Below are 113114 nucleotides of genomic sequence, written 5' to 3'. Positions count from 1 at the left end.
ACCAGTAGCATGCGGCGCCATGAGCTCCCCCACTGGGCCCGCAAATGGCCTGCCCGTACGAATGCCGCGACCCCGCCAGACCGGACGGCACCGCCGGCCCGAGCCCGCGGTGGCGCCCGAGGGCGCGCCCGCGCTGGTGCTCGCCGTGCCCGGTGCCCCCTCGGCCGCCTCGCGGGGGCTCGCGGAAGAGATCATCAGCATCGGCCGCTCCGAGCTGCCCGGCCTGGACGCCCGGGTGGGCTTCCTCGACGGTGACGACGCCACCGAGTTCCCGTCCCTGTCCGGCGTGCTGACCACCGTCGCCCGTGACCGCGCCGCGCGTGCGGAGTCCGCCCGCGCCGCAGGTCAGGAGGTGCCCGCGCCGACCGGGCCGGACGCCGTGGTCGTTCCCCTGCTGGCCGGCCCCGACGGGGATCTGCTGCGCCGCATGCGCCAGGCACTGATGGACTCCTCGGCCGCCGCCGAACTCGCCGACCCGCTGGGTCCGCACCCGCTGCTCGCCGAGGGGCTGCACGTGCGGCTGTCCGAGGCCGGGCTCGCCCGCGCCGACCGGGCCAGGCTCTTCAGCGTGACCACCGCCGCCGACGGCATCGTCCTGGCCACCACCGGTGGCGAGGAGGCCGTGCAGGCCGCGGGCATCACCGGCATGCTGCTGGCCGCCCGCCTCGCGGTGCCGGTCATGGCCGCCGCGCTGGACGAGGAGGGTTCGGTGGCCGCGATCGCCGACCAGCTCCGCCGCGAGGGCTCCACGCAGCTCGCGCTGGCTCCGTACCTGGTCGGCCCGGAGGCCGCCGAGGGGCTCCTCGACACCGCCTGCAAGGAGGCCGGCTGCAGCACCGCCGAGGTGCTCGGCGCGTACCCCGCGCTCGGCAAGCTGGCCGTCGCGCAGTACTCCGCCGCGCTCGGGATCACCCAGGGCGCCGCCGCCCACTGACCTCCCCGGCTCATGCCGTACGTACGAGGGCCCGCGCCCCGGACCGTTCCGAATCGAACGAGCCGGGGCGCGGGCCCTCGTACGTACGGTGCGGGTACGGGGATCAGCCGAAGACCACGCAGGTGGCGGCGGGCACGGCCACCGAGCCGGCCCGGCGCGGCTCTCCCGTCGCCCGGTCCACGTCGAACCAGGTGACGTCGCCGGAGCGCTCGTTGGCCGCGTACAGGCGGCGCCCCGAGGGGTCGGCGGCGAGGTCGCGCGGCCACGTCCCGCCGCACGGCACGGTGCTCGTGAGCAGCGGCTTCTCCGCGCCGTCGGCGAGGGAGAAGGTCGCGATGGTGTCGGTTCCGCGGACGGCGGCCCAGACGAAACGGCCGTCGGCGCAGGCCACGACCGCCGAGGGGTAGGCCCGTGCGGCCCCTGGAGCGCCCGTGGAGGCGAGCGGAACCTCGGCGACCGGTTCCAGCTCGCCGGCCTCGCCGTTCCAGCGGCAGACGGTCAGCTGGGGCTCCAGCTCGTGCAGGACGTAGACCACCTCGCCGGAGGGGTGGAAGGCGAGGTGCCGGGGGCCGGTCCCGGCTCGCAGCGCGGTCTCGGCGTGGAGTTGCGGGGCTCCGGTGGCGGGGTCGAGCGCGCAGACGCGGACCGAGTCGGTGCCGAGGTCGACGCTGAGCACCCAGCGGCCGCCGGGGGCGGGCAGCACCTGGTGGGCGTGCGGGCCCCGTTGCCGGCCGGCGTCGGGGCCGGAGCCCTGGTGGGCCAGTACGGCGGCGGGCTCCCCGATCGAGCCGTCGTCGGCGAGCGGGAGGCTGCTGACGCTGCCGGAGGTGTAGTTGGCGGTCAGCAGCCGGCGGCCGGCCACGCTGAGGTGGGTGGGGCCGGAGCCGCCGACGCGGACGGCCGCGCCGAGGGGGACGAGCCCCGCGGCACCGGTCCGGAAGGCGCCCACGGCGCCGTCCTCGGCCTCGCTCACCGCGTACAGCACGCCGGTGCGGCGTTCGTGGGCCAGGTACGAGGGTTCCGCGACGGCGTCCGTGGCCGAGAGCGGGGTCAGCGCTCCGGTGGCCGGATCCACGGCCGCGGTGATGACACCGCGGCCGCCCCCCGAGGTGAACGAGCCGATCCAGGCCAGGTGTCCGCCGCTGTCGGCCGTACGGTCGGTACCGCCCACACCACTGTCCGCGTCGCCCACGGGAGGCCCCTCTCCGCCGTTCCGGATCCGTTCAGGAGCGACGGTAACAGAAGGTCTAGACCAAATCCCGTCCCTGGGCCCGTTCCTGGGCGCCGGAGTGGTGGACGTACGCGGTCGAGCTCGGCCGGTCCTCGTAGGTGCGGTGGAAGACCGGGGTCGCCGACCCGGAGATGGGGGGCACGATCCAGGACCAGTCCGCGCCCACGTCCCGGCCCTTGCGCTCCTCCTTCTCCAGGTGGGTCAGGAAGCGCCGGGACTCCGTGTGGTGGTCGGCGATGGTGACCCCGGCCCGGTCGAAGGAGTGCAGCACCGCCCGGTTGAGCTCGACGAGGGCGCGGTCCTTCCACAGGGAACGGTCGCTGGCGGTGTCGAGGCCCATGCGGCGGGCGACCGCGGGGAGCAGGTTGTAGCGGTCGGTGTCGGCGAGGTTGCGGGCGCCGATCTCGGTGCCCATGTACCAGCCGTTGAAGGGAGCCGCCGGGTAGTGGATGCCGCCGATCTCCAGGCACATGTTGGAGATGGCCGGTACGGCGTGCCAGCGCAGGCCCCAGTCCGACCAGGCGTCACCGCCCGCCGCTCCGTCGGGGTGCTCGATGGGCACCTCCAGCACGGCGTCCGGCGGGACGTCGAACCAGCGGGGTTTGTCGTCGACCCCCTGGACGACCAGCGGCAGGAGATCGAAGGGGGTGCCCGGGCCGCGGGACCAGCCCAGGGCGAGCAGGGCGCTCGTGAGTTCGGCGTTGCGGGCGTCGCCGACGGTTATCGAGGGGTGGTCGCCGTAACCGGCGTACCGGACCAGCTGTTCGCTCCAGATGACGGGGCCGGGACGGCCGGGGGCGTCGGGGGCGAAGACCGTGATGGTGGGCCGGACCCGGCCGCCGTTGGTGGCCTCGCGCAGGTGCTCGAAGCACTCCTCGGCGATCCCGTCGGCGTCGGTGAGCCCGCGGCGGTCGCGGACGCGCAGCGAGTTCCAGTACAGCCTGCCTATGCAGCGGTTGCTGTTGCGCCACGCGACGCGGGCGCCGTGCTCCAGCTCCTCGGGAGTGTGCCGGTACGTACCCGTCTCGGCGAGTTCGGCCCGTACCGCGGCGAGCCGCTCGCGCGGATCACGCGCGTCCGCACCGCCCGCCCGCTCCCTGTGGAACAGCCGGATGAACTCCTCGGCCGCCTCCCACACCTGAGCGGTGCTGGAGCACTCTTGAAGTATTCCCATTCCGGGCGGTTACCCCCTGTCCGATCCGACCAGGTCCACCCCGCACGCCCTGAACGGGCGCCGTGCCGGATGAATGTGCAATGAACAATCACCCGTTGTACACGTCGCAGGTCAGCGCCGTACGCCAGGCGCGCCCGGAACACTCCTCCGTGTGATCTTCACCGATCAGCCTGCGGACGGGACTTGGGGGGACGTACCATCCGCGGCAGCACGGGACCGCTCAGGCGCGCGCCTCGTCGTGGACCACGCGTACCGCCGCAGTGGCCGCGACCACCGCGGAGCGGGCGGAGCCCAGGGCCTCGCGGGCCGCCTCCAGACCGTCTTCCCGGGAGAGCAGGGCCGAGACGTCGGCGGCGCAGTCGATCAAGTGGAGCGCCACCCGTGCGAGTTGCCCGTCGGAGCCGTACGCCTCTTCCAGCACCTTGCGCGCCTGCGCCAGCAAGTCCGGCGCCCCGGTCGGCCCCGCCGGCGCGATCCCGCGCTCGGAACGAATGTCTCGCTTCACCGTCGCCACTCCCGCCACCGGTCATGTGGGTCATTTCGCGATCACCAGGCAGGAAGGATCCTGCCCTTCCGCTCCCGCCGGGCCAACCGGCCGGGGCATCCTGATCTTGCATTGCCGGAACAAGAAGGGGGCCCAGATGAACACCAACACCGCACATCCCGACATGGACGGCTGCACGTCGATATGCGGCGACTGCGCGGCCGGATACCGCAGGGCCTTACGCGAGGGCGGCTTGTCGCAGGACGTTCCGGGATGCCTGGTCGCCTTCGGACTGCTGCGGAAACTGGAGGGCTCCCCCGAGCACCTCCCGGTGCCGCCCTCGGTCGCCGCGATCACCCTCGCGCGCCCGATCAGACGGGCCATCCTGGACCAGCGGGCCGCACTCGACGCGCTGATCGCCTCCCTCTCCCCGCTGGACGCCGTCTACCGGCACGAACGCCAGCGCCACAAGGCCCACGTCCAGCCGCTGATCGGCCGCGAGGTCATCGACACCGCCGTCCAGGGGGCCCTGGAGGCCTGCTCGGAGGAGCTGCTCAGCGCGCACCCCGAGGGCGGCCGCCCCTCCGGCGCCCTGGCCGACGCCCTGCCCCGCGATCTCGCCCTGGCCGGCCGGGGGGTCCGCCAGCGCACCGTCTACGGGCACACGGTCCGCGCGCACGGCCCGACGCTCGCCCACATCGAACGCGTCACCCAGGAGGGCGCCGAGGTGCGGACGGTGGGCGAGCGCTTCGAGCGGCTGATCGTGTGCGACCGGTCGGCCGCGTTCATCGCGGTGCTCGCCGAGGGCGGAAAGGAGCCGTACGCGCTGGAAGTCCGCGAACCCGGCCTGATCCAGTACCTCACGAAGACCTTCGAGGCCGTGTGGGAACGGGCGGTCCCCGTCGAGTTCGACTCGACGGGACACCGCCCTCCCCGGCTCACCGACGAAATCCAGCACGCGATCCTCGAACTCATGGTGCGGGGGCATACGGACGAGGCCATTTCCAAACGGCTCGGTCTGAGCACCCGCACCATCGGCGCGCACATCAAACGCGCCTCGGCCCGCTTCGGAAGCCGGAGCAGGGCCGAACTCGGCTTCAGTCTCGCCAAGGCCGGCGTCCTCGACGCCGCCCGGGACGTGCCCGGGACGCGGGGGTCAGGCGCCGACCAGCGGAGAGCGTGACGCGGTGCGCAGGGGCCCGTCGAGCTGGGCGAGGAGCCGCTCCAGACCGTGCAGGTGCGCCAGCGCGGGCCCCGAGACGGCCCTCGCGGGGTGCACCCGCGCGGGGTGCGGGGCCGTCGCGGCCGGCCGGAGCTCCGCCTCCGCGGCGCGTTCCGCTTCCGGCGTCAGCAGGGCCTCCACGGCCGCCTCCACGCGCCAGCAGGCCGCCGCGAGCCGGGCGTCGTGGCTCGCGTCCGGGTCCGCCGCCACCGCGACCAGCCCGCGGACCTCCACCGCGCACTCGTCGAGCAGCGCGAGCACCCGGCGGGCCCTGGCCTTGCGGCCGCGGTAGGGGCTCAGCGGGTGGACGAGCGGAGCCAGGGAGAGCCGTACACGGCCCAGGAACAGCTCCAGCTCCGCGGCGTGCGGCGCGGGGTCGGCGACCGGTGAGCCGGCGAGCCGGGCCGCGGCCTCGGCCGTGCAGGTGCGCACGCAGCGCAGGGAGCGCTGGATCCACATGTCGTTGGTCGCGTGCGTGGTCACCGGCAACACCAGGATCACGGCCAGCCCGGCGCACACCGCACCGACGGCCGTCTGCTCCAGGCGCAGCACGAGCAGCCCCGGGTGGAGCACGCCCAGCAGTCCGTACAGCAGGCCGGCCATCACGGTCACGGCCAGCATCATCCAGCTGTATGACACGGCGGCGGTGTAGAAGATCCCGAAGACGCAGAGGGCCACCAGGACGGCCGTGGGCGCCGGCGCCCCGTGCAGCGGGATGGCGATCAGCAGGCCCGCGCCGATCCCGAACACCGTGCCGAGCACCCGGCGGAAGCCGCGGACCAGGGTCTCACCGCGCGAGGCGGTGTTCACGAAGATCCACCAGGCGGTGCCGACCGCCCAGTACCAGCGGTCCTCCGACAGGGCCTGGCCGATGCCGAGTGCGACCGCGCAGGCGGCGGTGGCCTGGAAGGCCTGGCGGGTGGTCGGCCGGGCCAGCCCGGTCCCGGGCGCCGCGGGCGGTACGGCGGCGGGCGGCACCCGGCGCTCGATGGGCCACAGCACGAACCGCACGGCGGCGGCCGAGAGCAGGGCCAGACCGACGGCCGCGTAGAGCTCGGGCAGCTGCCCGGGCCGGGCGTGCAGGAACTGCGTGATGAAGAAGTTCATGAACGCGAAGATCCCGAGGGCGTGGCCGCGCACCCCCCAGCGGCGGGCGTAGACGCCGGCGAACACCACGGCGACGAACACCGCGTCGCGGGCGAGCGGTAGCCCGTGCAGGGTGGTGGCCAGGGCCAGCACGGGGAAGCCGGCGGCCGGCAGCAGGGCGGTGGTCACCCGCTGGTCGTGCACGGTCGAGTCGGTCACCGTGAAGAGGGCGAGCAGGGCCGCCAGTCCCCCGGTGATCGAGGCGACGAGCGAGAGCCCGCAGAGCTCGGCCACGGCCACCGCGAGGGCGACGCCGATGACGGCCCGCGACGCGTTCCTGAGTCTTGCGCGCCCCGGATCCGGAGCCACGAACATCCTCTTCACGGCGGTGTGCCGCCCCCCTTGCGATGGAACCCGCCGGACCCGCGTCTGCCCGGGGGTGGTGGGCGGTACACGGGCACGGCGAAGGCGCCACGGTCCGGAGCGGCCTCGTTGCCGTCCGGCGCTGCGTGGCGCCGTAGATACATGGATAGGACACAGATAAGCATCCGCAGGGGCAATGGCTCAACTCGGCCCGCTCCCACTGGGCCATTGGCATCTCAGAAAGCGTGATCTTCGGCCAGGAGCAGACCAACGGACCCGCCCGGCGGGTCAGTCTCCGGCGGCGTGCTCCGTCGGGACGCACAGGACCGGGACCGGGGAGAGGTGCAGGAGTTTGTGCGGGGTGGATCCGAGCAGGGCCCCGCGGATCGGGCTGTCGCCCCAGCTCCCCACGATGATCACCCGGGCGTCGTGCCGTTCGGCGGCGGCGAGCAGCGCCTGGGCCGGCTTCTCGTCGGCCACCACGACCGTGGACGGGACTCCTGCCTCGTCGGCGGCCTCCACGGCCCGCGCGAGTGCGCTGCGGCCGGCCTCCCGGACGGCCTCCCGGTGCGCGCGGTACTCCTCGCCGGTGGGGCCCGGGGCGGCGGCCCCGTAGACGAGGACGAGCGGCTCGCCGAAGGCGGCGGCCACCTCCAGGGCCACGTGCAGGGCGCGCTCGGCGCCGGGCGACTCGTCGTACCCGAGGACGACGGACATCGGGGCTCCTCTCCGGCTTCCGGCCGGTGGTGCGGGGCTACGGGGCTACGGGGCTACGGGGCTACGGGGGGCTACGCCTCGGGGCTTCGGGGCTTCCTGACCGCGTGCACGAGGGCCGGGTCGGCGACGCCGCGCCGCTCCTGCCAGAACCGGCCGTCCCTGATCCGCCAGAAGCACATGACGAGGACGCCGACGACGGCGATGCCGATCCCGATGACCAGCGGCGGGCCGAGGCCGAACCAGGAGACGCCGCTCGCCGAGTTCTCCGGGTCGGACATGTCGGCGACCGACTGCACCAGCAGCCAGGCCAGCAGGCCGGCGCCGACCACCGGGCCGAGGCCGATCAGCAGGAAGTTGTGCACGCTCTCCAGCAGGTGGCGGCGGTAGTAGACGGCGCAGGCCAGGCCGGTGAGCGCGTAGTAGAAGGAGATCAGCAGGGAGAGGGCGGTCAGGGAGTCCAGGAGGGCGTTCTCGCTGATCTGGTTGACGGCGAGGTACCAGACGATGGCGATGCCGGCCACCCACCAGGTGCTCACGTCCGGGGTGCGGAACCGGGGGTGGATGTGCGAGAGGTGCGGCGGCAGCGCGTGCCGGCGGGCCATCGACAGGGCGGTGCGGGAGGCGGGGATGATCGTGGTCTGGGTGGAGGCGAGGGCGGAGGTGCAGACGGCCAGCAGGACGACCCAGTCCCAGCCGCCCATCACCTCGTGCGCGAGGACCGCGAAGACGGCCTCCTCCTCGCCGGCGTTCTCCGCGAGGAACGTCGTCCCGGCGTAGCCGACGACCGCGAAGCCGACGGACAGGTACGTCACCAGCAGGACGACGGTGGACCAGATGCCGGCCTTGCCGGGTGCGGTGGCCGAGTTCTCGACCTCCTCGGTGAGGTTGACCGCCGACTCCCAGCCCCAGTAGATGAACACGCCGAGCAGCAGTCCGCCGGTGAGGGCGGCGCCGCCGGCGCCGAAGGGGTTGAGCCATTCGATGGCGGGTCTGGTGCCGTCGAGGCTGCTGGTGCCGGCGTAGACGCGGTAGAGGGCGACCACGGCGAAGACCAGCAGGAAGAAGACCTGGGCGAGGATCAGGACGTCCTGGAGCCGGGCCGACATCTCGGTGCCGATGACGCAGACGGCGGTCATCGCCAGGATCACGACGACGGTCAGGCCCTGGCGCAGCGCCTCGTTCGCGGCCCAGCCGTCGAGTCCGGCGGCGAGCAGTCCGAAGTGGACGGCCACGTCGGCCAGCGAGCCGATGACGAGGACGCCGGTCATCGCGATGGCCCAGCCGCCGAGCCAGCCCGCCCAGGGGCCCATGGCGCGGGTCACCCAGGAGAAGGTGGTCCCGCAGTCCTGGTCGACCTTGTTGAGGTAGTAGAAGGCGGCGGCGATCAGCAGCATCGGGACGAAGGAGGCCAGCATGACCCCGGGCGCGTAGATTCCGGCGAGCGCGACGATCGGTCCGATGACCGCGGCCAGGGAGTAGGCGGGCGAGGTCGAGTTCAGGCCGATGACGAGCGCGTCGAGGAAGCCGATCGCGTTGGCCTTGAGTCCCGGTTCCGCGTCGGTGCCGTCGGTGCCGGCGGTGCCGGGGCGGTCCGTGACGGGCCTCGCTCCCGGTTCCGGTTCCGGGGGCTCAGGGGGAGCGCCGTCCGAGCCATCGTGGGCCATGTACGCATCGTCACGCAGACGGCGGCCGCGCGCGAGGCGGGGGGCCGTCCGCTGCGGACGAGCGGGCCCGGCCGGCCCGGGGGATCCCTACTGGGGCGGTCGTTCCGGTTGGGGGGCGGGCGTCCCCGGGGTCGGCGTTCCCGGATGCCGCACGCCCCAGGGCCGGGAGTTCCAGCTCGCGATGACCGGCAGGCCGTGCTCCGTGGACAGTGCGCTGAAGGTGCCCGTCCGGAGCATGAAGAGCCGCCCGGCCTCGGGCGGCAGACCCAGGTAGCGGGCGGTCAGCACGCGCAGCAGGTGCCCGTGGGCGACCAGGACGACGTTGCCCCGGTCTTCGCGCAGTACCCCGGCCACCCGGGCCAGCACCCGGTCGGCGCGGGCGCCGACCTGGGCGGCGTTCTCGCCGGGGTGCTCCGCGTCCCCGGGCGGTACCCCGTCGGTCCACAGCGACCAGGAGGGGTGCTCGCGCTGGATCTCGGCGGTGGTGACGCCCTCGTAGCCGCCGTAGTCCCACTCGTACAGGTCGGGGTCCGTGACGCCCCCGCTCAGGCCGGCGAGCTCGGCCGTGGCGGCGGCCCGGCGGAGCGGGCTGGTCAGCACCAGGGCCGGGTGCTTGTCCCGGAAGTACGCGAAGAGCGAGATGGCCTCTTCGACCCCGTGCGGGGTCAGCGGGACGTCGGTGCGCCCGGTGTGCCGTCCGGTCGCGCTCCAGGCGGTCTCGCCGTGCCTCACCAGCAGCAGGTCGCTCACCCTTCGGACCCTAGCGCCTGCGGCATGTCGGCGCCGGACGGGCCGCCGCCTGGGTGTACCTGACGCGGCCGCTGGTGGACCCCGGGCGGGGAGGCATCAAGCCGTCGGGTCGGGCCTCGCCGGTCTCGCCGGCCGGGTCGGATCGGGCGGAAAGCAGGCCGGGCCGAATCGAATCGAAAACGGTGCGGAAACAGTGCAAGTTGGCGGAGGCTGTCGTTCCCCCGAGGCTCGGGGCATGGACGACCAGGACGACGCACGGCTCGCGGCGGGGTTCGCGGCGGGCGACGAGGAGTGCGTGGCAGCGGTCTACCGGCGCTGGCGGCCGCTGGTGCACGCGCTCGCCAAGCGCTCGATCGGTGACGAGCGGGAGGCCGAGGACGTGACCCAGCAGGTCTTCCTCGCCGCGTGGCGGGGCCGCGGCGGGTACCGGCCCGGGCCGGGCGGCCTCGGGGCCTGGCTGACCGGCATCACCCGGCACAAGGTGGCCGACGCCCTGGAGGCCCGCACCCGGCGGGCCCGGGCGGCCGAGGCGGCCGCGCGCGTGTGCGCCCAGGCGCGGCCGGAACCGGTGCCGGGTCCGGAACGGGCCGTGGAGCGGGTGCTGTTGCTCGGCGAGCTGGCCCGGCTGCCGTCCGCGCAACAGCGGGTGCTGCGGCTCGCCTTCTACGCGGACCTGACCCAGTCCCAGATCGCGGACCGCACCGGGATCCCCCTGGGCACCGTCAAGAGCCACATGCGGCGGGCGCTGCACGTCATGCGGCAGTCCCTGGAGCGGTGCCCGGAGCTCGGGGTCCCACAAGCGATTCGATGACGGCCAGCCCCGAGCGGAGCCCGAACAGCCGCTCGGCGCGGGCGGGCGGGGCCGCGGCCGCACCGCCCCATCCGGGCCCGGCGAGCAGCAGCGCCGAGTGGCCGCGGGCGCCGCGCGGCCCCCACTCGATGCCCGCCACCGACCTGACGAGCGCCGCGTCCGCGGTCGTACGGGACTGCGCCCACAGGACGACGGCCCGCGGACCCGTCCGCCGGACGGCCTCGCACAGCGCGTCGGCGGGCAGGGCCGCGCCGAACATCCTTACTGGCAGGGCGCGTTCGGCGAGGGCTGCGGCCAAGGCCTCCATCGGCAGGCTGTGTTGCTCCCCGGGCGTGCAGGCCAGCAGCACGGGCGGGGCCGGGAACGGCTCCGGGGCGGGCCGGATCCGGTGCAGGGCCGCGGAGACGTACCAGGACAGCAGGTGCTCGACCTCGACGTAACGCTCCCCCGCCGAAGCCCACTTGCGGCCCACGGCGTGCAGGGTCGGCGCGATGACCTCCTCCCAGGCCGTCACCGGGCCCAGCTCCGCGAGCACCGCCTCCAGCAGGTCCTCCACGGCCGGCGCGTCCAGTCGTACGGCGGCCCGCGCGAGCCCCCTGCACTCCGGGCGGACGTCCCCGAGGCGCAGCGCGCGGGGCCCGCCGGGGGTGGTGGCGGGGGGCTCGGCTGCGGCCGGGCCGTCCGGGGCGGCCCCCCGGGCCACCCGGGCGGCTTCGGACGGGGGTGCGCCCTGGGCGGTGAGGCGGCACATCAGCTCCAGCCGGGCGATGTCCGCGGGCGTCCAGCGCCGGTGCCGGCCCTCCTCGCGGCGGGACGGGCCGATCGCGTAGCGGCGCTCCCAGGAGCGCAGCGTGGTCGGCGAGACCCCGAGGCGCCGGGCGACGGCCCCGGTGGTGAGGGCGACGGGAGGGGGCGGGGGCTGCGGGGGTTCGGACTCCACGCTTCCACGGTACGACGCTGCCGGGCTCCGGGTGCTCACCCGGAGCCCCGCCCGTCCGCCGGTCGGTGCGCCGGTCGGTCAGGTCCGTCCGCCGGTCCGGGATCCCTTTCGCGGCCCCGGCGGAACCGGTCGAGGCCGTCGGCCAGGCCGACCAGCGGGTCGGGGTAGTCGTAGGCGGCCCGTTCCAGGCCGGGGAGCCGCCAGGGCTCGTGCACGCGGGGGGCGGAAAGCCCGGCGAGCTCCGGGACCCAGCGGTGGACGTAGCCGCCGTCGGGGTCGTACCGCAGGCCCTGACGCACCGGGTTGAGGACCCGGTTGGGGCGGGTGTCGGTGCCCGTGCCCGCCACCCACTGCCAGTTGAGCTGGTTGTTGGCGAGGTCCCCGTCGACGAGGAGGTCCATGAAGTGGCGGGCTCCGACCCGCCAGTCGACGTAGAGGGTCTTGGTGAGGAAGCTCGCGACGAGCAGCCGGCCGCGATTGTGCATCCAGCCCTCGTGGGCCAGTTGGCGCATGGCCGCGTCCACGACCGGATAGCCGGTGCGGCCCTCCTTCCAGGCCCGGATCTCCTCCTCGGCGGCGGGACCGGTGCGCCAGCGGTCCCCGCGGTCCCGGTAGTCCTCGGCGGCGGCCGCGGGCCGGGATGCGAGCACCTGGTGGTGGAAGTCGCGCCAGCACAGCTGCCGTACGAAGGCCTCCGCGCCGGGACCGCCGGCGGCGCGGGCACGATGGACGGCCTCGGTGGGCGAGAGCGTGCCGAAGTGCAGGTGCGGGGAGAGCCGGGAGGTGGCGTCGCCGGCCAGGTCGTCGTGGATCTCGGGATAGCGGTCGATGCCGGAGCGCAGCCACCGGGCCAGCAGCCGGCGCGCCTCCGGCTCGCCGCCGGGGGCGAGGCCCGGGGAGGTGCCGGTGACGGCTGCCCGTTCGGGCAGGGGCTCGGAGCGGATCCCGTCGGGCACCTGGACGGTCCGGGGCGCCGCGGCGGCGGCCCGCAGCGGGTGCTCCGACCAGCGGCGGTGGTACGGGGTGAAGACGGCGAAGTGGCCGGACCCGTTCGCCCCGGTGGGAGTGACGGCCCCCGGGGCGACCGCGGTGATCACGGCGTCGTGGACGTGGAACCGCACGCCCTCCGCTTCGAGGGCCTCGCGCAGCCGCTCCTCGCGGGCGTGGGCGTAGGCGCTGACCCCGGCGGCCATGTGCACCTCGTCGGCATCGGCCTCCCGGACGAGGGCCATGGTCGCGGCGACCGGATCGCCGGACCGCACGACGAGCCGACCGCCCCGGGAGCGCAGCCCCTCGTCGAGGCCGGCGAGGCAGTCGGCGAGGAAGGCGAGCCGGTTGGGCGGGGCGGCGACCCCCGGATCCCGCACGAAGAGCGGCACGACCTGCGCGGAGGACGACAGGGCGGCCCGCAGCGGCGGATGGTCGTGCAGCCGCAGATCGGAGGTGTAGAGGACCACCGCGACGTTCATGGGATTCGCTCCGCGTGGGGGATGGGGGGAGGTCTGTCATGCCCTACTTCGCCACCGACCCCGTTCCCGGATGCGGGGCGCTGCCGCGCGGTGCGATGGGGGCGTCGGGGCCCGGCCGGGGCTGGGCCCCGACGCCCGGGGCTGGGCCTTAGGGGGCGCCGCCGCCTGCGGCGCATGCCGTCGTGCGCCCGGCCGGGCACCGGTATTCGGCACCCCTGGTGCGCCCTGTGCGCGGCGGGCTACGCCGTATCGGCGTCGGCTTTGCCTGAGGCGTCGGCTTTGCCGGAGGCGTCCGCCCGCTCCGCCGCGCGGGCGATGTTGCGGGCCATGCCGCCGAAGACGACGGCGTGGAAGGGGGACACGCTCCACCAGTAGAGGTGGCCGAGCAGGCCGCGCGGATGGAACAGGGCCCGCTGGCGGTAGCGGGATCCGGACTCCCCCGCGGACGGCGGGTCGGCCCGCAGTTCCAGCCAGGCGAGCCCCGGCAGCCGCATCTCCGCGCGCAGCCGCAGCAGCCGGCCCGGTTCGATCTCCTCCACCCGCCAGAAGTCCAGGGAGTCCCCCACCCGCAGCCGCGCGGCGTCCCGGCGGCCGCGCCGGATGCCGACTCCGCCGACGAGCCGGTCCAGCCAGCCCCGTACGGCCCAGGCCAGCGGGAAGGAGTACCAGCCGTTCTCCCCGCCGATGCCCTCCACCACCCGCCACAGCTCCGCGGCCGGGGCCCCGACGGTCAGCTCGCGGCGGTCGGTGTAGAGGCTGCCGCCGGCCCAGTCGGGGTCGGTGGGCAGCGGGTCGCTCGGCGCGCCGGGGACCGCGGCGGAGGACCAGCGGGTGGTGACCTTCGCATCGCGGATCCGCCGGAGGGCCAGCGCGAGGGCCTCGTCGAAGCCGATGGGCGCACCCGGCGGGTCCGGGACGTGGACGGCGATGTCGTGTTCCGCGCACACCACCTCGTGCCGCAGGGATTCGGCGAGCGGCCGGGCCAGCGCCCTGGGCACGGGGGTGACCAGGCCGATCCAGTGGCTGGACAGCCTCGGGGTGAGCATCGGGACGCGCAGGATGAGGCGGGCGGGGAGCCGTGCGACGGTGGCGTAGCGGCGCATCATCTCCTCGTACGTGAGCACGTCGGGCCCGCCGATGTCGAAGGCCCGGTTGACCTCGGGCGGCATGCCAGCGCTGCCCACGAGGTAGCGCAGCACGTCGCGGACGGCGATGGGCTGGCAGCGGGTGCCGACCCAGCTGGGGGTGACCATGACGGGCAGCCGTTCGGTCAGGTAGCGCAGCATCTCGAAGGAGGCGGACCCGGAGCCGATGACGACGGCGGCGCGCAGCACGGTCGCCGGAACGGATCCGGCGAGGAAGATCTCGCCGACCTCGGCGCGGGAGCGCAGGTGCGGTGAGAGGCTGCGGACGGGGATGCCGGCGGGGGTGAGGCCGCCGAGGTAGACGATGCGGCGGACCCCGGCGGCGCGGGCCGCGTCCGCGAACGCCCGGGCCGCGTCGCGGTCGCGTGCCTCGAAGCCGGATCCGGTGCCGAGGGAGTGCACGAGGTAGTAGGCGACGTCGATGCCGGTCATCGCCCCGGCGAGGGACGCGGGGTCGGTGACGTCCCCGCGGACGATCTCGGCGTCCCCGGCCCAGGGGTGGTCGCGGAGTTTTTCCGGGGTGCGGGCCAGGCAGCGGACCCGGTGCCCGGCGTCCAGGAGGTCGGGTACGAGGCGTCCGCCGATATAGCCGGTGGCCCCGGTGACCAGGCAGTTCTTGCCCGTCATGACTGTCTCCGCTCTTCGCGCCCTGATCTTCCGTACCTCCGCCCCCACCTTCCGATTCGCCGCGGCGCGCCGGATCGGATGCGGGATTCCCCCGAATGGCACATCCAAGACCCCCCTCGGCTCCGAAGAAGGGGTGCCGGGATGCGCCGGGTGATGGGGTGACGAGGGAGGAACACGATGACGGAGCGAGGGGCGGCGCGCCCGCGGACGGCCGTGATCGGCGGGGGCGTGTCGGGGCTGACGGCGGCGTACGTCCTGGCGCGCTCGCACGAGGTGACCCTCTACGAGGCGGACGACCGGCTGGGCGGGCACGCGCACACGCACGAGGTCAAGGGGCCGGACGGCGTGGTGCGCGCGGTGGATTCGGGGTTCATCGTGCACAACGACCGTACCTACCCGCACCTGCTGCGGCTCTTCGGCGAGCTCGGGGTGGCCACCCGGCCGACGACGATGAGCCTGTCGGTCCATTGCGAGGGGTGCGGGCTGGAGTACGCGGGTGCGCGCGGTCCGCGCGGGCTCTTCGCCCGGCGGCGGTCCGCCGTGAACCCGCAGTACCTGCGGATGCTGGCACGGATCCCGGAGTTCCACCGGGGAGCGAGGCGGCTGCTGGCCGATGCGGACGCCGGCACCTCCGGCACCACCGGCGCCGCCGAGATCACCCTGGCCGAGTTCCTGGAACGGGGCCGCTTCGGGTCCTACTTCACCGCGCACTTCGCGATCCCGCTGGTCGCCTCGGTGTGGTCCTGCCCGCCGGACACGGCGCTCGGGTACCCGGCCCGGTACCTGTTCCGGTTCCTGGAACACCACGGCCTGCTGTCGGTGGGCGGTTCGCCGAGCTGGCGCACGGTCGAGGGCGGCTCGGCGCGCTACGTGGAGCGGCTGCGCGAAAAGCTGGACGCCGTGTACCTCGCCGCACCGGTACGGGCGCTCGCCCGCACCCCGCGGGGCGTGTCGGTCACCACCGCCGGCGGGGCCACCGACCTCTACGACGCGGTGGTCGTCGCCGTCCACGCCGATCAGGCGCTGCGCCTGCTGGCCGATCCGACGGACGCGGAACGCACCGCGCTCGGTGCCTTCCGCTACTCCCGCAACCGGACCGTGCTGCACACCGACGACTCGGTACTGCCGCGCGCGCCCGGCGCCCGGGGCTGCTGGAACTACCGGCTGTCGGGGTGCCGGCCGGCCGACGCGCACGTACGGGTCAGCTACGACATGAACCGGCTCCAGGGGCTGGACGGGCCCGAACCGTACGTGGTCACGCTGAACGCGGACGGCGCGGTGCGGCCGGAGTCGGTCCTCGCGGAGATGGAGTACGAACACCCCGTCTACACCACGGAGTCGGTGGCGGCCCAGCGGCTCCTGCCGGCCCTGTCGGGACCGGTGACGGCCTTCGCCGGCGCCTACCACGGGTGGGGGTTCCACGAGGACGGCTGCCGCTCGGGTGTGGAGGCCGCGGCCGCGCTGGGGGTGACGTGGTGAGCACCGCCCCCGCCGCACCGCGTCTCTACCTGGCCGAGGTCCGGCACGTCCGCTCGGGCGCGAGCGGAAGCGGAGGGCACGGCAGAGGCAACGGCGGGGGCACGAGAGGGAGCGGAGTCGGCTACCGGCTTCGGCACCGTACGTACCTCTGGCTGGTCGACCTCGACCGACTGCCCCGGCTCCCCCGGCCGTTGCGCCCGCTCGCCCGCTTCGAGGCGCGCGACCACTTCGGCGGCTCCGCCTCCTCGATCCGGGCCGGCCTGGACGCCTTCCTCACGGCGCGCGGCGCCGGACTCCCGTCCGGTTCCCGGGTGTTGATGCTGGCGCACGCCCGGGTGTTCGGCCACGTCTTCAACCCGCTGACCGTGTACTGGTGCCACGGACCGGACGGTTCCCTGCGCCAGGTGGTCGCCGAGGTGCACAACACCTACGGCGAACGCCACTGCTACCTGCTCCCACCGGACGTGGCCCGGGGGGATCGCGGAGACCTCGATGTGGCCCCGGTTCCCAAGGAGTTCTACGTCTCCCCCTTCCTCCGGGTGGAAGGGGCCTACCGCATGCAGCTGCCCGAGCCCGCCGAACGCCTCGCGCTGACCATTCGGCTGGCCGGCGGCACGGACGGCGCCCGCCTGACCGCGACCGTCCGCGGCGCACGCCGGCCGGCCGGCGCCCGCGGACTGCTGCGCGCCGCGCTGCGCCGGCCCTGGTCCACCGCCGCCGTCAGCGCCGGCATCCGCTTCCACGGGGTGCGGCTGTGGCTGCGCGGGCTGCCGGTCCGACCGCGTCCCCCACACGTACCCCAGGAGGGTCTGAAGTGAGCACGTCGACCACCACCACCAATGCCACCGCCCCGGCCGTGCCGCCCTGCTCCCGGGCACGGGCCGCCGTCGGGCGGCTGCTGATCCGCCGGGCCCTGGACCGGTTGCCGCTCCAGGTCCGGATGGGCCCCGACGGGACCCTGGGGCGGGGCGGCCCCGCGATGGCGGTGTACGACCCGGACGCCTTCGAACGCCGGATCGCGGCCGAGGGCCTGATCGGCTTCGGCGAGTCGTACCTGGCCGGGGAGTGGGACGCGCGCGACCCGGTCGCGGTCCTGACCGTGCTGGCCGGGCACGTGACGGGGCTGGTCCCGGCTCCGCTCCAGCGGCTGCGCGGCCTGTGGGCCTCCCGGCACCCGGCCAAGGACCGCAACACCCCGGACGGCTCGCGGACGAACATCCAGCGCCACTACGACCTGTCGAACGAACTGTTCGCCGAGTTCCTCGACCCGACGATGACCTACTCCTCGGCCGTGTTCCGCTCCCTGCCCGCGGGCCGGGAGGAGCTGGCCGAGGCCCAGCACCGCAAGATCGACATGCTGCTGGACCTGGCGGGGACCGGCCCGGGCACCCGGCTGCTGGAGATCGGCACAGGCTGGGGCGAGCTGGCCGTCCGGGCGGCCCGGCGCGGTGCGCACGTGGTCACCCTGACCCTGTCGCGGGAGCAGCGGGAGCTGGCCCTGCGCCGGATCGCGGCCGCCGGGCTGTCCGACCGCGTCGAGGTGCGGCTGTGCGACTACCGGGAGGCGGAGGGGAGCTACGACGCCATCGTGAGCGTCGAGATGATCGAGGCCGTCGGCGCCGAGTACTGGCCGGTGTACTTCGCCACGCTGGACCGGCTGCTGGCGCCCGGCGGGCGGGTCGCGCTCCAGGCGATCACCATGCCGCACGAGCGGATGCTCGCCACCAGGGACACGTACACCTGGATCCACAAGTACATCTTCCCCGGCGGCATGCTGCCGTCGGTCCGGGTGGTGGAGGAGACGGCGCGCACCCACACCGGACTGCGCGTGACCCGCTCCGAGGCCTACGGGGCCCACTACGCGCAGACGCTGCGGCTGTGGCGGGAGCGCTTCGCCGAGCGGGCCGACCGGGTCGCGGAGCTGGGCTTCGACGCGACCTTCCGGCGGATGTGGACCTTCTACCTGGCCTACTGCGAGGCGGGTTTCGCCTCGGGCTACCTGGACGTGCACCAGTTCCTGCTGACGCGCACGGCCCCCGAGGGGCTCGCGGCGGGCGGTGGTCCCCGGTGAACTGGGGCGCCTTCGGCCTCAACCTGGCCGTCTCGGCGGGGGCGGCCCTCGCCGTCATGCTGGCCGCCTTCGCCGTCGGGGTCCGCCTGCGCCGGCACCGCGGGGTGGACGTGGCCTGGGGCCTGGGCTTCGTCGCCGTCGCGGTAGCCACGTACGCCCAGTCGGGCGGCCGGCACCCGCTGCCGGCGGTCCTGGCGATGGTGTGGGGCCTGCGGCTGGCCGGGCACATCGCGTGGCGGGGCCGGGGGCACGGCGAGGACCCGCGCTACGAGCGGCTGCTGTCCCGGGCTCCGGGCAACCCCACCTGGTACGCGCTGCGCACGGTCTACCTGCTCCAGGCGGGCCTGGTCTGGCTGGTCTCGCTGCCCGTGCAGGCGGCGGCGTACGCGACCGGCCGCCCCGGGGCCCTGGCCGTGGCGGGCAGCGCGCTGTGGCTGTGCGGGCTGCTCTTCGAGGCGGTCGGCGACCACCAGCTGGCCCGGTTCAAGGCCGATCCCGCGAACCGGGGGAAGATCATGGACCGGGGCCTGTGGTCCTGGACCCGGCACCCGAACTACTTCGGCGACTTCTGCGTGTGGTGGGGGCTGTCCCTGACCGCCTGGACCTCGGGCGGCGCGGTGGCGGTGTCGGTGGTCTCCCCGCTCGTGATGTCGTACCTGCTGATCGGGGGCAGCGGGAAGCGGCTCCTGGAGCGGCACATGGCGGACCGGCCCGGTTACGCCGAGTACCGGGCCCGCACCAGCGGATTCCTGCCGCGGCCGCCCCGGCGGGCCGGTCGTGCGCCGCGCCATCGCAGGTCACAGGGGGTATGACCCGGTACGGCTGGGGCCGCGTTGGTACAGTCGCGGCATGGCGGTGGACGAGCTCGACACACGGATCCTGCGCCTGCTGATCGAGCAGCCGCGCACCAGCGTCCGGGAGTACGCCCGGATCCTCGGCGTCGCGCGCGGCACCCTCCAGGCCCGGCTCGACCGGCTGGAACGCACCGGGGTGATCACCGGAACCGGCCCCGTGCTCTCCCCCGCGGCACTCGGGCATCCCGTCCTGGCCTTCGTGCACATCGAGGTCACCCAGGGGCACCTGGACGAGGTCGGCGACGCGCTGGCCTCCGTGCCGGAGATCATTGAGGCCTTCTCCATCACCGGCGGCGGGGACCTGCTGACCCGGGTGGCCGCGCGGGACAACGCACATCTGGAGGACGTCATCCAGCGGCTGATCCGGCTGCCCGGCGTGGTGCGCACCCGGACCGAGGTCGCGCTGCGCGAGCGGGTGGCGCACCGGCTCCTCCCCCTGGTCGAGTCCGTGGGACGGGCTGCCCGCAAACCCTGACAAGATGGTAGGGACAGGAACAAGACAGGCACCGGCAGGACGGGCACAACGGATGATCTCCGTCATATTCGATCTCGACGGCACCCTCGTGGACAGCGAGCCGAACTACTACGAGTCCGGGCGGCGCACCCTGGAACGCCACGGAGTCCCCGATTTCACCTGGGAGCAGCACTCCCGGTACATCGGCATCGGCACCCTGGAAACCCTGGAGATCCTCCGGGACGAGTACGGGATCACCGCCCCGGTGGAGGAGCTGCTCGCCGAGCAGAACGCCGCCTATCTGGAACTCGCCCGGACCCACACCGAGGCCTACCCCGAGATGCGCGCGTTCGTGCGGCGGCTGCACTCCGAGGGCGTTCCGATGGCGGTGGCCTCGGGTTCCTCGCGCGAGGCGATCGACGCGGTCCTGGCGGGCACCGGGCTGGACGCGCTGCTGACCACGGTGGTCTCCGCCGAGGAGGTCGCCCAGGGCAAGCCCGCTCCGGACGTGTTCCTGGAGGCGGCACGCCGACTTGGCGCGGACCCCGCCGACTGCGTGGTCGTCGAGGACGCGGCGCCGGGAGCCCTGGCCGCGCACGCGGCGGGCATGCGGTGCGTGGCGGTGCCGTACGTGGCGGCCACCGCCGACGACCCCGCCTTCGCGGCGGCCGGGCTGCTCTTCCCCTCCGGGCAGACGGAGTTCAGCGCCGAGAGCGCCTACACCTGGCTCACCGCCGCGCAGGCGGCCTGAGCCGTCCGGAACCCCTGATCTCCGCACTCCGCGGCGGCCAGGGGTTCCGTCCTGCCCGGACGGGCCGCCTTTCACGGCCGGGTTCCGGCAGGCCCTGGCGTCCTGGGGGCCGCGCTGTCACCATGCCGGGGTGACCGCCACCCTGACGCCCCCGGGCTCCGAGCGCGGACCGCGCCGCTGGCCCCTGCTGGGGAACCTCCCGGCCTTCGCCCGCGATCCACTGGCCTTCTTCGAGTCGCTGCGCGACGAGTACGGGGACTGGGTGCCCTGGGCACTCGGACCGCAGCGCAACGTACTGGTATCCCGGCCGGAGCACGCGGGCGAACTGCTCGGCGCCGTGGAGTCCACCTTCAGCCCGACCGAACTGGGCTGGGCCTTCCGGCAGTTGCTGGGCAACGGGGTGGTCGTGGCCACCGGCGAGGACTGGCGGCGCAAGCGGGCGCTGGTCCAGCCCTCGGTGCGCCCGCGCCAAGTGCGCTCGTACGCCGGCACGATGGTGGAGTGCGCCGACGCCCTGGTCTCCGGCTGGCGCGACGGCGAGCGGATCGACGTGCACCGGGAGATGGCCGGGCTCACCCAACGCATCGCGGTGCGCACCCTGTTCGGGAGCGATGCGGCCGGCCGGGAGGCGCCCATCAGCGCCGCCATGGCCACCGCGCAGCGCGAACTCAGCGCCGAGTTCCGAGGGGTGACGTTGTTCCTGCCTCCCTGGGTACAGACTCCGGGACGGCGCCGGATGCGGGCGGCCGTGGAGGTGCTCGACCGCGAGATCGAGCACGTCATACGGGAGCACGAGGCGGCCTCGGCGGCCGGGGAGGAACGGGACGACCTGCTCAGCCGGCTCCTCGCCGCCCGCGACGAGGACGGCGGGCCGCTGTCGCGCACGGAGCTGCGCGACGAGGCGATCACCCTGTACATCGGCGGCCACGAGACCACCTCGACCACCTTGACCTGGGCCTGGCAGCTGCTGTCGGGCGCGCCGCAGGCACGGGAACGGCTCACCGAGGAGCTGGACCGGGTGCTCGGCGGCCGGCTGCCGACGTACGAGGACTACGCGCGGCTGCCCTGGACCCAGCAGGTGGTGAAGGAAGCACTGCGGATCTACCCGCCGATCTGGCTGATCTCCGCAGTGGCCAGGGAAGGGGCCACGCTCGGCGGACGTCCGGTCCCGGCCGGCCTGTCGGTGTGGATCAGCCCGTGGTCGATGCACCGGGACGAGCGCTGGTTCCCGGAGCCGGAGGCCTTCCGCCCCGAGCGGTGGTCCGAGGACGCGGCCGGCGCCCACCGGATCCCGGAGCACGCCTGGTTCCCCTTCGGCGGCGGTCCGCGCGCCTGCCTGGGTGCCCGCTTCGCACTCGTCGAGGCGGCCCTCGTGCTGGCCGTCGTGGCCCAGCGCTTCCACCTGGACAGCGGTCCGACCCGCGCGAGGGTCCTCCCGGGGCTCACCCTCCAGCCGAAGGACCCGGTCATGGCCACCCTCCGCACGCACCGCCCCTGACCTCAGGCGTCCCGACGGGGGAGATCACGATCCCAGGGAGCGAGACGCCATTGACCCCGAGCGGGCGAATGGCTAAGTTTCGCCGCATGTTGCGTCCCGTCATGCTCACCACGCGCGGTCACATCGACCTGCTGCGGGTGGCCTCCGCCGCGTGTTGCCGCGGCTGCTGACGCCCTTTTCCTCTGCGGCACGAGCGCTCCGCGCTCCCCTTTCGCACGCCCTGAGCCTCTGATCCCCTGAGCCCCGGCCCTCCGCGGCCCGGGCTCTCCCCGGCTCGGGCGCTCCCGAACTCCGAAGCCCCGGCTCCGCCTCCACCTCCGCACCGGCGGGCGGGACGGGCCGGCCGGCTGGTGGGGCCGATGGCGCGTGCGCTTCCTCCTGCCCCTTCCCTCTCCCCGCCCTCCCCTTCCGTGGAGCATCCATGACCCTGACCAGCCATGCGCGGCCGGATATATCGGTTAAAGCACCATCTGCGCGCTCGGTCGGCGCAGCACCCGCGCTCGTTCCCGTCGTACCCGCCTCGGCGAAACGACGCTCCCCTCCCCGCTGGGCACGGCGCACCATCGGACCGCTCCTGCTGCTCGCCGCATGGCAACTGGCCAGCAGCCTCGGCTGGTTGCCGGCCGACACCCTCGCCCCGCCCTCGACCATCGCGCGCGCCGCGGCCGACCTGATCGCGGACGGCACCCTGCCCTCCGCGATGGCGGTGTCGCTCCAGCGGGTGGCCATCGGCCTCGTCCTGGGCGGCACGGCGGGGACGCTGTTGGCCCTGCTCTCGGGCCTCTCCCGGCTGGGCGAGGACCTGATCGACGCGAGCGTGCAGATGCTGCGCACGGTGCCCTGGGTGGGTCTCATTCCGCTGTTCATCATCTGGATGGGCATCGGGGAGGCGCCGAAGGTGGCGCTCATCGCCCTCGGCACGGCCTTCCACCTGTACCTGAACGTGTACGCGGGGATCCGCGGGGTCGACGAGCAACTCATCGAAGCGGGCGGCGCCTTGGGACTGGGCCGCTGGGGCCTGGTGCGGCACGTGGTGCTGCCGGGCGCGCTGCCCGGCTTCATGACGGGGCTGCGGTACTCCCTCGCCACCGCCTGGCTGGCCCTGGTGTTCGGGGAGTCCATCAACGCGGACGCCGGGATCGGATTCCTGATGAACCAGGCCCGCGAGTTCTTCCGCACCGACGTCATCGTCGTCTGCCTCGTCGTCTACGCCTTCCTCGGTCTCACCGCCGACCTCATCGTCCGCGCTCTCGAAAGGCTGCTGCTGCAATGGCGACCGACCTTCACCGGCCAGTGACCGCTGCCGCCACCGCCGTCACCGCCGTCACGACGGACCCGGCCGACGCGGCCGGTACCGCCGTACGCGTCCGGGGGCTGACCCGCGCCTTCGACGGCCGGGCCGTCATCGACGGACTCGACCTCACCCTGCGGGCCGGACAGTTCACCGTGCTCCTCGGCCGCAGCGGCTGCGGGAAGTCCACCCTGCTGCGGGTGCTCGCCGGCCTTGACCGGGAGATCGAGGGCGAGGTCCTGGTGCCCGAGCGCCGGGCGGTGGCCTTCCAGGCTCCCCGGCTGATGCCCTGGAAGAAGGTCTGGCGCAATGTGCTGCTCGGCCTGCCCGGACGCCCCGAACGCGAGCGCGCGGAGCGGGCGTTGGCCGAGGTCGGGCTGGAGCACCGCACCGACGCCTGGCCGAAGACCCTGTCCGGCGGCGAGGCACAGCGGGCTTCGCTCGCCCGCGCCCTGGTCCGCGAGCCCGATCTGCTGCTGCTGGACGAGCCGTTCGGCGCCCTCGACGCGCTGACGCGGATCAACGCCCAGCGACTGGTCGCCGAGCTGTGGCAGCGGCGCGGCTGCGCGGTGCTGCTGGTCACGCACGACGTCGACGAGGCGGTGCTGCTGGCCGACCGCGTGCTCGTGATGGACGAGGGCCGGATCGCCCACGACACCGAAGTGCCGCTGGAGCGGCCGCGCTCGGTCGGCGACCCCGGCTTCGCCGCGCTGCGCGCCCGGCTGCTGAGCGAACTCGGCGTCGGCTGAGCTCCGCCCGCGCCCCCTGTATCCCCTGCCCTGGTTCCCGTACGAGAGATCGAAGAGAAGCGACATGAGACGTCACACCCTGCCCCTGCTCGCCACACTGATTCCGCTGTCGCTGGCCCTGACCGCCTGCGGCGGCAGCTCGGCCGCCGACTCCGGCGCCAAGGACGGCGCGAAGGACGGCGCCAAGAGCGCTGCGAAGGTCACGCTGAACGTCGGTGACCAGAAGGGTGGTTACGAGTCGCTGCTGCGGGCCGCCGGCGAACTGGACAAGCTCGACTACGAGATCAAGTGGTCCACCTTCACCTCCGGTCCTCCGCTGCTGGAGGCCGTCAACGCCAAGGCGGTCGACATCGGCGGCGTGGGCAACACCCCGCCCGTGTTCGCCGCCGCGGCCAAGTCGAAGATCACGGTGGTGGCCGCCTCGCACGGCTCGTCCAAGGGCGAGGCGATCCTGGTGCCCAAGGGCTCCGCCCTCCAGTCCCCCGCCGAGCTGCGGGGCAAGAAGATCGCGGTGGCGCAGGGCAGTTCGGCGCACTTCCAGCTGATCGCGAGCCTCCAGCAGGCCGGTCTGACCCCGTCCGACGTGCAGATCACCCTGCTCCAGCCGGCCGACGCGCTGGCCGCCTTCAACAGCGGCAAGGTGGACGCCTGGGCGGTCTGGGACCCCTACACCTCCCAGGTGCTGGGCTCCGGCGCCCGCGTCCTCGCCAGCGGTGAGGGTGTCGTCAACGGGCTCAGCTTCCAGGTGGCGGCGCCCGGCGCCCTGGCCGACGAGGCGAAGAGCAAGGCCATCGGGGACTACATCAAGCGCGGCCAGCGCGCCCAGGAGTGGGCCTTCAAGCACCCGGAGGAGTGGGCCAAGGTCTGGTCGAAGGAGACCGGACTGCCGTACGAGGTCGCCCTCGCCGCGGTCAAGCAGACCAACGGCACCCGGGTCCCGGTCGCCGTGGACGACGCCGTCGTGACATCCGAGCAGAAGATCGCCGACACCTTCACCGAGCTGAAGCTGATCCCCGGCAAGGTCGTCTTCAAGGACTTCGTCGACACCCGCTTCAACGCGGACCTGCCGCCCTCCACCACCGCCCCCCGCTCGTACGGGAAGGAATCCTGATGACGGTACGCCTGCACTGGTTCCTGCCGACCGGCGGCGACGGCCGCACCCTGGTCGACCGGCACGCCTACGCCAACAACCACGCGGCCTCCGGGGTGCGCGAGCCCGACATCGAGTACCTCGCACAGATCGCGAAGGCGGCCGAGCGGCTCGGCTTCGAGGCGGTGCTGACCCCGACCGGCACCTGGTGCGAGGACGCCTGGCTGACGACGGTGGCCCTCGCCCAGCACACCGAGCGGCTGAAGTTCCTGGTGGCCTTCCGGCCGGGGGTGATCTCGCCGACGCTGGCCGCGCAGATGGCGGCCACCTACCAGCGGATCACGCGCGGCCGGCTGCTGCTGAACGTGGTGACGGGCGGCGACTCGGCGGAGCAGCGGCGCTTCGGCGACCACCTGGGCCACGACCTGCGCTACGCGCGCACGGCCGAGTTCCTCTCGGTCGTGCGGGGCGTCTGGGGCGGGCAGCCCTTCGACTTCCACGGCGAGCACTACCGGGTCGAGGGCGGGCTGACCGCGGTGCCGCCGGACCCGCTGCCGGAGATCTTCTTCGGCGGGTCCTCGGCCGCGGCGGGTCCGGTGGCCGCCGAGCACGCGGACGTGTACCTGACCTGGGGCGAGCGGCCGCAGGAGGTGAAGGAGAAGATCGACTGGATCCGCTCACTGGCCGAGGAGCGGGGCCGGACGGTGAAGTTCGGCATCCGGCTGCACACCATCTCCCGGGACTCGGCGAAGGAGGCCTGGTCGGCGGCGGACCGGCTGCTCGGCGACCTGGACGACGCCTCCATCGCCGCGGCGCAGGCGGCGCTGGGCGCGAGCGAGTCGGTGGGCCAGCAGCGGATGCTCGCCCTGCACGGCGGCTCGCGCGACAAGCTGGAGATCTCCCCCAACCTGTGGGCCGGGGTCGGCCTGGTGCGCGGGGGTGCCGGTACGGCCCTGGTCGGGAGCCACGGGGACGTGGCGGACCGGATCGAGGAGTACCACGCGCTCGGGATCGAGAACTTCGTACTGTCGGGCTATCCGCACCTCGAGGAGGCGTACTGGTTCGGCGAGGGGGTGACACCGGAGCTCGCGGCGCGCGGCCTGCTCGCGCGCTGAGCCGGGGGGCGGCTCCGGGAAGATCTCGACGGCACTCCCAGTTAGTAGAACCGTGAACGATTTCGCGGTGCAGGACGTGCAGGACGTGGACGTGGCCGTCATCGGCGCCGGGCAGGCGGGACTGTCCGGCGCCTACCACCTGGCGCGGGCGGGCATCGGCCACGTGGTCCTGGACCACGCGCCGCGCCCGGGCGGCGCCTGGCAGTTCCGCTGGCCCTCGCTCACCTACGGCAAGGTCCACGGCATGCACGCGCTGCCCGGCATGGAACTCACCGGCGCCGATCCGCTGCGCCCCTCCTCCGAGGTGATCGGCGAGTATTTCGCGGCGTACGAGGACCACTTCGGCCTCCGCGTGCGCCGGCCCGTGGACGTCACCGCCGTACGTGACGGGGCGGACGGCCGGCTGCTGGTGGAATCCCGGTCCGGGAACTGGTCGGCGCGGGCGCTGATCAACGCCACCGGCACCTGGGACCGGCCGTTCTGGCCGCGCTACCCCGGGCAGGAACTCTTCCGGGGCCGCCAACTCCACACCGCGAACTACCCGGGGCCGATGGAGTTCGCCGGAGCCCGGGTCATCGTGGTGGGCGGCGGCACCTCGGCGGTGCAGCACCTGCTGGAGATCGCCAAGGTGGCGGCGGAGACCACCTGGGTCACCCGCCGGCCCCCGGTGTTCCGCGACGGGAGCTTCGGTGAGGAGCAGGGCCGTGCGGCCGTGGCCCTGGTGGAGGAACGGGTACGGCAGGGACTGCCGCCCCGGAGCGTGGTCAGCGTCACCGGGCTGCCGCTGAACGAGGCGGTCCGCGGCGGGCTGGAATCGGGCGTCCTGGCCCGCCGCCCGATGTTCGACCACCTCACCGGGACGGGGGCCGCCTGGCCGGACGGCAGCCGGGTGGAGGCGGACGTGATCCTGTGGGCCACCGGCTTCCGCCCCGCCATCGACCACCTGGCCCCGCTGCGCCTGCGCGAGCCGGGCGGCGGCATCCGCCTCGACGGCACCCGCGCGGTCCGCGACGAACGGATCCACCTGGTCGGCTACGGCCCGTCGGCCTCGACCATCGGCGCCAACCGCGCCGGCGGCGCCGCGGCACGCGAGATCCACCGCCTGCTCACCCGCACCGGGGCCGAGGTCCGCTGAGGGGCCGCTCACCCCCACTCCGACCTGTCGGCCAGCCGCCGGTACAACCAGAGCCGTGCGCGCCACGGGCGCCGGTGCGCGAAGGGGTCCGGCAGAGTGCGGCGCAGGAACAACGCGTCCAAAGGCTTCACGAGTCGGCCGAGCTCGCCGCGAGCTCGTTCCGGCAGCCTCTCCAGGACCTCGTTCAGCACGTCGCGTGCGTGCCGTACGTCGTCGAAGGAACACCAGCTGCACGAGCAGAACGCCTCCTGCGGGTACAGCGGACGCCTGCCCGGCGGGTGGAGGAACTCGCGGTACCGCCGCAACGCGCGGTCGGTGGCTCCTGGGTGGATGGAGGAGCCGCGGCTGAGGCCCTCGATCCGGTGCACCGCCAGGCTGGCCCCGGTCGAGAGTCCATGAATCCTGAACGGTGGGGTCGGCCCCCCGACGTGGGAGAGCGCTTGTTCCTCGCGCAGTGCGCGGGGCCGTCTACGCGGCATCGGCCTTTCGATACATGATCACCGGGCCATGGTGCCAGGCGCGCCCGTCCCGTCGCATCCGGTTTCCGGCGTCCCTCACGGCGGCCGGGATCCAGGTGCCCGGGAGGGTCGACTCAGGTCGCGCCGGGGGCCGTGCGGAGTCGGTTGAACTCGGCCACGTGCCGCTTGTGCTCCTCGTAGGTCGCCGAGAAGCGGGTGTCGCCCTGCTTGACGGTGACGAAGTAGAGCCAGTTTCCGGGGGTCGGGGCCACCGCGGCGGCCATGGCCTGGAGGCCTGGGCTGTCGATCGGGGTGGGCGGCAGGCCCTGGCGCTCGTACGTGTTGAAGGGGCTGTCGATCTTCGTCTCGCTCAGCTTGGTGTCCACCGTCGAACGGTTCAGCGCGTAGTTGATGGTGGAGTCCATCTGGAGCGGCATCGATTTCGCCAGCCGGTTGTGCACCACCCGGGCGACCTTGCCCATGTCCCCGCGGGTCTCGGCCTCCGCCTCGATGATGCTCGCGAGGGTGGCCGTCTGGTACGGGGTCATCCCGTGGGCCCTGCCGCCGTCCTTGACGGCTTTGGTGGCGAGGCTCTTGTTGGCCGTCTCGACCATGTAGGTGAGCAGTGCGGCCGGGGTGGACTTCGAGGTCACCGGGTACGTGGCCGGGAAGAGGTACCCCTCCGGGTTGCCCTTCGCCTCGGCGGGCAGGGGCAGGGCGGTCGCGGCGGCCGCGGCCTTGGCGGTGCCGGCCGGGAGCTTCAGTTCGCGGTCGATGGCGGCGTAGACCTGTGGGGCCCGCCAGCCCTCCGGGATCAGCAACTGGCGCGGCTTCTCGGGCGCTTGCTCCCCGGGCAGCAGGGGGATCAGCAGGGCTGCCCCGAGTCCGAGGACGGTTCCGAGGAAGAGCGCCAGCCTGCCCCGGCGGGTGAGCCGGGAACGGCGCGGTGACGGCGGCCGGTTCTCATGACGCATGCCGGAACGCTAACCCGCGAACCGCCGGATTCCCGACATCTCACCCGTGTGCCGGTCATACGATCACACGTTCACCGGGGTCGGCTCGGTGCCGCGCAGGGTGTCCGGCTTGAACGTTCCGGGCTTGAGCAGACCCGCCGTGCGCATCTCGGATCCGAGCGCCCCGGACAGGATCCCGCCGGATGCCGCGGCCTCCGGCTTGAGCGCGCTCTCCTGGTCGCGGCGGACGAGGGCGGCGTACCGGCCGTCGGCCTTCAGCAGTTCCTCGTGGGTGCCGCGCTCAGCGATGCGACCTCCGTCGAGCACCACGATCTGGTCGGCGTCGCGGACGGTGGAGAGGCGGTGGGCGATGGTGATGGTGGTACGGCCCTGGGAGAGGTTGTCGATGGCGCGCTGCACGGCGTGCTCGGTGCGGGTGTCCAGTGCGCTGGTGGCCTCGTCGAGGATCAGCACCGGCGGGTCGCGCAGGATGGTGCGCGCGATGGCCAGGCGCTGCTTTTCCCCGCCGGAGAACCGGTAGCCCCGCTCGCCGACCAGGGTGTCGTACCCGTCGGGCAGGGACTCGATGTGCTCGTGGATCTGGGCCGCGCGGGCCGCCTCGGCTATCTCCTCGTCGGTGGCGTCCGGCTTGGCGAAGCGCAGGTTGTCGGCGACGGAGGCGTGGAAGAGGTAGGTCTCCTGCGAGACCACGCCGATGGACCGGGCCAGGGAGTCGAAGTCGAGGTCGCGCACGTCCACGCCGTCGAGGGCGACCCGGCCGCCGGTGACGTCGTAGAGCCGGGGCACGAGGTAGCTCAGCGTGCTCTTGCCGGAGCCGGTCGGGCCGACCACCGCGAGGGAGCCGCCGGCCGGGACGGTGATGTCGATGCCCGTCAGCGTGGGGCCGCTCTTGGCGTCGTAGGAGAAGTGGACGTCCTCCAGGCGGACCTCGCCCTTGGCGCGGTCGAGGCGGACGGGGGCCTCGCGCTCGGTGATGTCCACCGGCAGGTCGAGGTACTCGAAGATGCGGGCGAAGAGCGCGAGGGAGGTCTGGATCTGGACGCCGGTCGACAGCAGGCTCACCGCGGGCCGGAACAGGCCCTGCTGGAGGGTGACGAAGGCGACGAGGGTACCGACCGAGAGCGAGGGGGCCCCGCTCTGCAGGGCTATGCCGGCCGCCCAGTAGATGAGCGCGGGCATGGCGGCCATGACGATGCCGATGGTGGACATCCGCCAGCGTCCGGCCATGCTGGAGCGCACTTCGAGGTCGACGAGCTTCTCGGACTCCTCCGCGAAGGAGGTGGTGAGCGAATCGGCGCGGCCCATGGTGCGGCCGAGGAGGATGCCGCTGACCGACAGGGACTCGGTGACCGTCGCGGCCATCGCGGCCATCTGCTTCTGGCGCTGCGCGGTGATCTTCTTGCGCTCGCCGCCGACACGGCGGCTGATCCACACGAACAGGGGCAGCAGGAGCAGCGAGACGAGGGTGAGCCGCCAGTCGAGCGCGAGCATCGCGACGACGGAGGCGATGACGGCCGTCGCGTTGGAGACGAGGGAGGTCGCCGTGGAGGTGACCGTGGCCTGCATGCCGCCGATGTCATTGGCGATGCGGGACTGCACCTCGCCGGTACGCGTACGGGTGAAGAAGGCCAGCGGCATCCGCTGGAGCTGTGCGTAGACGGCGGTGCGCAGATCGTGCATGACGCGCTGGCCGACGGTGGTGGATATCAGGGTCTGGAGCACGCCGAAGATGCTGGTGACGACCGCGGTCGCGATCATGCCGAGGGCGAGCAGGCTGAGCAGCCCGGTACGGCCCTGCGGGATCGCGACGTCGAGGACCTCCTTCAGCAGGAAGGGGGTGGCGACTCCCACCAGGGAGGAGGCGGCGACCAGGACGCCGACGACCGCGAGACGGCCCCGGTAGGGCCGGAAGAGACCGACGATGCGGCGCAGCTCGCGCGGCCGCTCGTCCGGGGCGGGACCACGGGGGTCGAGGGATTCTTTCGAGGGTTCCCACTCGGGTTCTTTGGGGCGCATGGGCCTCCTTCATGACAGGTGACGAGACTCGAATGAGCATAGCTCATTGTTACCTATACTCACAATGAATCCGGTCCTGATATCGTTCCCATTATGAGGACCGCAGCATGAGCACCGCTCCCGAGACCGCAGACGGCACCGACACCACGGACGGCGTGCTCGCCGAGCAGCTGCTCCGCCTGACCCGGCGGCTCCACCGCATCCAGAAACGCCATCTGGAGCCCCTCGGGATCACTCCGGCCCAGTCCCGGCTGCTGCGCACCGTCGCCCACCTCTCGGCGGCGCAGCCGCCCCGGATGGCGGATCTCGCCGCCCGCCTGGAGGTGGTGCCCCGTGCCGTGACCACCCTGGTCGACGGGCTGGAGGGCGCCGACTGCGTCCGCCGCGTGCCCGACCCGGCGAACCGCCGTGTCATAAGGATCGAGCTCACCGACACCGGCCGCGCCACGCTGCGCCGCCTGCGCAACGCGCGAACCGGAGCCGCAGAGGAGATCCTGGCTCCATTGACCGCAGATCAGCGCGAGGTGCTCGGCGGTCTGCTGAACGCTCTGGCGGACGCTCCGGCGGAGCACGGCTGCTGACGGGCGACGGTCCGGCCGGGACCGGGCCGGGGCTGCGCCGAACGAGTGAGTCCGACCGACACGGCGCGAGTTGAGGGGCTGCAGATGCCACTGCTGGAACCGAAGCCGGGGGCCCTGCGCCCGCGCACCATCGGCGGCCCCGCCCCCGACCGGGTGCCCGACCGCGCCGCGACGGGCACCCCCGAGCCGCTGCGGAGCGAGCTGGCCGGGCTGCTGGGCGCCGACAAGGTGCTCTCGGGCATCTCCGACCTGGTCCGGTACGCCTCCGACGCCTCCCCCTACCGGTTCCTGCCGCAGGTCGTCGTGGTCGCCGAGGACATCGACGACGTCTCCGCCGTCCTGTCCTACGCCCACGGCAAACAGCGCGAGGTGGTCTTCCGGGCCGCCGGGACCTCGCTCAACGGCCAGGCCCAGGGCGAGGACGTCCTCGTCGACGTCCGCCGCCACTGGTCCGGGGTCGAGGTGCTCGACGAGGGCCTGCGGGCCCGCATCCAGCCCGGCACCACCGTCGTGCGCGCCAACGCCGCGCTCGCCCGGCACGGTCGCGTCCTCGGCCCGGACCCGGCCAGCGCCATCGCCTGCACCCTCGGCGGGGTCGTCGCGAACAACGCCTCCGGCATGACGGCGGGCACCACGAGGAACTCGTACCGCACCCTGTCCTCCCTCACCTTCGTCCTGCCGAGCGGCACCGTCGTGGACACCGCCGATCCGCGGGCCGACGAGGAGCTGGCGCACGCCGAGCCCGCCCTGTGCCAGGGCCTGATGGAGATCAAGAAGGAGATCGAGGCCGATCCGGAGCTCGTCGCCCGCATCAGGGCCAAGTACGAGATCAAGAACACCACCGGCTACCGGCTCGACGCCTACCTCGACGGCGCCACCCCGGTGGAGATCCTGCGCGGGCTGATGGTCGGCTCCGAGGGGACGCTCGGCTTCATCGCCGAGGTCGTCTTCGACACCCTGCCGCTGGACCGCGAGCTGACCAGCGCCCTGCTCTTCTTCCCCTCGCTGCCCGCCGCGGCCGCCGCCGTACCGCTCTTCAACGAGGCGGGGGCGCTGGCCGTCGAGCTCATGGACGGCAACACCCTGCGCGCCTCGGTGAGCGTCGCGGGCGTCCCCGCCGACTGGGCCGCCCTGCCCAAGGACACCACCGCGCTGCTCGTGGAGTTCCGGGCCCCGGACGAGGCCGGCCGCGCGGAGTACGAGCGGCGGGCCGCCGGGGTGCTGGCCGGACTGGACCTGGTGGCCCCGGTGGCCTCGGTGACCAATGCCTTCACCCGTGACGCCAAGACCATCTCCGGTTACTGGAAGGCCCGCAAGGCCTTCGTCACCGCCGTCGGCGGCGCCCGCGCCTCCGGCACCACCCTGATCACCGAGGACTTCGCGGTCCCCCCGTCGCGGCTGGCCGAGGCCTGCGAGGCCCTCCTCGAACTCCAGGCGGAACACGGCTTCGACGCCGCCGTCGCCGGCCACGCCGCCCACGGCAACCTGCACTTCCTGCTCGCCTTCGACGCCGCCCGGCCCGCGGACGTGGAGCGGTACGCCGCGTTCATGGACGCCTTCTGCCGGCTCACCGTGGAGCGCTTCGACGGCTCCCTGAAGGCCGAGCACTCCACCGGCCGCAACATGGCCCCCTTCCTGGAACTGGAGTGGGGTCCGCGGGCCACCGAGATGATGTGGCGCACCAAGCGGGTCGTCGACCCCGGCCTGGTGCTGGCCCCGCGGATCCTCCTGGACCGCGATCCGAAGGCCCACCTGCGCGGGCTCAAGACCATCCCGCAGGTGGAGGCCGTCGCCGACCCCTGCATCGAGTGCGGGTTCTGCGAACCGACCTGCCCCAGCGAGGACCTCACGACCACCCCGCGCCAGCGGATCGTGCTGCGCCGCGAGATGATGCGCCAGCAGCCCGGCTCCCCCGTGCTCGACGGGCTGCTCGGCGCCTACGGGTACGACGCCGTGGACACCTGCGCCGGGGACTCCACCTGCAAGCTCGCCTGTCCCGTCGGCATCGACACCGGCGCCCTGATGAAGGACTTCCGCCACCGCCGGCACAGCCCGCGCGAGGAGCGCGCGGCCGAGCTCGCCGCCCTGCGGTTCGGCGCCGTCGAAGGGGCCGCCCGGCTGGCCGTGGCCGCCGCCGACAAGATCACCGACGCCGTCGGGGACCGGATCCTGCAGGCCGTGACGGGGGCCGCGCGCAAGGCCGTACGGCCCGACCTGGTCCCGGAGTGGCTGCCGCAGATCCCCGGCGCCGCGGCCCGCGAGCTGCCCGCCACCCGGCGGGTGGGCGCCGCCGCGGTCTACTACCCGGCCTGCGTCAACCGGATCTTCGGCGGCCCCGACGGAGCGTCCGGTCCCTCCCTGCCCGAGGCCGTGGTGGCGGTGTCCGAGCGGGCGGGCCGGCCCATGTGGATCCCCGGGGACGTCCGGGGCACCTGCTGCGCGACGATCTGGCACTCCAAGGGGTACGACGCCGGCAACCGGGTGATGGCCAACCGGATCGTGGAGGCCGCCTGGGGCTGGACGGCCGGTGGACGGCTACCGCTGGTGGTCGACGCGTCCTCCTGCACCCTGGGCATCGCGCACGAGGTGGTCCCGTACCTGACGGACGACAACCGCGCGCTCCACGCCGAGCTGCGGATCGTCGACTCCATCGTCTGGGCGGCCGAGGAACTGCTGCCGCACCTGGAGGTCCGGCGCACGGTGGGCTCGGCGGTGCTCCACCCCACCTGCTCGATGCGGCACCTGGACGACGAGGCGCAGCTGCGGGCGGTGGCCGAGGCCTGCGCCGACGAGGTGGTGGTCCCCTACGACGCGGGGTGCTGCGCCTTCGCCGGCGACCGCGGCATGCTGCACCCGGAGCTGACCGAGTCGGCGACGGCGCGCGAGGCCGCCGAGGTGACGGCGCGGGAGTTCGACGCGCACCTGTCGGCGAACCGGATGTGCGAGGTGGGCATGGACCGGGCCACGGGCCGCAGCTACTACTCGGCGCTGCTGGAACTGGAGCGCGCCACCCGACCCTAGGCCCGGGTGGCGCGACACCCGACGGGTTCTCCGGTCAGACCACGGTCACCTGGTGGCGCACCACCGCGTCGAACAGGTAGCCCTGCGTGTTGTAGGGCGTGGTCTCCGGCTGGGTCCGTCCGGTGGCGTCGGTGGCCCGGGCGAGCAGCGCGGTCGGGCCGGCGGCCCGCGGGGTCCACGGCACTGACCAGCGCACCCAGCTGCCCCGGCGCGGGGCGTCGTGCAGCCGCGCCCGCTGCCAGCGCACCCCGCCGTCGGTGCTGACCTCCACCCGGCGCACGGGCGCCGCGCCCGACCACGAGCGGCCCGTCAGCAGCCGCGTGCGGTGGGCGGACACCGTCGCACCGTGCTCCAGCTCGAAGGCGCTCTTCAGGGTCTGGCGGGTCAGCGGGGCGCTGCCCTGCGGCGGCTGGTCGGGCCCGAACATCCGGTACAGGTCGGTGTTCCACGGGGTGTAGAGGGCCTGCCCGCTCACCTCGATGTCCCCGACCCACTTGATCGAGGAGATCCCGATCCAGTTCGGTACGACCACCCGGACCGGGCCTCCGTGGTCGGGCGGCAGCGGCTCGCCGTTCATCTCGTACGCGAGGATCACGTCGTCGAGGGCCTTCGAGACGGGCAGCGGGCGCCTTACGTGCCCCAGGTTCACCCCGTTCGTGACGACCTCGTCGTCCAGCCCCCGGGGCAGTACGTCGACGGCCCTGCGGGTCAGCCCCGCGAGCCTCAGGACGTCGGACAGCCGGGCGCCGCGCCAGTGGGCCACGCCGATCGCGCCGAGGGTCCAGGCGGTTCCGGTCACCTGCTGCCCTTGCTGGGTGGTGTAGAAGCTCCGGCCGTTGCCCGCGCACTCGATGAACAAGGTCCGCTCGACCGCCGGCAGCGCGCGCAGCCGGTCGTAGGAGAACTCGACCGGCCCGCCGGTCAGGGCATCGCCCCACACCTTGAGCCGCCAGTCGTGCGCGTCGAGGCGCGGGGTGACGGTGTGGTTGCGCACGAAGAACCGGTCGATGGGTGTCAGGGGGCCCGTGCCGCGCAGGGCGGCGAAGTTCGTCTCCGCGTTGGTGCCGCGGAGGGTGAACAGCTCGGGCGGGAGCGGCTTCACGGTCCCGGGCGCGACGGCGGCGGTCGTCGCGGCGGCGCCGGCGGCTGCGTTCCCGGCTGCGCCCGTCGTGGAGGCTTCGGCGGTTCCGGCGGCGCCGAGGCCCAGGGAGCCGGCCGCGGCCCCCGCGGCGAACAGTTTCAGCAGCTCGCGGCGGTCCACCCCGGAGGAGCGGGCGCGGCCGCGCGCCCACTGCCGCAGGCGCGCACGGTCGTACTGGCTCTCGTCCGACAGGTCGAGGGGCATGGCGGCACACTCCTTGGTCGTGATTCCCGACGGACCGTAGAAGCCGGGCCCCACTTGCGGGAACCTCCTCGCCCGGATGGCCATGAACCTGCAACACGGCCGCAATGAGGGACGGTTCGCGCCCGCCGGGTGAGCAGACCCTGCGGCGAAGAGCTGTGGCCAACGGAAAATCGATTGCCCCGGACCGGTCCGGAACGCGAACCTTGCACGGTTTGGAACACTCGACCAGTCATGGGGCGTCATGCAGATCAGCGACCTTCCGTATCCGGACCCAGGGGTACCCGACGCTCGCTCCGGCCCCCGCTTCCTCTGGTGGCTGGGGCGGGGCCAACTCGGCGGACAGGCCAAAAGCCTGTGCTGGGGGCTCCTTCACTTCGGCGGCATCGCGGGACTGCCGTACACCGTGGGCCTGGGCATCGACGCGGTCGTCGACCGCGACGGTGCCCGGCTGCTGTGGGTCGGCGGCCTGATCGCGCTGCTCGGCGTGGCGATCTCGCTCGGCGACGCGATGCTGCACCGTACGGCCGTCACCAACTGGATCACCGCCGCCGCGCGGGTCCAGCAGCTGCTCGCCCGCAAGACCGCCGAGCTGGGTTCCGCCCTGACCCGGCGGGTCGCGGCCGGCGAGGTGGTGGCGGTGTCCACGGGCGACGTGGAGAAGATCGGCTGGTTCGTCGAGGCGGTCTCCCGCTTCCTGGCCGCCGCCCTGACCCTGGTCGTCGGCTGCGTCGTCCTGCTCTTCTACGCGCCCACCATCGGCGTCGTCGTAGCCATCGGCATGCCGGTGCTCGCCCTGGCCGTCCTGCCACTGCTGCCGCGCGCCACCCGGCGCGCCGACGTCCAGCGGGAGAAGGCCGGCAAGGCCACCGAACTGGCCTCGGACACCGTGGCGGGGCTGCGGGTGCTGCGCGGCATCGGCGGCGAGGAGCTGTTCCTGGGCCGCTACCGCGAGGCCTCCCAGCAGGTCCGGGAGGCGGCGGTGCACAGTGCCCGGATGTGGGCGCTGATCTCCGCGATCCAGGTGCTGCTGCCGGGCGCACTACTGGTCACGGTGGTCTGGTACGGGTCGGCGCTCGTCCTGGACGGCCGGCTGGACGTCGGCGAACTCGTCGCGGCCTTCAGCGCGGTGGCGACCATGCTCTACCCGCTGCGCCACTTCGAGGAGATCGCGATGGCGTACTCCTTCTCCCGTCCCTCCGCCAAACGGGCCGCCCGGGTGCTGTCGCTGACCCGGAGCGAAGCGCGGGCGGAGTCCGGTACGGAGGCGGAGGCGGTTGTGGAGGAGGCCGGTCCGGAGCCGGTCGTCTCCACCGAGATCCCGCAGGCCCCGGCCCCCGGCGGAGACCTGTACGACCCCGGGACCGGGATGCTGGTCCCCGCGGGCCGGTTCACCGCCGTGGTGTGCGGGGATCCCGACCTGGCGGGCCGGCTCGCCGAACGCCTGGGCGGGCACCCGATGGACTCCGCGGCCGGGCCCTCCGTCCTCCTGGGCGGGGTCGCGCTGGACGAGCTCGCGCTCGACACCGCGCGCACCCTGGTCCTCGTACAGGACAAAGATCCGGTGCTGCTCTCGGGGACGCTGCGCGAGCTGTTCGACGTACCGGCGTCCGGAGCGGTCGAAGCGCCGGCGGCGCTCGCGGCGGCCCAGTGCGCGGACGTCCTGGACGCCCTGCTGCAGTCCGCCCCGGACGGGGTGGACGATCCGATGGACGCGCGCATCACCGAGCGCGGCCGCTCGCTGTCCGGCGGGCAGCGCCAGCGGCTGGCGCTGGCGCGGTCCCTGGTGACCGACCCCGAGGTGCTGGTGCTGGACGAGCCGACCTCGGCGGTCGACTCGCACACCGAGGCCAGGATCGCGGACGGGATCTCGGCCCTGCGCGCGGGTCGCACGACGGTGGTGCTGGCCTCCTCGCCGCTGCTGCTGGACCGCGCCGACCGGGTCGTCCTGATCCACGAGGGCAAGGCGGCGGCGAGCGGCACGCACCGCGAGCTGCTGCACGGCGATCCGCGCTACCGGGCGGTCGTCACCCGCGAGACCGAGGAAGAGCAGCGGACCGAGGAAGAACAGCGGCTCCCGCGGCTGGAATCCGTACTGACAGAGATCGAGGAATCCGCATGATCGGCGTGGCGCCGCCGGAGTACGATCCGGCCGCCCCCGAAACGGCCGCGACCCTGCCCGTGGGCAGCTCGGCGACCGTACGGGGCTACGTGCGCGGCCTGTTCGGCCGCCACCGGCGGGCCTTCCTGGTCCTGGTGGGGGTCAACACGGTCGCGGTGATCGCCTCCATGGTCGGCCCGTACCTGCTGGGCCAGGTCGTGGACCGGCTCTCGGAAGGGGCCCGCGAACTCCATCTGGGCCGGGTGGGGCTGCTGTTCGCCCTGGCGCTCGGCGTCCAGACCGTGTTCGTGCGGCTGGTCCGGCTGCGCGGGGCGATGCTCGGCGAGGAGATGCTGGCCGACCTGCGCGAGGACTTCCTCGTACGGTCGGTGGGGCTGCCGCCGGGCGTGCTGGAGCGCGCGGGCACCGGTGACCTCCTGTCGCGGATCACCACGGACATCGACCGGCTGGCCAACGCGATGCGCGAGGCCGTGCCGCAGCTCGCCATCGGCGTGGTGTGGGCGGGACTGCTCTACGGAGCGCTCGCGGTGACCGCGCCGCCGCTGGCGCTCGCCGCACTGGTGGCGCTGCCCGTGCTGGTGATCGGCTGCCGCTGGTACTTCAAGCGGGCGCCCCGGGCCTACCGTTCGGAGGCGGCCGGGTACGCGGCGGTCGCGGCCGTGCTCACCGAGACGGTGGACGCGGGCCGCACCATCGAGGCGCACCGCCTCGGCGGGCGCCGGATCGAGCTGTCGGAGCGGCGGATCACCGAGTGGGTGGCGTGGGAACGGTACACATTGTTCCTGCGCACGGTCCTGTTCCCCGTCGTCAACGTCACCTACGTGACGATCCTCGGCTCGGTGCTGATGATCGGCGGGTACTGCGTGATCCAGGGCTGGATGTCGCTGGGGCAGCTGACCACGGGCGCCCTGCTGGCGCAGATGATGGTCGACCCGATCGGTCTGATCCTGCGCTGGTACGACGAGTTGCAGATCGCGCAGGTCTCGCTGGCCCGGCTGGTGGGCGTGCGGGAGATCGAGCCCGACGCGGGTGACGCGGGCGTCTCCCCCGAGGGCCGGGACGTCCGGGCGGACCGGGTGCACTTCGGGTACCGCGAGGGCGTCGACGTACTGCACCAGGTGTCGATGGCGGTGCCGCCGGGCACCCGGATGGCCCTGGTCGGGCCTTCGGGCGCCGGCAAGTCCACGCTGGGCCGGCTCCTGGCGGGCATCTACGCGCCGCGGACCGGCGAGATCACCCTCGGCGGGGCGCGGCTGTCGCAGATGCCGGCGGAGCGGGTGCGCGAACACGTGGCCCTGGTCAACCAGGAGCACCACGTGTTCGTGGGCTCGCTGCGGGACAACCTGCGGCTCGCACGCACGGGGGCCGGTGACGCCGAGCTGTGGGCGGCGCTCGGCGCGGTAGACGCGGAGGACTGGGCGCGGGCGCTGGACGCCGGTCTGGACACCGAGGTCGGCTCGGGCGCCGCGGCCCTGACCCCGGCGCAGGCCCAGCAGATCGCGCTGGCCCGGCTGGTGCTGGCCGATCCGCACACGCTGGTGCTGGACGAGGCCACCTCGCTGCTGGACCCGCGCGCCGCACGGCACTTGGAGCGTTCGCTGGCCCGGGTGCTGGACGGCCGAACGGTGATCGCGATCGCGCACCGGCTGCACACCGCGCACGACGCGGACGTGATCGCGGTGGTCGAGGGCGGCCGCATCACCGAGCTCGGCCCGCACGACGCCCTGGTGGCGGCCGACGGCGCGTACGCCGCTCTGTGGCGCTCCTGGCACGGCTGACCGGCGCCGCGCCGCCTGCCCCGGACCCCGCCCACGGGGTCCGGGGCGGGTCTGTCCGATGCGGTCCCCGTCTGGGATGCTGGAGGCCGGGCTGGACGGGGGGCGGACGGTGTTCACGGAACCGATGGCGCGAGCCGTTGTGGAACCGGCGGTACTCGAGCTGGTGCGGCGATACCCCCGCGGCAGGCCGTTCTCCACCACGGTCTCGCTCGGCGGGGACGACTTCAGCATGTGCGCCCACGTGCGGGCCCAGTGGGCGGCACCCGGGCAGGTGAAGATCGCGCTGGCCTGCTGGGTCGTCAACAAGGACACCGCGCGCTATCTGGGTGGCAGCCCGCCGGCCGTGGAGGAGATGCGCCTGCCGCCGGAAGGCACGGCGCGGTGGGACGAGGAACTGACCAGCCGGGTGATCGGCCACCTCGCAGCGCGCATGAACGCTCTTTCCGCCGCCGTGGCGACCGGCGACGACCACCTCACCGTCACCGTGCCGCTCGTCCTGACGTAGTCCGGGGACCGGAGCGGGACCGGCCGGCGGCCCGATGGGCGGGCCCGGCTGTCAGAAGAAGCCGAGGGCCGAGGCTCCGCCGACTCCGCCGAGGAGCATGAACACGGGCATCAGGACCTTGAGCTCCACCCAGCTGCCGGCGCGGAAGCGCATCATCTTCGGCGGGCCGATCGGGTACCAGCGCTTGCCCGCGATGGGCAGCGGCCACAGGATCGGGCAGCCGGAGACGGTCAGCGCGTCGCCGATGTCGTGGACCAGGGCGCCGAGCACGATCGGCAGGCCGAGCCACAGGTATTCCTGGCCGGGGTCGGTGAAGAGCCAGCCGGAGCCGTTGCCGGGCTGGTCGAGGACGCCCGCCAGTATCCAGGCGCTGGTCGCGCCGAGCAGCCAGACCAGGACGTCGCTGGACATGCGGGCGGCGCGCCACAGCAGGCCTTCGACGGCGAGGACCAGGTGGACGAAGAGGAGGGCCAGAACGCCCCACCGGTCCGTGGTGACGGCGAGAGCGGAGGCGCCGGCGCCGATCAGGACGGCCCAGACCCAGGTGTGCGTCAGGGTGCGGTGGCCCCCGGTGCGGCGGGCGTCGCGCGGGGCCCGGGTGGCTTTGTAGACCGCGTAGGAGATCTTGTCGACCACCTCGCACAGGGCCCGGGAGAGCGGACCGAAGGCGCGGGAGATCGTCGCCGACTTGTGGTCCAGGTCGGGGGCGAGGGCGGCACCGGCGCAGATGAGCGCGCCGACGACGAGGACGGGCCAGGGCATCGGGTGCCCGGCGGCCGCAGCCGCGGCGCCCACCCCCAGCCAGGCCGCTGCCCCGGACAGTGAGTGCGCCGGACCCATCATGGTCGTTCCCCGCCCCGGTGGTGTGCTGGTCGGGCCCTGTCGACGGTGTCGTTCGGGCCGCATCGACGGCACAGCGTACCGTCGATGATCTTCCTTCTGTCCTCCGGTTCCCTGATCCGGGCGGAAGCCAGGCAAGATGGGGGGTGTGACCCTCATTGATCAGCTCCCGCCGAACGCCGACCCCGACGCCCTCTTCGAGGCTTTCTCCTCGTGGGCGGAGGACCAGGGCATCACCCTGTACCCGGCCCAGGAGGAGGCGCTGATGGAGGTGGTCACCGGCGCGAACGTGATCCTGTCCACCCCGACCGGCTCCGGCAAGAGCCTGGTGGCGGCGGGCGCGCACTTCACGGCCCTGGCACAGGACAAGGTCACCTTCTACACCGCGCCGATCAAGGCGCTGGTCTCGGAGAAGTTCTTCGACCTGTGCAAGCTCTTCGGCACCGAGAACGTCGGCATGCTGACCGGCGACGCCTCGGTGAACTCGGACGCGCCGGTGATCTGCTGCACCGCCGAGGTGCTGGCCTCGATCGCCCTGCGCGACGGCAAGTACGCGGACATCGGCCAGGTCGTGATGGACGAGTTCCACTTCTATGCGGAGCCGGACCGCGGCTGGGCCTGGCAGATCCCGATCCTGGAGCTGCCGCAGGCGCAGTTCGTGCTGATGTCGGCGACGCTCGGCGACATGAAGCGGTTCGAGGAGGACCTGACCCGGCGCACGGGCCGGCCCACCTCGATGGTGCGCTCCGCGACCCGGCCCGTGCCGCTGTCGTACGAGTACGTCACGACGCCGATCACCGACACCATCACCGAGCTGCTGGAGACCCGGCAGGCCCCCGTCTACATCGTGCACTTCACGCAGGCCCAGGCGGTCGAGCGGGCGCAGTCGCTGATGAGCATCAACATGTGCACCCGCGAGGAGAAGGACAAGATCGCCGAGCTGATCGGCAACTTCCGCTTCACCACCAAGTTCGGCCAGAACCTCTCGCGCTACGTCCGCCACGGCATCGGCGTGCACCACGCGGGCATGCTGCCCAAGTACCGCCGCCTGGTGGAGAAGCTGGCCCAGGCCGGCCTGCTGAAGGTCATCTGCGGCACCGACACCCTCGGCGTCGGGGTCAACGTCCCGATCCGCACGGTGCTGTTCACGGCGCTGACCAAGTACGACGGCACCCGGGTCCGCACGCTGCGCGCCCGCGAGTTCCACCAGATCGCCGGCCGCGCCGGCCGGGCCGGCTTCGACACCGCCGGATACGTGGTGGCCCAGGCCCCCGAGCACGTCATCGAGAACGAGAAGGCCCTCGCCAAGGCGGGCGACGACCCGAAGAAGCGCCGCAAGGTGGTCCGCAAGAAGGCCCCCGAGGGCTTCGTGGCCTGGTCGGACACCACCTTCGAGAAGCTCATCGCCGCCGACCCGGAAGCGCTGACCTCGCGCTTCAAGGTCACCAACATCATGCTCCTGTCGGTCATCGCCCGCCCCGGCGACGCCTTCAAGGCGATGCGGCACCTGCTCGAGGACAACCACGAGCCGCGCAAGGCCCAGCTGCGCCACATCCGGCGGGCCATCGCCATCTACCGCTCGCTGCTGGACGGCGGCGTCGTCGAGAAGCTGGACACCCCGGACGCCGAGGGCCGCACGATCCGGCTGACCGTCGACCTCCAGCAGGACTTCGCGCTGAACCAGCCGCTGTCCACCTTCGCGCTGGCCTCCTTCGACCTGCTGGACCCCGAATCCCCCTCCTACGCGCTGGACATGGTCTCCGTGGTGGAGTCCACCCTGGACGACCCGCGCCAGATCCTCGCCGCCCAGCAGAACAAGGAACGCGGCATGGCCGTGGGCGCGATGAAGGCCGACGGGGTCGAGTACGAGGAGCGGATGGAGCGGCTCCAGGAGATCACCTACCCCAAGCCCCTCGAAGAGCTGCTCCTGCACGCCTACGACGTGTACAGCAAGAGCCACCCGTGGGTCCGCGACCACCCGGTCTCCCCGAAGTCGATCATCCGCGACATGTACGAGCGCGCGATGACCTTCACCGAGTTCACCTCCTATTACGAGCTGGCGCGCACCGAGGGCATCGTGCTGCGCTACCTGGCGAGCGCCTTCAAGGCGCTGGACCACACCATCCCCGACGACCTCAAGTCCGAGGACCTCCAGGACCTGATCGAGTGGCTCGGCGAACTGGTCCGCCAGGTCGACTCCAGCCTGCTCGACGAGTGGGAGCAGCTGGCGAACCCGGAGGTGGAGACGGCGGAGCAGGCCCAGGAGAAGGCCGACCAGGTCAAGCCGGTCACCGCGAACGCCCGCGCCTTCCGCGTCCTGGTCCGCAACGCCATGTTCCGCCGGGTGGAGCTGGCGGCCCTGGACCACGTCAACGTGCTGGGCGAGCTCGACGGCGACTCCGGCTGGGACGCCGACGCCTGGGGCGAGGCCATGGACGGCTACTGGGACGAGTACGACGACCTGAGCACGGGACCCGACGCCCGCGGCCCCAAGCTGCTCCAGATCGAGGAGGACGCGGCGCACGGGCTGTGGCGCGTCCGCCAGACCTTCGCCGACCCCAACGGCGACCATGGCTGGGGCATCAGCGCCGAGGTGGACCTCGCCGCCTCCGACGAGGAGGGCCGGGCGGTCCTGCGCGTCACCTCGGTCGGCGAACTCGGCCAGCTCTGACCGCCTCCCACCGGATCCGCCCGGTGGGGGCCCCGCCCCGCAACCGACCGGCGCCGACGCGGCCGCCGGGACCGACAGTGGAGATCCTCTGATGACGAACCCCGCCGAGAGGCTGGTCGATCTGCTCGACCTGGAGCAGATCGAGGTCAACATCTTCCGGGGCGCCAGCCCCCAGGAATCCCTCCAGCGCGTTTTCGGCGGCCAGGTCGCCGGCCAGGCGCTGGTCGCGGCAGGCCGCACCACGGAGGGCGACCGGCCCGTCCACTCCCTCCATTCGTACTTCCTGCGCCCCGGCATCCCCGGAGTGCCGATCGTGTACCAGGTGGAGCGGGTGCGCGACGGGCGCTCCTTCACCACCCGCCGGGTCACCGCGGTCCAGCAGGGCAAGACCATCTTCAATCTGACCGCCTCCTTCCATCAGCCGGAGGAGGGCAGCATCGAGCACCAGCTGCCTCCCCGCCTCGACTTCCCGCACCCGGACACGCTCCCGAAGGTCGTGGACGAGATCCGCGAGCACCTGGGCACGCTGCCGGAGGCACTGGAACGGATGGCCCGCCGCCAGCCCTTCGACATCCGCTACGTGGACCGGCTCCGTTGGACCCCCGAGGAGCTCAAGGACGCCGATCCGCGCAGCGCGGTGTGGATGCGCGCCGTCGGCCCGCTGGGCGACGACCCGCTCGTGCACACCTGCGCCCTCACCTACGCCAGTGACATGACCCTCCTCGACGCCGTGCGCATCCCCGTGGAGCCCCTGTGGGGCATGCGCGGTTTCGACATGGCCTCCCTCGACCACGCCATGTGGTTCCACCGGCCCTTCCGGACGGACGAGTGGTTCCTGTACGACCAGGAATCCCCCATCGCCCACGGCGGCCGGGGCCTGGCCCGCGGCCGCATCTACGACCTCGAGGGCAGGCTGCTGGTGTCGGTGGTCCAGGAGGGGCTCTTCCGCCCGTACGGCGCCAAGGCGTCCACGCCGGCCGTGTCCCCGCAGTAGTCCCCCTCTCCTCTCTCCTTCCCGATGAACTGAGTGCTTCCATGCCCACGCCGGCTCCCGCCGTCCCCTGCCCCTGCGGGCTGCCCGCCGCCTACCCGGAGTGCTGCGGCCGCTTCCACTCCGGTGAGCGGCAGGCGCCCACCGCCGAGCTGCTGATGCGCTCCCGCTTCAGCGCCTTCGCGGTCGGCGACACCGCCTACCTCCTGCGGTCCTGGCACCCGTCGACCCGGCCGGGCGTGCTCGAGCTGGATCCCGGGCAGCGCTGGGAACGGCTGGAGATCCTGGCCACCGAGCGCGGCGGGATGTTCGAGACGGAGGGCTCGGTGGAGTTCCGGGCGCACTACCGCGAGGGCCGGCACACCGGCTCACTGCGCGAGCACAGTTCCTTCGCCCGGGAGAACGGGGCCTGGGTCTACGTCGGTCCCCTCTCCCCCGTCGACTTCGACTGACCCCTCGCTCCGGTGAGGGCGAAGTCGAGGCTGGTGCGGTACCAGCCGATCTCGTCCGGTGTCACCGCGCGCAGCAGCCGGGCCGCCACCTCGGCGGCCGCCGGGACCTGCGGGTGCCCGTAGGGCGGGGGCGGGGCGAGCGCCCGGAGCAGGATGCGCTCCGCCTCGTCGGGCACGATCGTGCGCACGTCGTCCTCGGGGAGCACGGAGGCCAGCACGGCGGCCCGCTCCCAGGGGTCGGCGGTCCGTCTCAGCAAGAGTCCGACATGCCGTTCCCGCCATGTCCGGGGGCGCAGGTCGGCCCCGGCCGCGACCAGCTCCCGGTCCGGCGGCGGCGCACTCCCCCGCAGCATCCCGGGCTCGCGTGCCGCGAAGTCCCGTAGCTCCGCGGTCAGATAGAGCCACACCACCACCCGGTAGCGGTTGATCCGGTATCCCACCGGAGGGAGGTGTCCGCAGCGCGCGAGCCGGGTGAACCGGCTCGGGCCCACCCCCAGGACGGCGGCCGCGGCCCCCGTTCCCGCGACCGTGGCCACCCGCACGCGCAGCGCATCGGGAGATCCCTCGGCCGACCGGACCCGGTCGATCTCGGTCCGGGTGTACCGCGCGGCCCCGGCGGGCCCTTGGGGGCCGGCCCGTACGATGCCCAGCTGGACGGCGCGGGCCAACTCGCTGCGGCTCAGCCCCAGCTCCCGGGCGGCCGGACCACCGCCCAGCAGCCCGGCGGCGGCCTCCCCGCACCCGTCCGGCGCCATCGCCGCCACCCGTACCGTCTGCGCCGTCTGGACGGTCTGCGCCATCTGAACGGGCTGCGCCATCTGGACCGTCTGCGTCATCTGTGCCGTCTGCGTCATCACGCTCTCCCCACCAAAGTGATTACTGTGCGTGAAGAACGTAACTCAGAGCGACGAAACCCCGCAGGGCCTGTGGACAACCCGCACGGCGGGACGTCAACCGCCCGGTTCAGCCGCCGGTGATCCGCCGCTCCGCGACACCCAGGTGCTCCCCCACCCGGTTGACCAGCAGCGTCATCTCGTAGGCCACGTGCCCGATGTCCGCCTCGGAGGCGCTCAGCACGCACAGGCAACTGCCCGCGCCCGCCGCCATCACGAAGAGGACCCCTTCGTCGTACTCGACCATCGTCTGCCGGACCTCACCCGCCCGGAAGTGCCTCCCCGAGCCCTTCGCCAGGCTCTGCAGGCCCGCCGCGACGGCCGCCAGGTGCTCCGCGTCCTCCCGTGCCAGTCCCGCGCTCGCGCCCGTCACCAGGCCGTCGTTGGAGAGCACCACCGCGTGCCGCACCTGCTGCACCCGCCGCGTCAAGTCGTCCAGCAGCCAGTCGAGCTGCTTGTCCAGCGCCATATACAGTCCCTCCCCGTCGACGCGGCCGGACCGGCCGCGCCGCACCCCGCATGGTCGTGCCGCCAGCCTTCCCCACCAGGGGCTTTCCGGCAAGGAGGATGGACCCATGGTGAAGAAGATGACTGAAGAGGAATGGCGGGAGTTCGTCTCCCGCTCCACCCGCACCGGAAAACTGTCCACCGTCCGGGAGGACGGAAGCCCTCACATCGCTCCCATCTGGTTCGTTCTCGACGGCGACTCCTTCGTGTTCAACACCGGGAAGGACACCGTCAAGGGGCGCAATCTGGCCCGCGACGGCCGCGTCGCCCTCTGCGTGGACGACGACCGGCCGCCGTTCTCCTACGTCGTCCTCCAGGGCCGGGCCGAGATCAGCGAGGACCTGGACGCGATGCTCCCCTGGTCGACCAGGATCGGCGCCCGCTACATGGGAGCGGAGAACGGCGAGGCCTTCGGCCGCCGCAATGCCGTCCCCGGGGAACTCCTCGTGCGCGTCGCCATCGACAAGGTGATCTCCGCCGCCGGTGTGGCCGACTGACGGCAGCGCCCGCACGAACCCCTCGCGGGACCCTTACGGCGCCCGCACCGCCCGTGCGCCGCGGGCCGGTTCACACCGAATCGGCCCGCGGCTCCACCGACTCCACCGACTCCAGCAACCGTGCCGTGTGCACCCGTCCCGCGTACTCCACCAGCCGGATCAGCACTTCCTTCCCCGAGTCCTTGTCCCGTGCGTCGCACAGCACCACCGGCGTCCCCTGATCGAGGTCCAGGGCCCGCGCGACCTCGTTCGAGGCGTACCGGCGCGCGTTCGCGAAGCAGTTGACGGCCACCACGAACGGGATCTTGCGGTGCTCGAAGTAGTCGACGGCCGGGAAACAGTCCTCCAGCCGCCGCGTGTCGGCCAGGACCACGGCGCCCAGCGCACCCTGCGACAGCTCGTCCCACAGGAACCAGAACCGGTCCTGCCCCGGGGTCCCGAACAGGTACAGCGACAGCCCCGACCTGATCGTGATCCGCCCGAAGTCCATGGCCACGGTGGTGGTCGTCTTCTGGTCGACCCCTCCCGTGTCGTCGACGAGTTCCCCGGCCTCGCTGAGCAGTTCCTCGGTGCGCAGCGGCCGGATCTCGCTGACCGAGCCGACCAGGGTCGTCTTCCCGACTCCGAAGCCGCCCGCCACGAGTATCTTCAGCGCGAGCGCGGCCAGTTCCTCGCCGCCCGCGTCGGCCGGCGCCGGCTCGTTGTCGTGCAGTCCCATCACAGCGCTCGCAATCCCTCGATGACTTCACGCAGAATCCGCTCGTCCGGCAGCTGTGCGGGCGGCACCGGCCGGCTGACCTTGACGTGGCCGGCCTCCAGCAGGTCCCCGAGCAGGACGCGCACCACGCCCACGGGCAGGTCCGCGTCCGCCGCGAGTTCGGCCACCGACTGGGTCTCGTCCCGGCACAGGCCCAGCAGTGCCCGGTGTTCCGGGCCCAGCAGGGACTCGGCGGCCGCGTCGGTGCCCGCCGGGTCCACGACGACCAGCGCGATCAGGTCGAACCGGACCCCGTGGGGTCCCGGCTTCGTGCGCCCGCCCGTCATGGCGTACGGACGGACGAGCGGGCCCGCGTCGGCGTCGTACCACCGGCCGTTCGTGCTCAAGGCGGCCGCCCTCAACCGGCGGCCGGCGGGCGCGCCGCGAACCGGGCCGGGGTGTAGAGGTGTTCGCCGACGCGTTTGACCAGCCGGGCCATCTCGTAGGCGATCAGACCCATGTCGGCGCCGGCGCCACTGAGCACGGCCAGGCAGGAGCCGTCTCCGGCGGCCGCCACGAAGAGGAAGCCCTCGTCCATCTCCACCATCGTCTGGCGCACTCCCCCGGCGTGGAAGTGCCGTCCCGCGCCCTTGGCCAGGCTGTGGAACCCGGAGGCCACGGCCGCCAGGTGTTCGGCGTCCTCCCGGCTGAGCGCGCTCGAAGCACCCACCGCCAGGCCGTCGTTGGACAGGACCACGGCGTGCCGGACCTCGCGCACCCGGACCACGAGGTCGTCCAGGAGCCAGTCGAGCTCGCCCGACCTGCGGACGCCGTCGAGGTCGATCCTCTGATGTTCGATCATCACCATGCTCCTTCGCCTTCGCCAGTACTGCCTGTGCCGCCCGCTCCGCCCGCACCGACCGGGCCGACCGGGCCGACCGCCCCGGCTTGGCCGGTCGCCTGCGTGCCCCGCACCCAGCCCGCCCGGTACGCCGCCATCCGCTCGCGCGCCTGCTCGGGGCTGCGGCCGGGTGGCGCCTCCGCTCCCCGGACCCCGGCCGGGGCCTTGGCAGCGGGGGCCTCGCGCAGCTGCGGGACGAGGCTCGCCTGCCGGACCCGGCGCGGCAGTTCGGTGACCGAGGCGGCCGGGCCCGAGGGGGCTGCGGGTGCCGCCGTGACCGCCGGGGCGGGGGTACGGGGAGCCGGGGCGGGGTTACGGGGAGCCGGGGCGGGGTTACGGGGAGCCGCGCCGGCGGAACCGCGCGGCCGCAGCGGGGCCACCGGGGAGGGCCCGGGCTGCTCCCGTACGGGGCTGCGCTCCGGGACCGGGACCCCGCGCGGGTCGTCCCGTACGACGCTGATCGCCGGGGACGGCTCCCGCAGCCGCTCCCGGACCGGTTCGGTGACCGACTCCGGAGCGGGGGCGGGGGCGGGGGCGGAGGCCTGAGCCGCAGCCGGGGGGCGCGCCTCTTCGGGCTGCGGGGAACCGGCCGTCAGGGCGCCCTGGAGGAGGGAGTTGGGGAGCAGAACCACCGCGGTGGTGCCGCCGTACGGTGACATGCGCAGGTGCACCTTCACACCGTGGCGGGCCGACAGGCGGCTGACCACGAAGAGCCCGAGCCGGTCGCTGTCGAAGAGGTCGAGCGCCTCGGACTGCTCGATGCGCCGGTTGGCTTCCTGGAGGGCTTCGCGGCCCATGCCGAGCCCCCGGTCCTCCACCTCCAGGACGTAGCCGGCGCCGACGGGTTCTCCGCTGACCCGGACCTTGGTGTGGGGCGGGGAGAACTGGGTCGCGTTCTCGATGAGTTCGGCCAGCAGGTGGGTGAGGTCGGCGACGGCTCCGCCGACTACGGCGGCTTCGGCGAGCTGGCGGACCTCGACGCGCGGGTAGTCCTCGATCTCGGAGACGGCGGCCCGTACGACGTTCGTCAGCGGGATCGGCGTCCGCCAGGCGCGCCCGGGGGCGGCGCCCGAGAGGATGATCAGGCTTTCCGCGTGCCGCCGCATCCGGGTGGTGAGGTGGTCGAGGCGGAAAAGGTCGCCGAGTTCGTTCGGGTCGTCTGCGCGCCGCTCCATCGAGTCGAGGAGGGTGAGCTGCTTGTGCACCAGGACCTGGCTGCGGCGGGCGAGGTTGACGAAGACCCCGCTCACGCCGCTGGCCAGTTCGGCCCGTTCGACGGCGGCGCTGAGCGCGGCCCGGTGGACCGTCGCCAGCGCCTCGCCGACCTGGGCGATCTCATCGTCGGCGGCCGGTCCCCGCGGGGTTTCGGCGGCCACGTCGATGTCCTGGCCGGCCCGCAACCGGTCCATGGCGTGCGGGAGTTTGCGGTGCGCGATCTCCAGTGCGGTGTTGCGCAGCGAGACCAGTTCGACGACGAGGGCGCGGCCGATGCGGACGGAGATGACGAGCGAGGCGGCCACGGCGGCCAGGCCCAGGACCACGGCCGCTCCGGCGGGACTCAGCGCGCCCGCACCGAACGGGTCGGCTCGGTCGGCGGCGGCCCTGTGGGCGGCGTCCGCGATCTCCCGCATCGAGCCGGCGACGGAGGTGTACGCGGCCTCCCAGCCGGGGGGCGGGCCCGCGGTCCCGGCGCCGGCCGCGGCGGCCAGCGCCCGGTCCTCGGCGCCGGTGAGGTCGGCGTAGGCGGCGCTCTTGGCCACGGACTGCCAGGCGTCCTGCTGCGCGGCGGGCAGGTCCCGGGCAGCGGCCGCGGTCAGGGCCCGGCGGGTCTCGACCGCGCCGGTCAGCCGGCGAAGCGTTTCGGCGGTGCGCGGCCCCGGCGCCGTCACCAGGGCGTCCTCCCGGGACAGCTGTTCCCCGGCGCGTGCGAACTCCAGCAGGACCCTGGCGCTGCCGCCCAGTTCGGCGTCCTCGCCACCTCCGGAGAGGGCTCCGCCGACCTCCAGAGCCGAGTCGATCACCCGCGTGTACGTCTCGTACGCGGCTTCCGGGGTGGCCCGGTGCCCGGCGACGTCCTTGCGTGCCGGGTCCAGACCCTCGGCCGCGGCGACGAACGCGCGCAGCCGGACGACGATGTCGCTGCGGTAGTCGCCGGAGTCGGCCACGGTGTTCCGGTCGCCGAGCCGCAGCGCCCGTACGGCCCCGTCGGTGCGCCGCGCCTGTTCGTCCAGGGCGGCGGTCTGGCCGGGGGCCTGGGCGGCGGCCGCCTGACCGTCGGTGGGGTCGGTCAGCAGGCGTACGGCCGTGCGCCGTTCGGCCTGGAGGGCGGTGACGGCGGCCTCGACCGGTGCTCGGAGCTCGCGGTCGACGCGCTGGACACGGCTGAGGCGGGCGACGTCCTGGGCCGCGTCGACGGTCGCGAAGGCCCAGAGGGCGAGCAGGGAGACCACCGGCACCATCAGCAGCGAGACGATCTTCGCGCGGACGGTGGCGGGGCGCAGCCGCAGGCGCGGACCGCGGCCGCCGCCCCCGCCGGGTATCGCCCCGAGCACGTCGGAGGCCGTCCGCTCCACGGACTCCTCGGCGGGCGGTCCGGCGTGCGCCCGGCGGCCCGGTCCCTTGCCGCGGCCACCCGCCGGCGCGGGCGCGGGCGGCCGCGACGCCGCTGCTTCCGGTGATCTGCGGGGTCTGCGCATGGGCTCCTCGTTCCGGGCGGTGCGGTGCGTACGGACGTGACGGTCGCGGTGGCGGTCGGCGGCGGCGGTGGAGGTGGGCGGCGGGCATCGGTGGCGGCCGGGTGGGGGCGGCCGGTGGGGGCAGGGTCTAGCCGGTGGGGGCGGTGGCGGTCCGCTCTCCCAGGCGCAGGTCGGCGGAGGCCATCGCGGAGGCCTCCCGTTCGTCGGCGGTCGGTGAGAGGGCGACGAAGGCGGAGGTGATGAAGAGGTAGGAGCCGAGGCCGACGGCGAGCGGGAAGATGAACTGCATGGCGGTGGCGCCCGGCAGGGCCGCGTCCGAGGGGGTGACCTCGACGGCGACGGCGAGCATGCCCGTGTAGTGCATGCTGCTGACCGCGCCGCCCATCACGAGCGAGGCGACGGCGACGGCCACCGGGGACTTGATGTTGAGGGCCGCCCACAGGGCGGCGGTGGCCGCGACCACCGCGATGGCGACGGAGAGCCCGACGGTGAGCGGCGCGTAGGAGACCGAGCCGTGCAGGCGCAGGGCGGCCATGCCGAGGTAGTGCATGCTGGCGACGCCGAGGCCGGTGGTGAGGCCGCCGAGGACGAGGGCCCGGCCGCGGTCCTTCCCGTAGCCGACGGCGAAGACTCCGGCGCCGACGACGGTCATCGCGACGAGGAGGCTGAGGATGGTCAGCGGCACGTTGTAGCGGATCTCGGTCCCGGTGACGTGGAAGCCCAGCATGGCGACGAAGTGCATCGTCCAGATCCCGGTGCCGATGGCCGAGGCCGCCGTGAGGAGCCAGTTGCGGCGGGAGGTTCGGGTCGTCGCGGCGAGCGCGCGAACGGTGCAGCGCAGGCCGAGGGCGGCGCCGATCGAAGCCATCACGTATGACAGCACGGGGGTAAGCCAGCCATAGGCGGCGTGGTCCAGGTGTCCCATGGCCACGGAAGCTAGTCCGGGTGAGGGAGCGAACACGGGCCGCATTTCGAAAGCCACTGGAACTGCTGGAATATGACAGAGATACGTTCTTCTTCGATCACGCCGCGTACCACCTTGCACACGTTCCGCAGGCATGTGCCGGAGTGCCGGTGAGGGATCATGGCCACATGAGCGAAGACCGCACACAGGACCACACCCGGAACGGGTCGCAGGAACCGGATCGGGATCCGGCTCAGGGCTCGACCCGGGACCCGGCTCAGGACCGTGCCCGGGACCGGCCCCGGGACCAGTCGCGGGACCGGGGCCACGTCCAGGAGTTCTTCGGGGCGCGCGCCGCCGACTGGGACCGCAAGTTCCCCGGGGACGGGCCCGCCTTCACGACCGCCGTCGGGGAGTTCGGGCTGCGCCCCGGGGACCGGGTGCTCGACGCGGGCTGCGGCACGGGGCGGGCGCTGACCGCGCTCCGCGCCGCCGTCGGCCCGGCGGGAACGGTGCTCGGCGCCGATGTCACCCCGCAGATGCTGACCGCCGCACAGGAGGCCGGCCGGGACGCGGAGGGCGCCCTGCTGCTGGCGGACGTGGCCCGCCTGCCGCTGCGCGACGGGGTGCTGGACGCCGTGTTCGCCGCCGGGCTCATCGCCCATCTGCCCGACCCCGGGGCCAACTTGCGCGAACTCGCCCGGGTCGTGCGCCCGGGAGGACGGCTCGCGCTGTTCCACCCCATCGGGCGGGCGGCCCTCGCGGCGCGCCACGGCCGCGAACTGACCCCGGACGACATGCGCGCCGAGCCCAACCTCGGCCCGCTGCTGGCCGGTTCCGGCTGGCGGATGACCTCGTACGCCGACGAGGACTCCCGCTTCCTCGCGCTGGCGGTGCGCACGGCCTGACCGGCCGACCCGAGGTCCGATCGGTCAGGGCGCGCCGCCGCCGACGGCGCCGAGCTGCCTTTCCGTGCCGGGCGGCAGACCCTCCGTGCAGGTGACGGGCTCGGAAATCGGCTCCCGCCAGCTCTCGACGCGGTGGTTACTCGCTGGTTAGGGTGCGCCGACGAGAGAACGACCGGGAGGCCACGTGTCCGAAGAGGAGGACGGCGGTTCGCTGTACGTGCTGACCGCCGTGCTGCTGACCCCCGCACAGTTCCCGAGCATCCTGGGCGACGACTACCCCGAGGCCTGCTCGCTGCTGGGCGTGCGGCCGGCGGCCGCCGGGTACGGCCTGGTGCTGGGACAGGACGAGGAGGGCGCGCGCTGGACGGTCGTGGTCGACGACGTCTCGCTCGTGGCCATGGCCATCGCCTCGTGGGACTGCGGCATGGAGTACGACCTGTCCCCCGACGAGCGGTCCATCGTGGTCTCGCTGGCGGGCTGGCCGCTGGCGCTGGCGGTGGCCACGGCCGGGATACCCGAGCCGCACGATCCCGAGCAGGGCGCGGACGGCACGGGACGGGTGCCGCTGGCCCCGCCCTCGGCCGAGACCTGGGGTCCGGTGCAGCGGCGGATGGGGGCCGACCAGATCGCCCGGGAGTGGGCCGACTGGAGCGAGCGCGTGGCCACGGACGGAGGGGCCGCGGCCGCCGCGCACCCGGGTCTGGCGCGGGCCCTGGAGGAGGCCCTGGCGTACACGCAGAGCCCGCCGCCGCCCGGCAGGGTGCGGTCGTCCTTCGCGGGCGACGAGGCGCGGACGCTCCGCGTCGACGGGCCGGGGTGGTCCCTGGTCGCCCGCACCGGCGGGGCCGCCTTCGTGCTGCTCGACGAGGAGCCGAGCGAGGTGCTGGCCGTACCGCACGAGGCGCACGAGGAACTTCCCGAGCTCTCGGAGCTGCTGACGGCGCTGGACCGGGTCGCCGTACGGCCTGCCTGAACGGTTCCGGGGGGGGCGTGGGTGCGGGGCTGTGTGGTGGTGTGCCGGGCGCGGGTGAGCCGGGTGCGGGTGAGATGTGCGCGGTGAGACGTGCTCAGGTGTGCCGGGCGCGGGTGCGCTGCGTGCAGGGTGTTCGCCGGGGGAGCCGGTGTGACGGGGAGGTTGTGCTGATGGAGCCGGTGGACGTGGTCCCGGTGGGCATGGTGGTGGGCGGCCGCGCGGAGGTCGTCGACGACGACTGGGGGCGGGAGACGGCGGTGATCCGGCTGGACCGGGAGCGCTTCGGTCCGGAAGCCCTGTACGGGCTGGAGGACTTCTCGCACGTCGAGGTGGTCTTCCACTTCGACCGGGTGCCGGAGGACAAGATCGAGACGGGCGCGCGGCGCCCCCGGGGCAATCCGGACTGGCCGCTCGTCGGCATCTTCGCCCAGCGCGGCAAGAACCGGCCCAACCGGCTCGGCCTCTCGCGCTGTCGCGTCCTGAAGGTGGACGCACGGGCGGCGGACGGCCCGGAGTTGCACGTCGAGGGGCTGGACGCGGTCGCGGGCACGCCGGTGCTCGACCTCAAGCCCTACATGACGGAATTCGGCCCGCGCGGCGAACACCGCCAGCCGGAGTGGGCGACGGAGCTGATGCGCGACTACTACTGAGCACGACTACTACTGAGTCGCGCGGGGCCGGGCCGGGTGCCGCGGGTAGGGTCCGAGGTTGCGTGAGCAGGTGCGGCGGGCCCGGCAGGTGCGGCTGGCCCGGCGGGTCCGGCAGGCCCAGCGGGTCCGGCAGGCCCGGCAGGCTCGGCAGGCTCGGCAGGCTCGGCAGGCTCGGCAGGCTCGGCAGGCTCGGCAGGCTCGGCAGGCTCGGCAGGCTCGGCAGGCAGCATCGGGAAGTTCGCGGAACAGAGCCGGGCGTGGGGCGAGCCGACAGGAGAGCGGCATGACCGTGGTGACCCGTTTGGTCACGTACACCGATCTGGACGCCGGCGCCACGAGCGCCCGGCAGTTGTCGGTGTCGGCGCGGCTGGAGGCCGTACTCGCGGACGGCCGCACCGTGGTGCTGCTCGACGATCGCGGCTGGAGCGCTTCCGGCCCTCCAGGCGTGGGGGGGGGGGTGGGGCGGGGGGCGGACGGAGAGCCCAGGCCGCGGGGGGGGGGGGGGCGCCCCCGGCCCCCCCCCCCCCCCCCCCCCCCCCCCCCCCCCCCCCCGGCGGGGGCCCCCCGCCCCCCCCCCCCCCCCCCCCCCCGGCGGCCGGCGCGGCCCCCCCGGGGGCGCCCCCCCCCCCCCCACGGCCCGGATGGTCGTCGGGCCGGACGAGCCGTTCGACGGCATGACGCAGGAGCAGATGGCCGCCGGACACTGGGGCCACCTGGCCGGCGTCCTCGGGGAGCGGGGCGCGGACGTGTCTGCCCAGGAGCTGGCGCGGCTGCCCCATGACGTGGTGCTCAGCGACCGCCTTCGGGCGTGGATCGGCTGAGCCGTCGGCGGCGGGCCCAGGGGCCCGACGGGTCAGACCCGTTCGAGGGGGATGTGAGGAGTCGGGGGGAGGGTGACCTCGATGGTGTCGCCCGGCTGGATGGTGCCGCCCCGGTGGACCACGCCCATGATTCCGGCCTTGCGGAGCAGCTTGCCCTCGGCGTCCCGGCTCACCACCTGCTTGAGCAGGCCGTGCTGGAAGGTGTCGATCTGCAGGCACGGATTGCGCAGCCCGGTCACCTCGACCACGGCGTCCGCGCCGAGGCGCAGCAACGTACCCGTGGGCAGGGCGAGCAGGTCGATGCCCTCGGTGGTGACGTTCTCCCCGAGCTGGCCCGGCTCGACCAGGTGGCCGGCCTCGGCCACCTCCTCGAAGAGCTCCCGGTGGATCAGGTGCACCTGCCGGAGGTTCGGCTGCGTCGGGTCCTGGGCCACACGGGAACGGTGCTTGACCGTGACCCCCGCGTGGACGTCGCCCTCGACCCCGAGCCCCTCGAGGAGCCTGATGCTCGCGCGCGTGGGCTTGGTGAACGAATAGACCCCGTTGCTGCTGACCGCCGCGACCTGCGCCGTGCGCACGCTCATCATTGACCCCCCTGCCGCCGTCAGCGGCCGATCTGCTTCCTGGATATACCCCGCAGCCTACGACGCTGGGAGGAGTCCAACAGCAGGTAGGCGGCCACCGGGACACCGATCAGGACCAGCAGTCCGGCCCAGAATCCGACCGCCCAGAACAGCACGACGGCTGCCACCACCCCGGCAACCGCGATCTTTCCGCTCGTGGACATCTGCGGTACCCACTTTCTCCGTCGGCCACTACCCCGCACAACGCGCGCTCCGGCCCCCGCGTTCCCGCATCCGCACGCCTCCTCGTTTCCGTTCGCGCGCACGTGCCCGCGCCCACGCACGACCGAGGACGTGACCCGGGTCACGGTGCCACCTCGGGCCGGGACGGCCGTCGGTGGGTTACTCTCGGCCACCCCGTATTCGGTAGTCAAGTTTGAGGAATGCGTGCTCACAACGATCTCCGGCCTCATCCCCTGCTCCGCCGTCTTCCTCCCCGCCGACCCGGCCCGCGACGGCCGGATCGCCTTCTGGCGGCCCGACGACCGCCCCGAAAGCCCGCCGCTCGACGGCCTGGGCACCGCCGAGCAGCTCGCCGTCCTCGACGCCCTGGGCACCCCCGAGCAGCTCGTCGTCGTCGCGCCCGGACCGCGGCGCACCACGGTGACGGCCCGCGTCCTGCCCCTCGCCGAAGCCCTGCCGCTGCTCACCCGGGTCCGGTCCGCCGCGGAGGCCGGAGCCGCGCCCTTCTGGGGCGCCGCCGCCCTGCTCGCCCTGCGCCTCGTCGCCCGCGGGCTGCTGCTGCCGGGCCTGAGCCCCGCCGGGTACGACGCCTGGCGGCTCGGGCCGCTGGACGCCGCTGCCCTGGAGGAGGTCCGGGAGCTGGCGGCGGCCATGCCGCCCGACGCGCACTGCGTACCGGTCGCCGACGGGGAGCGCGACCCCGACGCCCCGCCGCGGCTGCCCGCCCCGGAGCCGCTGCTGCGCGCCTTCCTCGACGCCGTCGCCGACACCCTGCCCCGCTCCCCCGCCGCACCCGCCGCCGCCGGCGGGCCCGCCTACGCCGCCCGGCCGCCGCGGCTCCACCCCGAACTGCGCGACTGGGCCGCGGAGGTGGCGGCCGGGCACGACGCCGGGGTGCGCGTCTCGCTCCGCATCGAGGTGGACCCGGACGCCCGGCCCGCCGCCTTCCGCGCCGTCCTGCAGATGCACGGCCTCGCCGACGCCGCGCTCGTCGCGGACGCCGCCGACGTCTGGGCCGGCTCCGGACCCGCCGCGGCCGCCTTCCCGCCGGGTGCCCGCCTGGACGCGCTCCGGGCCCTGCGCCGCGCCGCCCGCGTGTGGCCGCCGCTCGCGCCCCTGCTCGGCGCCGCGGTACCCGATGCCGTGGACCTCGCCGACGAGGAGGTCGCGGAGCTGCTCGGGGAGGCCGCCGGAGCCCTGGCGGCCGACGGGGTGCAGGTGCACTGGCCGCGCGGGCTCGCCCGTACGCTCACGGCGCGGGCCGTCCTGGGCAGGCCTGCCGCCGGCTCCGGTCTGCCGGGCCCGTCGGGCCTGCCGGGCCTGCCCGGCGCGCTCTCCGGCGCCTCCGCGCACCCCGTCGGGTGGCGCTACGCCCTGACGGGCCAGGGCGATCTGACCAGCGAGGAACTGGACCGGCTCGCCGAGGCGAAGCGCCCGCTGGTCCGGCTGCGCGACCAGTGGATCCTGATCGACCCGGCCGCGGCCCGCCGGGCCCGGGCCCTCGCCCGCCAGGACCGCGAGGTGACGGCCGCCGATGCGCTGGCGGCCGTACTGACCGGGTCGACGGAAGTCGAGGGCACGCGGTACGAGGTGGAGGCCGCCGGTCCGCTGGAACGGCTCCGCACACTCCTCACGACCGATCCCGAGCACGCCGATCCGAAGCACGCCGACACCGACCACGCCGACCCCGAGCACGCCGGCACGAAGAACCCCGCCCCCGAAAGCCCCCACGCGCAGTCCGGCGTACGAGCCCCTGCCGCTCTCCGCGCCACCCTGCGCGACTACCAGCTCCGCGGCCTGGGCTGGCTCGCCCGCCTCACCGGGCTCGGCTTCGGCGCCTGCCTCGCCGACGACATGGGTCTCGGCAAGACCGTCACGCTGATCGCCCTGCACCTGCACCGCCAGGAGCACGGGCACGAGGGCCCGACGCTGGTGGTCTGCCCGGCCTCGCTGCTGGGCAACTGGCAGCGGGAGATCGAGAAGTTCGCCCCCGGGACGCCGGTGCGCCGCTTCCACGGCGCCGGCCGCGACCTCGACGGGGCGACCGGCCTGCCCCCGGGGGGATTCGTCCTCACCACCTACGGCACCATGCGCCTGGACGCGCCCCGGCTCGCCGCCGTGCACTGGGGCATGGTCGTCGCGGACGAGGCCCAGCACGTCAAGAACCCGCGCTCCTCCACCGCCAAGGCCCTGCGCACCATCCCGTCGGCCGCCCGCGTGGCCCTGACCGGCACCCCGGTGGAGAACAACCTGTCCGAGCTGTGGGCCGTCCTCGACTGGGCCACGCCGGGCCTCCTCGGCCGCCTCGGCACCTTCCGCACGCGGTACGCCGAGCCGGTCGAAAGCGGCCGCGACCCGCGGGCGGCGGCCCGGCTCGGGGCGCTCGTCAGGCCGTTCCTGCTCCGCCGCAAGAAGTCCGACCCGGGGATCGCCCCCGAGCTGCCGCCCAAGACCGAGACCGACCACGCCGTGTCGCTGACCCGTGAACAGGCCGGGCTGTACGAGGCGGTCGTGCGCGAGACCCTCGCGGCGATCGCCTCGGCCGACGGGATGGAGCGCCGCGGGCTCGTCGTCAAACTACTCACCTCGCTCAAGCAGATCTGCAACCACCCCGCCCAGTACACGAAGGAGCCGCAGGGCACGAAGGAGTCCACCGGGGCGGCCTCCGGCAAGCTGGAGCTCCTCGACGAGCTGCTCGACACGATCCTGGCCGAGGGCGGTTCGGTGCTGGTGTTCACGCAGTACGTGACGATGGCCCGCATCATCGAGCGCCACCTCACGGCGCGCGGGATCTCCCACCAACTGCTGCACGGGGGCACGCCCGTGCCCCGCCGCGAGGAGCTCGTGGACCGCTTCCAGGCGGGCGAGGTCCCGGTGTTCCTGCTGTCCCTCAAGGCGGCGGGCACCGGCCTCAACCTGACCCGCGCCGGGCACGTCATCCACTACGACCGATGGTGGAACCCGGCCGTCGAGGAACAGGCCACCGACCGCGCCTACCGCATCGGCCAGACCCAGCCCGTCCAGGTCCACCGCATCATCGCCGAAGGCACCGTCGAAGACCGCATCGCCGAACTCCTGCAACGCAAAAGGGCCTTGGCCGACGCCGTCCTCGCGGGCGGTGAGGCCGCACTGACCGAACTGAGCGACGCGGAGCTGGCCGAGCTGGTGGCCCTCCGCCCGACCGCCTCCGGGGAGCGACACCGATGAACGCGCAGGACCCGTACGCGCAGGACCCGTACGAGAAGGACCCGTACGCGCAGGACCCGTACGAGAAGACCTTCCCGGCGCTCCCGCCCGCCCCGGGCCGCGCCTTCGCCCAGACCTTGTGGGGTCATGCCTGGCTGCGCGCCCTGGAGGACAGCGCGCTCGACGGGCAGCAGGTCAAGCAGGGGCGGCGGTACGCGCGTTCGGGCGCGGTCGGGGCCGTGACCGTACGGCCGGGCGGGCTGACGGCCGTGGTGCGCGATCCGGACGGGACGGCGCACCGGACCGACGTGCTGGTACAGGAGTTCACCGAGGCGCAATGGGACAGGCTGGTCGGGATGGCGGCCGCCGAGTCGGGCCACATCGCGGCGCTGCTCGACCGGGAGGTGCCGCCGCAACTCGCGGAGGACGCGGCGGCGGCCGGGGTGGAGCTGCTGCCGGGGATAGGGGACCTCGAACCGCGCTGCGACTGCGAGGAGTGGGACCACTGCCCGCACACGGCGGCGCTCTGCTACCAGGTGGCACGGCTGCTGGACCAGGACCCCTTCGTGCTGTTGCTGCTCCGCGGGCGGGCGGAGGCCGGACTCGTGGCCGAGCTGGAGGAACGCAGCACGGCGGGGGCCCAGGCTCCCGCGTCCCCGGAGTCCGCAGCCGACGCGGGTGTCCTCGCGTCCGAGGCGTACGCGGCGGCTTCCGCCCTGCCCCCGCTGCCCCCGCCCGCGCGGCTGCCGGACGCGCCGGGACAGCCCCCGACGCTGGACACGGAGTCGGGGACGGTGCCGCCGGGCCTCGATGTGGACGGGGTGGAGTTCCTGGCGCAGGCGGCCGCCGCGCAGGCGTACCGGCTGCTCGCGGAAGCGCTCGCTCCGGCCCACGCGGAGCGCGCCCCGCAGCCCGGTCCCACGGCAGCGCAGGACGCCGTACGGCTCACGGCGCAGGCCCATGACCTTCGGGTCCGCTCCCGCCTGTCGGCGGCTTCCGACAGGGACCGGGCGGCCATGGACCGGGCCGTACTCGCCTGGGGCTTCGGCGGGGCGCCGGCCGTCTCGGTACTGGAGGAGGACTGGACCCCCGACCGGGCATCGCTCGCCCGGGCCCGGGCCGCGCTGGCGGGGGCCTGGCCGCACGGGGCGGACGGGGCGGACGGGGCGGACGGGGCGGCCTGGCCGGACGGGGCGGATGAGCCGGACGGGACGGACAGTCCGGACGGGACAGCCGCGCCCGACGCCGGCGCCACCGCCCCGGTGCTCCGCCGGGTCCGGTCCCGCTGGACGGAACCGGGCGGTGACCGCCAGCTCCGCCTGGACCGGGAGGGCCGCTGGTGGCCGTACCGCAGGGCGGCGGACCACTGGCTCCCGGCGGGCCCCCCGTCCACGGACCCGGCGGCGGCGCTGGCCGCACTGGACCCGGAGGACGCCCCGGACCAGACGGCCTAGGGGGCCCGCCCGGGCCCACCGGCGGGGACCGGCCGAGCCGGGGCGCGCACTGGCCGACGTACCGCTTGCCGGGGCGGCGGGCCGGTACGACGATGGGGCGCTCCGGGTACCACGGCACCGCGAGAGGGTGACATGGACGATCCTTCGGTGGCTCTGCCGGGCGGGGCCGATCCCGCCCGGCGCACGCGGGAACTGCGGCGGGCCCATGCCGCGTTCACCCAGGACGGGCGGGTCGAGGCCCCGGTGCGGGCGGTCATCGCGAGGTCCTGGCGGCGCTGCGCCCGGGCCCGGGTCAGCCCGGAGTGCACGCCCCGGCTGGAGCTGGCCGGGGCGGAACTGCGGGCGTACCGGGAGCAGCACCCGCTGGCCCGGGTGCTGCCGCTGTTCCGGGACCTCGTGGGCGCCTTCGCCGCCGACGGGGCCCATCTGCTGGCGGTGTGCGATGCGCGGGGCAGCCTGCTCTGGGTGGAGGGCGAACCCGCCACGATGCGGCGCGCGGAGGGCCTCGGCTTCGTGCCGGGCGCCCGCTGGGCGGAGACGGCGATGGGCACGAACGCCCCCGGCACGGCGGTGGCGCTCGGGGAGCCGGTCCAGGTCTTCGGCGCCGAGCACTTCAGCCGCCGGGTGCACCCGTGGACCTGCGCGGCGGCTCCGGTCCGCGATCCGCGCACCGGCAGGCTGCTCGGCGCCGTCGACGTCACCGGGGGCGACTGGCTGGCCCATCCGCACTCCCTCGCCTTCGTGCGGGCGGTGGCGTGCGCGGCGGAGGCCCGGCTCGCCCTGCTCGATCCGGCTCCCCCCGCGCCCGGGGAAGGTCTCCCGGTGCCCGCGGACTGTCTCACCGCGCTCGGCCGGGACGAGGCGCTGCTGACCGGCGGGGGCCGTGAGGTCCGGCTCGGGCGGCGGCACAGCGAGATCATGGCGTTGCTCGCGCACCACCCGGAGGGGCTGTCGGGGGAGGAACTGGCGATCGCCCTGTACGAGGACGAGTCGGTGTCACCGGTCACCCTGCGCGCCGAAATGTCACGGCTGCGCGGCCTGTTGGGCTCCCGGGCCCCGCTCTCCCGCCCCTACCGCACGGCTGCGCCGCTGGCGGCGGACTTCACCGCCGTCACCCGCCACCTGGCCTCCGGAGCCGTCTCGGCGGCGCTGGCCCGCTATCCGGGCCCGCTGCTGCCCGCCTCCACGGCGCCGGGCGTGGTCCGGCTGCGGCGCCGCATCGAGGAGCAGGCACGGGCCGCGGTGATCGCGCGGGCCGACCCGGGGCTGCTGACCGACTGGGTGTGCAGCCCGTGGGGCGCGGAGGACGCCGACGTCTGGCGGGCCCTGGCCGCAGCACTGCCGGCTGCGGGCCGCACGGCCGCGCTGGCCCGCGTACGGGCCATCGACGCGGAACTCGCCGCGCCGCCGCGGGAGGTACCGGGGCGGGGCCGCACCGCTCCGGAGGGGAGCACCGGGGGCGGCCTCCCCACCCCGGCCGCGGCCCGTGCGCCGCGCGGGCGTGCAACGTACCGGCAACCTGCCCGCCCCTAGCCTCACGGCGAGCACCGGCCGACGGCGGCCGGAGCCCGGCAAGGGGAGGTCCCTCATGGCCCGTTACGCTGCGCCCGGTACCGAAGGCGCGCTCATGTCGTACGCGTCCCGCTACGGCCACTTCATAGGCGGCGAGTACGTCGAGCCGGCCCTCGGGCAGTACTTCGCCAACCCCTCCCCCGTGACCGGCGAGACCTTCACCGAGGTGGCGCGCGGTACGGCCGAGGACGTCGAGCGCGCCCTGGACGCGGCGCACGCCGCCGCCCCCGCGTGGGGGCGGACCTCGATCACCGAGCGGTCCACGCTCCTGCTGCGCATCGCGGACCGGATGGAGCAGAACCTGGAGTCGCTCGCGGTCGCGGAGACCTGGGAGAACGGCAAGCCGATCCGCGAGACCCTGGCTGCCGACATGCCGCTCGCCGTCGACCAGTTCCGTTACTTCGCGGGCGCGCTGCGCGCCCAGGAAGGGGCCCTCAGCCAGATCGACGAGGACACGGTGGCCTATCACTTCCACGAGCCGCTGGGGGTGGTGGCCCAGATCATCCCGTGGAACTTCCCCATCCTGATGGCCGTGTGGAAACTGGCGCCGGCCCTGGCCGCGGGCAACACGGTGGTGCTGAAGCCGGCCGAGCAGACCCCGGTTTCCGTGCACTACTTGATGAGCCTGATCGCGGACCTGCTGCCGGCGGGCGTGGTGAACATCGTCAACGGCTTCGGCGAGGAGGCCGGCAAGCCGCTCGCATCCAGCCCGCGCGTGGCGAAGGTGGCCTTCACCGGGGAGACCTCCACCGGGCGGCTGATCATGCAGTACGCGGCGGAGCACCTCAAGCCGGTCACGCTGGAGCTGGGCGGCAAGAGCCCCAACCTCTTCTTCGACGACATCTGGACCACGGACGACGACCTGCGCGACAAGGCCCTGGAAGGCTTCACCATGTTCGCCCTCAACCAGGGCGAGGTGTGCACCAGCCCTTCCCGCGCCCTGATCGAGCGCGGCCGCTACGGCGACTTCCTCGACGCGGCCGTGGCCCGCACCGAACTCATCGTGCCGGGGCATCCGCTGGACACGGACACGATGATCGGCGCGCAGGCCTCGGCGGAGCAGCTGAAGAAGGTCCTGTCGTACGTGGAGATCGGGCAGCAGGAGGGCGCGAAGATCCTGACCGGCGGGCAGCGCGTGGAGCACGGCGGCGAACTGGCGGGCGGCTTCTACGTCCAGCCGACCATCTTCGAGGGCGACAACCGCATGCGGATCTTCCAGGAGGAGATCTTCGGCCCGGTGGTGTCGGTGACCTCGTTCCAGGACTTCGACGACGCGGTGCGCATCGCGAACGACACGGCGTACGGGCTGGGCGCGGGCGTCTGGACCCGCGACATCAACACGGCCTACCGCGCGGGCCGCGCGATCCAGGCGGGCCGGATCTGGACCAACTGCTACCACGCCTACCCGGCACACGCGGCCTTCGGCGGCTACAAGCAGTCGGGCATCGGCCGCGAGACCCACAAGATGATGCTGGAGCACTACCAGCAGACGAAGAACTTGTTGGTCAGTTATTCCCCCAAGAAGCTCGGCTTCTTCTAAAAGTTGAGCACGGTGCCTGACCTGCACAAAGGACCGCTCAGGCACCGCGCCCTGCTCTCCTGACAGCTACCGAAGCCGCGTGATTCCAGGGTTGATTCACCTACGGAATCCCACTTCACAGAGAAGATCCGGGCCAGTCACGGACCAGGGCGATCACCGGTCCATCACGCGTACCACGCGTACGTGCCGGCCAGGCTGAAGCTCAGGTTCTCCTCGCCGCCGGCAGCACTTCCGTCCGCTGCCGTGGGGAGGTCGGCACTCCAGGTGCCGGAGCCGGGGGTGCCCGCGTTGCCCGCGCAGGAGAGGGTCTGGGTGGTGGTGCCGAGCGGGATGCCCGTGAGGCGAAGCATCACGGTCCCGACGGGGCCGTCGCACTCAAGCGCTCCGGACACGGCCAGGCCGCCACCGGGGGGGGTGACGCTGTCCAGGGATGCCTTGTCGAGGCGGTTGCCGACCAAGGCGACCTGATCCTCGGCCAAGGTGGCACCCAGCAGCCCACGCACCGTCGTGGTCAAGGTGATTTCGTCGCCCCAAGAGCCCCCCAGGCCCAGTAGCCCGGTGCGACCTTCGCGTCACGGTCCAGGCAAGGACCGCGCTCTCCGGCAATCTGGACACCTACGCCGGGACTGTGAGCGACAAGTACCTCGAGCAGGACATCGTCTACGAGGTCGGCAAGTAGGAGCCGCACCTGACGCCCCACGGACTCGGAGCACGCCGACGGACCAGAGGGTTGTCGACCCGTCGGTCTCGTTGAACAGGATCTCCCGCACCGGCCGTCGCAGACTGAGTCCTGCGAAGGCAGGTACAGCGCTCCACGTGCCGCGTCGTCAGCCCCGTGCGGGACCCGGCCAACGTCGCACCTGCCGATCAGCGGGTGCGACGCCCCTTGTGGGAGGCAATGAACAATCGGACCTCGACCGGTAGGTGCGGCCAGTCGGTCGAGGTCCGGGCATCCTGGATCGGCCCTGCCTGCAGGGTGTTCAGGACCTCGCGCAGGTTGCCGGTAGGGGTCATGGTCACCGTAAGGTCCATTCGGGGGCTGGTGCCCCGGCCGTTCAGGCGTACGTGGGCCTGGTGGACTCCGGGGACGGCCAGAGCTTGTTCCCGGACGGCCCTGGCCAGCGCCGAGCCACGTACGGTGATGGACCCTCGTTGTGCAGGTCCGCCCACGGGAGCATCGCGGGGCATGAAGCCGGGAAGTTGCCGCAGCAGCCAGCCGAGCCCGAACAGCACGCCCAGGGCCAGTACGGCCAGGGTCACCGGCAAGGACCCCGGCCATGCGGCAACGCCATCGCGTGCAGCGGAGCGCGGGGCCTCGCCCGGGCTGGTGGGTATCCACTGGGGTGGCCGAGGCAGGTCCCAACGGCGGTACAGATCGAGGCCGGCGGCCAGAGCCAGGCATCCGGCGCCGAGCAGGGTGGCCCCGATCGAAGCCAAAAGGGCACGGTTGACGACGGCTTGCACTCGCATGACGGATCCCCGGGACGAAGTTTGGCCACGTGGCAGTGGGTGCGGGCTGGCTCCGGACGCTAGGACGTGCGCCGTCGGGTGCGGAGCGTCAGGGCCGGGGAGTGGGCCAGGCAGAGCCCGTCCAGCGCACGATTCAAAGCCTGGCTCAGATCCGTGTCGATCTGATGCGGATCGCCGAAGCTGCTGACGGCTCGCACGGTGATCCGGCGTCGTAGGCGTACTCGCGCGGCGGTGACGCCCGGCACGCTCAGCGCCGCATCGCGCATCGCGTCGGCTGCGCTGGCACGGTCCAGGCTCGCCCTCAGCAGCTGTTCCTGGTCCTGGTCCTTCCCACGCAGGGGCAGCAGACGGCGACGCCCAGCTGTCAGTGCCAGGACGACGAGCCACAGGCCCAGCGTGGCGCAGAGTCCCGCTGCAAGCACCGGCCAGGCGCTGCCCAGCGGATGATCGGTCAGCCGGCGGACCACCAGGCTCTGGTCCCAGCGGGGCAGATGCTCATGCCCGACGGCCACGATGTCGCAGATGACGAGTCCGGACCCGGCCATCACCAGCACGGCTGTCAGTGCGGCGGGGATCCGGCGTGCCGACCACCAGCGGTACGGCACGCGCGCCGCGTGGTTCACGGCCGTGCCGTCAGCCCCGGCGGGCGCCGGACTACGGAACGCAGGATGGGCTGGTGGCTTTGCGAGGTCCACCGCCGGGCCCCGGGCCGTGCCGGCGGGGTCGATGATGAAGTGCTGGATTTCGACCCGTACCTCGGGGACATGAAGACCCGTCATTTCGGCCAGGCGCACGGCGACGTGGTCCTGCAGCCGGGTGCAGACCCCTGAGAGATCGGCCGGGTAGGGCAGATGGATCTGCAGCGCTACCCGCACCGCACCCCCGGCGGTGGCGATCCGGGCGTGCGGGACCCTGCTGCGCTGTCCGGGACTGGCGTGCGCGTCGAGCGCGTCGTCCGCCAGGCGGGCGGCGATGCGGGCCACGACCCGGCCCTCAATATGGGTGGTCCCGCGCCCCGGAGCCGCCACGGCCTGCTGTCCGTGGGGCTCGGGCGGCACCAAGGCGGTTCTCATCGTCGACCTCGCCGTGCCCCCAGAAGGGCGCCCAGGTCCAGGCGCCCCTCCAGAGCAAGCCCCGTCACCCATCCCGCCGCTCCCATGACGACCACCAGCAGGAAGGCGAAGAATCCGCCGAAGTAGCCGGCGAACGCCAGGGCCATCCCGGCCAGCAGGCCGATGGCGGCGCTGTGTTCGCCGGGGTACCGCCCCGGCTCGGTGCCCGACGCGTGCTCGCGCCAGGTCGTGCGCTCCACCCGGGGAAGCGTCACTGCACCCGGCTCTCGAGGGGTGCGGCCTCGTCCTCGTCCTGGGGCAGGTGGACGTCGACGACGGAGATGTTGACCTCCACGACCTCCAGGCCGGTCGTCCGCTCCACCTCGGAGATGACGTGTGCGCGAGTGCCTGCGGTGATGTCGAGGATCGCGACGCCGTACTCGACCACCACGTCCAGGTCCACGGCCGCTTGGCGCTCGCCGACCTCGACCTTGACTCCGCGGGAGAGGTTCGAGCCTCCGCCGGGGACGTGGTCGCGCATCGCGCCGATGGCACGGCTCATCCCGGCGCCCAGGCTGTGGATGCCAGGGACTTCGCGGGCAGCCATACCGGCGATCTGAGCCACCACGCTGTCCGCGATCGTCGTCCGGCCCCGAGACTCCGGTGCGGGCAGGCCGGCAGTGCTCCGTTGGCGCAGGTCCTTGCCATTGGTGCTCGGCACGCTCTCGATGGGGCCCCGGGCAATGGTGTCGGTCATGTTGTCTCCTTGAGGCAGGCGTCCCGGGTGCCCCGGAGGAGCACCGCATCCGCCTGCTTGCACCGACAGTGTGCTAGGGACAAGCCAGCGCCCGAAGGGCCGAACGGCCCAATGCACCGGACCACTTGGACCCCGTCAACGCACCGCCATACCCCCACCGGAGAACTGCGCCACCCAGGCGCGGCGCGTGTATGCGCGATACTCCGCGTCGCCACACGAGCAACACCGCCTCAAGGAGATCAAGGTCAACGTCGTCGCGCGGATCGCCGAAGCGGTCGCTGCGCGTGGAACGCCGTCCGTACGAAACGGGCGGCGATGAATCCGGTCAGGGCTGTGGCCGCCGCCAGTCCGATGCCGGTCAGGTCGAGCGGTTCGGTTTCCAGGATCGCGCGGAGTGCGGGGAGGTAGAGCGCGGCTGCCGCGAGGAGTGCGGAGGCGAGGACCGCCAGGGGGAGGATGAGGTTCTCCTTGGTCAGGAGGCGGGCTCGCAGGCCCAGGACCACTCCGAGCTGGCCGGCGAGCAGGGCGAGGAAGAGCACGCTCTGCCACGGCAGGTCCCAGGCGCGTGCGGTGAGGGCGGCTGCGAGGCAGGAGACGGTGACGACGGTGGCGAGCAGGAGGAGTCGCTGCCAGGCACCGGCGCCGAGGATGTGCTGTCCGGGCGGGCGGGGAGGTCTGTTCATGGCGCCCGGTGAGACGGGTTCGGCGCCCATGGCGACACCGGTGAGGCCGTGGGTGAGGAGATTGATCCAGAGGATCTGGCCGGCCCGCAGGGGCAGGGGGAGACCGATGAGGGGGCCGGTGAGCATGACGAGGATCTCGGCCGTTCCGCCGGCCAGGCCGTACACGAGGAAGCGGCGGATGTTGTCGTAGACGCGACGGCCTTCCTCGACCGCGGCGACGACGGTCGACAGTTCGTCGTTGGTGAGCACGAGGTCGGCGGCCTGCCGCGCGACCTCCGTGCCGCGCGCGCCCATCGCGACGCCGATGTCGGCCTGGCGCAGGGCGGGTCCGTCGTTCACGCCGTCGCCGGTCATCGCGGTGACGGCGCCGTGGGAGCGCCAGGCTTCCACGATGTCCAGCTTCTGCTGCGGATTCGTACGCGCGAAGACGCGGACGGTGGTGAGGTCCTCGACCCGGCCGGCGGTGAGGTCCGCACCCGTGACCACGTACTCGTGCGTGCTGTCGGAGGAGAGCAGGCCCACCTCGGTCGCCACGGCGCGCGCGGTGGCGGGGTGGTCGCCGGTGATGAGGATGGGGGTGATGCCCGCCGCCCGGCAGGCGGCGATCGTGGCCGCCGCCTCCGTTTTGGGCGGGTCGCTGATGGCGACCAGGCCGAGCAGGTGGAGGCCGGTCTCGGCGTCCGCGGGGTGGTCGGGGGCCTCGTCCCGTGTCCCTGAGGCGATGGCGAGGACGCGGAAGCCGCGGGCAGCGAGTAGCGCGGCCTGCTGTTCCGCTGTGTGGAGCAGGTCCGTGGGGTCGGCGAGGACGGCGGGGTCGAGGATCGCTTCGGGCGCGCCCTTCAGGCACACGAGCACCCGGTCCTCGGGTGTGGTGTGCAGGGTGGTCATGCGTTTGCGCAGGCTGTCGAAAGGCGCTTCGTCCGCGCGCGGGTGGCTTTCGTGGAGGCTGGCCTGATCAGCGCAGCCCGCCTTGGCCGCGGCCGTCAAGAGGGCCGCCTCGGTGGGATCCCCTATGGGGGTCCAGCGGTCGTCGGGCGCGACTGATCCCGTCGGCGGGCGGATGGAGGCGTCGTTGCAGAGTGCCGCTGCGGTCAGCAATTCGCGTAGCGGCTCCCATTCCGTCGGCGTCGGGCGCCGGCCGGTGATCAGGACATCGCCTTCCGGTTCGTAGCCGACGCCGGAGAGGTCGGCCGTGGCATGGGGCATCCAGACCTGCTGGACCACCATGCGGCCTTCGGTGAGGGTGCCGGTCTTGTCCGTGGCCAGGACCGAGACCGAACCGAGCGTCTCCACAGCGGGGAGGCGGCGTACGAGTGCGTGCCGGGTGGCCATGCGGCGGGCGCCGAGGGCAAGAGCGAGGGTGACGACGGCCGGCAGGGACTCCGGTACCGCGGCGACCGCCAGGCTGATGGCCGTCACGGCCATGATCCCGACGGGCAGGCCTTGCAGGAGGCCCAGGACGAAGACGACCAGGCACAGTCCGAGCGTGGCAGCGGCCAGGATCCGGCCGAGGGAGGCGAGGCGGTGCTGCAGCGGGGTCGGCTCCCGCCCGCCTTCGAGGAGGGTGGCGATACGGCCGAGTGCGCTGCCCGCACCGGTCGCCGCCACCGTGGCCACGCCCCTCCCCCGTACGACAACCGTTCCGGCGCTCAGGGACGTACCCGAATCCTTGTCCACCGCGACGGACTCGCCGGTGAGCATGGACTCGTCGACGAGGAGGGCCGACGCCTCGGTGAGTTCGGCGTCGGCGGCGACGATGTCGCCTTCGCCGAGGAGGAGCACGTCACCGGGTACGACGTCGGTGGCCGGGACCTCGCGCGGTGTGCCCTCCCGCAGTACGCGCGCTCCCGGGGCCGACATGGCCGAGAGGGCGGCCACCGCGTTGTCGGCGCGGATCTCCTGGGTGACACCGACGGTGGTGTTGAAGAGGATGACCAGGCCGATGACGATGGAGTCGGCCTGGTCGCCGATGGCGATCGTGAGCAGGACCGCGCCGATCAGCACCATGACCAGCGGGTCTCTGAGCTGTGCCAGGACCCGGGCATAGAGGGGTGTGGCCGGCCGGGCGCCGATCTCGTTGCGGCCGTGCTCGACGAGGCGGCGCCGGGCCTCCCCTTCGGTGAGCCCGCTGGGTTTCAGCGGGGTGGCGGATGCTCGGGCGGCCGCGGGCGCGGACATCAGGTCCCTTGCGCGAGGGGAACCGTGATGACCGGGCAGAACGCCCGGTGCAGCAGTCCGTGGACGACGGAGCCGAGCCGCATGCCGGTGTAGCCCCCGTTTCCGCGGCGGCCCAGGATCAGGGCCAGTGCGTGTTCGGCCGCCTGCGCCAGCTCCTCGACCGGGTGGCCCGCCAGCACTTCGTGCGTGAGCTCGACGTCCGGGTACTTCTCCGACCAGCCGGCGACCGTCTCGTACAGCATGCGGCGCTGCTCCTGGAGACCTTCGTCCCTGTTCTGGAACGAGAGCAAGGGCAGGCGCCACACCGAGATGGCCCGCAGCATGCACCCGCGTACGCTCGCTTCCTCGAAGGCCACGGCCAGCGCCGCCTTCGAGGACTCGCTGCCGTCGACCGCGACGACCATGTACGGCGACAGTTGGCTGACGTGCTCCGCATCGCCGACGACCACGACCGGACAGTGCGCCTGCGCGACGACGGGCACCACCAGCGAACCGGCACTGAGGAACTCCTCGGTGCGGCTGAGGTGTCGCGAACCGAGCACCAGCATGGGGGCCCTGAGGGAAAGCCGGCCGAGGACGGGGGCGGGAAGCCCGTCGAGCAGGTGGGTGGACGGTTCGAGATCCGGGTGACGCGAGCGCGCCCACACGGCGGCCGCTTCGAGGGTTACCGCTCCGGTCCGGCGCAGGTCGATGCGGTGCGTGCCCCCATCGGCGTGCTGGGTGTCGTGTTGCGGTGGCACCACCAGTACGAGACCCAAGCCGAGGGCCCGGCGGTGCGCCTCGTCGGCGGCCCAGGCCAGGGCCATGTGCCAGTCCCTGACCGGGTCGATGCCGACGACGATCTCACGGTCCGTCATGTCCTTCATCACGATGTGCTCCCCTGGTCGTTGGCGTGCCGCGGGATGAGCAGCACGGGACACCGCGCGTGGTGCAGGAGGCTGTGGCTGACGTGCCCCAGCGTGCGGCCGATGTAGCCCGGGGAGCGCTTCCCGCCGACGACCAGCAGGTCGGCGTCCTGCGAGGCCTCGGCCAGTACACCGGCCACAGAGAAGCTCTTCTCCAGGTCGGCGTGCACGGTCAGATCCGGAAACTCCTCGCGGATCAAGTCGGCCATGGGCGTCAGGCGCTCCGTGTGCCGGCCGCTGATCTCCTCGGCGTCGTCGAGCATGGTCACGACGTTGCCGACGGATCCCAGCAGGTTCCATACGTGCATCAGCCGCAGCGAGGCCTTGCGCAGCCCGGCTTCGGACGCGGCGTACCGGACGCAGTCGAGGTCGTGTTCGTCGCGGATGCCGGCCAGTACGCTGCCCGTCTCGACCCGAGGGTCCGTACCCCGGACCACGACGAGGGGGGTGGTGGCGCTCGCGGCGGCCTTGAGTCCGACGGAGCCGAGCATCAGCGAGGTGAACCCGCCGAGACCGCGGTTGCCGACCACGATCGTGCCGTGGGCGCCGGCGGCCCGGTGAAGGCTGAGTACGGGTGCGCTGCGACTGAACTCCGTGGTGACGTGCAGCTCGGGATGAAGTGCCGCTACAGCCGCGGCGGTGTCATCGAGGAGTTCGCGGCCCGCTGCGCGGACCCGCTCAAGGGTTTCCACCGATGCGTAGACAGCTCTGCTGTCCGTGTCGGCGGCGTGGACGATGTGCAGGGTGCTCCCCCGTCGTGCGGCTTCGGCCGCGGCCCACAGGGCTGCCCCGCGTACGGGGTCCGACCCGTCGACGCCGACGATGACCGTCCCGAGTTCCGGACCGGCAGTGATGCCTTCCATGTCTTCTCCTGTTCGAGGGCCATCGCGCTTGCCCTCTCACGCTGGCATCGCGGGTGAGCGGCCGGCGAGGGCCATAGGGGCCAGGGCAAGGGCCGACCGGTCCCTCCCCGGTTCCCCTGCCCGGCTCCCGCCATCGGCCTACGCCTCCGTGGAAGGACCCGGTCGGCCCTCCTACAGGACCGTTCGGCCCTCGATGCGGATGCCGGCGGGGCGGATGGTGGCTGGTACGGGTGGTGCACACCAGCCCTCTGCGCCCCGCATGACGATGTACAGGAGGTCCGGTCGTGAAGCACACCCAGGTCGGCGAGGTGATGACGGCGGATGTCGTCTCGGTGGACCGTTCGACGACGTTCAGGGAGATCGCCAAGCTCCTCGCCGACTACGACATCACCGGACTGCCCGTCGTGGACGAGGACGACCGGGTGGTCGGCGTTGTCTCCGAGAGCGATCTACTCGCCCACAAGGCCCTGACGGCCGCCGACATCATGACGGCTCCCGCAGTCACCATCCACGCGCAGGAAGGCGTCTCGGAGGCCGGGCAGCTCATGACGCGCCTCGCTCTGCAACGGCTGCCGGTGACCGACGCGGAAGAACGCCTCGTCGGCATCGTCACCCGGCGTGACCTCCTGCGCGTCTTCCTGCGCCCCGATGCCGAGATACGGCGGCACGTGAGCGAGGACGTGCTGTCGGAAAGCGTCGGGGCGCCCATCGGGGCGGTGGACATCCACGTCCTGGACGGTGTCGTGACCCTCGCGGGCCGCCTGGAACGGCAGAGCCAGATCCCCCTCGCCCTGCGACTCACCGCACGACTGGACGGCGTCGTCGCCGTGGTCGACGAACTCACCGCCCGCACGGACGACTCCCGTCTGATCCCGCCGGAGCGCGGAGCACAACCCATCACCTGGTGACCGCGGAACACACCGCGCAGCCCGAGGAGGCCACCGTCATGAACCACCACGTAACCGTCGGCGTCGACGGCACCCCCCAGAGCCTGGCCGCAGCCCGCTGGGCAGCCCGCGAGGCCACGCTTCGGCAGGCCCCCCTGCGGATCGTCCACGCCGAGGACTGGTCCTCCGGCACGCTGATACCCGAACTGGATCCCGGGACGCGCGACCGCTGGGCCGACGAGGTCCTGACCACCGCCGCCGACGAGCTGAGGCAGGCGTATCCCCGCCTGGAGATCTCCACCCGTCGCCTCTCGGGCAGACCTTCCACGGCTCTGGCGGCCGAGGCCGAGAGCGCCGGCCTCCTGGTCCTCGGCTCCCGCGGGCTGGGCAGTGTGGTCGGCTTCATCGTCGGCTCCGTGGGCCTGTCCACCCTCACCGCAACCGAGACGCCCGTCGTCCTCGTACGGGCGGAGGAGGACGACGGGGAGAACGCGGCCCGCACCCCGTACGGCGAGATCGTCGTGGGCGTCGACATCCACCAGGCCTGCGACAGGGTCCTGGCCTTCGCCTTCGAGGAAGCCTCGCGCCGCGACTGCGCGTTGCGGGCGGTGCACGGCTGGAAGCTCCCTCCCGCATCCGGCTACTCGCCCGTCCTCAAGGCCTCGGTCGCACGCGAGGTCGACCACACCGTGGCCGAGATGCTCGACGACATGCTCATGCCCTGGCGGATGAAATTCCCGGACGTACGTCTCGAGGAGCAGACGTTCATCGGATCGGCGGGACGAGAGCTCGTCCAGGCCACCACGGGCGCGGACCTCGTCGTCATCGGGCGCCGCATCCGCCGCTCGCCCATGGGCACGCACCTCGGCCGGATCGCCCATGCCGTGCTCCACCACACGGCAGCGCCGGTGGCAGTACTCGCCCACGACTGACCGCCGGCCAGCGGACATCGCCCGGCAAGGGCCGGTCGGCTCAACAACGGACTCCTCGGCCCCCCTTGGAAGCGGTGGCCGGGACGGAGTCTGGAACTCACACGTCAACTCAGGGAGATGGGCACCATGGCCAACCTTGTGACCGCCGGCCTCGACGGCTCGCACGAAAGTGTCGCTGCGGCCCGATGGGCCGCGCACGAAGCAAACCTCCGCGGGGTACCTCTGGCCCTGGTCCACGTGGAGGAGTGGCTGGAGGGGCCCCCTCTCGCCGTCGCGACCACCGAAGTCCGGCGCGAGTGGGCGCAGGGACTGCTCCGCGAGGCCTCCGAGGAGATCAAGGGGCTGTACCCGAACCTGGAGATCACCTCCCGCCGGCTGTCGGGGATCCCGGCTACGGCCCTGGCCCGCGCGGCTGCCTCGTCGGACATGCTGGTGCTCGGTTCCCGAGGGCTCGGCGGCATCGCCGGGTTCGTCCTCGGGTCCATCAGCGCCGGGACCATCGCCGCAACCGATCAGCCGATCGTTCTCGTCCGGGCACCGCTCGATGAGGCCACGCCCGCCGAGGGGCGCGGCACCGATGGCCCGATCGTGACGGGAGTGGACATCGGGCGCCCCTGTGACGCGCTGCTCTCTTTCGCCTTCGACGAGGCGGCACGCCGCGGGTGCGCCCTGCGGGTGATCCATGCCTGGTCGCCGCCGCCCGTCGTCGGCTCCGGCTACAGCTACGGTCTCGATCTCGGCGTGCAGGAGGAGATCGGTCGGGGGATCGCCACGGCCGTGGACGAGATGATCCGCCCCTGGTGCGAGAAGTACCCCTCGGTGACGGTCGCCCCCGAGGTGTTCATCGGCCAGTCCGCGATCCAGCTCGTGGACGCATCCAAGGGTGCCGCGCTGGTCGTGGTCGGCAGGCGCATCCGGCGCTCCGCCTACGGCACCCACATCGGCGGGATCGCCCACGCGGTCCTGCACCACGCCGCCGCGCCCGTCGCCGTCATCGCCCACGAGTGAAGGCACCTACCCGGCCGGTGAGCGCCTCAGTCGTCGTCGACTCCTGATTGCGTGGGCAGTCGGCCCGACCAGCCGGGTTCCACGCGCTGCCAGTCCCGTCCCCACATGGACAGGCTGCGCGCATGGACGGTTCGGAGCCTCAGGTGGACGACGCCTGCGGCTGTCAGCGCGATCAGGGCCGCGGCAGTGGCACCGACGGTCATCGCGGCGAAGGCCCGCTCGCCCGCGGATGGGTGCCCCTGGACCGTACGGCCCGAGTCGTCCACCCAGATCACGACGGGACTACCCGCGGGGGTTTTGGGCTGGACCGTTACGAGTCCCGTGCGCCGGGTGGCCGAAGGGTACTGCCAGGCAGCCTGTGCCACGGACGCGGCGGCAGCGCCGCTCCAGGAGTCGGGTGCGTGCTCGGCGGCCCCGAGCGTGGTGGCCGTGATCCGGTGCGCGTGCTCGGCCTCTTCCCGCGCAGTGCGGTTGTCGACGTTCCACACGGCCAGCCCGACGGCCACTCCGCAGAAGGCTGCGACGAGAGCCGCCAGGACGAGGGCCACGAGCCACCGGGTGCGCGTGCGGTCAGATTTCCGCCGCAACGGATTGGGCGGTGTTCCGTGAAGCATGGCGGGCCTCCGGCACCAGGAGTCTTCCTACGGGGCGGGTGAGGCGGCCGCGGTGAGTTCGGCACCGATGTGGTGGGCCCAGGCCTGGATGCGCTCGGGGTTGCGGAAGTCTCCGCCCTTGCCCTGGCGTACGAGGGTCCGGGCGAGCAGGCCGGGCGTGCCCTTCGTGAGGCTGCCGCCGAAGGTGATGTGGTCGCGGGCGCCGAGTTGTCGCATCTGCCTGGCGACGGCCCTTACCGGCGGGATGTCGTTGCGTTCGGCGGAGGAGTCGACCGGTCCGCTGCTGAACAGCCAGACGGGACGGTGCTTCAGATACCGGGCGTTGCGCTTCGCGCAGCGCCGGGCCCGTCCGTTCCACCGCCCCGCGTACAGGGATCCGCCCAGCACCACCCCGTCGTAGCCGCGGACGTCCGTGACCTCGTCGGCCGGGACCACCCAGACGTCGATGCCGTCCTCACGCAGTGCCGTTCCGATCTGCTCCGCGATCCCGGCGGTCGCACCGTGCTTGCTTCCGTAGGCGACCAGAACCTGTTTCGCACTCATGCGCTTCCTCCTTCGGTCGTTTCTGCGAGCCCGTGCATGATGCGTCTTGCCGCTTCCTCCACTCTCCCCTCGGGGACGAGGCGTCCGCAGGGGCCCAACCGGGGCCTGGGTAGGGGCCGTTCGGCCCTCCTGGGGATGCCAGGACCCTTTGAGGGGGATCTCCTCGAAGCAGGGATCAGTCCGGTGGAAGGCGGAACAGATGCTCGTCGCCGGCCGCCACCACGACCGCCCGTCCCCCGGGCAGCATGAGGGACAGGGGACTTTGGCAGGATTCCGGCACGGTGATGCCGAACCTCCCGGGGAGCAGGCGTACGCGGACACCGCGGTGTCCCCGGTGGCAGAGCGTGAAGGAGACGGGCTCGATCTCCCGCAGGGGGACGGGATCGACGTACAGGCCTTCGGGGCCGGTCTCCAGGCCCGTGACGCCGCGCTCCGCGAGGTCAAGGGTGCCGGCCATGGCGCCGAGGTGGATTCCCTCGCCGGTGGTGCCCCCCTGGATGTCCGTGACATCGCCGAGGAGTGCTTCCTCGCAGTACTTCCAGGCGTCCGGGTCCTTCTGGCGGGCCAGCACCCAGCCGTGGACGAGGCTGCTGAGCGTCGATCCATGGCTGGTGCGCTGGAGGTAGTACGCGAAGGTCGCCCGCCACACCGCGTCGTCGAGCCGGTAGCCGAGCCGGGCGAAGAGGGCGTACAGCTCGGCGGGCCGGAAGAGGTAGCCGAGCATGACCACGTCGGCCTGCTTCGACGCCTGGTAGCGGTTGACCGTATCCCCCTCGGCTTCCAGGATCCGATCGAGCCGGCGGATGTCGCCGTACCGGGCGCGGTAGGCCGCCCAGTCCAGCTCGGCCAGGTCTCCGTATCCCTCGAACTGGCTGATGACGCCCCGGTGGAACGGGACGTACAAGCGGCGGGACACCTCTTCCCAGTGCTCGAGCGCACCGCGGTGCAGGGCGAGCCGTTCGGTCAGCTCCGTCCGGCGGGCCGGGGGCAGCTCGTCGAGCAGTTCGAGCCCCTGCTGGATCACCCAGCCGGCCATGACGTTGGTGTACGCGTTGTCGTCGATTCCGGGTTCCGCGGCCTCCGGATAGGCGTCGTGGTACTCGTCCGGGCCCAGCACGCCGCAGATGCGGAACCGCCCCCGTTCCGAGTCGTAGACGGCGGCTCCGGCCCAGAAGCTCGCGATCTCCAGCAGGAGTTCCGCGCCCGGGCCGTGCAGGAAGCCGGTGTCCCCGGTGGCCCGCCCGTAACGGCAGACGTTCAGGGCCATGGCGGAGCCGACGTGGCGCTGGAGGTGCGAGTGGTCGGGGAGCCAGCGGCCCGAGCGGGGGTTGAGGTGCAGGGCCTGACTCTCCTCCTGTCCCGAACTTCCACTCTGCCAAGAGAACATGGCCCCGATCTGACCGGCTTGCCGGGCAGCGTCGCGGGCGGCCGGAAGGCGTCGGTGGCGGTACATGAGCAGGGCCCGCGCGACTTCGGGGAAGTGCAGGGTGATGTAGGGCAGGACAAAGAGTTCGTCCCAGAAGACGTGCCCCCGGTAGGCCTCGCCGTGCAGCCCCCGCGCGGGGACGCCGACGTCCAGCTCGGCGGTGTGCGGGGAGAGCGTCTGGAGCACGTGGAAGGCATGGAGGCGCAGGATCCGGCCTGTCTCCCCCGAGACGGTCAACTCCCCTTGTTCCCAAAGTCGTTCCCAGGCCGAGTGCTGTGACGTGAGCAGCTCCGGGAATCCGGGGGCCCGCGAAGCGTGCTCGATCGCGCGCGGCAGGAGGTCTCCGTTCGGCCGGTCGAGGGATGTGTACAAGGCCGCGGTCTTCACCACCGTCGCGGATCGCCGGGGAGCCACGGGCAGTCTGAACGTCTGCACCGTCCCGGCCGCGGTGGAACTCGTCATGGTGGCCGCTCGGGGTCGGGTGACCGTCTTTACGGCAAGGGCGATTTCGGTGAGGGCGGAGGTGGTACGGCAGGCGATCCATACGACGCCGTGCGGTGCGAAGCCCGTCCGGTGGTCGGTGAGGTGGCGGCCGTCGAGCCCGCCGTAGCGTTCCACCCCCGCGTTGACGACGTCCCCGTCGAGCGCTGATTCCACTTCGACCTGACCGCTCCACCCGTACGCGTGGAAGGTGGTTCGCTGGGCCGCGAGGTAGGGGTCCCCCATGTGCACGAGGCGGACGTGAGTGACGCCGAGGCGGCGGCCGTGGCCGCTCTGGAACAGCATGTGCCGGGTGAGCGTTCCCCGGCGCAGATCGAGCACCACCTTGTGGTGCAGCAGGCGGGGGTCGTCGGGAGTCAGCCAGTCGCCCGGGCGTCCGTCGTCGGTGATGCAGCGGTAGCGCAGTGCAGTCCAGTTGGGCAGGTTGACCATGTCCTCGTTGTCTACCTGCTGGCCGGCCACGTGGGAGGTGAGCCGGTTGGAGCAGCCGGCGGCGTAGGTGGCGGGATAGTGCACGGGGCCCGCCGGGGTCTCGGGGGCCGCACCGCGCGTGGCGAACCTGCCGTTGCCCAGCGTGCACAGGGCTTCGACGAGTCGCTCCGCCTTGGGGTCGTAGTGGCCGTACTCCCACGTCCACGAGGCGGTCACGGCCCGGCCCCGCAGACGGTGTCGGCGACGGCGTGGAGTTCGGCGGCGACCAGGTCCGCCCCTCGTTCCCGTAGTGCCCGCGCGGTGGCGGGGCTCGTCGTCCGGTCGAGGCCGACGACGAGGCCGAAGCGGCCGCGCCGGCCGGCTTCGACGCCCGCGAGGGCGTCTTCCACCACCGCGCAGCTGGCGGGGGCTATCCCGAGGCGTACGGCCGCTTCGAGGAACAGGGCGGGGTCGGGCTTGCCCGCGAGCCCCAGTTCGGCGGCGTCCGTACCGTCCACCACCGCGTCGAAGTAGTCCAGGAGGGAGGCTGCTCCGAGAAGCGGCCGGGCGTGCCGGGAGGCCGATACGGCGGCGCAGCACACTCCGTGCGCCCGCAGCCGGGAGAGCGCCGGAGCGACGTCTGCGAAGGCCTCCACGGCCCCCGCTTCCAGCGTCCGTACGAACGCCGCCTCCTTGCGCGCGGCGACCGCCCAGACCGTGTCGTCGCCCGGTGCGCTGTCGGGACTGCCGGCCGGCAGGTCGATGCCACGGGAGCTCAAGAAGGATTCCGCCCCGTCCAGCCGGGGCTTGCCGTCCACCCACCGGCGGTACTCACGGTCCGCGTCGAAGGGAGGCTGCCGGCCGTTCCCGGACGCGGCCCAGGCGTCCAGGCAACTGTCGAAGGCGGTCTTCCAAGCCGCGGCGTGCCGCCGTGCCGAGTCGAGAAGTACTCCGTCGGTGTCGAAGACGACGGCATCCGGGGCGCTCACCCGGATCCCACGCGCCGGCCGGAGACCCGGGTCGGGGCCACGGTCATCCAGTGCGTACGGGGTCCGCCGGCCCAGGGGAGCGAGCGGGCGACGGAGTACAGGTGGCTGACGCGTTCCCCGTCCGTGATGCCGGACAGCTCGCCGACGGCCATGACGCTCCAGCCCTCTCGCATCGCGTCGTCGATGTGGTCCACCTCGAAGGCGACCTCGGTGCCGGATGCCTCGGCGAGGCGCGAGTCGGCCGCCGTGCGGAACGCGATCTCGTCCCCGACAACGACGTAGTTGACGGGAAAGACGGCAAGCCCTTCCATCCCGGAGAAACCGACCCGGCCGATGCCGTGGGTGGAGAGCAGCCGGTGGCACTCGGCCTCGCTCAGCACCGTCGACGCGGAACCGCGCATCGAGGTCCCCATGCCGGGAGGACTGTCCGTCGTTCTCCCGGTCAGCTCGGCAACGGTGGTCTCCAGACCATCCGCGAGACCCACGAGCATGCCCATGCTCGGCGCTGCCGCCCGTTCCTCTACGTAGGCGATGTACGACGCGGCGGCCCCACAGCGCTCTCCTAGTTCCTCACGCGTGATTCCCAGCTCTTCGCGTCGGGCCGTCACGCGGCGCCCGAGGTCACCCCGGGTCGCCGGAACCTTGATCGGGGACGCGTCTGCCGTGGTCTCTCCCATGATCGTCACACCCTTGCGGTTCTTAGCAGGTACAGGAACTTCGGCGACGCACAGGTCGTCACCCTCAGGTTGTACCCGCCACCGGTGCACGCACAGGGCCGGACGGTCCCCTACCGGGGCCGGTCGGACCCATGCGGCACTCTCCTCGGGGTGTGACTGGCGGGGAAGCGGCCGTCGCGCCCGTGCCCGGCTTCGGCCACGTCTAGGCGTCCTGGACTGCTGGCCAAGGCCGCTCAAACTCCGCCCGGGGCCGTCATGCGCGCTGTGGCCCCCTTCACCGTGCCGAGGACCCGCCGTCGCTGTCCGCTTCGGGAACCAGCCGGCTGTGGAGTTCCGTGGTCATCGCGTGGATGGCACGGGTCAGTTCCGTATTGGTCTTGAGCTCCAGCTCCTGCTCGACGAAGTCGTGGTCGGCCTTCTCCTGCTGGAACGCAGCCTGCCGGTTCTGGCCGATCATCACGAAGGTCGACAGGAAGATCGCCTCCAGGGAGACGACGAGGGTCAGCATCGGCCAGGGATTGGCCTCCACGAACACCATCCAGAAGGCGAAGCCGATCGCGTGGAGGTAGACGAACGGCATGGAGCCGGCGAATTTCGTGATCGCGTCGGCGACGCGCAGCTGGACATCGGCCGCCCGGTTCGTACGGTGTGCGACGACAACGGGATGATGCCGCGCCTCGGCTTCGGCCTCGGCCTGGGTTCCCTTCACCTGCCTGCCTCCTCGGGACGAGCACCCTGACACGGTTCTGTGGCCCGCATCGTCTCAAACCGGCCGCCGTTCCCGACGTACCGCCAGGCCCCGCCCTGACGGCGGGGACATGCCCCCGCAATGGCCCGACTGCCCACACTCCATGCCTGGCCGTTGTCGCAGAAGGGGCCGACCGGCCCCATGCAGTGGCCGTTCCTGCCCTTCCCGCCCCCGGCCCGCGGGAGCACGGTTCAGGCATCGGCTCAACCGGCCCATTCCCCGGACTGCGGTTCGAAGGAGCACACATGACGACCCCGTACCGGATCACTGAGCTGGACGCGCATTGGCGTGCCGCGAACTATCTGGCCGTCGGCCAGATCTACCTCATGGACAACCCGCTGCTCGCCGAGCCGCTCCGGCCCGAGCACATCAAGCCGCGGCTGCTCGGCCACTGGGGCACCGCGCCCGGCCTGAACCTCGTCCACACCCACCTGAACCGGGTGATCAAGGAGCGTTCCCTGGAGGCCCTGTGCGTCTGGGGACCCGGCCACGGCGGGGCAGCCGTACTCGCCAACTCCTGGCTGGAAGGCACGTACAGCGAGACCTACCCGGACATCGGCCGCGACACCGACGGGATGCGCAAACTGTTCCGCCAGTTCTCCTTCCCCGGCGGCGTCCCGAGCCACGTCGCGCCGGAAACACCGGGCTCCATCCACGAGGGCGGCGAACTCGGCTACTCCCTCGCGCACGCCTACGGTGCCGCCTTCGACCACCCCGGCCTGCTGGTGGCGTGCGTCATCGGCGATGGCGAGGCGGAGACGGGGCCACTCGCCGCCTCCTGGCACTCGAACAAGTTCCTCGACCCGGTCCACGACGGCTCAGTCCTGCCGATCCTCCACCTCAACGGATACAAGATCGCCAACCCGTCCGTGCTGTCCCGGATCCCGGAGGCGGAGCTCGACGGGCTGCTGCGCGGCTACGGGCACGAGCCCCTGTACGTCTCCGGCAGCGACCCCGCCCTCGTCCACCCGGCCATGGCCAGGGCCATGGACCAGGCCCTCGACCGCATCCACGCCATCCAGAGCGAGGCACGGGCGGCGGGTACGGATCCGGGTGCCGAGCGCGCACGCTGGCCGATGATCGTCCTGCGGACCCCCAAGGGCTGGACCGGGCCCGCGGTCGTCGACGGTCAACCCGTCGAGGGCACCTGGCGCGCCCACCAGGTGCCGCTCGCAGAGGTCCGCGAGAACCCCGAACACCTCAGACAGCTGGAAAGCTGGATGCGCTCCTACCGGCCGGAGGAGCTCTTCGAGAGCGACGGCCGTCCGGTGTCCTCCGTACTGGCCTGCGTACCGGAAGGCGAGCGGCGCCTGGGCGCGAGCCCGTACGCCAACGGCGGCCGACTGCTGCGCTCGCTCCCCCTGCCCGGGCTCGACGAGTGGGCCGTCCGCGTGGACAAGCCGGGGAGCACTCTGCACGAGCCGACCCGTGTCCTGGGCCGCTACCTCGCGCAGGTCATGGCGGCCACGGCGGGACGGCGGGACTTCCGGGTCGTAGGACCGGACGAGACCGCGAGCAACCACCTCGATGACCTGTACGCGGTGACGGGCAAGGCCTGGCAGGGTCTGACGGAACCCACCGACCAGCACCTCTCCCGCGACGGCCGGGTGATGGAGATCCTCTCCGAGCACGTGTGCCAGGGCTGGCTGGAGGGATACCTCCTCACCGGCCGACACGGCCTGTTCTCCACCTACGAGGCCTTCGCCCACATCGTCGACTCCATGGTCAGCCAGCACATCAAATGGCTCAAGAGCGCTCGCCAGTTGAGCTGGCGCGCGCCCGTCGCCTCCCTCAACTACCTGCTCACCTCGCACGTCTGGCGCCAGGACAGCAACGGTTTCTCCCACCAGGACCCCGGCTTCGTCGACCACGTCCTCAACAAGAACCCCGGCGTCGTACGCGCCTACCTCCCGCCGGACGCCAACACCCTCCTCGCGGTGGCCGATCACGCACTGCGCAGCCGCGACCAGGTGAACGTGATCGTCGCGGGCAAGCAGCCCTGCTTCGACTGGCTGAACCTGGACGAGGCGCGGACGCACGTGGCGCGGGGCGCCGGGACGTGGACGTGGGCCGGCACGGACGACGGGACCCGCGCACCTGATGTCGTGCTGGCCTGCGCCGGGGACGTGCCCACCATGGAGGTGCTCGCCGCCGCGTCCCTGCTCCGCGAGCACCTCCCCTCGCTGGCCGTCCGCGTGGTCAACGTCGTCGACCTCGCCCGCCTGATGCCAAGGGAAGAGCATCCCCACGGGATGACGGACGCGGAGTACGACGTGCTCTTCACCACCGACCGGCCGGTCGTCTTCGCGTACCACGGCTATCCGTGGCTGATCCACCGCCTCGCCTACCGCCGGACCGGCCACGCCCAGCTGCACGTCCGCGGCTACAAGGAGTCCGGCACGACCACCACCCCCTTCGACATGGTCGTGCGCAACGACCTCGACCGCTACCGGCTCGTCATGGACGTCATCGACCGCGTCCCCGGACTCGCCGCCCGCGCAGCGGCCCTGCGCCGGAGCATGTGCGACCAGCGGATCCGCCACCACGACTGGATCCGCGCCCACGGAACCGACCTGCCGGAGGTCGCCGACTGGTCCTGGCCCTACTGATCGCCCGCCCGGGGCGGCACACGGGGGGCCGCCCGGGTCCGGAAGGGTACCGAACGGCCCTTCCCGGGCCGACCGCCACCGGCGGAGTGTGGAGGTGGACCCGAACGGAGACCGCCATGAGCACCTCCTCCCCCCACCGGCTCACCTCCTCCCCCAACCGCTTCGACCACGCCTTCTCCCCGGACCAACGCGGCAGCCTGACGGCCCTCGCCCACGAGGCGGACTTCCCCGCGGGCGCGCGCCTGTTCAACCAGGGCGGGCACACCAGCCACTTCTGGGTCATCCGGTCGGGGAACGTCGGCATGGACGTGCACGTACCCGGCCGGCAGGCCGCAGTGGTCGAGACGGTCGGCCCCGGCGAGCTCGTCGGCTGGTCCTGGCTGTTCCACCCCTACACCTGGCACTTCGGCGCCGAGGCCATGACGCCTGTGCGCACCGACGAGTTCGACGCCGCCGCCGTACGGGCGCTGATGGACTCCGACCCCGCACTCACCTCCGCCATGTGGCAATGGGTGGGGCAGGTGCTCGCCCACCGGCTCGTCTCCGCCCGGATCCGGCTCCTCGACCTGTACGCACCCCACGGCAGCGGAAGCCGTATCTGAGACAATTGTCCCCAGACGTATCCAACCCGAGGGTGTGGCGTGGATGTCCGATGCACCAGCTGGCGCCCCGGCGCCCATCCGGGTGTTCCTCCTCGACGACCACGAGGTCGTCCGGCGCGGCCTGCACGACCTGCTGGACTCCGAGCCGGACATCGAGGTCGTGGGCGAGGCGGGCACGGCCGCCCAGGCGCTAGCGCGAGGACCGGCGCTGCGTCCCGACGTCGCCGTGCTCGACGTACGGCTGCCGGACAGCGACGGGATCACCGTCTGCCGCGAGCTGCGCTCGCGCATGCCGGACCTCGCCTGCCTCATGTTGACGTCCTTCGACGACGAGGACGCCCTGCTCGACGCCATCATGGCCGGCGCCGCCGGGTACGTCCTGAAGCAGATCAAGGGATCGGACCTCGTTGCCGCCATCCGGACGGTGGCGACGGGCCAGTCGATGCTCGACCCCGCGACCACCGCGCGCCTGATGAGTTCACTCCGGAACCCGGCCGCCGGGAAACCGCCCGGGGACGAGCGGCTGACGGTCCTCTCCGAGCGCGAGCGCGCCGTCCTGGAACTCATCGGCGAGGGCCTCACCAACCGTCAGATCGGCAAACGCCTCTTCCTCTCCGAGAAGACGGTCAAGAACCACATTTCCCGGCTCCTCGCCAAACTGGGCGTCGAACGCCGCGTCCAGGCAGCCGTCATCGCCGCCGAGGTCCGCGAGCACGACGAAACCGGCCGCTGAGACGCGCACTCACCGAGTGGGTTCCATCGGGATCCGCCATTCCAGAAGGGTTCCGCCACCGTTCGGGCGCGGTGAAACGGACAGCCCGCCCCCGCGGGCTTCGGCGCGCTCCGCGAGGTTGCGCAGACCACTCCGACGGCCACCGTCCGCGAAACCCACCCCGTCGTCACTCACCGTCACGGCCAGCACTCCGACCGCCAGGGCTATCCCGACCTCCGCCCGCGCCGCCCGGGCGTGCCGGGCCACGTTGGTCAGGGCCTCCCCCAGCACGGCCATCACGTCATCGGCGACCGGGGCCGGTACGTCCGTGTCGATCAGGCCCTCCATGCGCAGGGCGGGCCTGAAGCCCAGTACCGTCGCCGCCTCGCTCACGGCTCGCACCGCGCGGGCCCGGAGCCGCGGGGTGCTGCCGGCCGCCTCGTGGTCGCGGAGTCCGAAGATGGTCGTACGGATGATCTTGATCGTCTCGTCCAGGTCGTCGATCGACCGGCTCAGCCGCTCGGACGCCTCGGGGTGCTCGACGAAGCGCTGGGCGCTCTGCAAGGTCATCCCGGTCGCGAAGAGCCGCTGGATCGCGAGATCATGCAGGTCGCGGGCGATCCGGTCACGGTCTTCCAGCAAGCTCACCTGCTCACCGTCCCGGCGCCGGTCCGCCAGCTCCAGGGCAAGGGCGGCCTGGCCCGCGAAGCCGGGCAGAGGCGCCACCTCGGCTCCTGCGAACGCCCGCCTGCCGGTACGCCTCGCCAGCATCAGCACGCCGCGCAGCTTCGCCCTGGTGCCCACCGTGAGCGCTACAGCCGGCCCGAAGCCCGTCCAGGTGTCCGGCTGCGCCATGATCCGGGCGTCGGTGGTCACGTCACCCACGGTGATCAGTCCATCCTGTGCCAGGTCGAGTGCGGCCAGGATCCCCTCGCCGCCGGGCAGCACGATCCCGCGGTGCGCCTCGGCGCCCTCACCCAGGGCCAGCGAGCCGCGCAGCTCGCCACTGGGCCCCACTTGGTAGAAGACGCACATCTCGGCGGAGATGATGTCCCGGGCCCTCTCCAGCATGCCTTCCAGCACCTCGATCTCGGAGGAACCGGACAGCAACGCGCTCGTGAAGTCCGAGCCCGCCTCCAGCCAGCGCTCCCGAAGCCGGACCTCCTCGTACAAGCGGGCGTTGTCCACGGCGACGCCGGCGGCGACCGCGAGGGTGGACAGGACCCCTTCGTCCTCCGCGTCGAAGCCCTTCCCGCCCCGCTTCTCCGTCAGGTAGAGGTTGCCGAACACCACGTCCCGGACCCGGATCGGTACGCCGAGGAAGGAGCGCATCGGTGGGTGGTGGTCCGGAAACCCTGCGGAGGCCGGGTGGTCGGAGAGGTCTCCCAGGCGCAGTGGCTGCGGGTGCCTGATCAGCTCGCCCAGCAGTCCGTGTCCGGTGGGCAGGGCTCCGATCCGCGCCCGGAGCTGGTCGCTGATGCCGACCGGGAGGAACTCGGCCAGCTTCTCGTCGTCCCCGACCACTCCCAGCGCACCGTACTCCGCGTCCACCAGGACGACCGCGGCCTCCACGATCCCGCGCAGCACTTGGGCCAGGTCCAGCTCCTGCCCCAGCGACATGACCGCCTCCAGCAGGCCCGTCAGTCGATCTCGGGTATCCCGCGCATCAACGATCTCTGCCTGGAGCGCGTCCAGACGCGGCTGCGGAATCCGGCTCGTCGGCGCATCCCGATCGTCCCCGACCATGGACACCTCCGTCGGCATCGAGGGGCCCTGCGCACCAGCCCGGCCTTCAGCGTAGTCCCCCCTGCCCATCGGCCGGTCATGGTCGACGCCCCGGGCGACGGGCATGGGGGTCGAGCCGTGGCGGATCCGGTCAGGCGGTTGCCCACGAGCGAAGGCTTGGGGCCCGTTCACCTGCCCGGGACAGTGACGACGGGGCAGTGCGCACGGTGCAGCAGCCTGTGGACGACCGACCCGAGCCGGATGCCCGTAGAGCCGCCCCTGCCCCGCCGGCCCACGACCAGGGCCAAGGTCAGGGCATGCCCTGCCGTCGACTCCGACGACAAGATGGGGCGGGCCCTTGGGAACGCCCTCGGAGCCTCCCACCACGACGACCGGGCAATGGGCCTGCGCGGTGACGGGCAGGCACGACGGAGCAGCCGCTGAAGATCTCCTCTGGCCGGGTCAGGTGCCGCGAGCCGAGGACGACCATGCGCGCGCGTCGGGACGTTCCGCAGAGCACCGGTGCCGGGTGGCCGTCGCGCAGGGCGGTTGCCGGTTCCGTACCGGGGTGGCGCTCACGCGCCCAGACCGCGGCCTCTTCCAGGGCCTCCGAGCCGGCCTGGCGTACGGCATTGTGCTGCGCGGTGTCGTCGACCATGTGCGCGGTGTCGTGGGGCGAGGGGACGGCCAGGACGAGACGGAGTCGTACATTGCGGCGGTGTGCCTCGTCGGCCGCCCAGGCGAGGGGCAGGAGCCACCTTCCGGTGGGGTCGATCCCCACCGCGATGTCCCGTCCTTCCGCGATGTCCGTCATGCCGCGTCGCTCCCCTGCTCCTCGTCGTGCCGAGGAATGAGCTCCACGGGGCAGTGCGAGTGGTGCAGGAGACTGTGGGTGGTACGTCCCAGGGTGGGTCCGAAGTACCCGGGTGATCTCCGGCCTCCCATGACGAGCAGGTCAGCGTGACGTGACGCCTCGACCAGGACCGAAGCCACCGAGACGCTCTTCTCCGCATGGATGTTCACCGTCAACGCGGGAAACTCCTCGCGCACGCGGTCGGCCACGGACTTCAGATTCCGGACATGGCGGCCGGCGAACTCGTCGACGTCATCGAGCATGGGGACGGCGGTTCCGGCGTACTGGAGTACGTTCCACACGGTCAGCAGCCGCAGCGCTGCCTTGCGCAGCTCTGCTTCGCGGGCGGCGCGTCGTGCGCATTCGAGGTCGTCATCGTCCCGGACCGCCGCCAGGACCACCCCGCTCTCGGCAAGGTCCTCGCCGCCGCGTACCACGATGACGGGGGTCGTCGCGGCTGCCGCGACCCTCAGACCTACCGAACCGAGCCGCAGGGCCTCGAACCCGCCCAGGCCGCGGTGACCGACCACGGTGGTGCCGTACTTCGCCCCCACCCGGTGCAGACCGAAGACGGGGTCCCTGCGGCTGTACTCCGTGGTGACATGGAGGCCGGGGAAGCGCTCCGAGACCGCGGCGGCCGTGGCCTCCAACAGATCTCGGCCCTCCGCGTGGACGCGTTCGATGATCTCCGCCGAGAGGTAGAAGACCCGGTCGGCGGTGTCGCCCGCGTAGAAGATGTGAAGGGTGCTGCAGCGTAGGGACGCCTCGGCGGCGGCCCAGAAGGCCGCTGTCAGTGCGGTGCTCGATCCGTCGACACCGACGACGACCGAGCCGAGGTCCGGACGGTGCTGGGTGGAGCCTTCCACGGCTTCCTCCTCTGTCGAACAGCGTCGGGGATGCCATCACACTGCCACCCGGGCCCGCGCGAGGAATGGGCCGCAAGGGTCAGTCAAGGGACCGAAGGTCCCTTGCCCGCCGCGCCGCCTCACCGGTCGTGCACCGCAGGGGACCGATCAGGCCTGACAGAGGACCGTTCGGCCCCTCGCCCCGCGGGCGTACGGGGCGGATGGTGGCTGATGAGGGCGCTCCGCACGATGCTCTCGCCGACCGAAGCCGACAGGAGGGCCACAGATGAAGCACGCCAAAGTCGGCTTCCTGATGACCGATGAGGTCGTCTCGGTCCTCGGAAGGACACCCTCCACGGACGTGGCCGCGCTGCTGGTCGAGCACGACATCAGCGGCGTACCGGTCGTGGATTCCGACGAACGCGTCCTCGGGGTCATCTCGCGGACCGATCTGCTCGTCCAAGACCACCTCACCGCTCAGGACTTGATGACTGCCCCGGCCGTCACCATCCATGCCGAACAGACGGTCACCGAGGCCGCCCGCCTCATCACCCGGCGCGGAGTGACCCGCCTGCCGGTGATCGACGACGAGGACCGTCTGGTCGGCATCGTGACCCGCCGCGACCTGCTGCGCGTGTTCCTCCGCCCGGACCACGAGATACGCCGGGTACTGGTCGAGGACGTGCTGGCGGACACCATGGGCATCGGCGCCGACTCCGTGAGCGTGAGCGTCGCGGACGGGGTAGTCACCCTGGCCGGCCGGCTGCCCAAGAGCAGTCAGATCCCCGTCGCTCTCCGGCTCGCCGGACAGTTGGACGGCGTGGTCGCGGTCATCGACCGGCTCGCGGCCCACTCCGAAGACACCCGCACCCGCACCGCTCCAGTGGACCGCGGTACCGAGGACGTACCCCGCTGATCCGGGGTGTGGCCCGTTCGGCCCCTGCCCGCCCCACTCGCACCGCGCGAGCATGGAGACGAGGCAGGCTCACCGCCTCCGGTCACACCGGTACGGAGCCCTGCAGACGGACCCGGGTCATCCCCTCGCTCCGCCACCGCACTTCGTGAGGAGCACCTTCATGGAAGTCCTGATCTTCGCGCTGATCGCCATGGCCGTGGTAGCCCTGATAGGGCTGCCGATGGCCCTGAAGATCGTCAAGCAGTACGAGCAGGGCGTGCTGTTCCGCTTCGGCCGGCTCACCGGGACCCGCGCGCCGGGCCTGCGGGTCATCGTGCCGTTCGCCGATGTCCTGCACCGGGTGTCCCTGCGGATCGTCACCATGCCCATCCAGTCCCAGGGCATCATCACCCGCGACAACGTCAGCGTCGACGTCTCCGCGGTCGCCTACTTCCGCGTCGTCGACGCCACGAAGTCGGTCATCGCCATCGAGAGCGTGGGCCCGGCCATCAACCAGATCGCCCAGACCACCCTGCGCAAGGTCGTCGGCCAGCACACCCTCGACGAAACCCTGTCGGAGACCGACCGCATCAACCTCGGCATCCGGGAGATCCTCGACGTCACCACCGCCGAATGGGGCGTCGAAGTGACCCTCGTCGAACTGAAGGACATCCAGCTGCCCGACAGCATGAAGCGCGCCATGGCCCGCCAGGCCGAGGCCGAACGGGAGAAGAGGGCCAAGATCATCAACGCGGAGGGCGAATCGCTGGCCGCCGCCGCACTCGGCGACGCCTCCGACACGATGATGGCCCACCCCCTCGCCCTCCAACTGCGCAACCTGCAGAGCCTGGTGGAGATCGGCGTAGACAAGAACACCACCGTGGTCTTCCCCGCACCGCTGATGAGCACCATCGGCGAACTCGGCGCCTTCCTCGCCCGCGAAACCTCCGCCGCCACCGCGGCCTCCCCTGTCCAGGCGCCGCCGATCTCGGAACTCGCCGCGAAGATCCCCGCCCCGCCCCAGTCCAACGGGGCCGCGAAGAGCGTCTAGCCGACAATCGGCGCCGCTGTGCGGAGGATGTTGCCTCCGCACAGCGGCGCCGGCTATCGAAAGCAGAGCCGGACGAGCTCCGCACTTCACGGTCCCCCCGTGGACTATCCGCGGGGCAGGGCCAACGCGGACAGACCCGGGGGCCGACCGGCCCCACCTCACCGACGCCGGCGACGTGACGCAGCGGGGCCGTCAGGCCCTCTGGACCCGCGACGGGTTCGATACGACCAGGTCGTCGTGGCGCGGCTCACCCAGTACGACCTTCAACGCGCCGGTCTCGCCGGCGCGTGAGAAGACCTCGTACGCCTCTTCCATCTGTCCCAGCTCGAAACGATGGCTGATCAGCGAGGAGGCCGGCAGCCGTCCGGCCGCCAGCATGCGCAGCAGCATCGGAGTGGAGGAGCTGTCCACGAGTCCGGTGGTGATGGTGACGTCCTTGATCCATAGGTCCTCGAGGTGCAGGGTCGCGGGCTTGCCGTGGACTCCGATGTTCGCCACCCGGCCGCCCGGACGGACCATGCGGGTGCACATCTCGAAGGTCTCGGGCACGCCGACGGCCTCCATCACCACGTCCGCGCCGAGACCGTCGGTCAGGTCCCGCACGAGCATTTCCGGCTCCTCGGCGGCATTCACGACCACGTCCGCCCCCAGCTCCCGCGCCTTCGCCAGCCGGGACGGCGCGAGGTCGACGACGATGACACGGGCCGGCGAGAAGAGCCGGGCCGTGGCGACGGCCGCGAGTCCCACGGGTCCGGCGCCGACCACGACGACGGTGTCCCCGGGCCGCACGCTGCCGTTCAGCACTCCCACCTCGTAGGAGGTGGGGAAGATGTCCGCCAGCAGGACGGCGTCGGCGCCGTCGACCGTGCTCGGCAACGCGTGCACGGAGAGATCGGCGAACGGCACGCGGACGTACTCGGCCTGGGTGCCGTCGATCGTATGGCCGAGCACCCAGCCGCCACCCCCAAGGCACTGTCCGTAGCGGCTCTCACGGCAGAACCGGCACCGGCCGCACGAGGAGATACAGGACACCAGCACCCGGTCGCCGGGCCGCACCGAGCGGACATCGCCACCGCACTCCACCACCGTGCCCACGGCCTCGTGTCCGAGCACCCGGCCGGGGTCCACCTCCGGCAGATCACCCTTGACGATGTGCAGGTCCGTACCGCAGATGCTCACGACGTCGACGCGCACGATCACGTCGCCCGGGTCCTTGATGCTCGGGTCCGGCACGTCCTGCCATGCGGTGCGCCCCCGCTCCTGGAAGACGAGTGCCTTCATGACGCCACCTCTCTAGGTGTTCCGTGCTTCCGTAAAAGGTCACCTCATGCTGTCGCCGCCTCTCGCGTTCCGGACAGGGCCGGACGGGCCCGCACCGGGGCCTGATAGGCCCGTCGGAACCTGGACATGGAGGTGTGATGGTGGGAAAGCGGTATCTCCTACGCCTGGAGGACGCCGCCGCCCTCCAGGCCAGCCCGGAGAAAGATCCCGCCTTCTCATCGAGGACCACGCAATGAACTCCAGTCCGCATCTCGTCCGCGACGTGATGACGAGAGTCGTCGTCAGCGTCACGCCGCTCGCCGAGTTCAAAGAGATCGTCGCCGTCATGAACGAGCGGCGGGTAACGGCAGTACCGGTCGTCGAAGGCGAGGGCGCGAGCAGGGTCATCGGTGTGGTCTCCGAAGCCGATCTGCTTCCGAAGGAGGCATTCCGCGATCACGACACCGGTCTCATCGAACAGATGAAGCGGCTCGGTGACACGCTGAAAGCAGGCTCGACCCTGGCCCAGGACCTGATGACGACCCCCGCCGTCACCGTTCCGCCCGACACCACCCTCCCCCGGGCGGCCCGAATCATGGCGGAACGGCACATCAAACGACTCCTGGTCGTCGACCCGGCCGGCGCCCTCCAGGGCATCGTCAGCCGCACCGATCTCCTCAAGGTGTTCCTTCGGCCGGACAGTGAACTGGCTGACGAGGTACGGCGCGAGGTGGTCGGCCGGCTGTTCCCCCTCGCACAGCACAGGGTGCGGGTCGATGTCTGCCACGGCGTGGTCACCCTCTCCGGGGGAATCCTCAACGGCTCGCTCATTCCCGTGGCAGCACGGCTCGCACGCGCCGTGGAAGGCGTGGTCGACGTCAACTGCGCCCTGACCACGTCGGCCGCGCAAACGGCCGGAGTATGAACCTCCACCTCAGCCGAAATACCTGGTCAGAACCCCTCTTGATCTCCGCACCGGAGTACGGTGGAAGTACCGGGAGTACTCCGCGCACCGGATGCAACTCAGGTGTCATTTCCGGCGATCAATACGCCGGGCCGTCGAACTGCGGGCGGCCCGGGGACAGGTCTCCCACCATGACCATCGCCCTGGAACACGCCACAGCTGCCACCTCACCCGCGCCTCCTGTGCCCGCCGCTGCCGCGCCTCCTCGCCCCGCTCGCCTCGTGCTCACGCCGAAGACCGCCCTCGCCGGACAGCTGGACGGCGCCTGGTGGCCCCGCTCCCGCGACCTCGAAGCCGAACTCCCAGTCCTTGCAGCCGCCTTGGCCGAGCCTTGGGGCCGCATCACCCGCGTCACCGTGAACCCCTCCCGCTGGCCGGTCATCCCGCCCAAGGTGCCCGTCGCCGGACACACCCTGCACGTGGGCTGGTTCACCGAACAAGACCCCGACAAACTGATCCTGCTCTCCTACACCGTCGGCCGCTGGGACCTCCTCGTCATCCCGCCCCAGACCACACCCGCCGCCGCGGCCCGCCTCATGGCAGCGGCCTCCGTCCCCGGCAGCGTCCTCACCGCGGGCGCGCTGATCGCCGCCGAAGCCGTCATCGGCCGAAGGCCCGACGTCCGGAACCGAGAAGACGCCTGGGAAAGTGAAGGCGGAGCATGCATGTCCCCCACGGGGCCCCCTGCCAGGCAACCGGTCGGCCCGCTGTCCGCAGGCGCCTGGTGGTGAGCACCGTGAACACCCTCGTCCGGTGGGAATTGCCGGGTCTGGCCCTGCGGCTTGATGGACGGCGACGACGCCCCGACACCGCAGCAGGTCGACGAGTTTTACGAAAACCTGGCAGACCTTACCGAAGGGAGATCTGACCGAACCCGAACGGGTCGTCCAGGCCGCTCAGCACGCCACCTCATTCCAGGCGGCATCCGCTGCCGGCAGCTACCAAGATCCGGACCATTTCCGGACCAGCCCCCGCCAAGGAGCCGCACCAACTGCCGTTTCCCCTAGTCAGCATGGGTGTCTCTCCTGTACCACCAGCAGACGAAGAACCTTCTCGTGTCCTACTCCCCGAAGAAGCTCGGCTTCTTCTAAAGCCATGGAAAAAGGTGTCTGACCGCCCGTTCCACCTTTCGCCGGCCTGCGGAGAGATCATGCGGCACCCCCTTGACGGCGGTGCACGAGACGCGTCAGACCGCCGTCAAGGGCACGTCAGCGTGCGCCGTCGGTGATCCGGAAGCGCAGCCTGCAGATGACCGCGTCCGTATCGCGGCGAACGGCGTGGGCGACGACGGAGCCGCGCTGGTTCTGGAGCATCCGCTGCCACAGGTGGGCGGGTTCGGTCTCCGGGATGAGTACGGTGATCTGCGCCTGCGGGTGCGTTTTCGCGAGCGTGCGGACGTACGCGGACACGGGGCGGCCGAGCGAGCGGGTGTCCGAGGGGACCTCGATGAGCTCGACTCCGGGGTTCCACAACTCCCAGTCCCTGCGCAGCGCTTCGGCCGATGTCCGGTCCTCGTCCGCGGGGTGGGTGACGGTGACGGCGAGGACGTCGTCGCCGAGGGAGCGGGCCGCGGTGAGGGCCTGGCAGGTCAGCTTCGAGAGCCCGGAGACGGGCACCACGACGAGCGACCGGGAACGGTGCGGCGGCTGCGGGACCCGGCCGAGTTCGAGGCGCTCGCCGATCTCGGCGTAGGCGCGGTGGATCTTCTCGAAGCCGAGGACGATGAGCGGCAGGGCCAGGACGATCAGCCAGGCTCCTTCGGTGAACTTGGTGGCGGTCACGACCACGGCGGAGACTCCGGTGAGCAGCGCACCCGAACCGTTGAGGGCCGCCTTGGCCTGCCAGCCCTTCGGGCGTTCGCCGTTCCAGTGCAGGACCATGCCGACCTGGCAGATGGTGAAGCCGACGAAGACGCCGATGGCGAAGAGCGGGACGAGCGTGTTGGTGTCACCGCCCGAGAAGACCAGCAGCGCTGCCGAGACGAGCGCCAGCCAGACGACGCCGTGCCGGTGGACCTGGCGGTCGGCCTTGAGGGCGAAGAAGTGCGGCAGGTGGTTGTCCCGGGCCAGCAGGCTCATCAGGACGGGCAGCCCGCCGAAGGAGGTGTTCGCCGCGAGCGCGAGCAGCACCATCGTGGCGAACTGGACCACGTAGAAGGCCGCGTTGTGGCCGAAGGAGGCGTCGGCGAGCTGGGCGAGGACGGTGACGCCCTCCACGGGCTGGAGGTGGAAGCGGCCGATGAGGATCGAGAGGCCGATCAGCATGACGCCGAGGAGGGCGCCGAGTGCGACCTCGGTGCGCTGCGCGCGGCGGGCGGCCGGGGCGCGGAAGGACGGTACGGCGTTGGCGACGGCCTCGACGCCCGTGAGGGCCGAGCAGCCGGCGGCGAAGGCCTTGAGGAGCAGGAGCGCGCCGACGGCGGTGGCGCCCTCGCCGAGCGCGGAGGCGTGTCCGGCGGCGGAGGCGGTGCTGACCGGGCCGTCGCGGAAGAGGCCGACGGTGATCATCGCCAGGATGGAGCCGACGAAGAGCGCGGTCGGTACGAGGAAGGCCTTGGCGGAGTCGACGACCCCGCGCAGGTTCACGGCGGTGACCAGCACGAGCACGCCGAGGCAGATCCACACCCGTTCGGCGTGCAGGCCCGGGAAGGCCGAGGTCAGGGCGGCCACGCCCGCGGTGACGGACACCGCGACGTTGAGGACGTAGTCGAGGATCAGCGAGGCGGCGGCGACCAGGCTGGTCCGTCGGCCCAGGTGCCGCTTGGCGACCGCGTACGAGCCGCCGCCGTCCGGGAAGGCGGCGATCACCTGCCGGTAGGAGGCGACCAGCACGGCCAGGAGCACGGCGATCGCCAGGGTCACGGGGAGGGTGAAGCCCATCCCGTACGCGCCGGCCGCGGCCAGCACGAGCACGATCGACTCCGGCCCGTACGCGACGGACGCCATCGCGTCGAGCGACAGCGCGGCGAGGCCTTGGAGCGCCGTCAGCTTGTGCCGGTCGCCGGCCACCGTCGCGCCCGTATCAGGAGGCTGCTCCTGGCTCGGCCCCTGAACTGCCGTGGTCGCTCTTCCTACCTGTATGGCCATGACGCCGATCCCTCCGAGTGGGCAAAGTCAGGACAGCGTCGAGCGCGCAGGAGACGGCCGCCAGCACCCTTGCCGCGTTCCATACGCACGCCCGGCAAGTCTTCACGTGATTCATACGCGCAGGGGACGGAGGCGTATGAGGTCCATCAAGAGGTGCCGTCGCGCGTTGCCCCGGCTCTGTGGAGGTGCACGCTTGATGTGGGCGGCACCAGCCCGACCGGAACCCACGAGGAGAGCCCCTTATGGACGCGGAGAGCGTGGTCGGCCTGGTCATCGCCCTGGCACTGCTCGGCTACCTCGTCGTCGCACTGATCAGGCCCGACGAGTTCTGACGGCACGCTGCGTCAGGATCGGCTCGTCCGGACGGGAGGCTTCACATGTCCGGCTACTGGTTCCGTTTCCGCGATCACCTCGCTCTGACCGCGGGCCTCGTCGTCCCCCTCCTGGTGGCGCTCCTGCTCGTGCCCTTCCGCACGGACCTCTCGTCGACGAACGCCGCGCTGATCCTGGTCGTCGCGGTGGTCGCGGTCGCCTCCATGGGCACAAGGACCGCCGGAGCGCTGGCCGCGCTCTCGGCGGCGGCCTGGTTCGACTTCTTCCTCACCGAGCCCTATCAGCGGTTCGCCATCACGGACCGCGGGGACGTCGGGACAGCGGTCCTGCTGCTCGCCGTGGGCCTGATCGTCTCGCAGCTCGCCGTACGCACCCGTCGCCTCCAGGCCGTCGTCGTCACCGACACCGCCCACCTGTCGAGCCTCCAGGGGACCGCCCGGCTGGCCGAGGACGGCGGCTCCCCCGAGGACGTGGTCGAGTACGTACGACGTGAGCTGGTCGGACTCTTGGGGCTGCGGAGCTGTCGCTTCGAGTACGGGACCCTGATGGGCAACCTGCCCCGGCTCGAACACGGCGGCGGCCTGTGGCTGCGCCGCGGGACCCGGATCACTCAGTACGCGGACTGGCCCGAGGGTGAGACGGAGCTGCGCGCCGTCGGCGGCGGGCACTACTACGGGCGCTTCCTCCTCGAACCGCATCCGGGCCGCCCGCTTCCCACCGAGGAGGCCCGACTGGTGGCCGTCGCCCTGGCCGCACAGGCCGGTGCGGCCCTGGACTCCGCCGGCCTGTCCCACCAGGGCTGACCGCCCGTAGGTGCACCGCCGCGTAAGGGCGGCGTCAAGGGTTCCGCCGCCGCCGTAAGGACCCCGTCAAGGCGTCTTAACACCTGGGTGAAGACACGGTTGTCTCGTCGTCATCGGCCATCTGGCCGATTCATTTCTTCCCTTCTTCACTCAGGAGCTCACGATGGCCGACCTGGCCTTCGTCGTCACCACGGTCGCGGTGTTCGCGCTGGTGGCTCTCATCGCCCGAGGGGTGGCCAAGCTGTGACCGTCGAGAACATCGTCGGCCTCGTCGTGGCCGTCTCGCTGCTGGGCTATCTGATCCTCGCCCTTGTGTACCCGGAGAGGTTCTGAGCATGAGCCCCGTTACCGCTGGTGTGCTCCAGCTGCTCGCGCTGATCGCCGCGCTCGCACTGGCTTACCGACCCCTCGGCGACTACATGGCCAAGGTCTATTCCTCCGAGAAGCACTACAAGCCGGAGAAGTGGATCTACAAGGCCATAGGCGCCAACCCCGACGCCGGGATGCGCTGGCCCGCTTACCTGCGCGGCGTCCTCGCCTTCTCCGCCGTGAGCGTCCTCTTCCTCTACGGCCTCCAGCGGGCCCAGGGGATCCTGCCCGGCTCGCTCGGCTTCTCCGCGATCGACCCGGACCAGGCGTTCAACACCGCCGCCTCCTTCGTGGCGAACACCAACTGGCAGTCGTACTACGGCGAGCAGGCCATGGGCCACGTCGTCCAGACCGGCGGCCTCGCGGTGCAGAACTTCGTCTCGGCGGCGGTCGGCATGGCCGTCGCGGTGGCCCTCGTACGGGGCTTCGCGCGGTCGCGTACCGGTGAGCTCGGCAACTTCTGGTCGGACCTGGTGCGCGGCACCGTCCGCATCCTGCTCCCGCTGTCCGTGATCGGCGCGCTCGTCCTCGTCGCGTGCGGCGTCATCCAGAACTTCTCCGGCATCCACGAGGTCGGGCAGTTCCTGGGCGGTACGCAGCAGTGGAACGGCGGGGCGGTGGCCTCGCAGGAGGTCATCAAGGAGCTGGGTACGAACGGCGGCGGCTACTTCAACGCCAACTCCGCCCACCCCTTCGAGAACCCGACCCCCTTCTCGAACCTCTTCGAGATCTTCCTGATCCTGGTCATCCCCTTCGCGATGACCCGCGCCTTCGGCCGCATGGTCGGAAACCTGCGGCAGGGCTACGCGATCCTCGCGACCATGGCCATCATCTGGGTCGGCTTCACCGGCCTGATGATGTGGACCGAATTCGCCCACCACGGCCCGGCACTCGACGCGGCCGGCGGGGCGATGGAGGGCAAGGAGACCCGGTACGGCATCGCCGCCTCCGCGATCTTCTCCGTGGCGACCACCCTGACGTCCACGGGTGCGGTCAACTCGTTCCACTCCTCGTACACCGGCCTCGGCGGCGGGATCCAGCTGCTGGGCATGCAGCTCGGCGAGATCGCGCCCGGCGGCGTCGGCTCCGGCCTCTACGGCATGCTGATCATGGCGATCATCGCGGTGTTCATCGCCGGCCTGATGGTCGGCCGCACGCCGGAGTACCTGGGCAAGAAGATCGGCACCCGGCAGATCAAGTTCGCCGCCTGCTACATCCTCATCACCCCGGCCCTCGTGCTGTGTTTCACCGCGGCCGCCATGGCCCTGCCCACCCCGGGCAACTCCATGACCAACAGCGGGGCGCACGGCTTCTCCGAGATCCTCTACGCCTACACCTCGGGCGCCAACAACAACGGCTCGGCCTTCGCCGGCCTGAACGCCGACACCCAGTGGTTCAACAGCACCATCGGCATCGCCATGCTGCTGGGCCGCTTCCTGCCCATGGTGTTCGTCCTGGCCCTGGCCGGCTCGCTGGCCGAGCAGAAGCCCGTCCCCGAGACGGCAGGCACCCTCCGCACCGACAAGCCGCTCTACGCGGGCCTCCTCGTCGGAACGATCATCATCATCACCGGACTCACCTACTTCCCGGCCCTGGCGCTGGGCCCGCTCGCCGAAGGGCTCGCCTCATGAGCACCGCCACGCCCACAAGGGCTCCGCACCAGGACGTGCCCACCGGCCACAAGCCGGACGGCGGACGCGTGGGCGGCGGCCTCTTCGACCCGAAGCAGCTGCTGAAGTCCTTCCCGGACGCCGTCCGCAAGCTCGACCCGCGCGTCATGATCAAGTCGCCGGTCATGTTCGTCGTCCTGATCGGCTCGGTGGTCACCACCGTCCTGGCGATCAAGGACCCGACCGACTGGTTCGGCTGGGCGATCACCGCCTGGCTGTGGCTGACCACCATCTTCGCCAACCTCGCGGAAGCGGTCGCGGAGGGCCGTGGCAAGGCGCAGGCCGACACCCTGCGCAAGGCCAAGACCGACACCGTCGCCCGGCGCCTGTCCTCGGACGGCCGGACCGAGGAGCAGGTGCCCGGTACCGAGCTCAAGATCGGCGACCTGGTCGTCTGTGAAGCCGGGGACATCATCCCGGGCGACGGAGACGTCGTCGAGGGTGTCGCGTCGGTCGACGAATCGGCCATCACCGGCGAATCGGCCCCGGTCATCCGGGAGTCCGGCGGCGACCGAAGCGCGGTCACGGGCGGCACGAAGGTCCTCTCCGACCGCATCGTCATCAAGATCACCACCAAGCCCGGCGAAACCTTCATCGACCGCATGATCGCCCTCGTCGAGGGCGCCGCCCGGCAGAAGACGCCGAACGAGATCGCGCTCAACATCCTGCTCGCGTCCCTGACGATCGTCTTCCTGCTCGCAGTCGTCACCCTCCAGCCCTTCGCGATCTACGCGGGCGCCAAGCAGTCGATGATCGTACTGACCGCGCTGTTGGTGTGCCTGATCCCGACGACGATCGGCGCGCTGCTCTCCGCGATCGGCATCGCGGGCATGGACCGCCTGGTCCAGCGCAACGTCCTGGCGATGAGCGGCCGAGCGGTGGAAGCCGCCGGCGACGTCTCCACCCTGCTGCTCGACAAGACCGGCACGATCACCCTGGGCAACCGCCAGGCATCGGAGTTCGTCCCGGTGAAGGGCACGTCGGAAGCCGAGCTGGCGGACGCCGCGCAGCTCTCCTCCCTCGCGGACGAGACCCCCGAGGGCCGCTCCATCGTGGTGCTCGCGAAGGAGAAGTACGGTCTGCGCGAACGCCACCAGGGCGAGCTGACAGGTGCCGAGTGGATCGCCTTCACCGCGCAGACCCGTATGTCGGGTGTGGACGTGGACGGCAGGAAGACCCGTAAGGGCGCGGCAGGTTCGGTCATCACCTGGGTCACGGAGCAGGGCGGTCGCGTCTCAGACGATGCCGATCTCCTCGCCAGCCGGATCTCCGAGGCCGGCGGCACCCCCCTCCTGGTCGCCGTCGAGGACGAGAAGGGCGCCCGGGTCCTGGGGGTCATCCACCTCAAGGACGTGGTCAAGGAGGGTATGCGCGAACGCTTCGACGAACTGCGGCGCATGGGCATCAAGACCATCATGATCACCGGCGACAACCCGCTCACCGCGAAGGCCATCGCGGAGGAGGCCGGGGTCGACGACTTCCTCGCCGAGGCCACCCCCGAGGACAAGATGGCCCTCATCAAGCGGGAGCAGGCCGGCGGAAAGCTCGTCGCGATGACGGGTGACGGCACGAACGACGCTCCGGCACTGGCACAGGCCGATGTGGGTGTGGCCATGAACACCGGCACCTCGGCCGCCAAGGAGGCCGGGAACATGGTGGACCTCGACTCCAACCCCACCAAACTCATCGAGATCGTCGAGATCGGCAAGCAGCTGCTGATCACGCGGGGTGCGCTGACCACCTTCTCCATCGCCAACGACGTCGCGAAGTACTTCGCGATCATCCCCGCCATGTTCGCGGTGGTCTACCCGGGCCTGGACAAGCTCAACATCATGGGCCTGTCCTCGCCCGAGTCGGCGATCCTCTCCGCCGTCATCTTCAACGCGCTGATCATCATCGCGCTCGTACCGCTCGCCCTCAAGGGCGTCCAGTACAAGCCGACCAGCGCCGACAAGATGCTCCGCCGGAACATCGGGATCTACGGACTCGGCGGACTCATCGCCCCGTTCATCGGCATCAAGGTCATCGACCTCCTCATCTCCCTCATCCCCGGAATCGGCTGATCTGCGATGAACAACTCCCTGGGCAACACCGCCCGCCTGCTCGGCGCCGGGCTGCGCGCCCTCCTCGTTCTCACCGTGATCTGCGGGGTCATCTACCCGCTCGCCGTCACGGGCATCGCCCAGGCCGCCTTCGGCCACAAGGCCAACGGCTCCGAGATCAAGGACAGGAGCGGCCAGGTCGTCGGCTCCTCCCTGATCGGGCAGACCTACACCCTCCCGAAGCAGGACCCGAACGACGCGGAGGAGGCGGCCAAGCCGGACCTGAAGTGGTTCCAGCCGCGCCCCTCCAACGGCCTCGGCTCCAACTCCGTGAACACGCGGTACTCGCTGATCCTCTCCGGAGCCACCAACCGCTCGGCCGACAACGGTGCCGTCAACGGCAAGTGCACCGACCAGGCGGAGGAGGGCACTCTCTGCGCTCAGGTCATCGCCGCCAAGGACGCCGTGATCGCGGACAACACGACCGCGTCGTACACGGTCAAGCCGCAGGACGTGCCGGCCGACGCCGTCACCTCCTCCGGCTCCGGCCTCGACCCCGACATCTCCCCCGAGTACGCGAAGCTCCAGATCCACCGCGTCGCCGAGCACAACAAGCTCGACGTCAAGCAGATCGAGAAGCTCGTCGCCGACCACACCACCGGCCGCACCCTCGGCTTCATGGGCGAACCCCGCGTCAACGTCCTCGAACTCAACACCGCCCTCAAGGCACTGGCCAAGAGCTGACGTCCCGCACCGCACGGGTCCGGAGCCGACGGGACACGGAGCTCCCCAGTCACCGCGGGGAGGACCCCGCGATCCCGCCGGCTCCGGCCCGTACCCACCGAAAGAGGAAGGCCCCACACCGATGACCAAGGTGCTGGTGGTGGAAGACGACGCCCAGCTCGTCCGCGCGCTCAGGATCAACCTGGAGGCACGGAAGTTCGAGGTCGTGACGGCTTCCGACGGAAACACCGCCCTGAGACTGACAGCCGCCCGCACACCCGACGTCATCCTGCTGGACCTCGGCCTGCCGGACATGGACGGCATCGACGTCATCAAGGAGGTACGGGAATCCAGCGGGGTTCCGATCCTCGTCCTCTCCGCCCGCCACACCTCAGAGGAGAAGATCCGCGCCCTGGACGCCGGGGCCGACGACTACGTCACGAAGCCGTTCAGCATGGATGAGCTCCTCGCCCGGCTGCGGGCCGCCGTCCGCCGCCGGGAGGTTGCGGCGCCCACGGACGAGATCGCCTCGGTCACGACCGAGGAGTTCACCGTCGACCTCGTCGCGAAGAAGGTCGTCCGCAACGGACGCGGCGTACGCCTGACCCCCACCGAATGGCACCTCCTTGAAATCCTCATCACCAACCCGGGCCGCCTGATCAGCCAGCGCAAACTCCTGCTCGACGTCTGGGGACCGACGTACTCCGAACACACCAACTACCTGCGGGTCTACATGGCCCAGCTGCGGCGCAAGCTGGAAGCCGACCCCTCGCATCCCAGATACCTGATCACCGAGCCCGGCATGGGCTACCGCTTCGAGGGATGACGTAGAAGACCATGGGACGCGGCACGTTTCGTATCTACCTGGGCTCGGCCCCCGGCGTCGGCAAGACGTACGCGATGCTCTCCGAGGGCCACCGCCGGGTGGAGCGCGGCACCGACGTCGTCGTCGCCTTCGTGGAGCACCACCATCGTCCGCGCACCGAGGTCATGCTGCACGGACTGGAGCAGCTCTCCCGGCGCGAGCTCGACTACCGGGACACCGTGTTCACCGAGATGGACGTGGACGCGATCCTTGCGCGGCGCCCGGCCGTTGCGCTCGTCGACGAGCTCGCCCACACCAACGTCCCCGGCTCGCGCAACACCAAGCGCTGGCAGGACGTGGAGGAACTCCTCCAAGCCGGCATCGACGTCGTGTCCACGGTCAACATCCAGCACCTCGAATCCCTCGGCGACGTCGTCGAGACGATCACCGGCGTCCGGCAGCGGGAGACCGTCCCCGACGAGGTGGTACGCCGGGCCGACCAGATCGAGCTGGTCGACATGTCCCCGCAGGCGCTGCGCCGCCGCATGGCGCACGGGAACATCTACAAGCCGGACAAGGTCGACGCCGCGCTCTCCAACTATTTCCGGCCCGGCAACCTCACCGCCCTGCGCGAACTGGCCCTGCTCTGGGTCGCCGACCGGGTCGACGAGTACCTCCGGGAATACCGCGGCGAGCACGACATCCGTACGACCTGGCAGGCCCGCGAACGCATCGTCGTCGGCATCACCGGCGGGCCGGAGGGCCGTACGCTCATCCGCCGCGCCGCCCGCCTCGCCGAGAAGGGCTCCGGCGGCGAGGTCCTCGCCGTCTACATCGCCCGCAGCGACGGGCTGACCGCCGCCTCCCCCAAGGAACTCGCCGTCCAGCGCACCCTGGCCGAGGACCTCGGCGGGACCTTCCACCATGTCATCGGCGACAACGTCCCCGACGCGCTGCTGGAGTTCGCCCGCGGCTGCAACGCCACCCAGATCGTCCTCGGGGTCAGCCGCCGCCGTTCCTGGCAGTCGGTCTTCCGCCCCGGCGTCAGCGCCACCGTCGCCCGCGAGTCCGGACCCGACCTCGACGTCCACATCGTCACCCACGACGAAGCCGCCAAGGGCCGCCGACTCCCCGTCGCGCGCGGCGCACGGCTCGGCCGGTCCCGGATCATCCGGGGCTGGCTCGCCGGGGTCGCCGGCCCGGCCCTCCTCACCGTCCTGCTGAACCAGCTCGTGCCCGACCTCGGTCTGGCCAACGACATGCTGCTGTTCCTGACGTTCACCGTGGCGGCGGCGCTCCTCGGCGGGCTCCTCCCCGCCCTCGCGTCGGCCGCCTTCGGCTCGCTGCTCCTGAACTACTACTTCACCCCGCCCCTGCACGAGTTCACGATCTCCGACCCCAAGAACATCGTCGCCATCGCGATCTTCGTCGGCGTGGCCGTGTCGGTGGCCTCCGTCGTCGACCTCGCCGCCCGCCGCACCCACCAGGCCGCCCGGCTCCGAGCCGAGTCCGAGATCCTCTCCTTCCTCGCCGGCAGCATCCTGCGCGGCGATACCGCCCTCGACGCCCTGCTGGAACGGGTCCGCGAGACCTTCGCCATGGAATCGGTCGCGCTCCTGGAGCGCGGCACCGAGGTCGCCCCGTGGACCACCGCGGGCAGCACCGGTCGCAACCCCGTCGCACGTCCCGAGGACGCCGACGTGGACATGCCGATCGGCGAGAACATGGCCCTGGCCCTGTCCGGCCGGGTACTGCCCGCCGAGGACCGCCGCGTGCTCGGCGCCTTCGCCGCCCAGGCCGCCGTCGTACTCGACCGCCAGCGGCTGGTCGGCGAGGCGGAGGAGGCGCGCCGGCTCGTCGAGGGCCATCAGATCCGTACGGCCCTGCTGGCCGCCGTCAGCCACGACCTGCGCACCCCCCTCGCCGGCATCAAGGTGTCCGTCACCTCCCTGCGCTCCACCGACGTCGACTGGTCCGACGAGGACCGGGCCGAGCTCCTGGAAGGCATTGAGGACGGAGCCGACCACCTCGACCACCTGATCGGCAACCTCCTCGACATGTCCCGGCTCCAGACCGGGACAGTCGTCCCGATCATCCGGGAAACCGACCTCGACGAGGTCGTCCCGATGGCCCTGGCCGGAGTCCCCGGCGACAGCGTGGTCCTCGACATCCCCGAAACCCTGCGCATGGTCGCCGTCGACCGCGGCCTCCTGGAACGGGCCGTCGCCAACCTCGTCGAGAACGCCGTCATGTACAGCCCGCTCGGCCAGAGCGTCCTCGTCGCCGCCAGCGCCCTCGCCGACCGCCTCGAACTCCGCGTCGTCGACCGCGGCCCCGGAGTCCCCGACGAGGCCAAGGACCGGATATTCGAACCCTTCCAGCGCTACGGAGACACGCCCGCCGGCGCGGGAGTCGGCCTCGGCCTCGCCGTCGCCCGGGGCTTCCTCGAAGCCATGAACGGCACCCTCACCGCCGAAGACACCCCCGGCGGCGGACTCACCATGGTCGTCACCCTGCCCGTCACGCAAGGAACTCCCCTGACCCGACCTGACCTTCCTACGGACGCCACGACGTGACACGGCTGCGGCGCCCGGCCGCGCCGCGCCGCGACAACGCACACACTCCGGCGGGGTGTGAGGAGCGCCGGTTCAGTTGCAGCAGTCGCAGCCAGGGCTGAACCCGCACGCCGCGTGTGCGGTGTGCGGGGCCCTGGAGACGCCGTGCCTCTCGGCTATTGCGCCGATGACCGGCGTTCCACCAGCCAGCCTGCCGCGAAACTCAGGGTGGCGAGCCAGAACAGCGGTGCGGCGAATGCGCGTCCGTTGACGAACGTGAGCGCCGTGCCCAGGAGTGCGTACAGGCAGCCCATCAGGACAAGGGCGAGCGAGGCCCGCCGGTGCTGGGCGACCTTGCCCGGGGCGCCCCCGGCAGTTTCGACACCGCGTGGTTCGTTCGAACTACTAGTCATTGGTTCCGACTCCGTGGAGGTCCGAAGGTCTTCCGAAACAGCGGGCTGGAGAGCGCCGCTTGGATGCGGATCAGCAGCGGCCGCGCCAGGGGTAGGCGTACTTGCCGACCGTATAGGGAGGCCGGTGCCCGCCTCAGCCTCGCCGGGGCGGGCCTGCACCGCCTCGACGAACTCTCCGGACTCGAAGCCGCGCCCGAGGCCGTGCTCGAACGGCTCCGTCGCTCCCTGCACGCCCGCCGCGACCACGCCCAGGACCGGCTCGGGGACGACTGCGGGGTTCGCTGGACCTGGAAGAGGCCCGGCTCTCCGATCGCTGACGGGCGGTTCCGCAAGGCCCCCGTCAGGATCGCATCAGCGATCCGGGAAAGCGCGTCAAGCATGCGTCAGCACCCCCGCCGGTGCCCCACGCACGGGGATACCTTCGCCGAAGCGCGCCCCGGCCGTCCCGCCGGAGCGCCGTCGCACGCTCTCCACCAGGAGGAAAGCCATGTCCACGACAGCTCACCCCGAGGACCCCGAGCCGTCCGAACCCGTCCCGGCCGGACCCCTCTACGTCCCCGTCCGGCCGGGACCCGCGGGCTGCGCGACCCGCTTCTTCCGCACCCCGCCCGGAGAACGCACGGCGGTCGGCTTCACCTCCGAGGCGCGGCTCACCGCCACCCTGGGTGCGGACCAGTCCTGGATCACGCTCTCCGAGCCCGCTCTGCGGGCCCTGGCCGAACCGCTGGGTGTCCGCCGCCTCACCGTCGACCCGCAGTTCTCGGCCCCGGCCCCCGTACCCGCCCTCGCCGCCAAGCCGCTTCCGGCATGGCGCGACGGGGATCCGCGGCACGTCGGCGCCCTGCGCGTGACCGGGGCCGCCGCGGTCGTCTCCTGCATGAACCTCCTGATCGGCTGAGGGCTCACGATGTCCGTCACCTCTCTTTCCTCCCCGTCTCGGATCTCGGGTCCGATAACGGCACCCGAAACCTCCGAAGCCGCCGGAGGACTCTGCGTCTGGCCCGCCTCGGCCCGCCCCGCCCCCGGGGGCGACGTCACCGTCGCCGGGATCTCCCTCACCGAAGCCGCCGACCGGTTCGGCACCCCGCTCTACGTCCTCGACGAAGGCGAGGTCCGCGACCGCTGCCGCACCTACCGCGCCGCCTTCCCGGACACCGACGTCATCTACGCGGCCAAGGCCTTCCTCTGCCGCGCCATGGCCCGCTGGATCGAGGACGAGGGCCTGGGCCTGGACGTCTGCTCCGTCGGCGAGTTGGGCCTCGCCATGACCGCGGGCTTCCCCGCCGAACGCATCGTCCTGCACGGCAACGCCAAGAGCCCCGAGGACCTCTACACCGCGGTCCGGCTCGGAGTCGGCCGCATCGTCCTCGACAGCACCTCCGAGATCGCTCGCCTCGCCGACATCGTGCCCGGGGGCGAACGCCAACAGGTCATGATCCGGGTCGTCCCCGGCATCGCGGCCGGCGGCCACGCCAAGATCCGTACCGGTACGGAGGACCAGAAGTTCGGCCTCTCCACCACCGACGGATCCGCCCAGCACGCCATCACCCGAGTCCTGGCGCAGCCCCGCCTCCAACTCGTGGGCCTGCACTGCCACATCGGGTCCCAGATCACCTCGGTCAAGCCCTACCTGGCCGCGGTGCGCCGCATGGTCGGCCTGATGACCCAGGTCCGCGACCACCACGGCCTGGAACTCCCCCAGCTGAACATCGGCGGCGGCCACGGCATCGCCTACCGCCCCGGCGAGGACGGCCTCGACGTCGCCGCCCTGGCCCGCCGGGTCCGCTCGGAACTGGCGGACGGCTGCGCCCACGCGAAGCTCCCCGTCCCCCGCCTGACCATCGAGCCGGGCCGCGCCCTCGTCGGCCCCGCCGGCGTCGCCGTGTACCGCGTCCTCACCGTCAAGGAGACCTCGGGACGCACGTTCGTCGCCGTGGACGGCGGCATGAGCGACAACCCGAGGCCCGCCCTCTACGGAGTCCGGTACGCACCACGCCTGATCGGCCGCGCTTCGACGGCCCCGCCCGCCCCGGTCACGGTCGTGGGCCGGCACTGCGAAGCGGGCGACATCGTGGCCGAAGACATCCCCCTGCCCGGCGACGTACGCCCCGGGGACCTCATCGGCGTCCCGGCCGCCGGCGCCTACCACCTGTCCATGGCCTCCGGCTACAACCTGGTCGGCCGCCCACCCGTGAGCGCGGTCCGCGACGGCTCCGCCCGGCTGCTCGTACGCCGTGAATCCCTGGACGACATGAACCGCCGGGACATCGGCCTGTAGGGCCGCTCGCCCCGTCCGTCCTCCGCCGAATGCCAGCCCGGCGGAGGACGGCTCCGGGCATCACCGCACGCACGGCCCGGCACGGCGCCTGACCCGCACATCCTGCGAGCGGTGGACGAGCCCTTCGGGGGGCGTCACTTCGTGGCCTTGCGGGCCTGCGCCCGAGCCCGGGTCGCCTTGCGCTCCGGCCTCAGGCGCAGCCAGGTCCGTACGAGCAGGACGATCGCCGAGGCGAGGAACAGGCCGGCGGTGATCAGGAGCCAGCGGGCGAGGAAGCCGTCCGCGGACAGGCCGGTGGAGGCGGTGTAGTGGCCGCCCTGCTGAAGGATCAGCGGCCACCAGACGAGGAACAGGACGCCCGCGATGAAGGCGGGGACGCGGAGGTGGTTCACGCTCGGCCGCTGCCTGCCGCCGTTCTCGGCGGGCGCGGTGCCGAGAAGGGCCTGGGCGGCGCGGTCGGTGACCGAGTAGGCGGGGAGCAGGACCAGGTCGTGGAGGAGGGCGGCTCCGACGAACCAGATGACCACGCCCATGGTGTCGCCCTTCAGCAACCGGATGCCGGCGTAGAGGGCGAGGGCGAAGCAGGCCAGGGTGAGCAGGAGGTGGAGCGGGGAGGCCCCGTAGCGCCGACGGAAGGCCCCGGCTGCGCCTCTGGTGGGCTGGTTCATGCCGGTTCTCCGAAGGTGAGGCGGGTGACCCACTTGGTGTTGTGGACGCCCGGGGCCCCCGGAATGATCACGCGGGCGGGATAGCCGTGGTCCGGTGACAGGTCCGCCCCGTTCACCCGCACGGCGAGGAGCGAGCGGTCATCGCGCGCCTGGTTCGGGGCCAGGACCACGGAGGAGAACGACCCGCCGCGCTGTACGGACTCGACCAGCACCTGCGGGGTGTCGGTGCCGAGTCCGACGAGGGCGGCGAGATCGGTGAGGCGTACGCCGGACCACTGCTGGTTGGGGGTGGACCATCCCTCCACACACGCGATCGGCAGCGCCGCCTCCCGCTGGGGCATCGCCAGCAGCATGTCCCGGGTCAGCACTTCCTGCCGGCCGGCGCCGCGTACGGTCAGCCGCCAGGCTGGGCCCATGTCGCTGGGCCGGATTCCGCTGGAGGCCGCGGTCTTGTTGATCTGGAAGCCGTTCGGGCCCGTGCCGGGGTCGCGGCCGTGCGGAGCGAGTACGGCGGTCTTGCGCCACCACCCTCCGATGCTCTGGCCGGCCGTGACCATGAGCAGGGCCAGTGAGCCGGCCCCCACCATCGCCACCGCGCCCCGCCGAGAGATCGTCGCCGCTGCTGGGCGGGGAGACACCAGCCCCGCAGCTTCCTCGGAGTCAGCTGCGGGCTGGACATCTCGGCCGGCCCTGACGGCCCGTACCGCGCGCGGCAGCCGGAACGCGACGTGGACCACGAACGCGGCCATGAACACCCAGGCACCGTAGAAGTGCAGCGTGTAGAACGAGCCCGGGAAGACGTAGTCCAGCTGGATGTTCAGGATCCCGGTGACGAACGTGAAACCGGCCCCGCCCACCAGGAGGAGCAGGGACAGCCGTTCGAGGGCGTGTGCGGCGGAGCGGACCGGCGGCCACTCGAACAGCTTCGGGATCACCGACCACAGCTTGGCCAGGAGCACGGGCACGAGGACCACACCCAGGACGGTGTGCACGCCCTGCGTCAGCCGGTACAGCCAGTACGGCGACGTCGGCCAGGTGAACAGGTAGAACCCGAGCCACCCCTTGTCGGGGGTCTGGTCGTTGCGCGCGGCGAGGTCCGGGTTGTAGGCCGCGTACGACAGAAGTCCCGTCACGAACAGCACGATCACCCCGAACAGCAGGATGAGCCCGAACACCCCGGTCAGCCACGGTCCCCGCAGGGGACTGCGCCAGAACCCCGGCCGGGCCGGCCCCGGCGGCGGACCCGCCGCCCGCGCGCGCTCGAACGCTCCCCGTACCCGTTCGGCGACGGGTGCCCGCGAGGGCGCCTGCGCGGGACTCGCCGTGGCCGAAGGCGGCCGATCGGTGCCGTCCGGCAGGTCGCTCGGGCCGTCGCTCGGGTCCATGCGGGACACCTCCGTGCATAGCAGGCGGAACAGGCGTGCCTGTTTTCAGGAGAACATCGCGCATCGAACGCCCTCACCCGGCTCGTGACACGCACCACGATCCTTACGGCCGCCACCCGGACCCCGCATAGCCGGATGCCCCACTTCGTCACATGATCTTAGTTTCTTGCCCGATCGGGTGAATTGGGCCATCCAGACCGCTCGGCGCCGCGAACCTGCCGTGGATGCGCCGGCGATCAACGCCTGCGTGGATATGGGACGAGAGATGGGGCGTGATGGGCGCGAGCCGTATCGATTCCAGGTTGCTGGGACAGCTGACCGAGAAGTCGCAGGATCTGAACAGCACCGCGATGCGCATGACCGGTTCCGCGCTGGGCGAGGTCGGGGCCCGGGTGTCGCGTGAGGACGTCATGGCGCTGCAGACCGCGGCCTCGCTGGAGAACCTCGCGGTCGGCGTCTACCAGCAGGCGGCCGGCCTGCCGTTCATCAAGCACGGCAACAAGACGGTGGCGGCCTTCATCGCCACCACCATCAGCCAGCACAGCGCGCACGCGCGGGCTTTCAACGCGGCGGCCACCCAGGCCGGCGGTAAGGCGCAGTCGGCGCCGAACGCCAAGTACGCGGCGATCGTGAAGAAGGCCCTGCCCGGGATCAAGGGGCCGGCCGACGTGGTGGCGCTGGCGATCACCCTGGAGGACGTCGCCGCGCAGACCTACACCAAGTACACCGGGGACGTCCGCGATGCGCGACTGCGCTCGCTGTTCGCGTCGATCGCGCCGGTCGAGGCGCAGCACCGGGCGGTCCTGCTGGCGGTACGGGCCCTGCTGGGTGCCGGGAAGCCGGAGCTGATCGCCCTGCCCACGAAGGCTGCGGCCCTGCCGGCCGCGGCCGGGTCGGTCGGTTTCCCCGAGGGCTTCTACCCCGTCAAGAACGCTTCCCCGATCGCCGAAGGAGCCGTCAAGTGAGCACCGAGAAGAACGGCTGGGAGCTCGGCATCGGCGAACGCGAGCTGAGCCTCCTGACCAAGGACATGGAGGACGCCCACCTCGACACGCTGCCCGCCATGCAAGCCGGCGCGACCGAGCTCGTCGGGGAGATCAGGACCGCCGACGCGGACAGGCGGCGGTTCCTCGCCGGTGCGGGCATCGCGGCCGCGGCGTTCGCTCTGGCGGGCGGGGTGGGTGCGAAGGCGTACGCCACCGCCCGGGGATCCTCGGCGGCTGCCGCTCCGAGTCCCTACCAGGGAGACCTCAAGGTGGTGGCGCTGGCGGCCGCGCTGGAGAACCAGGCCGTGGGTGCCTACGGTGCTGCCCTGAAGGCGGCCGCGGCGGGCAAGCTCGGCAAGGTGCCGCCGGCCGTGGGCACCTTCGCGAAGACCGCCATGGAGCAGCACGCGGCGCACGCCAAGGCGTGGAACGCAGTCCTGACCGGCGCCGGAAAGCCCGCGATCACCGGGGTGCCGCTGTCGAACCAGCCCGCCACGCTCAAGGCCCTGGGCCAGGCCAAGGACGTCGGCGCGGTCGCCCGCCTGGCGCTGTCCCTGGAGGACCAGGCGGCGCAGACCTACCTGTTCGCCGCCGGTCACGTCGCCAGCCCCGCGGGGATCCGGACCGCCGCGAGCATCGCCCCCGTCGAGGCCATGCACGCCGCGATCCTGCACTTCGTCCTCGGCGAATACCCCGTCCCGGACGCCTTCCTCCAGACGGACCGGGCCGCCAAGCCCACGCTCCTGACCGTCTGACCAGGCCGTCCCGAGGCCACGCCGGCTCTCGGCCGACCACGGCCCCCGTTCGCGGACAGGCTGCGTACGCCTCTGCGTGCGCAGCCTGTCCGGCTCGCTTTCCCTCCCGATCTCCCGATTCCCCGATTCCCCAGTCGCCCGATCCCCCCGAAGGGACGATTCGTCATGCCTAAACACAGCTCCGTCCAGGTCCCGCTCCCGGTCGCGCTCCGTTCCGTCGCGATCCGGGCCGCCTGCGCCGCACTCGCACTCGCCGGGGCGTTCCTGGCACCCGCCAGTGCGCAGTCGGCGCCCGTTCAGGCCGCGCCGGCCGCCCGTATCGTGATCGAGGACTTCGGGTTCGGCCCCGCCTCCCTCACCGTCGCGCCCGGGACCGTCGTCACCGTGGTCAACAGGGACAGCGCCCCGCACACCGTCACCGGGACCGGCCGCGCCACCTTCGACACCGGAAGGATCAAGGCCGGCCGCAGCGCGACCTTCACCGCTCCCCGCGCCCGCGGCCAGTACTCCTACATCTGCGACATCCACCAGTTCATGTCCGGCACCCTCACCGTCCGCTGATCGCAGGAAGTGGCCATGTCTCCCCTGTCCCGTCCCCACGACGAGCGCCTGCTGGGGCTCTTCCGGATCGTCACCGGGTTCCTCTTCGCCTGCCACGGTGCCGCCAAGCTCTTCGGGTTCTTCGAGGACGCCCCGGTGCCGGCGGGCCTGTGGCCCTACTGGTGGGCCGGCCTCATCGAACTCGGCGGGGGCGCCCTCGTCGCCACCGGCCTTCTCACCCGCCCGGCGGCGCTGCTGTGCTCCGGCACCATGGCCTACGCCTACTTCACCGAACACCAGCCCCACGGCCTCCTGCCCCTGCAGAACGACGGCGAGAGCGCCGCCCAGTACTGCTGGGCCTTCCTCGCCCTCGCCGTCCTCGCACCCACCGCACTCTCCCTGCGAGGCACCGCCCGGCGCCTCGCCTCCGCCCTGCGCGGGACGAGGATGTCCGCGCCCGCGCCGACCGGCCCGTAGGCGGCAAGCCCGTAGGCGACAGGCCCGTAGCCGACAAACCCGTAGGCGACCGGCCCGTACCCGACAAGCTGACCATGGCGCCGTCCGGGTTGTCTTCGCGGGTTCGGCCCGTCCGCATGACCGTGCGCTGCGAACCCCGTCCAGATCCCGCACGCATCCCGAACGGGATCACACTTCAGCTGGGGAGCCCCAATGCGCATGCGCAAGAGCACCATCGCCCTCTCGATCGCCATCGCCGCGGCCCTGTCCGCGCCCGTCCTGGCCGCGGCCGACGGCGCGGACCCGCACGGCATGGACCGGATGGACCGGATGGACCACACGTCGCTGACCGCGATCGGGCTGACCTCCGACCAGCGACTGGTGGAGTTCATGGTCGACCGGCCGTCGAAGACCATGTCGATCGGCAAGCCGGCCGGCCTCATGGGCGACACCAAGATCATCGGCATCGACTTCCGGGTCCAGAACGAGAAGCTCTACGGCGTCGGCGACCAGGGCGGCGTCTACACCCTGAACACCCACAACGCCAAGGCCGTGAAGGTCTCCCAGCTCACCGTCGCCCTGAACGGAGCCCGGTTCGGCGTGGACTTCAACCCGGCCGCCAACCGGCTGCGCGTCATCAGCGACACCGGGCAGAACCTGCGCCACAACATCGACGACAACGCCGCCCCGCTGACCACCACCGTCGACGGCACCCTCACCAACCCGACGATGCCTCCCTCGACCGCCATGGGCGTCACCGGCGCCGCGTACACGAACAACGACCTCAACGCGGCGACGGCGACGTCACTGTTCGACATCGACACGATGGCCGACCGGGTCTCCCTCCAGTCGCCCGCCAACGCGGGGATGCTGGCCCCGACCGGGAACCTCGGCGTCAACGCCGGCCCCGACGCGGGCTTCGACATCTACTTCGCCCCCAAGCAGGGCACCAACCAGGGATTCGCCGCCCTCAACACCGGCGGCACCTTCCGCCTGTACGGGATCAACCTCCTCACCGGAGCCGCCCGTGACCTGGGCGCCTTCCCCAAGGACCGCCAGGTCACCGACATCGCCCTGCCCCTGAACCAGGGCTGACGGCATCCGGGCGGGGGGGGGGGGGGGGGGGGGGGGGGGGGGGGGGGGGGGGCGCGGGCGGGCGCCCCGCCCCCGCCCCCGGGGGGGGGGGCGGGGGCGGGGGGGGGGCGGGGGCGGCGGGCGGGGCAGCCG

The 113114-nt window shown here is 72.4% G+C and carries 104 protein-coding genes; 57 read left to right on the top strand and 47 right to left on the bottom strand.

Features of this window, described 5'->3' with window-relative positions:
- Positions 1-19: 19 nt before the first annotated feature.
- Entirely contained in the window at positions 20-934 is a 915-nt protein-coding gene (locus tag ACIA8F_RS21475) for a sirohydrochlorin chelatase (protein WP_399380859.1), read from the top strand.
- A 103-nt stretch (positions 935-1037) separates the two neighbouring features.
- On the opposite strand, the gene ACIA8F_RS21470 is transcribed toward ACIA8F_RS21475, so the two are convergent.
- The 3 genes from ACIA8F_RS21470 to ACIA8F_RS21460 all read right to left on the bottom strand — a co-directional run bounded on the left by ACIA8F_RS21470 (position 1038) and on the right by ACIA8F_RS21460 (position 3844).
- The gene (locus ACIA8F_RS21470) at positions 1038-2126 is read right to left on the bottom strand and encodes a lactonase family protein (protein WP_399380857.1); all 1089 of its coding nucleotides are present in this window, start codon (positions 2124-2126) and stop codon (positions 1038-1040) included.
- A gap of 55 nt (positions 2127-2181) precedes the next feature.
- Positions 2182-3339, bottom strand: coding sequence for a nitric oxide synthase oxygenase (locus tag ACIA8F_RS21465; protein WP_399380855.1), 1158 nt, complete (start codon positions 3337-3339; stop codon positions 2182-2184).
- Positions 3340-3559: 220 nt separating this feature from the next.
- On the bottom strand, positions 3560-3844 hold the full coding sequence (locus ACIA8F_RS21460; protein ID WP_399380854.1) for a hypothetical protein: 285 nt from the start codon (positions 3842-3844) through the stop codon (positions 3560-3562).
- Between the two features lie 136 nt (positions 3845-3980).
- On the opposite strand from ACIA8F_RS21460, the gene ACIA8F_RS21455 reads away from it, so the two are divergent.
- Positions 3981-5006 (top strand): LuxR C-terminal-related transcriptional regulator, encoded by a 1026-nt coding sequence (locus ACIA8F_RS21455; RefSeq protein ID WP_399380853.1) that lies wholly within the window; start codon positions 3981-3983, stop codon positions 5004-5006.
- Here ACIA8F_RS21455 and ACIA8F_RS21450 read toward each other — a convergent pair.
- From ACIA8F_RS21450 to ACIA8F_RS21435, 4 genes are all read right to left on the bottom strand, one after another.
- On the bottom strand, positions 4980-6506 hold the full coding sequence (locus tag ACIA8F_RS21450) for an FUSC family protein (RefSeq protein ID WP_399381013.1): 1527 nt from the start codon (positions 6504-6506) through the stop codon (positions 4980-4982). The two genes, ACIA8F_RS21455 and ACIA8F_RS21450, sit on opposite strands and share 27 nt — an antisense overlap.
- Positions 6507-6782: 276 nt before the next feature.
- Positions 6783-7211, bottom strand: coding sequence for a universal stress protein (locus ACIA8F_RS21445; protein WP_399380851.1), 429 nt, complete (start codon positions 7209-7211; stop codon positions 6783-6785).
- A gap of 71 nt (positions 7212-7282) precedes the next feature.
- On the bottom strand, positions 7283-8875 hold the full coding sequence (locus ACIA8F_RS21440) for an APC family permease (protein ID WP_399380850.1): 1593 nt from the start codon (positions 8873-8875) through the stop codon (positions 7283-7285).
- 87 nt (positions 8876-8962) lie between these two features.
- Positions 8963-9625: a histidine phosphatase family protein gene (locus tag ACIA8F_RS21435; protein ID WP_399380848.1), complete on the bottom strand. Its 663-nt coding sequence runs from the start codon at positions 9623-9625 to the stop codon at positions 8963-8965.
- A 235-nt stretch (positions 9626-9860) separates the two neighbouring features.
- Between ACIA8F_RS21435 and ACIA8F_RS21430 the strand changes: the two genes are divergently transcribed.
- Positions 9861-10436, top strand: a complete 576-nt coding sequence (locus tag ACIA8F_RS21430) for an RNA polymerase sigma factor (protein ID WP_399380846.1) — start codon at positions 9861-9863, stop codon at positions 10434-10436.
- On the opposite strand, the gene ACIA8F_RS21425 is transcribed toward ACIA8F_RS21430, so the two are convergent.
- The 3 genes from ACIA8F_RS21425 to ACIA8F_RS21415 form a co-directional block, all read right to left on the bottom strand.
- Entirely contained in the window at positions 10378-11376 is a 999-nt protein-coding gene (locus ACIA8F_RS21425; RefSeq protein WP_399380845.1) for a MerR family transcriptional regulator, read from the bottom strand. The two genes, ACIA8F_RS21430 and ACIA8F_RS21425, sit on opposite strands and share 59 nt — an antisense overlap.
- Before the next feature lie 35 nt (positions 11377-11411).
- Complete coding sequence (locus ACIA8F_RS21420; RefSeq protein ID WP_399380843.1) at positions 11412-12845, bottom strand: cryptochrome/photolyase family protein; 1434 nt, start codon at positions 12843-12845, stop codon at positions 11412-11414.
- A gap of 239 nt (positions 12846-13084) precedes the next feature.
- On the bottom strand, positions 13085-14617 hold the full coding sequence (locus ACIA8F_RS21415) for an SDR family oxidoreductase (protein ID WP_399380841.1): 1533 nt from the start codon (positions 14615-14617) through the stop codon (positions 13085-13087).
- A 177-nt stretch (positions 14618-14794) separates the two neighbouring features.
- Between ACIA8F_RS21415 and ACIA8F_RS21410 the strand changes: the two genes are divergently transcribed.
- From ACIA8F_RS21410 to ACIA8F_RS21355, 12 genes are all read left to right on the top strand, one after another.
- The gene (locus ACIA8F_RS21410; protein ID WP_399380840.1) at positions 14795-16096 is read left to right on the top strand and encodes an NAD(P)/FAD-dependent oxidoreductase; all 1302 of its coding nucleotides are present in this window, start codon (positions 14795-14797) and stop codon (positions 16094-16096) included.
- The gene (locus ACIA8F_RS21405) at positions 16093-16914 is read left to right on the top strand and encodes a DUF1365 domain-containing protein (RefSeq protein WP_399380838.1); all 822 of its coding nucleotides are present in this window, start codon (positions 16093-16095) and stop codon (positions 16912-16914) included. The genes ACIA8F_RS21410 and ACIA8F_RS21405 overlap by 4 nt, the downstream gene beginning before the upstream one ends.
- On the top strand, positions 16911-18167 hold the full coding sequence (locus tag ACIA8F_RS21400) for a class I SAM-dependent methyltransferase (protein ID WP_399380837.1): 1257 nt from the start codon (positions 16911-16913) through the stop codon (positions 18165-18167). Before ACIA8F_RS21405 ends, ACIA8F_RS21400 begins: the two co-directional genes overlap by 4 nt.
- Positions 18168-18223: 56 nt before the next feature.
- Positions 18224-18979, top strand: coding sequence for a DUF1295 domain-containing protein (locus tag ACIA8F_RS21395; protein ID WP_399381011.1), 756 nt, complete (start codon positions 18224-18226; stop codon positions 18977-18979).
- A 37-nt stretch (positions 18980-19016) separates the two neighbouring features.
- Positions 19017-19496 carry an Lrp/AsnC family transcriptional regulator gene (locus ACIA8F_RS21390; protein WP_249764881.1) on the top strand — a complete coding sequence of 160 codons (480 nt, stop codon included), beginning with the start codon at positions 19017-19019 and terminating at the stop codon, positions 19494-19496.
- A 52-nt stretch (positions 19497-19548) separates the two neighbouring features.
- Positions 19549-20226 carry an HAD family hydrolase gene (locus ACIA8F_RS21385; RefSeq protein ID WP_399380835.1) on the top strand — a complete coding sequence of 226 codons (678 nt, stop codon included), beginning with the start codon at positions 19549-19551 and terminating at the stop codon, positions 20224-20226.
- Positions 20227-20356: 130 nt separating this feature from the next.
- Positions 20357-21724, top strand: a complete 1368-nt coding sequence (locus ACIA8F_RS21380) for a cytochrome P450 (RefSeq protein WP_399380833.1) — start codon at positions 20357-20359, stop codon at positions 21722-21724.
- 421 nt (positions 21725-22145) lie between these two features.
- The gene (locus ACIA8F_RS21375) at positions 22146-23021 is read left to right on the top strand and encodes an ABC transporter permease (protein WP_399380832.1); all 876 of its coding nucleotides are present in this window, start codon (positions 22146-22148) and stop codon (positions 23019-23021) included.
- Positions 22994-23764: an ABC transporter ATP-binding protein gene (locus ACIA8F_RS21370; RefSeq protein WP_399380831.1), complete on the top strand. Its 771-nt coding sequence runs from the start codon at positions 22994-22996 to the stop codon at positions 23762-23764. Before ACIA8F_RS21375 ends, ACIA8F_RS21370 begins: the two co-directional genes overlap by 28 nt.
- Positions 23765-23828: 64 nt before the next feature.
- Positions 23829-24875: an ABC transporter substrate-binding protein gene (locus ACIA8F_RS21365; RefSeq protein ID WP_399380830.1), complete on the top strand. Its 1047-nt coding sequence runs from the start codon at positions 23829-23831 to the stop codon at positions 24873-24875.
- Positions 24875-25969, top strand: a complete 1095-nt coding sequence (locus ACIA8F_RS21360; RefSeq protein WP_399380828.1) for an LLM class flavin-dependent oxidoreductase — start codon at positions 24875-24877, stop codon at positions 25967-25969. The genes ACIA8F_RS21365 and ACIA8F_RS21360 overlap by 1 nt, the downstream gene beginning before the upstream one ends.
- Before the next feature lie 52 nt (positions 25970-26021).
- Positions 26022-27104, top strand: coding sequence for an NAD(P)-binding domain-containing protein (locus tag ACIA8F_RS21355; protein ID WP_399380826.1), 1083 nt, complete (start codon positions 26022-26024; stop codon positions 27102-27104).
- An 8-nt stretch (positions 27105-27112) separates the two neighbouring features.
- Here the strand turns inward: ACIA8F_RS21355 and ACIA8F_RS21350 are convergent, their stop codons facing one another.
- From ACIA8F_RS21350 to ACIA8F_RS21340, 3 genes are all read right to left on the bottom strand, one after another.
- Positions 27113-27583: a hypothetical protein gene (locus tag ACIA8F_RS21350; protein ID WP_399380824.1), complete on the bottom strand. Its 471-nt coding sequence runs from the start codon at positions 27581-27583 to the stop codon at positions 27113-27115.
- 113 nt (positions 27584-27696) lie between these two features.
- Positions 27697-28536, bottom strand: coding sequence for an endolytic transglycosylase MltG (gene mltG / locus ACIA8F_RS21345; RefSeq protein WP_399380823.1), 840 nt, complete (start codon positions 28534-28536; stop codon positions 27697-27699).
- Between the two features lie 63 nt (positions 28537-28599).
- The gene (locus ACIA8F_RS21340) at positions 28600-30552 is read right to left on the bottom strand and encodes an ABC transporter ATP-binding protein (RefSeq protein ID WP_399380821.1); all 1953 of its coding nucleotides are present in this window, start codon (positions 30550-30552) and stop codon (positions 28600-28602) included.
- Between the two features lie 107 nt (positions 30553-30659).
- Between ACIA8F_RS21340 and ACIA8F_RS21335 the strand changes: the two genes are divergently transcribed.
- The gene (locus ACIA8F_RS21335) at positions 30660-31133 is read left to right on the top strand and encodes a MarR family winged helix-turn-helix transcriptional regulator (protein ID WP_399380820.1); all 474 of its coding nucleotides are present in this window, start codon (positions 30660-30662) and stop codon (positions 31131-31133) included.
- Positions 31134-31217: 84 nt separating this feature from the next.
- Positions 31218-34154 (top strand): FAD-binding and (Fe-S)-binding domain-containing protein, encoded by a 2937-nt coding sequence (locus tag ACIA8F_RS21330; protein ID WP_399380818.1) that lies wholly within the window; start codon positions 31218-31220, stop codon positions 34152-34154.
- Positions 34155-34188: 34 nt separating this feature from the next.
- On the opposite strand, the gene ACIA8F_RS21325 is transcribed toward ACIA8F_RS21330, so the two are convergent.
- Entirely contained in the window at positions 34189-35499 is a 1311-nt protein-coding gene (locus ACIA8F_RS21325) for a sulfite oxidase (protein ID WP_399380816.1), read from the bottom strand.
- Between the two features lie 241 nt (positions 35500-35740).
- Here ACIA8F_RS21325 and ACIA8F_RS21320 point away from each other — a divergent pair, with 241 nt between their 5' ends.
- From ACIA8F_RS21320 to ACIA8F_RS21310, 3 genes are all read left to right on the top strand, one after another.
- Positions 35741-37618, top strand: coding sequence for an ABC transporter transmembrane domain-containing protein (locus ACIA8F_RS21320; RefSeq protein WP_399380814.1), 1878 nt, complete (start codon positions 35741-35743; stop codon positions 37616-37618).
- Positions 37615-39396, top strand: coding sequence for an ABC transporter ATP-binding protein (locus ACIA8F_RS21315; RefSeq protein ID WP_399380812.1), 1782 nt, complete (start codon positions 37615-37617; stop codon positions 39394-39396). Before ACIA8F_RS21320 ends, ACIA8F_RS21315 begins: the two co-directional genes overlap by 4 nt.
- Before the next feature lie 163 nt (positions 39397-39559).
- The gene (locus ACIA8F_RS21310; RefSeq protein WP_399380810.1) at positions 39560-39901 is read left to right on the top strand and encodes a hypothetical protein; all 342 of its coding nucleotides are present in this window, start codon (positions 39560-39562) and stop codon (positions 39899-39901) included.
- A gap of 51 nt (positions 39902-39952) precedes the next feature.
- Here the strand turns inward: ACIA8F_RS21310 and ACIA8F_RS21305 are convergent, their stop codons facing one another.
- On the bottom strand, positions 39953-40744 hold the full coding sequence (locus tag ACIA8F_RS21305; protein ID WP_399380807.1) for a metal-dependent hydrolase: 792 nt from the start codon (positions 40742-40744) through the stop codon (positions 39953-39955).
- 145 nt (positions 40745-40889) lie between these two features.
- Here ACIA8F_RS21305 and ACIA8F_RS21300 point away from each other — a divergent pair, with 145 nt between their 5' ends.
- From ACIA8F_RS21300 to ACIA8F_RS21290, 3 genes are all read left to right on the top strand, one after another.
- A complete protein-coding gene (locus ACIA8F_RS21300; RefSeq protein WP_399380805.1) occupies positions 40890-43412 on the top strand; it encodes a DEAD/DEAH box helicase in 2523 nt (840 codons plus the stop codon).
- Between the two features lie 91 nt (positions 43413-43503).
- Positions 43504-44406 carry an acyl-CoA thioesterase gene (locus tag ACIA8F_RS21295; RefSeq protein WP_399380803.1) on the top strand — a complete coding sequence of 301 codons (903 nt, stop codon included), beginning with the start codon at positions 43504-43506 and terminating at the stop codon, positions 44404-44406.
- A 41-nt stretch (positions 44407-44447) separates the two neighbouring features.
- Positions 44448-44855, top strand: coding sequence for a YchJ family protein (locus tag ACIA8F_RS21290; protein ID WP_399380801.1), 408 nt, complete (start codon positions 44448-44450; stop codon positions 44853-44855).
- On the opposite strand, the gene ACIA8F_RS21285 is transcribed toward ACIA8F_RS21290, so the two are convergent.
- Together ACIA8F_RS21285 and ACIA8F_RS21280 are read right to left on the bottom strand one after the other, a co-directional pair.
- Positions 44819-45709, bottom strand: coding sequence for a DUF6397 family protein (locus ACIA8F_RS21285; protein ID WP_399380799.1), 891 nt, complete (start codon positions 45707-45709; stop codon positions 44819-44821). The two genes, ACIA8F_RS21290 and ACIA8F_RS21285, sit on opposite strands and share 37 nt — an antisense overlap.
- Positions 45710-45818: 109 nt before the next feature.
- Positions 45819-46217, bottom strand: coding sequence for a roadblock/LC7 domain-containing protein (locus tag ACIA8F_RS21280; protein ID WP_399380798.1), 399 nt, complete (start codon positions 46215-46217; stop codon positions 45819-45821).
- 106 nt (positions 46218-46323) lie between these two features.
- On the opposite strand from ACIA8F_RS21280, the gene ACIA8F_RS21275 reads away from it, so the two are divergent.
- Positions 46324-46752 (top strand): PPOX class F420-dependent oxidoreductase, encoded by a 429-nt coding sequence (locus ACIA8F_RS21275; RefSeq protein WP_399380796.1) that lies wholly within the window; start codon positions 46324-46326, stop codon positions 46750-46752.
- A gap of 70 nt (positions 46753-46822) precedes the next feature.
- Here ACIA8F_RS21275 and ACIA8F_RS21270 read toward each other — a convergent pair whose 3' ends face one another.
- The 5 genes from ACIA8F_RS21270 to ACIA8F_RS21250 all read right to left on the bottom strand — a co-directional run bounded on the left by ACIA8F_RS21270 (position 46823) and on the right by ACIA8F_RS21250 (position 51971).
- The gene (locus tag ACIA8F_RS21270) at positions 46823-47470 is read right to left on the bottom strand and encodes a GTP-binding protein (RefSeq protein WP_399380794.1); all 648 of its coding nucleotides are present in this window, start codon (positions 47468-47470) and stop codon (positions 46823-46825) included.
- Positions 47470-47856 (bottom strand): DUF742 domain-containing protein, encoded by a 387-nt coding sequence (locus ACIA8F_RS21265; protein WP_399380793.1) that lies wholly within the window; start codon positions 47854-47856, stop codon positions 47470-47472. Before ACIA8F_RS21265 ends, ACIA8F_RS21270 begins: the two co-directional genes overlap by 1 nt.
- 11 nt (positions 47857-47867) lie before the next feature.
- Positions 47868-48311, bottom strand: coding sequence for a roadblock/LC7 domain-containing protein (locus ACIA8F_RS21260; protein ID WP_243340590.1), 444 nt, complete (start codon positions 48309-48311; stop codon positions 47868-47870).
- Positions 48311-51046 carry a nitrate- and nitrite sensing domain-containing protein gene (locus tag ACIA8F_RS21255; protein WP_399380791.1) on the bottom strand — a complete coding sequence of 912 codons (2736 nt, stop codon included), beginning with the start codon at positions 51044-51046 and terminating at the stop codon, positions 48311-48313. Before ACIA8F_RS21255 ends, ACIA8F_RS21260 begins: the two co-directional genes overlap by 1 nt.
- A 127-nt stretch (positions 51047-51173) precedes the next feature.
- Complete coding sequence (locus ACIA8F_RS21250; RefSeq protein WP_399380790.1) at positions 51174-51971, bottom strand: MHYT domain-containing protein; 798 nt, start codon at positions 51969-51971, stop codon at positions 51174-51176.
- Positions 51972-52138: 167 nt separating this feature from the next.
- On the opposite strand from ACIA8F_RS21250, the gene ACIA8F_RS21245 reads away from it, so the two are divergent.
- The 4 genes from ACIA8F_RS21245 to ACIA8F_RS21230 all read left to right on the top strand — a co-directional run bounded on the left by ACIA8F_RS21245 (position 52139) and on the right by ACIA8F_RS21230 (position 55302).
- Positions 52139-52858 (top strand): methyltransferase domain-containing protein, encoded by a 720-nt coding sequence (locus ACIA8F_RS21245; protein WP_399380788.1) that lies wholly within the window; start codon positions 52139-52141, stop codon positions 52856-52858.
- A 184-nt stretch (positions 52859-53042) separates the two neighbouring features.
- Positions 53043-53831 carry a hypothetical protein gene (locus tag ACIA8F_RS21240; protein WP_399380787.1) on the top strand — a complete coding sequence of 263 codons (789 nt, stop codon included), beginning with the start codon at positions 53043-53045 and terminating at the stop codon, positions 53829-53831.
- A 170-nt stretch (positions 53832-54001) separates the two neighbouring features.
- Positions 54002-54481, top strand: a complete 480-nt coding sequence (locus ACIA8F_RS21235) for an SAM-dependent methyltransferase (RefSeq protein WP_399380785.1) — start codon at positions 54002-54004, stop codon at positions 54479-54481.
- 641 nt (positions 54482-55122) lie between these two features.
- On the top strand, positions 55123-55302 hold the full coding sequence (locus ACIA8F_RS21230) for a hypothetical protein (RefSeq protein ID WP_399380783.1): 180 nt from the start codon (positions 55123-55125) through the stop codon (positions 55300-55302).
- Between the two features lie 32 nt (positions 55303-55334).
- Here the strand turns inward: ACIA8F_RS21230 and ACIA8F_RS21225 are convergent, their stop codons facing one another.
- On the bottom strand, positions 55335-55886 hold the full coding sequence (locus ACIA8F_RS21225) for an MOSC domain-containing protein (protein ID WP_399380782.1): 552 nt from the start codon (positions 55884-55886) through the stop codon (positions 55335-55337).
- 20 nt (positions 55887-55906) lie between these two features.
- Positions 55907-56089: a hypothetical protein gene (locus ACIA8F_RS21220; RefSeq protein WP_399380780.1), complete on the bottom strand. Its 183-nt coding sequence runs from the start codon at positions 56087-56089 to the stop codon at positions 55907-55909.
- 223 nt (positions 56090-56312) lie between these two features.
- On the opposite strand from ACIA8F_RS21220, the gene ACIA8F_RS21215 reads away from it, so the two are divergent.
- The 4 genes from ACIA8F_RS21215 (at position 56313) to ACIA8F_RS21200 (ending at position 63860) form a co-directional block, all read left to right on the top strand.
- Positions 56313-59315 carry a DEAD/DEAH box helicase gene (locus ACIA8F_RS21215; protein ID WP_399380778.1) on the top strand — a complete coding sequence of 1001 codons (3003 nt, stop codon included), beginning with the start codon at positions 56313-56315 and terminating at the stop codon, positions 59313-59315.
- Complete coding sequence (locus ACIA8F_RS21210; protein ID WP_399380776.1) at positions 59312-60748, top strand: SWF or SNF family helicase; 1437 nt, start codon at positions 59312-59314, stop codon at positions 60746-60748. Before ACIA8F_RS21215 ends, ACIA8F_RS21210 begins: the two co-directional genes overlap by 4 nt.
- 132 nt (positions 60749-60880) lie before the next feature.
- Positions 60881-62281 (top strand): transcriptional regulator, encoded by a 1401-nt coding sequence (locus ACIA8F_RS21205; RefSeq protein ID WP_399380774.1) that lies wholly within the window; start codon positions 60881-60883, stop codon positions 62279-62281.
- A 55-nt stretch (positions 62282-62336) separates the two neighbouring features.
- Complete coding sequence (locus ACIA8F_RS21200) at positions 62337-63860, top strand: aldehyde dehydrogenase family protein (RefSeq protein WP_399380772.1); 1524 nt, start codon at positions 62337-62339, stop codon at positions 63858-63860.
- Positions 63861-64024: 164 nt separating this feature from the next.
- Here ACIA8F_RS21200 and ACIA8F_RS21195 read toward each other — a convergent pair whose 3' ends face one another.
- The 8 genes from ACIA8F_RS21195 to ACIA8F_RS21160 form a co-directional block, all read right to left on the bottom strand.
- Positions 64025-64375, bottom strand: coding sequence for a hypothetical protein (locus tag ACIA8F_RS21195; protein ID WP_399380771.1), 351 nt, complete (start codon positions 64373-64375; stop codon positions 64025-64027).
- Between the two features lie 352 nt (positions 64376-64727).
- Positions 64728-65330, bottom strand: coding sequence for an alkaline shock response membrane anchor protein AmaP (locus ACIA8F_RS21190; RefSeq protein ID WP_399380770.1), 603 nt, complete (start codon positions 65328-65330; stop codon positions 64728-64730).
- A 59-nt stretch (positions 65331-65389) separates the two neighbouring features.
- Positions 65390-66313 (bottom strand): DUF6286 domain-containing protein, encoded by a 924-nt coding sequence (locus ACIA8F_RS21185; RefSeq protein ID WP_399380768.1) that lies wholly within the window; start codon positions 66311-66313, stop codon positions 65390-65392.
- An 86-nt stretch (positions 66314-66399) separates the two neighbouring features.
- A complete protein-coding gene (locus ACIA8F_RS21180; protein ID WP_399381021.1) occupies positions 66400-66642 on the bottom strand; it encodes a hypothetical protein in 243 nt (80 codons plus the stop codon).
- 11 nt (positions 66643-66653) lie between these two features.
- Complete coding sequence (locus tag ACIA8F_RS21175) at positions 66654-67139, bottom strand: Asp23/Gls24 family envelope stress response protein (protein WP_399380766.1); 486 nt, start codon at positions 67137-67139, stop codon at positions 66654-66656.
- A gap of 245 nt (positions 67140-67384) precedes the next feature.
- Positions 67385-70000, bottom strand: a complete 2616-nt coding sequence (locus ACIA8F_RS21170) for a cation-translocating P-type ATPase (RefSeq protein WP_399380764.1) — start codon at positions 69998-70000, stop codon at positions 67385-67387.
- Entirely contained in the window at positions 70000-70866 is an 867-nt protein-coding gene (locus ACIA8F_RS21165; RefSeq protein ID WP_399380763.1) for a universal stress protein, read from the bottom strand. Before ACIA8F_RS21165 ends, ACIA8F_RS21170 begins: the two co-directional genes overlap by 1 nt.
- Complete coding sequence (locus ACIA8F_RS21160; RefSeq protein WP_399380762.1) at positions 70866-71768, bottom strand: universal stress protein; 903 nt, start codon at positions 71766-71768, stop codon at positions 70866-70868. The genes ACIA8F_RS21165 and ACIA8F_RS21160 overlap by 1 nt, the downstream gene beginning before the upstream one ends.
- Positions 71769-72052: 284 nt before the next feature.
- Between ACIA8F_RS21160 and ACIA8F_RS21155 the strand changes: the two genes are divergently transcribed.
- The 3 genes from ACIA8F_RS21155 (at position 72053) to ACIA8F_RS21145 (ending at position 74595) form a co-directional block, all read left to right on the top strand.
- Positions 72053-72676, top strand: coding sequence for a CBS domain-containing protein (locus tag ACIA8F_RS21155; protein WP_399380761.1), 624 nt, complete (start codon positions 72053-72055; stop codon positions 72674-72676).
- A gap of 38 nt (positions 72677-72714) precedes the next feature.
- Complete coding sequence (locus ACIA8F_RS21150) at positions 72715-73587, top strand: universal stress protein (protein ID WP_399380760.1); 873 nt, start codon at positions 72715-72717, stop codon at positions 73585-73587.
- A gap of 126 nt (positions 73588-73713) precedes the next feature.
- Entirely contained in the window at positions 73714-74595 is an 882-nt protein-coding gene (locus ACIA8F_RS21145) for a universal stress protein (RefSeq protein ID WP_399380758.1), read from the top strand.
- Between the two features lie 26 nt (positions 74596-74621).
- Here ACIA8F_RS21145 and ACIA8F_RS21140 read toward each other — a convergent pair whose 3' ends face one another.
- The 6 genes from ACIA8F_RS21140 to ACIA8F_RS21115 all read right to left on the bottom strand — a co-directional run bounded on the left by ACIA8F_RS21140 (position 74622) and on the right by ACIA8F_RS21115 (position 80465).
- Positions 74622-75143, bottom strand: coding sequence for a hypothetical protein (locus ACIA8F_RS21140; RefSeq protein WP_399380756.1), 522 nt, complete (start codon positions 75141-75143; stop codon positions 74622-74624).
- Positions 75144-75236: 93 nt separating this feature from the next.
- Positions 75237-75752 carry a flavodoxin domain-containing protein gene (locus tag ACIA8F_RS21135; RefSeq protein WP_399380754.1) on the bottom strand — a complete coding sequence of 172 codons (516 nt, stop codon included), beginning with the start codon at positions 75750-75752 and terminating at the stop codon, positions 75237-75239.
- A gap of 175 nt (positions 75753-75927) precedes the next feature.
- A complete protein-coding gene (locus ACIA8F_RS21130) occupies positions 75928-78327 on the bottom strand; it encodes a glycoside hydrolase family 65 protein (protein WP_399380752.1) in 2400 nt (799 codons plus the stop codon).
- The gene (locus ACIA8F_RS21125; protein WP_399380751.1) at positions 78324-79079 is read right to left on the bottom strand and encodes an HAD family hydrolase; all 756 of its coding nucleotides are present in this window, start codon (positions 79077-79079) and stop codon (positions 78324-78326) included. Before ACIA8F_RS21125 ends, ACIA8F_RS21130 begins: the two co-directional genes overlap by 4 nt.
- Entirely contained in the window at positions 79076-79756 is a 681-nt protein-coding gene (locus ACIA8F_RS21120; protein ID WP_399380750.1) for a helix-turn-helix domain-containing protein, read from the bottom strand. The genes ACIA8F_RS21125 and ACIA8F_RS21120 overlap by 4 nt, the downstream gene beginning before the upstream one ends.
- 274 nt (positions 79757-80030) lie before the next feature.
- A complete protein-coding gene (locus ACIA8F_RS21115) occupies positions 80031-80465 on the bottom strand; it encodes a DUF1003 domain-containing protein (RefSeq protein WP_399380749.1) in 435 nt (144 codons plus the stop codon).
- 284 nt (positions 80466-80749) lie between these two features.
- On the opposite strand from ACIA8F_RS21115, the gene ACIA8F_RS21110 reads away from it, so the two are divergent.
- From ACIA8F_RS21110 to ACIA8F_RS21100, 3 genes are all read left to right on the top strand, one after another.
- Positions 80750-83113, top strand: a complete 2364-nt coding sequence (locus ACIA8F_RS21110) for a phosphoketolase (protein ID WP_399380748.1) — start codon at positions 80750-80752, stop codon at positions 83111-83113.
- A gap of 116 nt (positions 83114-83229) precedes the next feature.
- Positions 83230-83715 carry a Crp/Fnr family transcriptional regulator gene (locus ACIA8F_RS21105; RefSeq protein WP_399380747.1) on the top strand — a complete coding sequence of 162 codons (486 nt, stop codon included), beginning with the start codon at positions 83230-83232 and terminating at the stop codon, positions 83713-83715.
- Between the two features lie 43 nt (positions 83716-83758).
- On the top strand, positions 83759-84448 hold the full coding sequence (locus tag ACIA8F_RS21100) for a response regulator (RefSeq protein WP_399380746.1): 690 nt from the start codon (positions 83759-83761) through the stop codon (positions 84446-84448).
- Between the two features lie 9 nt (positions 84449-84457).
- On the opposite strand, the gene ACIA8F_RS21095 is transcribed toward ACIA8F_RS21100, so the two are convergent.
- The 4 genes from ACIA8F_RS21095 to ACIA8F_RS21080 all read right to left on the bottom strand — a co-directional run bounded on the left by ACIA8F_RS21095 (position 84458) and on the right by ACIA8F_RS21080 (position 87871).
- The gene (locus ACIA8F_RS21095; protein ID WP_399380744.1) at positions 84458-86173 is read right to left on the bottom strand and encodes a GAF domain-containing sensor histidine kinase; all 1716 of its coding nucleotides are present in this window, start codon (positions 86171-86173) and stop codon (positions 84458-84460) included.
- A 167-nt stretch (positions 86174-86340) separates the two neighbouring features.
- Complete coding sequence (locus ACIA8F_RS21090; protein ID WP_399381009.1) at positions 86341-86448, bottom strand: universal stress protein; 108 nt, start codon at positions 86446-86448, stop codon at positions 86341-86343.
- Between the two features lie 14 nt (positions 86449-86462).
- A complete protein-coding gene (locus ACIA8F_RS21085; RefSeq protein WP_399380742.1) occupies positions 86463-86966 on the bottom strand; it encodes a universal stress protein in 504 nt (167 codons plus the stop codon).
- Entirely contained in the window at positions 86963-87871 is a 909-nt protein-coding gene (locus ACIA8F_RS21080) for a universal stress protein (protein WP_399380741.1), read from the bottom strand. Before ACIA8F_RS21080 ends, ACIA8F_RS21085 begins: the two co-directional genes overlap by 4 nt.
- A 265-nt stretch (positions 87872-88136) precedes the next feature.
- Between ACIA8F_RS21080 and ACIA8F_RS21075 the strand changes: the two genes are divergently transcribed.
- Positions 88137-88766, top strand: coding sequence for a CBS domain-containing protein (locus tag ACIA8F_RS21075; protein ID WP_399380740.1), 630 nt, complete (start codon positions 88137-88139; stop codon positions 88764-88766).
- Between the two features lie 160 nt (positions 88767-88926).
- Positions 88927-89796 carry a slipin family protein gene (locus ACIA8F_RS21070; RefSeq protein ID WP_399380738.1) on the top strand — a complete coding sequence of 290 codons (870 nt, stop codon included), beginning with the start codon at positions 88927-88929 and terminating at the stop codon, positions 89794-89796.
- Between the two features lie 192 nt (positions 89797-89988).
- Here the strand turns inward: ACIA8F_RS21070 and ACIA8F_RS21065 are convergent, their stop codons facing one another.
- Positions 89989-91077 carry an alcohol dehydrogenase catalytic domain-containing protein gene (locus ACIA8F_RS21065; protein ID WP_399380736.1) on the bottom strand — a complete coding sequence of 363 codons (1089 nt, stop codon included), beginning with the start codon at positions 91075-91077 and terminating at the stop codon, positions 89989-89991.
- A 232-nt stretch (positions 91078-91309) separates the two neighbouring features.
- Here ACIA8F_RS21065 and ACIA8F_RS21060 point away from each other — a divergent pair, with 232 nt between their 5' ends.
- Entirely contained in the window at positions 91310-91981 is a 672-nt protein-coding gene (locus ACIA8F_RS21060) for a CBS domain-containing protein (protein ID WP_399380734.1), read from the top strand.
- A gap of 170 nt (positions 91982-92151) precedes the next feature.
- Positions 92152-92751 carry a DUF5994 family protein gene (locus tag ACIA8F_RS21055; protein ID WP_399380732.1) on the top strand — a complete coding sequence of 200 codons (600 nt, stop codon included), beginning with the start codon at positions 92152-92154 and terminating at the stop codon, positions 92749-92751.
- A 477-nt stretch (positions 92752-93228) separates the two neighbouring features.
- On the opposite strand, the gene ACIA8F_RS21050 is transcribed toward ACIA8F_RS21055, so the two are convergent.
- Positions 93229-95106, bottom strand: coding sequence for an APC family permease (locus ACIA8F_RS21050; protein WP_399380730.1), 1878 nt, complete (start codon positions 95104-95106; stop codon positions 93229-93231).
- 242 nt (positions 95107-95348) lie between these two features.
- On the opposite strand from ACIA8F_RS21050, the gene kdpF (ACIA8F_RS21045) reads away from it, so the two are divergent.
- The 8 genes from kdpF (ACIA8F_RS21045) to ACIA8F_RS21010 all read left to right on the top strand — a co-directional run bounded on the left by kdpF (ACIA8F_RS21045) (position 95349) and on the right by ACIA8F_RS21010 (position 104427).
- Positions 95349-95438: a K(+)-transporting ATPase subunit F gene (gene kdpF / locus ACIA8F_RS21045; RefSeq protein WP_399380729.1), complete on the top strand. Its 90-nt coding sequence runs from the start codon at positions 95349-95351 to the stop codon at positions 95436-95438.
- A 45-nt stretch (positions 95439-95483) separates the two neighbouring features.
- Positions 95484-96242 (top strand): DUF4118 domain-containing protein, encoded by a 759-nt coding sequence (locus tag ACIA8F_RS21040; protein WP_399380727.1) that lies wholly within the window; start codon positions 95484-95486, stop codon positions 96240-96242.
- 243 nt (positions 96243-96485) lie between these two features.
- On the top strand, positions 96486-96575 hold the full coding sequence (gene kdpF, locus ACIA8F_RS21035; RefSeq protein ID WP_351374607.1) for a K(+)-transporting ATPase subunit F: 90 nt from the start codon (positions 96486-96488) through the stop codon (positions 96573-96575).
- Between the two features lie 2 nt (positions 96576-96577).
- Positions 96578-98242: a potassium-transporting ATPase subunit KdpA gene (gene kdpA, locus ACIA8F_RS21030; protein ID WP_399380726.1), complete on the top strand. Its 1665-nt coding sequence runs from the start codon at positions 96578-96580 to the stop codon at positions 98240-98242.
- The gene (gene kdpB, locus ACIA8F_RS21025) at positions 98239-100344 is read left to right on the top strand and encodes a potassium-transporting ATPase subunit KdpB (protein ID WP_399380725.1); all 2106 of its coding nucleotides are present in this window, start codon (positions 98239-98241) and stop codon (positions 100342-100344) included. Before kdpA ends, kdpB begins: the two co-directional genes overlap by 4 nt.
- Before the next feature lie 6 nt (positions 100345-100350).
- A complete protein-coding gene (locus tag ACIA8F_RS21020) occupies positions 100351-101067 on the top strand; it encodes a potassium-transporting ATPase subunit C (RefSeq protein WP_399380723.1) in 717 nt (238 codons plus the stop codon).
- A 121-nt stretch (positions 101068-101188) separates the two neighbouring features.
- On the top strand, positions 101189-101872 hold the full coding sequence (locus ACIA8F_RS21015; RefSeq protein WP_399380721.1) for a response regulator: 684 nt from the start codon (positions 101189-101191) through the stop codon (positions 101870-101872).
- 11 nt (positions 101873-101883) lie between these two features.
- Entirely contained in the window at positions 101884-104427 is a 2544-nt protein-coding gene (locus ACIA8F_RS21010) for a DUF4118 domain-containing protein (RefSeq protein WP_399380719.1), read from the top strand.
- Between the two features lie 155 nt (positions 104428-104582).
- Here the strand turns inward: ACIA8F_RS21010 and ACIA8F_RS21005 are convergent, their stop codons facing one another.
- Positions 104583-104819: a hypothetical protein gene (locus tag ACIA8F_RS21005; protein WP_399380717.1), complete on the bottom strand. Its 237-nt coding sequence runs from the start codon at positions 104817-104819 to the stop codon at positions 104583-104585.
- 487 nt (positions 104820-105306) lie between these two features.
- Between ACIA8F_RS21005 and ACIA8F_RS21000 the strand changes: the two genes are divergently transcribed.
- Both ACIA8F_RS21000 and lysA read left to right on the top strand, forming a co-directional pair.
- The gene (locus tag ACIA8F_RS21000; RefSeq protein ID WP_399380716.1) at positions 105307-105717 is read left to right on the top strand and encodes an SAV_915 family protein; all 411 of its coding nucleotides are present in this window, start codon (positions 105307-105309) and stop codon (positions 105715-105717) included.
- A gap of 9 nt (positions 105718-105726) precedes the next feature.
- A complete protein-coding gene (lysA, locus tag ACIA8F_RS20995) occupies positions 105727-107097 on the top strand; it encodes a diaminopimelate decarboxylase (RefSeq protein ID WP_399380714.1) in 1371 nt (456 codons plus the stop codon).
- 134 nt (positions 107098-107231) lie between these two features.
- Here the strand turns inward: lysA and ACIA8F_RS20990 are convergent, their stop codons facing one another.
- On the bottom strand, positions 107232-107765 hold the full coding sequence (locus tag ACIA8F_RS20990) for a hypothetical protein (protein WP_399380713.1): 534 nt from the start codon (positions 107763-107765) through the stop codon (positions 107232-107234).
- Positions 107762-109150: a molybdopterin-dependent oxidoreductase gene (locus ACIA8F_RS20985; protein ID WP_399380711.1), complete on the bottom strand. Its 1389-nt coding sequence runs from the start codon at positions 109148-109150 to the stop codon at positions 107762-107764. The genes ACIA8F_RS20990 and ACIA8F_RS20985 overlap by 4 nt, the downstream gene beginning before the upstream one ends.
- A 302-nt stretch (positions 109151-109452) precedes the next feature.
- On the opposite strand from ACIA8F_RS20985, the gene ACIA8F_RS20980 reads away from it, so the two are divergent.
- From ACIA8F_RS20980 to ACIA8F_RS20960, 5 genes are all read left to right on the top strand, one after another.
- Complete coding sequence (locus tag ACIA8F_RS20980) at positions 109453-110115, top strand: ferritin-like domain-containing protein (protein WP_399380710.1); 663 nt, start codon at positions 109453-109455, stop codon at positions 110113-110115.
- Positions 110112-110891, top strand: a complete 780-nt coding sequence (locus ACIA8F_RS20975; RefSeq protein ID WP_399380708.1) for a ferritin-like domain-containing protein — start codon at positions 110112-110114, stop codon at positions 110889-110891. The genes ACIA8F_RS20980 and ACIA8F_RS20975 overlap by 4 nt, the downstream gene beginning before the upstream one ends.
- Before the next feature lie 165 nt (positions 110892-111056).
- Entirely contained in the window at positions 111057-111452 is a 396-nt protein-coding gene (locus ACIA8F_RS20970; protein WP_399380707.1) for a cupredoxin domain-containing protein, read from the top strand.
- Positions 111453-111467: 15 nt separating this feature from the next.
- A complete protein-coding gene (locus ACIA8F_RS20965) occupies positions 111468-111908 on the top strand; it encodes a DoxX family protein (protein ID WP_399380705.1) in 441 nt (146 codons plus the stop codon).
- Between the two features lie 198 nt (positions 111909-112106).
- On the top strand, positions 112107-112982 hold the full coding sequence (locus tag ACIA8F_RS20960; protein ID WP_399380703.1) for a DUF4394 domain-containing protein: 876 nt from the start codon (positions 112107-112109) through the stop codon (positions 112980-112982).
- Positions 112983-113114: the final 132 nt, after the last annotated feature.

It is taken from the genome of Streptomyces sp. NPDC051563 (assembly GCF_044454225.1).
Lineage (GTDB): Bacteria > Actinomycetota > Actinomycetes > Streptomycetales > Streptomycetaceae > Streptomyces.
This window is presented reverse-complemented; position numbering and strand designations above follow the sequence as displayed.

Coding starts and splice junctions, on each gene's coding strand:
- ACIA8F_RS21475 (WP_399380859.1), top strand. CDS start 20: ATGAGCTCCCCCACTGGGCCCGCAAATGGCCTGCCCGTACGAATGCCG.
- ACIA8F_RS21465 (WP_399380855.1), bottom strand. CDS start 3,339: ATGGGAATACTTCAAGAGTGCTCCAGCACCGCTCAGGTGTGGGAGGCG.
- ACIA8F_RS21455 (WP_399380853.1), top strand. CDS start 3,981: ATGAACACCAACACCGCACATCCCGACATGGACGGCTGCACGTCGATA.
- ACIA8F_RS21450 (WP_399381013.1), bottom strand. CDS start 6,506: ATGTTCGTGGCTCCGGATCCGGGGCGCGCAAGACTCAGGAACGCGTCG.
- ACIA8F_RS21445 (WP_399380851.1), bottom strand. CDS start 7,211: ATGTCCGTCGTCCTCGGGTACGACGAGTCGCCCGGCGCCGAGCGCGCC.
- ACIA8F_RS21440 (WP_399380850.1), bottom strand. CDS start 8,875: ATGGCCCACGATGGCTCGGACGGCGCTCCCCCTGAGCCCCCGGAACCG.
- ACIA8F_RS21430 (WP_399380846.1), top strand. CDS start 9,861: ATGGACGACCAGGACGACGCACGGCTCGCGGCGGGGTTCGCGGCGGGC.
- ACIA8F_RS21420 (WP_399380843.1), bottom strand. CDS start 12,845: ATGAACGTCGCGGTGGTCCTCTACACCTCCGATCTGCGGCTGCACGAC.
- ACIA8F_RS21415 (WP_399380841.1), bottom strand. CDS start 14,617: ATGACGGGCAAGAACTGCCTGGTCACCGGGGCCACCGGCTATATCGGC.
- ACIA8F_RS21410 (WP_399380840.1), top strand. CDS start 14,795: ATGACGGAGCGAGGGGCGGCGCGCCCGCGGACGGCCGTGATCGGCGGG.
- ACIA8F_RS21395 (WP_399381011.1), top strand. CDS start 18,224: ATGCTGGCCGCCTTCGCCGTCGGGGTCCGCCTGCGCCGGCACCGCGGG.
- ACIA8F_RS21390 (WP_249764881.1), top strand. CDS start 19,017: ATGGCGGTGGACGAGCTCGACACACGGATCCTGCGCCTGCTGATCGAG.
- ACIA8F_RS21385 (WP_399380835.1), top strand. CDS start 19,549: ATGATCTCCGTCATATTCGATCTCGACGGCACCCTCGTGGACAGCGAG.
- ACIA8F_RS21375 (WP_399380832.1), top strand. CDS start 22,146: ATGACCCTGACCAGCCATGCGCGGCCGGATATATCGGTTAAAGCACCA.
- ACIA8F_RS21370 (WP_399380831.1), top strand. CDS start 22,994: ATGGCGACCGACCTTCACCGGCCAGTGACCGCTGCCGCCACCGCCGTC.
- ACIA8F_RS21365 (WP_399380830.1), top strand. CDS start 23,829: ATGAGACGTCACACCCTGCCCCTGCTCGCCACACTGATTCCGCTGTCG.
- ACIA8F_RS21360 (WP_399380828.1), top strand. CDS start 24,875: ATGACGGTACGCCTGCACTGGTTCCTGCCGACCGGCGGCGACGGCCGC.
- ACIA8F_RS21350 (WP_399380824.1), bottom strand. CDS start 27,583: ATGCCGCGTAGACGGCCCCGCGCACTGCGCGAGGAACAAGCGCTCTCC.
- mltG (WP_399380823.1), bottom strand. CDS start 28,536: ATGCGTCATGAGAACCGGCCGCCGTCACCGCGCCGTTCCCGGCTCACC.
- ACIA8F_RS21340 (WP_399380821.1), bottom strand. CDS start 30,552: ATGCGCCCCAAAGAACCCGAGTGGGAACCCTCGAAAGAATCCCTCGAC.
- ACIA8F_RS21335 (WP_399380820.1), top strand. CDS start 30,660: ATGAGCACCGCTCCCGAGACCGCAGACGGCACCGACACCACGGACGGC.
- ACIA8F_RS21330 (WP_399380818.1), top strand. CDS start 31,218: ATGCCACTGCTGGAACCGAAGCCGGGGGCCCTGCGCCCGCGCACCATC.
- ACIA8F_RS21325 (WP_399380816.1), bottom strand. CDS start 35,499: ATGCCCCTCGACCTGTCGGACGAGAGCCAGTACGACCGTGCGCGCCTG.
- ACIA8F_RS21320 (WP_399380814.1), top strand. CDS start 35,741: ATGCAGATCAGCGACCTTCCGTATCCGGACCCAGGGGTACCCGACGCT.
- ACIA8F_RS21315 (WP_399380812.1), top strand. CDS start 37,615: ATGATCGGCGTGGCGCCGCCGGAGTACGATCCGGCCGCCCCCGAAACG.
- ACIA8F_RS21305 (WP_399380807.1), bottom strand. CDS start 40,744: ATGATGGGTCCGGCGCACTCACTGTCCGGGGCAGCGGCCTGGCTGGGG.
- ACIA8F_RS21295 (WP_399380803.1), top strand. CDS start 43,504: ATGACGAACCCCGCCGAGAGGCTGGTCGATCTGCTCGACCTGGAGCAG.
- ACIA8F_RS21290 (WP_399380801.1), top strand. CDS start 44,448: ATGCCCACGCCGGCTCCCGCCGTCCCCTGCCCCTGCGGGCTGCCCGCC.
- ACIA8F_RS21285 (WP_399380799.1), bottom strand. CDS start 45,709: ATGACGCAGACGGCACAGATGACGCAGACGGTCCAGATGGCGCAGCCC.
- ACIA8F_RS21280 (WP_399380798.1), bottom strand. CDS start 46,217: ATGGCGCTGGACAAGCAGCTCGACTGGCTGCTGGACGACTTGACGCGG.
- ACIA8F_RS21275 (WP_399380796.1), top strand. CDS start 46,324: ATGGTGAAGAAGATGACTGAAGAGGAATGGCGGGAGTTCGTCTCCCGC.
- ACIA8F_RS21270 (WP_399380794.1), bottom strand. CDS start 47,470: ATGGGACTGCACGACAACGAGCCGGCGCCGGCCGACGCGGGCGGCGAG.
- ACIA8F_RS21260 (WP_243340590.1), bottom strand. CDS start 48,311: ATGATCGAACATCAGAGGATCGACCTCGACGGCGTCCGCAGGTCGGGC.
- ACIA8F_RS21255 (WP_399380791.1), bottom strand. CDS start 51,046: ATGCGCAGACCCCGCAGATCACCGGAAGCAGCGGCGTCGCGGCCGCCC.
- ACIA8F_RS21250 (WP_399380790.1), bottom strand. CDS start 51,971: ATGGGACACCTGGACCACGCCGCCTATGGCTGGCTTACCCCCGTGCTG.
- ACIA8F_RS21245 (WP_399380788.1), top strand. CDS start 52,139: ATGAGCGAAGACCGCACACAGGACCACACCCGGAACGGGTCGCAGGAA.
- ACIA8F_RS21235 (WP_399380785.1), top strand. CDS start 54,002: ATGGAGCCGGTGGACGTGGTCCCGGTGGGCATGGTGGTGGGCGGCCGC.
- ACIA8F_RS21230 (WP_399380783.1), top strand. CDS start 55,123: ATGGTCGTCGGGCCGGACGAGCCGTTCGACGGCATGACGCAGGAGCAG.
- ACIA8F_RS21225 (WP_399380782.1), bottom strand. CDS start 55,886: ATGAGCGTGCGCACGGCGCAGGTCGCGGCGGTCAGCAGCAACGGGGTC.
- ACIA8F_RS21220 (WP_399380780.1), bottom strand. CDS start 56,089: ATGTCCACGAGCGGAAAGATCGCGGTTGCCGGGGTGGTGGCAGCCGTC.
- ACIA8F_RS21210 (WP_399380776.1), top strand. CDS start 59,312: ATGAACGCGCAGGACCCGTACGCGCAGGACCCGTACGAGAAGGACCCG.
- ACIA8F_RS21205 (WP_399380774.1), top strand. CDS start 60,881: ATGGACGATCCTTCGGTGGCTCTGCCGGGCGGGGCCGATCCCGCCCGG.
- ACIA8F_RS21200 (WP_399380772.1), top strand. CDS start 62,337: ATGGCCCGTTACGCTGCGCCCGGTACCGAAGGCGCGCTCATGTCGTAC.
- ACIA8F_RS21190 (WP_399380770.1), bottom strand. CDS start 65,330: ATGCGAGTGCAAGCCGTCGTCAACCGTGCCCTTTTGGCTTCGATCGGG.
- ACIA8F_RS21175 (WP_399380766.1), bottom strand. CDS start 67,139: ATGACCGACACCATTGCCCGGGGCCCCATCGAGAGCGTGCCGAGCACC.
- ACIA8F_RS21170 (WP_399380764.1), bottom strand. CDS start 70,000: ATGTCCGCGCCCGCGGCCGCCCGAGCATCCGCCACCCCGCTGAAACCC.
- ACIA8F_RS21165 (WP_399380763.1), bottom strand. CDS start 70,866: ATGAAGGACATGACGGACCGTGAGATCGTCGTCGGCATCGACCCGGTC.
- ACIA8F_RS21160 (WP_399380762.1), bottom strand. CDS start 71,768: ATGGAAGGCATCACTGCCGGTCCGGAACTCGGGACGGTCATCGTCGGC.
- ACIA8F_RS21150 (WP_399380760.1), top strand. CDS start 72,715: ATGAACCACCACGTAACCGTCGGCGTCGACGGCACCCCCCAGAGCCTG.
- ACIA8F_RS21145 (WP_399380758.1), top strand. CDS start 73,714: ATGGCCAACCTTGTGACCGCCGGCCTCGACGGCTCGCACGAAAGTGTC.
- ACIA8F_RS21135 (WP_399380754.1), bottom strand. CDS start 75,752: ATGAGTGCGAAACAGGTTCTGGTCGCCTACGGAAGCAAGCACGGTGCG.
- ACIA8F_RS21120 (WP_399380750.1), bottom strand. CDS start 79,756: ATGGGAGAGACCACGGCAGACGCGTCCCCGATCAAGGTTCCGGCGACC.
- ACIA8F_RS21110 (WP_399380748.1), top strand. CDS start 80,750: ATGACGACCCCGTACCGGATCACTGAGCTGGACGCGCATTGGCGTGCC.
- ACIA8F_RS21105 (WP_399380747.1), top strand. CDS start 83,230: ATGAGCACCTCCTCCCCCCACCGGCTCACCTCCTCCCCCAACCGCTTC.
- ACIA8F_RS21100 (WP_399380746.1), top strand. CDS start 83,759: ATGTCCGATGCACCAGCTGGCGCCCCGGCGCCCATCCGGGTGTTCCTC.
- ACIA8F_RS21095 (WP_399380744.1), bottom strand. CDS start 86,173: ATGGTCGGGGACGATCGGGATGCGCCGACGAGCCGGATTCCGCAGCCG.
- ACIA8F_RS21085 (WP_399380742.1), bottom strand. CDS start 86,966: ATGACGGACATCGCGGAAGGACGGGACATCGCGGTGGGGATCGACCCC.
- ACIA8F_RS21075 (WP_399380740.1), top strand. CDS start 88,137: ATGAAGCACGCCAAAGTCGGCTTCCTGATGACCGATGAGGTCGTCTCG.
- ACIA8F_RS21070 (WP_399380738.1), top strand. CDS start 88,927: ATGGAAGTCCTGATCTTCGCGCTGATCGCCATGGCCGTGGTAGCCCTG.
- ACIA8F_RS21065 (WP_399380736.1), bottom strand. CDS start 91,077: ATGAAGGCACTCGTCTTCCAGGAGCGGGGGCGCACCGCATGGCAGGAC.
- ACIA8F_RS21060 (WP_399380734.1), top strand. CDS start 91,310: ATGAACTCCAGTCCGCATCTCGTCCGCGACGTGATGACGAGAGTCGTC.
- ACIA8F_RS21055 (WP_399380732.1), top strand. CDS start 92,152: ATGACCATCGCCCTGGAACACGCCACAGCTGCCACCTCACCCGCGCCT.
- ACIA8F_RS21050 (WP_399380730.1), bottom strand. CDS start 95,106: ATGGCCATACAGGTAGGAAGAGCGACCACGGCAGTTCAGGGGCCGAGC.
- kdpF (WP_399380729.1), top strand. CDS start 95,349: ATGGACGCGGAGAGCGTGGTCGGCCTGGTCATCGCCCTGGCACTGCTC.
- ACIA8F_RS21040 (WP_399380727.1), top strand. CDS start 95,484: ATGTCCGGCTACTGGTTCCGTTTCCGCGATCACCTCGCTCTGACCGCG.
- kdpA (WP_399380726.1), top strand. CDS start 96,578: ATGAGCCCCGTTACCGCTGGTGTGCTCCAGCTGCTCGCGCTGATCGCC.
- kdpB (WP_399380725.1), top strand. CDS start 98,239: ATGAGCACCGCCACGCCCACAAGGGCTCCGCACCAGGACGTGCCCACC.
- ACIA8F_RS21020 (WP_399380723.1), top strand. CDS start 100,351: ATGAACAACTCCCTGGGCAACACCGCCCGCCTGCTCGGCGCCGGGCTG.
- ACIA8F_RS21015 (WP_399380721.1), top strand. CDS start 101,189: ATGACCAAGGTGCTGGTGGTGGAAGACGACGCCCAGCTCGTCCGCGCG.
- ACIA8F_RS21010 (WP_399380719.1), top strand. CDS start 101,884: ATGGGACGCGGCACGTTTCGTATCTACCTGGGCTCGGCCCCCGGCGTC.
- ACIA8F_RS21005 (WP_399380717.1), bottom strand. CDS start 104,819: ATGACTAGTAGTTCGAACGAACCACGCGGTGTCGAAACTGCCGGGGGC.
- ACIA8F_RS21000 (WP_399380716.1), top strand. CDS start 105,307: ATGTCCACGACAGCTCACCCCGAGGACCCCGAGCCGTCCGAACCCGTC.
- lysA (WP_399380714.1), top strand. CDS start 105,727: ATGTCCGTCACCTCTCTTTCCTCCCCGTCTCGGATCTCGGGTCCGATA.
- ACIA8F_RS20990 (WP_399380713.1), bottom strand. CDS start 107,765: ATGAACCAGCCCACCAGAGGCGCAGCCGGGGCCTTCCGTCGGCGCTAC.
- ACIA8F_RS20985 (WP_399380711.1), bottom strand. CDS start 109,150: ATGGACCCGAGCGACGGCCCGAGCGACCTGCCGGACGGCACCGATCGG.
- ACIA8F_RS20970 (WP_399380707.1), top strand. CDS start 111,057: ATGCCTAAACACAGCTCCGTCCAGGTCCCGCTCCCGGTCGCGCTCCGT.
- ACIA8F_RS20965 (WP_399380705.1), top strand. CDS start 111,468: ATGTCTCCCCTGTCCCGTCCCCACGACGAGCGCCTGCTGGGGCTCTTC.
- ACIA8F_RS20960 (WP_399380703.1), top strand. CDS start 112,107: ATGCGCAAGAGCACCATCGCCCTCTCGATCGCCATCGCCGCGGCCCTG.